The organism is Streptomyces sp. M92, assembly GCF_028473745.1.
Lineage (GTDB): Bacteria > Actinomycetota > Actinomycetes > Streptomycetales > Streptomycetaceae > Streptomyces.
Genome location: NZ_CP101137.1, coordinates 2,668,812 through 2,782,286, shown reverse-complemented (window position 1 = coordinate 2,782,286; position 113,475 = coordinate 2,668,812). Strand labels below are relative to the sequence as shown.

106 protein-coding genes, 1 pseudogene and 1 riboswitch (2 of these 108 running past the window's edge) are annotated in these 113,475 nt (G+C 72.5%); of the genes and pseudogenes, 41 read left to right on the top strand and 66 right to left on the bottom strand.

All coding sequences use genetic code 11. The features are described from left to right. Positions 1–405: the 5' end (the start) of an adenosine deaminase gene (locus tag M6G08_RS12780; protein ID WP_272587272.1), read on the bottom strand. It extends 765 nt beyond the left edge of the window; only the first 405 of its 1,170 coding nucleotides appear in the window; its start codon is at positions 403–405; its stop codon lies beyond the left edge, outside the window. Positions 406–567: 162 nt separating this feature from the next. Here M6G08_RS12780 and M6G08_RS12775 point away from each other — a divergent pair, with 162 nt between their 5' ends. Continuing rightward, positions 568–1,329: an alpha/beta hydrolase gene (locus tag M6G08_RS12775; protein ID WP_272587271.1), complete on the top strand. Its 762-nt coding sequence runs from the start codon at positions 568–570 to the stop codon at positions 1,327–1,329. A 179-nt stretch (positions 1,330–1,508) separates the two neighbouring features. Here the strand turns inward: M6G08_RS12775 and M6G08_RS12770 are convergent, their stop codons facing one another. Continuing rightward, positions 1,509–2,462, bottom strand: a complete 954-nt coding sequence (locus M6G08_RS12770; RefSeq protein WP_272587270.1) for a LysR family transcriptional regulator — start codon at positions 2,460–2,462, stop codon at positions 1,509–1,511. 63 nt (positions 2,463–2,525) lie between these two features. Here M6G08_RS12770 and M6G08_RS12765 point away from each other — a divergent pair, with 63 nt between their 5' ends. After that, on the top strand, positions 2,526–3,827 hold the full coding sequence (locus tag M6G08_RS12765; protein ID WP_272587269.1) for an MFS transporter: 1,302 nt from the start codon (positions 2,526–2,528) through the stop codon (positions 3,825–3,827). Between the two features lie 143 nt (positions 3,828–3,970). Next, complete coding sequence (locus M6G08_RS12760; protein ID WP_272587268.1) at positions 3,971–4,975, top strand: sigma-70 family RNA polymerase sigma factor; 1,005 nt, start codon at positions 3,971–3,973, stop codon at positions 4,973–4,975. On the opposite strand, the gene M6G08_RS12755 is transcribed toward M6G08_RS12760, so the two are convergent. Next, on the bottom strand, positions 4,868–5,254 hold the full coding sequence (locus M6G08_RS12755) for an STAS domain-containing protein (RefSeq protein ID WP_272587267.1): 387 nt from the start codon (positions 5,252–5,254) through the stop codon (positions 4,868–4,870). The two genes, M6G08_RS12760 and M6G08_RS12755, sit on opposite strands and share 108 nt — an antisense overlap. Positions 5,255–5,380: 126 nt before the next feature. Here M6G08_RS12755 and M6G08_RS12750 point away from each other — a divergent pair, with 126 nt between their 5' ends. Next, complete coding sequence (locus M6G08_RS12750) at positions 5,381–6,301, top strand: AEC family transporter (protein ID WP_272587266.1); 921 nt, start codon at positions 5,381–5,383, stop codon at positions 6,299–6,301. A 1-nt stretch (position 6,302) separates the two neighbouring features. Here M6G08_RS12750 and M6G08_RS12745 read toward each other — a convergent pair whose 3' ends face one another. From M6G08_RS12745 to M6G08_RS12680, 14 genes are all read right to left on the bottom strand, one after another. Then, positions 6,303–6,887, bottom strand: a complete 585-nt coding sequence (locus M6G08_RS12745; protein WP_272587265.1) for a Uma2 family endonuclease — start codon at positions 6,885–6,887, stop codon at positions 6,303–6,305. Between the two features lie 96 nt (positions 6,888–6,983). After that, complete coding sequence (locus M6G08_RS12740) at positions 6,984–8,261, bottom strand: thymidine phosphorylase (protein WP_272591327.1); 1,278 nt, start codon at positions 8,259–8,261, stop codon at positions 6,984–6,986. 20 nt (positions 8,262–8,281) lie between these two features. Further along, entirely contained in the window at positions 8,282–8,674 is a 393-nt protein-coding gene (locus M6G08_RS12735; RefSeq protein ID WP_272587264.1) for a cytidine deaminase, read from the bottom strand. Further along, complete coding sequence (locus tag M6G08_RS12730) at positions 8,671–9,936, bottom strand: ABC transporter permease (protein WP_272587263.1); 1,266 nt, start codon at positions 9,934–9,936, stop codon at positions 8,671–8,673. Before M6G08_RS12730 ends, M6G08_RS12735 begins: the two co-directional genes overlap by 4 nt. Beyond that, complete coding sequence (locus M6G08_RS12725) at positions 9,933–11,057, bottom strand: ABC transporter permease (RefSeq protein ID WP_272587262.1); 1,125 nt, start codon at positions 11,055–11,057, stop codon at positions 9,933–9,935. The genes M6G08_RS12730 and M6G08_RS12725 overlap by 4 nt, the downstream gene beginning before the upstream one ends. Next, on the bottom strand, positions 11,057–12,616 hold the full coding sequence (locus M6G08_RS12720) for an ABC transporter ATP-binding protein (RefSeq protein WP_272587261.1): 1,560 nt from the start codon (positions 12,614–12,616) through the stop codon (positions 11,057–11,059). Before M6G08_RS12720 ends, M6G08_RS12725 begins: the two co-directional genes overlap by 1 nt. A gap of 226 nt (positions 12,617–12,842) precedes the next feature. After that, positions 12,843–13,892: a BMP family lipoprotein gene (locus M6G08_RS12715; RefSeq protein ID WP_272587260.1), complete on the bottom strand. Its 1,050-nt coding sequence runs from the start codon at positions 13,890–13,892 to the stop codon at positions 12,843–12,845. A 291-nt stretch (positions 13,893–14,183) separates the two neighbouring features. Then, positions 14,184–15,236, bottom strand: coding sequence for a BMP family lipoprotein (locus M6G08_RS12710; RefSeq protein WP_272587259.1), 1,053 nt, complete (start codon positions 15,234–15,236; stop codon positions 14,184–14,186). A 238-nt stretch (positions 15,237–15,474) separates the two neighbouring features. After that, positions 15,475–16,719, bottom strand: coding sequence for a M20 family metallopeptidase (locus M6G08_RS12705; RefSeq protein ID WP_272591326.1), 1,245 nt, complete (start codon positions 16,717–16,719; stop codon positions 15,475–15,477). A gap of 223 nt (positions 16,720–16,942) precedes the next feature. After that, positions 16,943–17,284, bottom strand: a complete 342-nt coding sequence (locus M6G08_RS12700) for a hypothetical protein (protein WP_272587258.1) — start codon at positions 17,282–17,284, stop codon at positions 16,943–16,945. A 179-nt stretch (positions 17,285–17,463) separates the two neighbouring features. After that, positions 17,464–18,531 (bottom strand): hypothetical protein, encoded by a 1,068-nt coding sequence (locus M6G08_RS12695; protein WP_272587257.1) that lies wholly within the window; start codon positions 18,529–18,531, stop codon positions 17,464–17,466. Positions 18,532–18,574: 43 nt separating this feature from the next. Continuing rightward, on the bottom strand, positions 18,575–19,513 hold the full coding sequence (locus M6G08_RS12690; protein ID WP_272587256.1) for an N-acetylneuraminate synthase family protein: 939 nt from the start codon (positions 19,511–19,513) through the stop codon (positions 18,575–18,577). A gap of 13 nt (positions 19,514–19,526) precedes the next feature. Beyond that, a complete protein-coding gene (locus M6G08_RS12685; protein ID WP_272587255.1) occupies positions 19,527–20,837 on the bottom strand; it encodes an N-acylneuraminate cytidylyltransferase in 1,311 nt (436 codons plus the stop codon). Between the two features lie 32 nt (positions 20,838–20,869). Beyond that, positions 20,870–22,210, bottom strand: a complete 1,341-nt coding sequence (locus M6G08_RS12680) for a DUF6716 putative glycosyltransferase (RefSeq protein ID WP_272587254.1) — start codon at positions 22,208–22,210, stop codon at positions 20,870–20,872. A 200-nt stretch (positions 22,211–22,410) separates the two neighbouring features. Between M6G08_RS12680 and M6G08_RS12675 the strand changes: the two genes are divergently transcribed. From M6G08_RS12675 to M6G08_RS12650, 6 genes are all read left to right on the top strand, one after another. Continuing rightward, positions 22,411–23,388 (top strand): glycosyltransferase family 2 protein, encoded by a 978-nt coding sequence (locus M6G08_RS12675; protein ID WP_272587253.1) that lies wholly within the window; start codon positions 22,411–22,413, stop codon positions 23,386–23,388. Beyond that, the gene (locus M6G08_RS12670) at positions 23,385–24,791 is read left to right on the top strand and encodes a polysialyltransferase family glycosyltransferase (RefSeq protein WP_272587252.1); all 1,407 of its coding nucleotides are present in this window, start codon (positions 23,385–23,387) and stop codon (positions 24,789–24,791) included. Before M6G08_RS12675 ends, M6G08_RS12670 begins: the two co-directional genes overlap by 4 nt. A 148-nt stretch (positions 24,792–24,939) precedes the next feature. After that, a complete protein-coding gene (locus M6G08_RS12665; protein WP_443048787.1) occupies positions 24,940–26,100 on the top strand; it encodes an acyltransferase family protein in 1,161 nt (386 codons plus the stop codon). Positions 26,101–26,194: 94 nt separating this feature from the next. After that, positions 26,195–27,169: a class I SAM-dependent methyltransferase gene (locus M6G08_RS12660; protein WP_336298989.1), complete on the top strand. Its 975-nt coding sequence runs from the start codon at positions 26,195–26,197 to the stop codon at positions 27,167–27,169. 155 nt (positions 27,170–27,324) lie between these two features. Continuing rightward, positions 27,325–27,666, top strand: coding sequence for a peptidase inhibitor family I36 protein (locus M6G08_RS12655; RefSeq protein ID WP_272587250.1), 342 nt, complete (start codon positions 27,325–27,327; stop codon positions 27,664–27,666). Positions 27,667–27,825: 159 nt separating this feature from the next. Beyond that, on the top strand, positions 27,826–28,836 hold the full coding sequence (locus tag M6G08_RS12650; protein WP_272587249.1) for a class I SAM-dependent methyltransferase: 1,011 nt from the start codon (positions 27,826–27,828) through the stop codon (positions 28,834–28,836). Here the strand turns inward: M6G08_RS12650 and M6G08_RS12645 are convergent. Next, positions 28,821–29,471: a TetR/AcrR family transcriptional regulator gene (locus tag M6G08_RS12645; RefSeq protein WP_272587248.1), complete on the bottom strand. Its 651-nt coding sequence runs from the start codon at positions 29,469–29,471 to the stop codon at positions 28,821–28,823. The two genes, M6G08_RS12650 and M6G08_RS12645, sit on opposite strands and share 16 nt — an antisense overlap. A gap of 71 nt (positions 29,472–29,542) precedes the next feature. Between M6G08_RS12645 and M6G08_RS12640 the strand changes: the two genes are divergently transcribed. Next, positions 29,543–30,964, top strand: a complete 1,422-nt coding sequence (locus M6G08_RS12640) for an FAD-dependent oxidoreductase (protein ID WP_272587247.1) — start codon at positions 29,543–29,545, stop codon at positions 30,962–30,964. A gap of 24 nt (positions 30,965–30,988) precedes the next feature. On the opposite strand, the gene M6G08_RS12635 is transcribed toward M6G08_RS12640, so the two are convergent. Then, the gene (locus tag M6G08_RS12635) at positions 30,989–31,561 is read right to left on the bottom strand and encodes a Uma2 family endonuclease (protein WP_336299031.1); all 573 of its coding nucleotides are present in this window, start codon (positions 31,559–31,561) and stop codon (positions 30,989–30,991) included. A 109-nt stretch (positions 31,562–31,670) separates the two neighbouring features. After that, entirely contained in the window at positions 31,671–33,251 is a 1,581-nt protein-coding gene (locus M6G08_RS12630; protein ID WP_272587245.1) for an acyl-CoA mutase large subunit family protein, read from the bottom strand. A 243-nt stretch (positions 33,252–33,494) separates the two neighbouring features. Here M6G08_RS12630 and M6G08_RS12625 point away from each other — a divergent pair, with 243 nt between their 5' ends. Beyond that, positions 33,495–34,403 carry a L,D-transpeptidase family protein gene (locus M6G08_RS12625; protein WP_272587244.1) on the top strand — a complete coding sequence of 303 codons (909 nt, stop codon included), beginning with the start codon at positions 33,495–33,497 and terminating at the stop codon, positions 34,401–34,403. Between the two features lie 185 nt (positions 34,404–34,588). Here M6G08_RS12625 and M6G08_RS12620 read toward each other — a convergent pair whose 3' ends face one another. The 8 genes from M6G08_RS12620 to M6G08_RS12585 form a co-directional block, all read right to left on the bottom strand. Then, on the bottom strand, positions 34,589–35,809 hold the full coding sequence (locus M6G08_RS12620) for a hypothetical protein (RefSeq protein WP_272587243.1): 1,221 nt from the start codon (positions 35,807–35,809) through the stop codon (positions 34,589–34,591). After that, a complete protein-coding gene (locus M6G08_RS12615) occupies positions 35,809–36,471 on the bottom strand; it encodes an RNA polymerase sigma factor (RefSeq protein ID WP_272587242.1) in 663 nt (220 codons plus the stop codon). The genes M6G08_RS12620 and M6G08_RS12615 overlap by 1 nt, the downstream gene beginning before the upstream one ends. Positions 36,472–36,799: 328 nt before the next feature. Beyond that, on the bottom strand, positions 36,800–37,747 hold the full coding sequence (locus M6G08_RS12610; RefSeq protein ID WP_272587241.1) for a hypothetical protein: 948 nt from the start codon (positions 37,745–37,747) through the stop codon (positions 36,800–36,802). After that, a complete protein-coding gene (locus M6G08_RS12605) occupies positions 37,744–38,361 on the bottom strand; it encodes an RNA polymerase sigma factor (protein WP_272587240.1) in 618 nt (205 codons plus the stop codon). Before M6G08_RS12605 ends, M6G08_RS12610 begins: the two co-directional genes overlap by 4 nt. A 97-nt stretch (positions 38,362–38,458) precedes the next feature. Next, positions 38,459–38,857 carry a hypothetical protein gene (locus M6G08_RS12600; RefSeq protein ID WP_272587239.1) on the bottom strand — a complete coding sequence of 133 codons (399 nt, stop codon included), beginning with the start codon at positions 38,855–38,857 and terminating at the stop codon, positions 38,459–38,461. 371 nt (positions 38,858–39,228) lie between these two features. Then, positions 39,229–39,792, bottom strand: a complete 564-nt coding sequence (locus M6G08_RS12595; RefSeq protein WP_272587238.1) for a hypothetical protein — start codon at positions 39,790–39,792, stop codon at positions 39,229–39,231. An 87-nt stretch (positions 39,793–39,879) separates the two neighbouring features. Then, positions 39,880–40,428 carry a hypothetical protein gene (locus M6G08_RS12590; protein WP_272587237.1) on the bottom strand — a complete coding sequence of 183 codons (549 nt, stop codon included), beginning with the start codon at positions 40,426–40,428 and terminating at the stop codon, positions 39,880–39,882. A gap of 135 nt (positions 40,429–40,563) precedes the next feature. Beyond that, positions 40,564–42,174, bottom strand: coding sequence for a beta-N-acetylhexosaminidase (locus tag M6G08_RS12585; protein WP_443048786.1), 1,611 nt, complete (start codon positions 42,172–42,174; stop codon positions 40,564–40,566). A 296-nt stretch (positions 42,175–42,470) separates the two neighbouring features. Here M6G08_RS12585 and M6G08_RS12580 point away from each other — a divergent pair, with 296 nt between their 5' ends. The 5 genes from M6G08_RS12580 (at position 42,471) to M6G08_RS12560 (ending at position 46,559) form a co-directional block, all read left to right on the top strand. Next, entirely contained in the window at positions 42,471–42,956 is a 486-nt protein-coding gene (locus M6G08_RS12580; protein ID WP_336298988.1) for a 2-oxo-4-hydroxy-4-carboxy-5-ureidoimidazoline decarboxylase, read from the top strand. A 181-nt stretch (positions 42,957–43,137) separates the two neighbouring features. Next, the gene (sdhC, locus tag M6G08_RS12575) at positions 43,138–43,518 is read left to right on the top strand and encodes a succinate dehydrogenase, cytochrome b556 subunit (RefSeq protein WP_073724827.1); all 381 of its coding nucleotides are present in this window, start codon (positions 43,138–43,140) and stop codon (positions 43,516–43,518) included. A gap of 5 nt (positions 43,519–43,523) precedes the next feature. Further along, on the top strand, positions 43,524–44,012 hold the full coding sequence (locus tag M6G08_RS12570) for a succinate dehydrogenase hydrophobic membrane anchor subunit (RefSeq protein ID WP_073724829.1): 489 nt from the start codon (positions 43,524–43,526) through the stop codon (positions 44,010–44,012). Positions 44,013–44,031: 19 nt separating this feature from the next. Then, positions 44,032–45,786 carry a succinate dehydrogenase flavoprotein subunit gene (gene sdhA / locus M6G08_RS12565; RefSeq protein ID WP_272587236.1) on the top strand — a complete coding sequence of 585 codons (1,755 nt, stop codon included), beginning with the start codon at positions 44,032–44,034 and terminating at the stop codon, positions 45,784–45,786. Beyond that, a complete protein-coding gene (locus tag M6G08_RS12560; protein ID WP_272587234.1) occupies positions 45,786–46,559 on the top strand; it encodes a succinate dehydrogenase iron-sulfur subunit in 774 nt (257 codons plus the stop codon). The genes sdhA and M6G08_RS12560 overlap by 1 nt, the downstream gene beginning before the upstream one ends. 83 nt (positions 46,560–46,642) lie before the next feature. Here M6G08_RS12560 and M6G08_RS12555 read toward each other — a convergent pair whose 3' ends face one another. The 3 genes from M6G08_RS12555 to M6G08_RS12545 all read right to left on the bottom strand — a co-directional run bounded on the left by M6G08_RS12555 (position 46,643) and on the right by M6G08_RS12545 (position 47,989). Beyond that, positions 46,643–46,909 (bottom strand): TM2 domain-containing protein, encoded by a 267-nt coding sequence (locus M6G08_RS12555; RefSeq protein WP_031018284.1) that lies wholly within the window; start codon positions 46,907–46,909, stop codon positions 46,643–46,645. Between the two features lie 224 nt (positions 46,910–47,133). Next, positions 47,134–47,553: a DUF2752 domain-containing protein gene (locus M6G08_RS12550; RefSeq protein WP_272587232.1), complete on the bottom strand. Its 420-nt coding sequence runs from the start codon at positions 47,551–47,553 to the stop codon at positions 47,134–47,136. Beyond that, complete coding sequence (locus M6G08_RS12545) at positions 47,546–47,989, bottom strand: TM2 domain-containing protein (protein WP_272587231.1); 444 nt, start codon at positions 47,987–47,989, stop codon at positions 47,546–47,548. The genes M6G08_RS12550 and M6G08_RS12545 overlap by 8 nt, the downstream gene beginning before the upstream one ends. A 167-nt stretch (positions 47,990–48,156) precedes the next feature. Here M6G08_RS12545 and M6G08_RS12540 point away from each other — a divergent pair, with 167 nt between their 5' ends. The 4 genes from M6G08_RS12540 to M6G08_RS12525 all read left to right on the top strand — a co-directional run bounded on the left by M6G08_RS12540 (position 48,157) and on the right by M6G08_RS12525 (position 50,324). Then, the gene (locus tag M6G08_RS12540; RefSeq protein ID WP_272587229.1) at positions 48,157–48,567 is read left to right on the top strand and encodes a VOC family protein; all 411 of its coding nucleotides are present in this window, start codon (positions 48,157–48,159) and stop codon (positions 48,565–48,567) included. Positions 48,568–48,661: 94 nt separating this feature from the next. Further along, on the top strand, positions 48,662–49,069 hold the full coding sequence (locus M6G08_RS12535; RefSeq protein WP_272587228.1) for a hypothetical protein: 408 nt from the start codon (positions 48,662–48,664) through the stop codon (positions 49,067–49,069). Between the two features lie 4 nt (positions 49,070–49,073). Beyond that, on the top strand, positions 49,074–49,559 hold the full coding sequence (locus tag M6G08_RS12530) for a thiol-disulfide oxidoreductase DCC family protein (protein ID WP_272587227.1): 486 nt from the start codon (positions 49,074–49,076) through the stop codon (positions 49,557–49,559). Between the two features lie 9 nt (positions 49,560–49,568). Continuing rightward, positions 49,569–50,324, top strand: coding sequence for a TetR/AcrR family transcriptional regulator (locus M6G08_RS12525; protein WP_272587226.1), 756 nt, complete (start codon positions 49,569–49,571; stop codon positions 50,322–50,324). Here the strand turns inward: M6G08_RS12525 and M6G08_RS12520 are convergent. Beyond that, complete coding sequence (locus M6G08_RS12520; protein ID WP_272587225.1) at positions 50,315–51,664, bottom strand: metallophosphoesterase; 1,350 nt, start codon at positions 51,662–51,664, stop codon at positions 50,315–50,317. The two genes, M6G08_RS12525 and M6G08_RS12520, sit on opposite strands and share 10 nt — an antisense overlap. A gap of 36 nt (positions 51,665–51,700) precedes the next feature. Then, positions 51,701–51,940 carry an SCO4848 family membrane protein gene (locus M6G08_RS12515; protein WP_272587223.1) on the bottom strand — a complete coding sequence of 80 codons (240 nt, stop codon included), beginning with the start codon at positions 51,938–51,940 and terminating at the stop codon, positions 51,701–51,703. Positions 51,941–52,031: 91 nt separating this feature from the next. On the opposite strand from M6G08_RS12515, the gene M6G08_RS12510 reads away from it, so the two are divergent. Further along, positions 52,032–53,321, top strand: a complete 1,290-nt coding sequence (locus M6G08_RS12510; protein WP_272587222.1) for a D-alanyl-D-alanine carboxypeptidase family protein — start codon at positions 52,032–52,034, stop codon at positions 53,319–53,321. On the opposite strand, the gene M6G08_RS12505 is transcribed toward M6G08_RS12510, so the two are convergent. Genes M6G08_RS12505 through M6G08_RS12490 form a run of 4 tightly spaced genes read right to left on the bottom strand, consistent with a single transcriptional unit; the run spans position 53,269 to position 56,124 of the window. After that, complete coding sequence (locus M6G08_RS12505) at positions 53,269–54,204, bottom strand: YihY/virulence factor BrkB family protein (protein ID WP_272587221.1); 936 nt, start codon at positions 54,202–54,204, stop codon at positions 53,269–53,271. The genes M6G08_RS12510 and M6G08_RS12505 overlap by 53 nt on opposite strands. Continuing rightward, positions 54,192–54,680, bottom strand: a complete 489-nt coding sequence (locus M6G08_RS12500; protein ID WP_272587220.1) for a GtrA family protein — start codon at positions 54,678–54,680, stop codon at positions 54,192–54,194. The genes M6G08_RS12505 and M6G08_RS12500 overlap by 13 nt, the downstream gene beginning before the upstream one ends. Then, positions 54,674–55,624 carry a decaprenyl-phosphate phosphoribosyltransferase gene (locus M6G08_RS12495; protein WP_272587219.1) on the bottom strand — a complete coding sequence of 317 codons (951 nt, stop codon included), beginning with the start codon at positions 55,622–55,624 and terminating at the stop codon, positions 54,674–54,676. The genes M6G08_RS12500 and M6G08_RS12495 overlap by 7 nt, the downstream gene beginning before the upstream one ends. After that, positions 55,621–56,124: a phosphatase PAP2 family protein gene (locus tag M6G08_RS12490; protein ID WP_272587218.1), complete on the bottom strand. Its 504-nt coding sequence runs from the start codon at positions 56,122–56,124 to the stop codon at positions 55,621–55,623. The genes M6G08_RS12495 and M6G08_RS12490 overlap by 4 nt, the downstream gene beginning before the upstream one ends. 133 nt (positions 56,125–56,257) lie before the next feature. Between M6G08_RS12490 and dprE1 the strand changes: the two genes are divergently transcribed. Together dprE1 and dprE2 are read left to right on the top strand one after the other, a co-directional pair. After that, entirely contained in the window at positions 56,258–57,649 is a 1,392-nt protein-coding gene (dprE1, locus tag M6G08_RS12485; RefSeq protein ID WP_272587216.1) for a decaprenylphosphoryl-beta-D-ribose oxidase, read from the top strand. A gap of 14 nt (positions 57,650–57,663) precedes the next feature. Then, positions 57,664–58,419: a decaprenylphospho-beta-D-erythro-pentofuranosid-2-ulose 2-reductase gene (dprE2, locus tag M6G08_RS12480; RefSeq protein WP_272587215.1), complete on the top strand. Its 756-nt coding sequence runs from the start codon at positions 57,664–57,666 to the stop codon at positions 58,417–58,419. 6 nt (positions 58,420–58,425) lie between these two features. Here dprE2 and M6G08_RS12475 read toward each other — a convergent pair whose 3' ends face one another. The 6 genes from M6G08_RS12475 to pdxR all read right to left on the bottom strand — a co-directional run bounded on the left by M6G08_RS12475 (position 58,426) and on the right by pdxR (position 64,943). After that, complete coding sequence (locus tag M6G08_RS12475; protein ID WP_272587213.1) at positions 58,426–59,004, bottom strand: 2'-5' RNA ligase family protein; 579 nt, start codon at positions 59,002–59,004, stop codon at positions 58,426–58,428. A 186-nt stretch (positions 59,005–59,190) separates the two neighbouring features. Next, complete coding sequence (trpS, locus tag M6G08_RS12470) at positions 59,191–60,204, bottom strand: tryptophan--tRNA ligase (RefSeq protein WP_272587212.1); 1,014 nt, start codon at positions 60,202–60,204, stop codon at positions 59,191–59,193. 52 nt (positions 60,205–60,256) lie between these two features. Then, a complete protein-coding gene (locus M6G08_RS12465) occupies positions 60,257–61,702 on the bottom strand; it encodes a glycine hydroxymethyltransferase (RefSeq protein WP_272587210.1) in 1,446 nt (481 codons plus the stop codon). A 29-nt stretch (positions 61,703–61,731) separates the two neighbouring features. Further along, a riboswitch (ZMP/ZTP riboswitch) is annotated at positions 61,732–61,818 on the bottom strand. A gap of 65 nt (positions 61,819–61,883) precedes the next feature. Beyond that, entirely contained in the window at positions 61,884–63,068 is a 1,185-nt protein-coding gene (locus M6G08_RS12460) for a glutathionylspermidine synthase family protein (protein ID WP_272587208.1), read from the bottom strand. A gap of 9 nt (positions 63,069–63,077) precedes the next feature. Then, a complete protein-coding gene (locus M6G08_RS12455; protein WP_272587206.1) occupies positions 63,078–63,437 on the bottom strand; it encodes a hypothetical protein in 360 nt (119 codons plus the stop codon). Between the two features lie 75 nt (positions 63,438–63,512). Then, on the bottom strand, positions 63,513–64,943 hold the full coding sequence (gene pdxR / locus M6G08_RS12450) for a MocR-like pyridoxine biosynthesis transcription factor PdxR (RefSeq protein WP_272587205.1): 1,431 nt from the start codon (positions 64,941–64,943) through the stop codon (positions 63,513–63,515). Positions 64,944–64,990: 47 nt separating this feature from the next. Between pdxR and M6G08_RS12445 the strand changes: the two genes are divergently transcribed. After that, entirely contained in the window at positions 64,991–65,500 is a 510-nt protein-coding gene (locus M6G08_RS12445; RefSeq protein WP_272587202.1) for a carboxymuconolactone decarboxylase family protein, read from the top strand. A gap of 23 nt (positions 65,501–65,523) precedes the next feature. Continuing rightward, positions 65,524–66,252 carry an isocitrate lyase/PEP mutase family protein gene (locus tag M6G08_RS12440; RefSeq protein ID WP_272591322.1) on the top strand — a complete coding sequence of 243 codons (729 nt, stop codon included), beginning with the start codon at positions 65,524–65,526 and terminating at the stop codon, positions 66,250–66,252. Between the two features lie 3 nt (positions 66,253–66,255). Here the strand turns inward: M6G08_RS12440 and M6G08_RS12435 are convergent, their stop codons facing one another. From M6G08_RS12435 to M6G08_RS12380, 12 genes are all read right to left on the bottom strand, one after another. Continuing rightward, positions 66,256–67,218: an ABC transporter substrate-binding protein gene (locus M6G08_RS12435; RefSeq protein ID WP_272587201.1), complete on the bottom strand. Its 963-nt coding sequence runs from the start codon at positions 67,216–67,218 to the stop codon at positions 66,256–66,258. A 1-nt stretch (position 67,219) separates the two neighbouring features. Next, complete coding sequence (locus M6G08_RS12430; protein ID WP_272587200.1) at positions 67,220–69,166, bottom strand: ABC transporter permease; 1,947 nt, start codon at positions 69,164–69,166, stop codon at positions 67,220–67,222. Continuing rightward, positions 69,166–70,314 carry a quaternary amine ABC transporter ATP-binding protein gene (locus M6G08_RS12425; protein WP_272587199.1) on the bottom strand — a complete coding sequence of 383 codons (1,149 nt, stop codon included), beginning with the start codon at positions 70,312–70,314 and terminating at the stop codon, positions 69,166–69,168. The genes M6G08_RS12430 and M6G08_RS12425 overlap by 1 nt, the downstream gene beginning before the upstream one ends. After that, on the bottom strand, positions 70,311–71,843 hold the full coding sequence (locus tag M6G08_RS12420) for a GMC family oxidoreductase (protein ID WP_272587198.1): 1,533 nt from the start codon (positions 71,841–71,843) through the stop codon (positions 70,311–70,313). The genes M6G08_RS12425 and M6G08_RS12420 overlap by 4 nt, the downstream gene beginning before the upstream one ends. Before the next feature lie 55 nt (positions 71,844–71,898). Further along, complete coding sequence (locus tag M6G08_RS12415) at positions 71,899–73,419, bottom strand: aldehyde dehydrogenase family protein (protein WP_272587197.1); 1,521 nt, start codon at positions 73,417–73,419, stop codon at positions 71,899–71,901. A 177-nt stretch (positions 73,420–73,596) separates the two neighbouring features. After that, positions 73,597–74,670, bottom strand: a complete 1,074-nt coding sequence (locus tag M6G08_RS12410) for a serine/threonine kinase C-terminal domain-containing protein (RefSeq protein ID WP_272587196.1) — start codon at positions 74,668–74,670, stop codon at positions 73,597–73,599. 4 nt (positions 74,671–74,674) lie between these two features. Beyond that, positions 74,675–75,028 carry a hypothetical protein gene (locus M6G08_RS12405; protein ID WP_272587195.1) on the bottom strand — a complete coding sequence of 118 codons (354 nt, stop codon included), beginning with the start codon at positions 75,026–75,028 and terminating at the stop codon, positions 74,675–74,677. Next, complete coding sequence (locus M6G08_RS12400) at positions 75,015–76,775, bottom strand: AbeC-like domain-containing protein (RefSeq protein WP_272587194.1); 1,761 nt, start codon at positions 76,773–76,775, stop codon at positions 75,015–75,017. The genes M6G08_RS12405 and M6G08_RS12400 overlap by 14 nt, the downstream gene beginning before the upstream one ends. Before the next feature lie 174 nt (positions 76,776–76,949). Beyond that, positions 76,950–77,939, bottom strand: a complete 990-nt coding sequence (locus M6G08_RS12395; RefSeq protein ID WP_219182775.1) for a malate dehydrogenase — start codon at positions 77,937–77,939, stop codon at positions 76,950–76,952. Positions 77,940–78,337: 398 nt separating this feature from the next. Further along, a complete protein-coding gene (locus M6G08_RS12390; RefSeq protein WP_272587193.1) occupies positions 78,338–79,627 on the bottom strand; it encodes an XRE family transcriptional regulator in 1,290 nt (429 codons plus the stop codon). A 626-nt stretch (positions 79,628–80,253) separates the two neighbouring features. Further along, entirely contained in the window at positions 80,254–80,691 is a 438-nt protein-coding gene (locus M6G08_RS12385; RefSeq protein ID WP_272591321.1) for a DUF3017 domain-containing protein, read from the bottom strand. 109 nt (positions 80,692–80,800) lie between these two features. After that, positions 80,801–81,655 (bottom strand): bifunctional methylenetetrahydrofolate dehydrogenase/methenyltetrahydrofolate cyclohydrolase, encoded by an 855-nt coding sequence (locus tag M6G08_RS12380; RefSeq protein WP_073724890.1) that lies wholly within the window; start codon positions 81,653–81,655, stop codon positions 80,801–80,803. Between the two features lie 285 nt (positions 81,656–81,940). On the opposite strand from M6G08_RS12380, the gene M6G08_RS12375 reads away from it, so the two are divergent. From M6G08_RS12375 to M6G08_RS12340, 8 genes are all read left to right on the top strand, one after another. After that, positions 81,941–82,531, top strand: a complete 591-nt coding sequence (locus M6G08_RS12375) for a hypothetical protein (RefSeq protein WP_272587192.1) — start codon at positions 81,941–81,943, stop codon at positions 82,529–82,531. A gap of 132 nt (positions 82,532–82,663) precedes the next feature. Beyond that, complete coding sequence (locus M6G08_RS12370) at positions 82,664–83,431, top strand: FHA domain-containing protein (RefSeq protein ID WP_272587191.1); 768 nt, start codon at positions 82,664–82,666, stop codon at positions 83,429–83,431. After that, entirely contained in the window at positions 83,428–85,008 is a 1,581-nt protein-coding gene (locus M6G08_RS12365) for a protein kinase domain-containing protein (RefSeq protein ID WP_272587190.1), read from the top strand. Before M6G08_RS12370 ends, M6G08_RS12365 begins: the two co-directional genes overlap by 4 nt. A gap of 100 nt (positions 85,009–85,108) precedes the next feature. After that, entirely contained in the window at positions 85,109–85,588 is a 480-nt protein-coding gene (locus tag M6G08_RS12360; RefSeq protein WP_272587189.1) for a hypothetical protein, read from the top strand. A 199-nt stretch (positions 85,589–85,787) separates the two neighbouring features. After that, positions 85,788–86,528: an FHA domain-containing protein gene (locus tag M6G08_RS12355; protein WP_272587188.1), complete on the top strand. Its 741-nt coding sequence runs from the start codon at positions 85,788–85,790 to the stop codon at positions 86,526–86,528. Further along, positions 86,525–87,892, top strand: a complete 1,368-nt coding sequence (locus M6G08_RS12350; RefSeq protein WP_272587187.1) for a protein kinase domain-containing protein — start codon at positions 86,525–86,527, stop codon at positions 87,890–87,892. The genes M6G08_RS12355 and M6G08_RS12350 overlap by 4 nt, the downstream gene beginning before the upstream one ends. A 246-nt stretch (positions 87,893–88,138) precedes the next feature. Further along, complete coding sequence (locus M6G08_RS12345) at positions 88,139–88,720, top strand: peptidoglycan-binding domain-containing protein (protein ID WP_272587186.1); 582 nt, start codon at positions 88,139–88,141, stop codon at positions 88,718–88,720. Positions 88,721–88,740: 20 nt separating this feature from the next. Further along, the gene (locus M6G08_RS12340; RefSeq protein ID WP_272587185.1) at positions 88,741–89,256 is read left to right on the top strand and encodes a hypothetical protein; all 516 of its coding nucleotides are present in this window, start codon (positions 88,741–88,743) and stop codon (positions 89,254–89,256) included. Between the two features lie 72 nt (positions 89,257–89,328). Here M6G08_RS12340 and purH read toward each other — a convergent pair whose 3' ends face one another. Next, a complete protein-coding gene (purH, locus tag M6G08_RS12335) occupies positions 89,329–90,906 on the bottom strand; it encodes a bifunctional phosphoribosylaminoimidazolecarboxamide formyltransferase/IMP cyclohydrolase (RefSeq protein WP_272587184.1) in 1,578 nt (525 codons plus the stop codon). After that, positions 90,903–91,541 carry a phosphoribosylglycinamide formyltransferase gene (gene purN, locus M6G08_RS12330; RefSeq protein WP_272587183.1) on the bottom strand — a complete coding sequence of 213 codons (639 nt, stop codon included), beginning with the start codon at positions 91,539–91,541 and terminating at the stop codon, positions 90,903–90,905. The genes purH and purN overlap by 4 nt, the downstream gene beginning before the upstream one ends. Positions 91,542–91,841: 300 nt before the next feature. Between purN and M6G08_RS12325 the strand changes: the two genes are divergently transcribed. Continuing rightward, positions 91,842–92,633: a hypothetical protein gene (locus tag M6G08_RS12325; RefSeq protein WP_272587182.1), complete on the top strand. Its 792-nt coding sequence runs from the start codon at positions 91,842–91,844 to the stop codon at positions 92,631–92,633. A gap of 200 nt (positions 92,634–92,833) precedes the next feature. Here the strand turns inward: M6G08_RS12325 and M6G08_RS12320 are convergent, their stop codons facing one another. Then, a complete protein-coding gene (locus tag M6G08_RS12320; protein ID WP_272587181.1) occupies positions 92,834–94,474 on the bottom strand; it encodes a cell division protein PerM in 1,641 nt (546 codons plus the stop codon). A gap of 96 nt (positions 94,475–94,570) precedes the next feature. Here M6G08_RS12320 and M6G08_RS12315 point away from each other — a divergent pair, with 96 nt between their 5' ends. Continuing rightward, entirely contained in the window at positions 94,571–95,911 is a 1,341-nt protein-coding gene (locus tag M6G08_RS12315; RefSeq protein ID WP_272587180.1) for a helix-turn-helix domain-containing protein, read from the top strand. A gap of 124 nt (positions 95,912–96,035) precedes the next feature. Here M6G08_RS12315 and sucD read toward each other — a convergent pair whose 3' ends face one another. The 3 genes from sucD to M6G08_RS12300 form a co-directional block, all read right to left on the bottom strand. Beyond that, entirely contained in the window at positions 96,036–96,920 is an 885-nt protein-coding gene (gene sucD / locus M6G08_RS12310) for a succinate--CoA ligase subunit alpha (RefSeq protein ID WP_073724911.1), read from the bottom strand. A 28-nt stretch (positions 96,921–96,948) separates the two neighbouring features. Further along, positions 96,949–98,130 (bottom strand): ADP-forming succinate--CoA ligase subunit beta, encoded by a 1,182-nt coding sequence (sucC, locus tag M6G08_RS12305; protein WP_217245397.1) that lies wholly within the window; start codon positions 98,128–98,130, stop codon positions 96,949–96,951. 575 nt (positions 98,131–98,705) lie between these two features. Beyond that, entirely contained in the window at positions 98,706–99,467 is a 762-nt protein-coding gene (locus tag M6G08_RS12300; protein ID WP_272587179.1) for a hypothetical protein, read from the bottom strand. Positions 99,468–99,472: 5 nt separating this feature from the next. Here M6G08_RS12300 and M6G08_RS12295 point away from each other — a divergent pair, with 5 nt between their 5' ends. Next, positions 99,473–99,805 carry a hypothetical protein gene (locus tag M6G08_RS12295; RefSeq protein ID WP_272587178.1) on the top strand — a complete coding sequence of 111 codons (333 nt, stop codon included), beginning with the start codon at positions 99,473–99,475 and terminating at the stop codon, positions 99,803–99,805. Between the two features lie 204 nt (positions 99,806–100,009). Here the strand turns inward: M6G08_RS12295 and M6G08_RS12290 are convergent, their stop codons facing one another. The 4 genes and pseudogenes from M6G08_RS12290 to M6G08_RS12275 form a co-directional block, all read right to left on the bottom strand. Continuing rightward, positions 100,010–101,044: a hypothetical protein gene (locus M6G08_RS12290; protein WP_272587177.1), complete on the bottom strand. Its 1,035-nt coding sequence runs from the start codon at positions 101,042–101,044 to the stop codon at positions 100,010–100,012. 175 nt (positions 101,045–101,219) lie between these two features. Further along, a complete protein-coding gene (locus M6G08_RS12285; protein ID WP_272587176.1) occupies positions 101,220–102,389 on the bottom strand; it encodes a VWA domain-containing protein in 1,170 nt (389 codons plus the stop codon). A 320-nt stretch (positions 102,390–102,709) separates the two neighbouring features. Beyond that, positions 102,710–105,109: pseudogene (locus M6G08_RS12280) on the bottom strand (DUF5682 family protein); the annotation flags it as partial. A 102-nt stretch (positions 105,110–105,211) separates the two neighbouring features. Continuing rightward, a complete protein-coding gene (locus tag M6G08_RS12275) occupies positions 105,212–106,366 on the bottom strand; it encodes an ATP-binding protein (protein ID WP_272587175.1) in 1,155 nt (384 codons plus the stop codon). Positions 106,367–106,497: 131 nt separating this feature from the next. Here M6G08_RS12275 and M6G08_RS12270 point away from each other — a divergent pair, with 131 nt between their 5' ends. Then, positions 106,498–107,856 carry an SWIM zinc finger family protein gene (locus M6G08_RS12270; RefSeq protein WP_272587174.1) on the top strand — a complete coding sequence of 453 codons (1,359 nt, stop codon included), beginning with the start codon at positions 106,498–106,500 and terminating at the stop codon, positions 107,854–107,856. Positions 107,857–107,974: 118 nt separating this feature from the next. Further along, the gene (locus M6G08_RS12265) at positions 107,975–109,609 is read left to right on the top strand and encodes a DUF5691 domain-containing protein (RefSeq protein WP_272591319.1); all 1,635 of its coding nucleotides are present in this window, start codon (positions 107,975–107,977) and stop codon (positions 109,607–109,609) included. Between the two features lie 289 nt (positions 109,610–109,898). Here the strand turns inward: M6G08_RS12265 and icmB are convergent, their stop codons facing one another. After that, a complete protein-coding gene (gene icmB, locus M6G08_RS12260; RefSeq protein WP_191884683.1) occupies positions 109,899–110,315 on the bottom strand; it encodes a coenzyme B12-dependent isobutyryl CoA mutase small subunit in 417 nt (138 codons plus the stop codon). Between the two features lie 432 nt (positions 110,316–110,747). Here icmB and M6G08_RS12255 point away from each other — a divergent pair, with 432 nt between their 5' ends. Continuing rightward, complete coding sequence (locus M6G08_RS12255) at positions 110,748–111,704, top strand: esterase/lipase family protein (RefSeq protein WP_272587173.1); 957 nt, start codon at positions 110,748–110,750, stop codon at positions 111,702–111,704. Between the two features lie 230 nt (positions 111,705–111,934). Next, positions 111,935–113,475, top strand: partial view of a M23 family metallopeptidase gene (locus tag M6G08_RS12250; protein ID WP_272587172.1) — the 5' portion only. The gene runs 85 nt beyond the window's last position; the window shows 1,541 of its 1,626 coding nt (coding positions 1–1,541); it begins with the start codon at positions 111,935–111,937; its stop codon lies beyond the right edge, outside the window.

The window sequence follows — 113,475 nt, the reverse complement described above, 5'->3', positions numbered from 1 at the left end:
GACGGCCTCGACGACCTCTTCGAGGCTGAGTCCGCCCTCCAGGTGCTGTTCGGGGGCGTAGCGCACCTCGGCGTAGACGACGCCGTCCTCGGCGAGGTCCTCGGCGCACTCGGCGGCGACCCGGACCAGGGCCTCGCGGGTCTGCATGACGCCCACGGTGTGGGAGAAGGTCTCCAGGTAACGCTCCAGCGAACCGGAGTCGGCGGCCTGGCGGAACCAGGTGCCGAGCCGGTCGGCGTCGGTCTCCGGGAGGTTGGAGTAGCCCGTGGCGCGGGCGAGTTCGACGACCGTGCCGGGGCGCAGCCCGCCGTCGAGGTGATCGTGCAGCAGAACCTTCGGCGCCCGGCGGATGCGGTCCGGCGTCGGCGTCCTCGCGCTGGTCTTCGCGGTGCTCTGGCTCGTCATTTCCGCACTGTAGCCCCTACGCGCGTAGAGCACCGGGTGAACGCCCGGACACGGTCGAACGCGGCGGCGGGAGCGGGCTTCCCGGCTTTACGAACCGGCCGATATGTAACGGTGACTGCGAAGACGGGTGGCGTACACCCGGTCTTCTGAGAATGTTCTGCCATGGCACAGCAAGCGACGCCGGTCCGTCGGGCCCGGCTGGGGCGAACGCTCGGTCCGGAGGGGACGGCGGTGAGCGGGGTGGTGCTGCTGCTCCCCGCCGGGGACGAGGTGTCCAGCCGCAGACCGTCTCCGCTGCTGGCCGCGGCCTCCGTGCGCGCGCTCGGGCGCCGGCTCGCGCGCGCGGGGCGGGACGAGGGCCTGGCCACGCATGTCGTGCACTACCGCTACCGCGGCTGGAACGGTGCGGAGGCGCACCTCGCCCGTGACGCCGACTGGGCCGCCGACGAGGCCGTACGGCGCTACGGCGACGTGCCCGTCTGCCTCGTCGGCCTCGGCATGGGCGGGCGGGCCGCGCTGCGGGCGGCCGGGCACGAGGCCGTCAGTTCCGTGCTGGCGATCGCTCCTTGGCTGCCCGACGAGGACGTGGCCGCGTCGCCGGAACCGGTGAAGCAGCTCGCCGGGCGGCAGGTGCTGATCGTGCACGGCACCAACGACGAACGCAGCGACCCCGAGCTGTCGTTCCGGCTGGCCTCCCGGGCGAAGAAGGCCAACCGGGCCGTGTGCCGGTTCGAAGTCCACTCCGACGGCCACGGCTTGCGCCACTACCGGGAGGAAGTGGTGGCGCTGGCGGAGGACTTCGTGATGGGCGCGCTCTTCGGGCAGTCCTTCTCCCGCCCGGTGGAGGACGCGCTGGCCGCTCCCCCGCCGCTGGGGCTGCGGATGCCGTTGGCGGTGGGGTTCGGGAAGTCGCTGCGGCGGTAGAGGCCTTGGCCGGTCGCGGTGGTGGGGCTGTGAACCGCCGGGGCGGCAGGGTCTGTGGTCCGCCAGGATGGCCGACCCTGCGACCCGCCGGCATCGTGGGGCTGTGAACGCCTCGGCGGCAGGACCTGCGAACAGCCTGAGGGCCGGGGGCGCAGTCCGCCGGAGGGCCGAGGCCGCGGTCAGTCCGGCAGGAGGTGGCCCCTCCGCGACAGCAGGAACTTCTTGAACGCCGCCACCGGCGGCGTGTCCGTGCGCCCCGCCAGCCAGGCAACGCCGATCTCCCGGGCCGCGCGCGGCGCCGTGACCGCCAGTTCCACCACGCCGGGGCGGGGCACGGCGGGCGGCGGCAGGAGCGCGACGCCGAGACCGGCGGCGACCAGGCCCCGCAGGGTCTCCGCCTCCTCCCCCTCGAAGGCCACCCGGGGCCGGAAACCCGCCTCCTTGCACAGGGCGTCGGTGATGCGGCGCAGCCCGTAGCCGGGCTCCAGGGTCACGAAGTTCTCGTCGGCGGCCTCGGCGAGACGGATGCGCCGCCGGCCGGCCAGCGGGTGGTCGGCGGGGACGACCAGGCGCAGCTTCTGCTCGTCCAGGCGTCGGGCGACCAGGTCGGGTGCGTCCGGGACCGGGGAGGTCAGGCACAGGTCGAGTTCGCCGGCGCGCAGGCGTTCCAGCATCGCCTCCCCGTAGTTCTGGACGAGGCTGAAGCGCACCCGGGGGTGGTCGGCGCGGAAGGCGTGCAGCAGGCCGGGGACGGTCTCGGCGCCCATGGTGTGCAGGAAGCCGAAGGCGACCTTGCCGGTGGCCGGGTCGGCGTCCGCGCGGACCTCCTCGGCGGCCCGCTCGACCTCGGCGAGGGCGCGCTCGACCGAGCCGAGGAAGGTGCGCCCGGCGACGGTCAGCGCGAGGGTGCGGCCGCGGCGGACGAACAGGTCGACGCCCAGGTCGGCTTCGAGGCGGACGAGGGCGCGGGAGAGCGTCGACTGGGGGACGTTCATCTCCTGCGCGGCCCGGGTGACGTGCTCGGTACGGGCCACGCCGGCGAAGTGCGCGAGGCGGGGCGCGAGCAGCGCGACGATGTCTTCTGTGTCACCGGATGGTGACAGGCGTGCCTGTGAGCTTTGCTGATGCACCATGGGAACGATTATGGCCATTCCATGCATTGGACGGATGAGTCGCGGTCTCCGTACGGTCCCGGTATGACTCCCGCCGATACCGGGGCGTCCACCACCGTGGGCGCCGCCGCTTCCGTCTCCGCTCCCGACGTCCCCGGCACACCCGACGTCCACACACCGCGCATGGCCCCCGGCGGCCCCGGCTACCGCCGGATGAGTCTCGCCCTCTTCCTCGCGGGCGTCGCCACCTTCGCGCTGCTCTACTCCACCCAGGCGCTGCTGCCCCTGATCTCCGGCGACATGGGCGTCACGGCGGGCGACGCGAGCTGGACGGTGGCCGCGGCGACCGGTGGCCTCGCGGTGTTCGTCCTGCCGATGAGCGCGCTCTCGGAGCGGTTCGGACGGCGTACGGTCATGACGGCGTCCCTGGCGGTCGCGGTGACCGTCGGGCTGCTGGTCCCGTTCGCCCCGTCGCTGCCGGCGCTGGTCGCGCTGCGCGCGGTGCAGGGCGCGGCGCTGGCGGGGCTGCCCGCCTCGGCGACCGCCTACCTGGCGGAGGAGGTCGCCCCGCGGGCGCTGGTCACCGCGATCGGCCTGTTCGTCGCGGGCAACAGCGTCGGCGGGATGAGCGGCCGGGTCATCACCGGCTGGGTCGCCCAGGAGTGGGGCTGGCGGGTCGCCGTCGGCGTGATCGGCGTGGTGGCGGTGGCGTGCGCGGTGGCCTTCCGGATGCTGCTGCCGGCGCCGAAGCACTTCACCCCGGGCTCGCTGCGACCGGGGGTGCTGGCCCGCACGGTCCGCGACCACCTCGCCAACCCGCTGCTGCGCCGGCTGTACGCGATCGGCGCGCTGTTCATGACGGTGTTCGGCGGCGTCTACACGGTGATCGGCTACCGCCTGGCGGAAGCCCCGTTCTCGCTCCCGCAGGGCGTCATCGGCTCGATCTTCCTCGTGTACCTGGTGGGCACCGTCTCGGCGTCCACGGCGGGTCGCCTGGTGGGCCGCCTCGGCCGCCGCGGGGCACTGTACCTGGGCGGTAGCACCACGGCGGCCGGCCTGCTGCTCTCCCTCGCCCCCTCCCTCCCGCTGGTCCTGCTGGGCCTGGTGCTGATCACGGCGGGCTTCTTCGCCGGGCACGCGGTGGCCTCCTCGGCGGTGAGCCGGACGGCCGCGCACGGCCGCGCGCAGGCCTCGGCGCTGTACCAGTCCGCCTACTACATCGGCTCCAGCGCGGGCAGCACGGTCGGCGCGGTGGCCTTCCACTCCGGCGGCTGGGCCGGGACGGTCGGCGTCGGACTGCTGGCGGTGTCCGGCGTCTTGGCGATCACGGTGACCGGTTCGCTGGCGGCCCGGCGCACGGGCCGGGGCGTGCCGGCGCGGGCCTGAAAGCGCCGGAGGTGCCGTCGGGCACACCTCTGTGACCTGCACGTTCTCCGACTCCGCAGGCCATTGTCAGTCCCCTGCGGTAGCTTCCGAAGTGCGAGGCGCGAAGACGCGCACGACGGGAACGCCACAGGGGTGGGTGGACGATGACCAACGGCACCGTGACGACGGAGCTGGATGCCGCGCTGGAGAAGCACCGGGTCGAACTGACGGGGTACTGCTACCGGATGCTCGGCTCCTCCTTCGAGGCCGAGGACGCGGTCCAGGACACCCTGGTCCGCGCCTGGCGGAGCTACGACAAGTTCGAGGGCCGCTCCAGCCTCCGCTCCTGGCTCTACCGCATCGCGACCAACGTCTGCCTGGACATGCTGACCGCGGGCAACAAGCGGGCCCGCCCGATGGACCTGACCGACTCCACCCCCCTGGCGCAGGCGGCCCTCTCCCCGCGCCCGGACAACACCTGGCTGGAGCCGATGCCGGACGCCCGGGTACTGCCCACGACCGCCGACCCGGCCGAGGCCGCGGTCGCCAAGGAGTCGGTGCGGCTCGCCTTCATGGCGGCGCTCCAGCAGCTGCCGCCCAAGCAGCGGGCGGTGCTGATCCTGCGCGAGGTGCTGGCGTGGCGGGCGAGCGAGGTCGCCGAGCTGCTCGGCACGTCGGTCGCCTCCGTCAACAGCGCCCTCCAGCGCGCCCGCGCGACCCTCGCCGAGCGGGCGGAGCACGGCGAGGGCGCGGCGGTCTCGGACCCGCTGGACGAGGAGCAGCAGAAGCTCCTGGAGCGCTATGTCGCGGCCTTCGAGGGCTACGACATGACGGCCCTGACGGCGCTGCTGCACGAGGACGCCATCATGACGATGCCGCCGTTCGACCTGTGGCTGTCCGGCTCGGCCGACATCACGGGCTTCATGACGACCCTCGGCGCCGCGTGCGCGAACTCGCGGCTGCTGCCGGTCAACGCCAACGGGCTGCCCGCGTTCGCACACTACAAGCCGGACCCGGAGGCGGGCGGCTACGCGCCGTGGGCGGTGCAGGTGCTGGAGATCTCAGACGGCCGCATCACCGGGTTCCACTGCTTCCTCGACACCAAGCGGTGGTTCCCGCTGTTCGACCTGCCGCTCCGTCTCGAAGCGGAGGCCGACGAGGTCCAGTAGGGCGTGCAGCGCGGGGTCGGGGTCGCGCAGCCTGATCCGGCCCCCGGCCCGCCGGGCGGTGAGCTCCAGGCGGGCCAGCAGATCGACGACGGCGAGCCCCGGCGGTCCCAGCCCGCCGACGTCGCAGACGACCACCCCGGCCCGGGTGCTTTCCATCAGCGCGCGCACCTCGTCGCAGAGCCGGGGTGTCTCCCCTCGGGAGACGGGCCCCGGCAGCACGAGTACGGCGGGTGTCACGGCGTCCACGTGCGGTAGACCCGGGGCGGGCCGGGAATTCATCGGTGTCCGCCGGCCGAGATCGCATTGACGTGCGCGCACCCTGGCCCGGAGGGTTTGTTGCATGCCCCACGTACCCCCTCCGCGCGCCATGCCGTCCCGGGTCCGTCCGCTCAGCGATGAGGTGCCGTGCAGGGAGTCCTGACCGGCTTCGCGGTCATCGCGGTCGTCATCGCCGTCGGCTATGTGCTCGGCCTGCGAGGCCACCTCGGCCCCCAGGGACGCGAGGTCCTGACCAGGCTCGCCTTCCACGTGGCCTCCCCCGCCCTGCTGTTCACGACCCTCGCGACGGCCGACCTGTCGGTGGTCTTCTCCAGCCGGCTGCTGGTCACGGCGCTGTCCACGGTCGCGGTGGCCGGGTTCTTCGTCGCGGTGGGCGTCGTACGGCGCTGGGGCGTGGGCCGCACGACGGTCGGCGCGCTCTGCTCCGGCTACGTCAACTCCGGCAACCTCGGCATCCCGATCGCCGTGTACGTCCTGGGCGACGCCTCGCTGGTGGCGCCGGTGCTGCTGTTCCAGCTGGTGCTGGTGACGCCGATCGCGGTGACCGTCCTCGACCTGTCGACAGGCGGCGGGAAGGGCCCGCTGTGGCGGGTGCTGCTGACGCCGCTGCGCAATCCGATAGCGCTGGGCTCGCTGGCCGGGGTCGCGGTCGCCGCGAGTGGGCTGCGGGTGCCGGACGCGGTGATGGACCCGGTGACCCTGATCGGCAACATGTCGGTCCCGGCGGTCCTGCTGGCCTTCGGCATCGGCCTGTGCGGCTCCACCATGCCGCTGCGGGGCGTGGAACGGCGGCCCGTGCTGCTGGCGGTGGCGCTGAAGACGGTGGGGCAGCCGGCGGTTGCCTGGGCGCTGGCGTCCGGGGTGTTCGGACTGCGGGGTGCCCAACTCCTCGACGTGGTGGTGACGTCGGCGCTGCCGGCGGCACAGAACCTGTACACGTACGCGTCGACGTACGGGGTGGGCGAGCGGCTGGCGCGGGACGCGATCCTCGTCTCGACGGTGGTTTCGGTGCCGGTGCTGGTGGGGGTGGCGGCGGTGTTGGGGTGAGTCAGGTCTCCGGGAACTCGCTGGTGTCGATCGTGAGGTCGAAGGGGGCGGGCAGCCTGAGGGGGTCGCCGAACTTGGCGGCGCTCAGCACCCGGTAGACGTCGCCCTTCGGTTCGCCGTAGAGCGTGGCGGTGGGTCCACCAGGGGCCCAGCGGTCCACGAGAAGGTAGAGCGGGATGCCGGCGGTGGCGTAGGCGGCGGGCTTGCTGATGCGGTCGTGCCGGGCGTTGGACTTGGAGGTGACCTCGACCACGAGTTCGGCGAGGGCGGCGGGGATGTGGGTGTCGGACTCGGTGTGGTCGGGCAACTGTGCCACCACAATGTCCGGGATCAACATCCCCAGGCGGGACGGCACCGCGAGCGCAAGCGTCTGATAGATCCCCCATTCACCAGGAATCACCGAATACAAGCGGCGCTGAATTCGTTCGGCGATGGCGTTGTGAGGCAGTCCGGGAGCAGGTGACACGGTGATGATCCCTTCGATGATCTCCACCTTGCTGCCCTCGGGCCATTCCATCTCCTCCCAGAACCGGACGAGGTCGTCCCAGTTCTGGTCGGGCTCCTGGCTCACGGTGAGTGCGCTCATGGCGGTTCTCCCATCGGTGCGTCACCGATCCCAGCATGCCGAACGGGACCGGCACAGGTCCACCGGTCCCGTTCACCCGATCGAGGAACCCCCTGATCAGGCGATACGTTCCAGCACCACCGGCGTCGCCGTGAAGTCCGTGCCCGCCGGGGCCACGTCGTAGGAACCCTCCACCGCCGCGAGGGCGTACTCGAAGCGGTCCGGGGTGTCGGTGTGGAGGGTGAGGAGGGGCTGGCCCTCGGTGACCGTGTCGCCGGGCTTGGCGTGGAGTTCGACGCCCGCGGCGGCCTGCACCGGGTCCTCCTTGCGGGCGCGGCCCGCGCCCAGGCGCCAGGCGGCGACGCCGATGTCGTAGGCGTCGAGGCGGGTCAGGACGCCGGAGGCGCCCGCCTTCACCACGTGCTGTTCCCTGGACGTGGGCAGGGCCGCGTCCGGGTCGCCGCCCTGGGCCGCGATCATGCGGCGCCAGACGTCCATCGCGGAGCCGTCGGCGAGGGCCTTCGCCGGGTCGGCGTCGGGCAGGCCCGCCGCGTCCAGCATCTCGCGGGCCAGGGCCAGGGTCAGTTCGACCACGTCCGCCGGGCCGCCGCCCGCCAGGACCTCGACCGACTCGCGGACCTCCAGGGCGTTGCCCGCGGTGAGACCGAGGGGGGTCGCCATGTCCGTGAGGAGGGCGACGGTCTTCACGCCGTGGTCGGTGCCGAGGCCGACCATCGTCGACGCCAGCTCCCGGGCGTCCTCGATGGTCTTCATGAAGGCGCCGCTGCCCACCTTCACGTCCAGGACCAGGGAGCCGGTGCCCTCGGCGATCTTCTTGGACATGATGGAGGACGCGATGAGAGGGATCGCCTCGACCGTGCCGGTGACGTCCCGGAGGGCGTAGAGCTTCTTGTCGGCGGGGGCGAGGCCGTCGCCGGCCGCGCAGATCACCGCGCCCACCCCGCCGAGGACGTCCATCATCTCCTCGTTGGAGAGCAGGGCGCGCCAGCCGGGGATGGACTCCAGCTTGTCCAGGGTGCCGCCGGTGTGGCCGAGGCCCCGGCCGGAGAGCTGCGGGACGGCCGCGCCGCAGGCCGCGACCAGCGGCGCGAGCGGCAGGGTGATCTTGTCGCCGACGCCCCCCGTGGAATGCTTGTCGGCGGTCGGGCGGGACAGGGAAGAGAAGTCCATGCGCTCGCCGGAGGCGATCATCGCGGCCGTCCAGCGGGCGATCTCGCCCCGGTTCATGCCGTTGAGCAGGATCGCCATCGCGAGCGAGGACATCTGCTCGTCGGCCACCTCGCCGCGCGTGTAGGCGTCGATGACCCAGTCGATCTGCTCGTCGCTGAGTTCGCCGCGGTCCCGCTTGGTGCGGATGACGGAGATGACGTCCATGGCCATGGAGGCTCGCTTCCTTACTTGGTGAGGTGGTCGGGGCCGAAGGCCTGCGGGAGCATCCGGGACAGGGGAAGGATGCCCTCCGGCGTCTCCAGCAGCAGCTCCGGGCCGCCGAACTCGTACAGCAGCTGCCGGCAGCGGCCGCACGGGACGAGGATCTCGCCGTGGCCGTCGACGCAGGCGAAGTGCGTCAGCCGGCCGCCGCCGGTGAGCTGGAGCTGGGAGACGAGCCCGCACTCGGCGCACAGGCCGATGCCGTAGCTGGCGTTCTCGACGTTGCAGCCGGTGACGGTGCGGCCGTCGTCGACCAGGGCGGCGGCGCCGACGGCGTACCCGGAGTACGGGGCGTAGGCGCGGCCCATCGCCTCGCGGGCCGCCGTGCGCAGCGCGCCCCAGTCGACGTCGGTCATTTGCCCTGTCCCTTCCGGTACTGCATGCCGTTCGCCTTCGGCATCCGCAGCCGCTGCGCGGACAGGGCGAGGACGACGAGGGTGACGACGTACGGCGTGGCGGCGACGACCTGGTTGGGGACGTCGTCGGTGGTGGCGTACCAGGCGAAGACCAGGGCGCCGATGACCACGGTGATCGCGGCCTGGACGTACTTCTTGCGGATCACGAGCCAGATGGCGCCGGCGAGCAGCAGCAGCGCGCCGAGCAGCAGCAGGGCGTGGACGTTGGCGGAGCCGCCGCGCAGGTTGAGGCTGTCGGTGTAGCCGAAGAGACCGGCGCCGATGGCGAGGCCGCCCGGCATCCAGTTGCCGAAGATCATCGCCGCGAGGCCGATGTAGCCGCGGCCGCTGGTCTGGCCCTCCAGGTAGAAGGGGTTGGCGACGATGGAGAGGAAGACGCCGCCGAGGCCGGCCAGGCCGCCGGAGATGATCACGGCGAGGTACTTGTACTTGTAGACGTTGACGCCGAGGGACTCGGCGGCGACCGGGTTCTCGCCGCAGGAGCGCAGGCGGAGGCCGAACGGGGTGCGCCACAGGACGTACCAGCTGCCGGGGATGAGCGCGACGGCGATCAGGGTGAGCCAGGAGACGTCGGTGACCAGGCCGCCGAGCAGGCCGGCGATGTCCGAGACGAAGAACCAGTGCTGGTCGTTGAGGCTCTCCAGGGCGCTGGAGAGGCCCGGCACCGAGAAGTGGCCGAGGTCGTCGACGGGCGGGGACTGCTTGGCGGAGCCGCCCTGGTGGCCTTCGAAGGCGAGGGGGGCCAGGTAGCGGGTGGCGCCGAGGGCGAGGATGTTGATGGCCACACCGGAGACGATGTGGTTGACGTTGAAGGTGATCGTCACGATGGCGTGCAGCAGGCCGCCGAGCGCGCCGCCGACGATGCCCATCAGGACGCCGGTCCACGGGCCCCACTGGAAGCCGGCCCAGGCACCGAACCAGGTGCCGAGGATCAGCATGCCCTCGAGGCCGATGTTGATGACGCCCGCGCGTTCGGCCCACAGGCCGCCGAGACCGGCGAGGCCGATCGGCACGGCGAGCTGGAGCGCGGTGGACATCTGGCTGACGTTGGTGATGCCGTTGGCGCCGGTGATCAGGCGGACGATGGAGGTCAGTGCCAGGGCACCGGCGATGATCAGCAGCAGGACGGGCAGCGAGATCCGGCGGCCGGCCGGGGCCCCGTGCTCCAGCGTGGGCTGGTTGAGGTCGGTTGCGGTGGTCATCGGCCAGCCACCTCCTTCTTGGTGTTGTCGGTGGCGCCGAGGACGTGACCGGCGGCCAGCTCCGCGCCCACGCGGCGCTGCTGGCGGCGCAGGCCCCACTCGCGGACGGCCTCGTAGGAGACGACGACCGAGAGCACGATCAGGCCCTGCATGATGACCGCGATCTCCTTGTCGTAGCCGTGGAAGTCCAGCTCGGGGCTGGCCTTGTCGAGCCAGGCCCACAGCAGGGCGGCGAAGGCGATGCCGACGGGACTGTTGCGGCCGAGCAGGGCGATGCCGATGCCGAGGAAGCCGATGCCGGTGGGGAAGTTGAGGCTGTAGGTGTGGGTGTCGCCGAGGAGGATCGGCAGGCCCGCGAGGCCGGCGAGGCCGCCGGAGAGCAGCATCGCGGTGAGCACCATGCGCTTCGGGTTGACGCCGCTGGCCGCGGCGGCGGACTCGGAGGCGCCGGAGGCGCGCAGGTCGAAGCCGAAGCGGGTGCGGTTGAGGACGACCCAGTAGCCGATGCCGAGGAGGACGGCGAGGATCACCAGGCCGTAGATCTCGCCGGCGGCGCCCATGTCGATGCCGGGGATCCAGCCGGACTCGTGCATCTCGCCGGTGGTGTGGTTGTTGCCGATCTTGACGCCGAAGACGTCGGGCAGCCACAGGTAGCCGATGACGGAGGTGGCGATGGCGTTCAGCATGATCGTCGCGACGACCTCGCTGACGCCCCGGGTCACCTTGAGGACGCCGGCGATGCCGGACCAGAAGGCGCCGGTGAGGACGGCGGTCAGCAGGAGGAGCGGGATCTGGAGGAAGGCGGGGAGGTTCGCGTGGGCGCCGACGATCGCGGCCATCATGGCGGCGAGCTGGTACTGGCCGTCGACGCCGATGTTGAACAGGTTCATCCGGAAGCCGATGGCCACCGCCAGGGCCGCGATGTAGTACATCGACGCCTGGTTGATGATCAGGACCTGGATGTCGGAGAACCCGGCCTGCTCGAACATCAGGGCGAACGGTTCGACCGGGTTCTTGCCCGAGGCGATCAGGACGATCGCGCTGAGCACGAAGGCCACGGCGAGCGCGATGACCGGACCGGCCACCGCGAGGAGCACGCGCTCCTTGTCGAACTTCTTCATCAGCGGGCCTCGTCTTCCGCGCCCGGGCCGCCGTCGGCCGGGGTCTCTTCGTGTTCGAGGTGTCCGGAGGCGGCACCGGTCATGGCCGAGCCCAGCTCCTCGGGGGTGATGGTGGCCGGGTCGGCGTCGGCGACCAGCTTGCCGTCGTAGATCACCCTCAGGGTGTCGGACAGGCCGATCAGCTCGTCCAGGTCGGCGGAGATCAGCAGGACCGCCAGGCCCTCGCGGCGGGCCTCGCGGATGTGGTCCCAGATGGCGGCCTGCGCGCCGACGTCCACACCGCGGGTGGGGTGGGCGGCGATGAGGAAGCGCGGCTTGTGGCTCATCTCGCGGCCGACGATCAGCTTCTGCTGGTTGCCGCCGGACAGGGAGGCGGCGGTGACGTCGATGCCGGGGGTGCGGACGTCGTACGTCTCGACGATGCGGCGGGTGTCGTCCTGGGCGCCCTTGAGGTCGAGCCAGACGCCCTTGCTGTTGGGCTTCTCGGTGACGTGGCCGAGGATGCGGTTCTCCCAGAGAGGGGCCTCCAGGAGCAGCCCGTGGCGGTGGCGGTCCTCGGGGATGTAGCCGACGCCCTGCTCGCGGCGCCCCCGGGTGGGCAGCGCCGTGATGTCCTCGTCGAGGAAGCGGATGGTGCCGGAGTCGGCGTGGCGCAGGCCGATGAGGGCGTCGACCAGTTCGGTCTGGCCGTTGCCCTCCACGCCGGCGATGCCCAGCACCTCACCGGCGTGGATGGTGAAGGAGATGTCGTCGAGGAGGGCCTTGCCGCCGGGGGCCGCCAGGCGCAGCGTGTCGACGGCGAGGACCTCGCGGTCGGTGACCGTGGACTCGGCGGTCTCGGGGGTGGGCAGTTCGCTGCCGACCATCAGTTCGGCGAGCTGGCGCGGGGTGGTCTCGGACGGGACGGCGGTGCCGACCGTCGTGCCGCGCCGGATGACGGTGATGTCGTCGGCGACGGACAGCACCTCGCCCAGCTTGTGGGAGATGAAGATGACGGACAGGCCCTCGGCCTTCAGCTCGCGCAGGTTGTCGAAGAGCGCGTCGACCTCCTGGGGCACGAGGACGGCGGTGGGCTCGTCGAGGATCAGCGTGCGGGCGCCGCGGTAGAGGACCTTGAGGATCTCCACGCGCTGGCGGGCGGCGACGCCGAGGTCCTCGACCAGGCGGTCGGGCTCCACGCCGAGGCCGTAGCGCTCGGAGATCTCCTTGATCCGGCGGCGGGCCTTGGCGCCGATGCCGTAGGGCTTCTCGCTGCCGAGGACCACGTTCTCGAGGACCGTGAGGTTGTCGGCGAGCATGAAGTGCTGGTGGACCATGCCGATGCCGCGGACGATGGCGTCGGCGGGCGAGGAGAAGCTCACCTTCTCGCCGTCGACCGTGATGGTGCCCTCGTCCGGCTTCTGCATGCCGTAGAGGATCTTCATCAGGGTGGACTTGCCGGCGCCGTTCTCGCCGACGAGGGCGTGGACGGTGCCCTTGCGGACGGTGAGGTGGATGTCGTGGTTGGCCACGACGCCGGGGAACCGCTTGGTGATCCCGGCGAGCTCGACGGCGGTCACCGATTCGTTGACCGCCGCTTTGGCCGGAGGGCTGCTGGACGCGTTGATGGCGCACTCTCCTGGGGACGGGGGCCGTCTACGCGCGTAGCGCCCCTACGGCATCTAAAAGCGGCGGCGGCACATCGACACGACGGGGTACGGGGAGGGACCCGGGGGGCGCCCTCCCCGTACCCCGTCGAGCGGTGCGACCACCGCGGTTACACGCTGTTCGAGGTACTGCTGGTGATCAGCTGCTCTTGACCTTGATCTCGCCGCTGACGATCTTCTCCTTGGCCGTCTTGATGGCTTCCTGGAGTTCGGCGTTGTCCGCGAACTTCGGGTTGGAGTTCGAGAGGCCGACCTCGCCGGACTTCAGATCGCCCCGAACGATACCGGTCTCGGGCTTGCCGTCCTCGACCGACTTCGCGAGGTTGTAGACCGCCTTGGCGACGTCCTTGGTGGCCGAAGTCAGGATCCACTCCTTGTACTCCGCGAGGGCGTCCTGCTTGTACTGGTCGGAGTCGACACCGATCGCCCACACCTTGTTGGCGGCGGCGGCCTCGATCACGCCCTGGCCGGAGAGACCGGCCGCCGCGAACACGACGTCGGCCTTCTTCTCGATCTGGCCCTCGGCGGCGGTCTCGCCCTTGTCGGGGCTGGAGAAGCCGCCCTCCTCCGCGGTCTGCGTCAGGTACTGCGAGATGACCTTGACCTTGGGGTCGGTGTCCTTGACGCCCTGCTCGTAGCCGGCCTGGAACTTGTGGATCAGCGGGATGTCCACACCGCCCACGAAGCCGACCGTGTTGGTCTTGGTGGTCTTGGCGGCGGCGACACCGGCGAGGTAGGAGGCCTGCTCCTCGTTGAAGACCAGGTCGGCCACGTTGTCGGCCTCGATCGTGGCGTCGTCCACGATGCCGAAGGTGGTGTCCGGGTACTTCTCGGCGGTGCTCTTCAGCGCGGCGGCGTACGCGTAGCCGACGCCGATGACGGGGTTGTAGCCCTGCTTGGCCAGCGAGGAGAGCCGCTGCTCCTTGTCGGCGTTGGTCTCGCCGTCGTTGGGCTCGATGGCGGCGGTCTTGTAGCCGAACTCCTTCTCCGCCTTCATGAGGCCCGCGTGGGCGGCGTCGTTGAAGGACTGGTCGCCCTCGCCGCCGACGTCGTAGGCGATGGCGAGACCCTTGTCGCCCTTGGACTCCGACGACCCGGAGGAGGTCGAGGTGCCACCGCAGGCGGTCAGGGCGAGGGCCAGGGAGGCGGTCGCTGCGCCTGCGACCGTGATCCGGGAAATCCGGCGCATGTCTGGTGCTCCTGTCGTACAAGCGCCGGGGACGGTTCGGGTACGGCGCTGGCTTCGCCGCAGATTAACGCGCGTAGACCTGCCTGAAAACCCCTTCTGTCCTTCTTGTTATCCGCCCGTGAGCAAGGGGGCCCGGGCGGGCCCGCGGGGCTTGCCGGACGCAAACGGGGGACGGCGGAGAGTGACGCCGGGGCGGCCCGGACGGCCGGTCGCCGCACGCCGAAGCGGGCGGGCACCGGGGGTGCCCGCCCGCTTCGGCGTGCCGCTGTGCGCTGCCGCGCGGGACAGCCCCTACTCCGTCTTCACCTCGATGGAGCCGGAGATGATGCCTTCCTTGGCCTTCGCCACGGCCTCCGTCAGGCCCGGCACCTCGGCGTACTTCGGGTTGGCGTCGGACAGGCCCACACCGTTCGACTTCAGGTCGAAGGCCTGGACGCCGGTCAGCGGCTTGCCGTCCTCGACCGACTTCGCCAGCGCGTACACCGCGCCGTCGATGTCCTTGAGCGCGGAGGTCAGGATGAAGTCCTTGTACGCCGCGAGGGGGTCCTGCTTGTACTGGTCGGAGTCGACGCCGATCGCCCAGACCTTCGCCTTCGCCGCGGCCTCGATCACGCCCTGGCCGGAGAGGCCGGCGGCCTGGTAGACGACGTCGGCCTTCTTCTCGATCTGGCCCTCGGCGGCGGCGCGGCCCTTGTCGGGACTGGAGAAGCCGCCCTCCTCCGCGGTCTGCGTCAGGTACTGCGAGACGACCTTGACCTTGGGGTCGGTGTCCTTGACGCCCTGCTCGTAGCCGGCCTCGAACTTGTGGATCAGCGGGACGTCGACACCGCCCACGAATCCGACGACGTTGGTCTTGGTGGCCTTGGCCGCGGCGACGCCGGCGAGGTAGGAGGCCTCGTTCTCGGCGAAGACGAGGGAGGCGACGTTCTTGCCCTCGACCACGGAGTCCACGATGCCGAAGCTGGTGTCCGGGTACTTCTCGGCGACCGTCTTCATCGCCGGCGCGTAGGCGAAGCCGACGCCGATGACGGGGTTGTAGCCCTGCTTGGCCAGCGAGGAGAGCCGCTGCTCCTTGTCGGCGTTGGTCTCGCCGTCGTTGGGCTCGATGGCGGCGGTCTTGTAGCCGAACTCCTTCTCCGCCCTCTGCAGGCCCGCGTGGGCGGCGTCGTTGAAGGACTGGTCGCCCTCGCCGCCGATGTCGTACGCGATGGCGAGGCCCTTGTCGTCCTTGCCGCCCTCGTCACCGCTGTTGCTTTCGCTGCTGGTGCCGCCGCAGGCCGTGGCGGCGAGTGCGAGCGACGCGACCCCCACCGCGGCGCGGGTCAGTCTCGATATCCGACGCATCTGAAGTTCCCCATTCTCCAAAGCCCCGCAGCGGGTGCTCGGTTCGGCGCAGATTAACGCGCGTAGAAACTCCTGGGAACGGGGTTCCGCGGTGCCGTTATCCATTCGTGCCGCGGAGTGCCAGGGGCGTGCTTAGCGCGTTCCAGGTGCGTGCGGTGCGGCCCCGTGCGCTTGTGCATCAGGCTGCCCCCGGCCCGCCGGGGCCGCAACCCCGGCGGACGGGTTCGACGCTACGAGGTCACTGCACGGCGTCGATCAGCGCCGCCGCGGTGAACATCTCCACGCCGACGGTGATGGCCGCCTCGTCCACGTCGAAGTCGCCCTGGTGGAGGTCGCGGATCACGCGCTCGCCGGGCGGGCGGACGCCGAGGCGGGCCATGGCGCCGGGCACGTGCTCCAGGTACCAGGAGAAGTCCTCGCCGCCGAGGCTCTGCTCGGTGGGCTCGACGGAGTCCGTGCCGCGCCGGGCGACCATGGCGGCCTGGAGCAGTTCGGTGCTGGTGACCTCGTTGACGACCGGGGGCACACCGCGGACGTAGGTGATCTCGGACTTGGCGCGGTAGAGGTTGGCGATCTCGTCGATGGCGCCGACCACCAGGTCGGGGGCCTGCCGCCAGGCGTCGAGGTCGAGGCAGCGCACGGTGCCGGCGAGTTCGGCGTGCTGCGGGATGACGTTCGGCGCGTGCCCGGACTCGATCCGCCCCCAGGTCAGGGCGAGGCCGCTGCGGCTGTCCACGCGCCGGGCGACGAGCGGCGGCACGTCGGTGACGACGCGGGCGGCCGCGGTGACCAGGTCGGTGGTGAGGTGCGGGCGGGCGGTGTGTCCGCCGGGACCGTCGAGGGAGATCTCCAGCCGGTCGCAGGCGGAGGTGATGGGGCCGACCCGGAGGCCGATCCGCCCGGCGTCCACCCGGGGGTCGCAGTGCACGGCCAGGATGCGGCGCACCCCGTCGAGCGCGCCGCCCTCGATGGCGTCGGCGGCGCCGCCGGGCAGCACCTCCTCGGCCGGCTGGAAGACCAGCCGCACGGGCCGGGGCAGCAGGCCCTGCTCGTGCAGGGCGGCCAGGACGAGGCCGGTGCCGAGGACGACGGTGGTGTGCACGTCGTGTCCGCAGGCGTGGGCGCGGTCGGGGACGCGCGAGCGGTACTCGCACTCGCTCTTGGTGTCCGGGATGGGCAGCGCGTCGATGTCGGCCCGCAGGGCGAGCATGCGGGGGCCGCCGGCCCACTGTCCCGAGTCGGTGCTGGTGCCGATGTCGCAGACGAGCCCGGTCCCGACGGGGAGTACCCGCGGCTTGAGGCCGGCCCGCTCCAGCCGTTCCTTGATCGCGGCGGTGGTGCGGAACTCCTGGTTGCCCAGCTCGGGGTGCATGTGCAGGTCGCGGCGGAAGGCGACGAGCTCCGCGCGGAGCGCCTCCGGCAGGGTGCCGGGAAGCACCGCTTCGCCGGACGGGTCGGCCTCGGTCTCTCGGGACAGGGACATCAGTTGCTTCACCCTCTGAAGGGTAGGACGCCGGGGCGGTCAACTGTCCCGCGATCAACAAAAGTTCAGCCCCTTAGGGGAAGAGAAGTTGGCCGCACGGCGCATGGGTGTCGCCGGAGGTGGGTAAAATCGTCGCCTTTTCTCGCGCCGCGACGATGTCCGTTCTCCGCCTTTCCTTGCTGTCTTCACGCATACCACGCCACGTGCGCCCCACGCCCGGCGGTCACCGGCCGGAGGCGGAACCGGCCCGCCTCCACCGGTGCACGGTCCCGCGGACCGCCTCCGCGCCGGCGAGCACGAGGAGCGTCAGTCCCGCGAGGACCACCGGATTCGCCCAGTCCGGAACGACCTCGGTGCCCCTACCGTCCTCCGTGACGCACCGCACGCTGACCGTGAGCGTCAGCCGGGTCACGATGTACTCGCCCTGGACGCCGTACGAGGCGCACAGCTGGTCGGGGTCCAGGATGTAGGGGTCCCGGCCCGCTCCGTACCCGTACGCGCCGAGTGCGGCTGCGCCCCGAGGAACGCCAGCTGGGCGCACGTCGTCCCGCTCGGACGGTGCCATCCCACGCGCCGCGGCCCGGCCCCGGGCCGCCGGGCGAGCAGCACGACGGCGCCCAGGACGGCGAACGGCGCCACCGGCGGCGCGAGGACGAGGACGGGCGGCAGGAGCGCGGAATCCGCCATACCCGCCACGGACAGCGCGCGGCCGGTCCCGGTTCCATGGCCCGCCCCGCCGAACGGCTACCCGGCGCCCGCCACCGCCGACAACCGGTATGCGCCCCGGGCCGAGCCGGTCACGCCGTTCAGGAACCCCCGGGCCCGGGGAGACGCGTGCTGGGTGAGCCAGGCGGGGTCGATGTCGCAGACGGCGACGCGGACCTCGGTGCCGGCCAGGGCGAGGGGCAGAGTGTGGACGACCGTGGAGGGGAAGCTGAGGATGGTGCGGCCGATCGGGCCGCGGCGGGCGATCAGCTCCAGGGGCAGGTCGGGGCGGACGATCTCCAGGCCGGTCTCCACGGCCAGCCGGTGGAGCTTGTCCGTGCTCTCGCGGCGGTGGGCGAAGTAGCGGGCCGCGCCGTGGGTCCGTGCCAGACCGCGTACGGCGTCCAGGTAGCGGTCGGCGTCCACGACACCGGTCTCCACCAGCGACGTGCCGACCATGTCGGCGCCCTTGGTGACGCTGGGCGGGCCGAAGCGGGCGCGGGTCCAGGCGAAGTCGTTGGCGGTGACGGTCACGCCGTCGGGGATGTCCTCGATCGGCATGGAGGAGAAGACGGTGACCTGGTGGTCGGGGGCCGGGGTCAGGCGGTGGCGGGCGGAGCGGGAGACGGGGGCGAAGAGGAGGTCGCGGGGGCCGGGGCGGCTGCCCTTGCGGTGCCAGCGGACCAGGCGCTCGCCCTGCGCCAGCTGGGTGACGAACTCCATCGTGGCCGTGCCGTCGTCGACGACGACGAGGTCGTGGGCGCGGGTGATGGTCAGGAGCAGTTGTACGTAACGGGAGAACGGGTCGCCCATGACGATCCGTTCGGCCCGGCGCAGCGCGCCGGCCAGGCCGCCCACCGTGCGGAAGGGGGCCGTGGCGCCGCCGCGGGCCTCCTCCCAGCGGATCTCGTGCCCTTCCTGCCGGGCCAGTTCCGCCATGCGGCGCAGCTGGCCCCGGGTCATCGGGTCGACCGGGGACAGGACCACGAGGGTGAGCTCCGCGCCGGGTGCGCGGGTGTGCGCCCACTCCAGCACGTTCAGCAGTTGTACCGGGCTCTCGACGAAGGCGAGAGTGCGGGGGCCGGCGTTCCCGGCGCGGGGGCTCATCGGTGTGGGACCGTCCCGTGGTGGGTGACTCGGTGGGCGGTGGTCAGACGGTGACGGGCTCGCCCGCGGCGTCGGCGATCTCCGCCTCGGCGACGACGCCGGGGACGCGGCGCAGCTTCTTCATCGGGCCCAGCTCGGAGTCGTAGACCTTCTTGACGCCGTCGCCGAGGGAGGCCTCGATGGTGCGGATGTCGCGCACCAGGCGGGTCAGGCCCTGCGGCTCGACCGAGGCGGCCTGGTCGGAGCCCCACATGGCGCGGTCGAGGGTGATGTGGCGCTCGACGAAGACGGCGCCGAGGGCGACGGCGGCGAGGGTGGTCTGCAGGCCGGTCTCGTGGCCGGAGTAGCCGATCGGCACGTTCGGGTACTCCTGCTGGAGGGTGTTGATGACGCGGAGGTTCAGCTCCTCGGCCTGCGCCGGGTAGGTCGACGTGGCGTGGCACATGAGGATGTTGTCGGAGCCGAGGACCTCGACCGCGTGGCGGATCTGCTTCGGGGTGGACATGCCGGTCGAGAGGATGACCGTGCGGCCGGTGGCGCGCAGGGCGCGCAGCAGCTCGTCGTCGGTGAGCGAGGCGGAGGCGACCTTGTGGGCGGGGACGTCGAACTTCTCCAGGAAGGCGACGGCCTCGGTGTCCCACGGGGAGGCGAACCAGTCGATGTTCTTGGTCTTGCAGTATTCGTCGATCTGCCGGTACTCGTCCTCGCCGAACTCCACGCGGTGGCGGTAGTCGATGTACGTCATACGGCCCCACGGGGTGTCGCGCTCGATGTCCCACTGGTCGCGCGGGGTGCAGATCTCCGGGGTGCGCTTCTGGAACTTGACGGCGTCGCAGCCGGCCTCGGCGGCGGCGTCGATCAGCTTGAACGCGTTCTCCAGCTCACCGTTGTGGTTGATGCCGATCTCGCCGGTGACGTAGACGGGGCGGCCGGGACCGGCCTCGCGGGTGCCGAAGGTGCGGATGCGGGAGTTGGTGCTCATGGCGGGGATTTCCTTACCTGGGCTGGGTGATCGTGGGGGATTCGAGGGAGTCGGGTACGTCGGGGAAGTCGGGTACGTCGAGTGCGGGGCCGAGGATCCAGGTCGCGATCTCCCGGATGGCGCCGTCACCGCCGGGGAGGGTGGTGACCGCGCGGGCCGCGCCGCGTACGGCGTCGTGGGCGCTCGCGACCGCCACGGGCCAGCCGACGAGGGCGAAGCACGGGAGGTCGTTGACGTCGTTGCCGACGTAGAGCACGCGTTCGGGCGCGATGCCCTGCTCCTCGCACCACTGTTTGAGGGCGAGGTCCTTGCGGTCGATGCCGTGCAGCACGGGCAGCTTGAGCTTGCGTGCGCGGGCGGCGACGACCGGGTTCTGTTCCGTGGACAGGACGAGCATCGTCAGGCCGCTGCGGCGCAGGGCGGCGATGCCGAGTCCGTCGCCGCGGTGCACGGAGACGAACTCCCGTCCGTCGGAGTCGATCAGCACCCGGTCGTCGGTCTGGGTGCCGTCGAAGTCGAGGACCACCGCGTCGATGTCTTCGGCTGCGGGGAGGTGGGTGGGAGGCTCCACAGCGAGGGCGCCGGGCCGGGCGGCGTCGAAGAGGGGCGCGAGCGCGCGGGCGCGGGCCAGGTCGTGCGGGTCGTCGATCTCCAGGACGCGGGCCGGGTCGGTGCGGACCAGTTCGGTGCGGCCGAAGAAGCGGTGCCGGTGCTCGCGGAAGCCGTCGGCGGCCATGGCGTAGGCGGCGCCGGTCTCCAGCAGGTCCTGGGGGCGGTCCTGGCGGCGGGGGCGGTGGGACTTGTCGTGGTTGACGCCGTGGCCGCCCTCCGCCGGGCGCTCCTCGTCGTCGCCGTCGCGCCAGACGAAGCCGTGGAACGGGACGACGGTCACCGCGGTGTCCGCGCCGTTCTCGGCGACCGCGCCGGCCACCCCGTCGATGTCCTCGCGGACGATGAAGGGGCTGGTGCACTGCACGAGCAGCACCACGTCGACGGCGGCGCCGTGCAGGGCCTCGTGGGCGTCCATGGCGTGCAGGACGGCGGCCTCGGAGGTGGCGGTGTCCCCGGCGATGGCGGCGGGCCGCAGCACGACCTCGGCACCGGCCTCGCGGGCCGCGGCGGCGATGGACCGGTCGTCGGTGGAGACCACGACGTCCGTCACGAGACGGGCGGCCCGGCACTCGCGCACCGCGCGGGCCACCAGGGGCACGCCGCCGACGGGGGCGAGGTTCTTCGCGGGCACGCCCTTGGAGCCGCCGCGCGCGGGGATCACCGCGAGCACACGGCGCACCTCGGCGCCCCGGCCCGCTTCCGGTTGGGACATGGACGGTACTCCTTGGAGACGGTTCGGGGCGTTCACAGCTCCCCCATCCGCCGGATCACCGGGGCCACGCGCTGGACGCCGTGGCGGTAGGCCCCGCGGGCGGCCCGGCGGACGACCTGGCGCACCGGGCCGGGTGCCTTGTCGGCGGCGGGGGCGCCCGGCAGCGGGGTGCCGTCGGGGGCGAGGTGGTGGCGGGCGAGGATGCCGGGGAGGTATCCGGGGGCGGTGACGGTCGTGTAGTACGGGGCGAGCGGGGGCAGGCCGCCGGGTCGGGCGCGCAGGGCGGCGATGCGCTCCCTGGCCCGGTCGAAGGCCCTCTCGTAGGCGCCGCCGTCGGCCGCCACACCCTGCCGGGCGACCCACTCGGCGTCGGGCACCGGGCGGTGCCCCTCGTCGAGCTGGTCCCAGGAGGCGAGGCACCCGGAGCCGACGAAGTGGTGGTTGCCGAGTGCCTCGCGCACCCCGAGGTCGGTCAGTACGGCCGTGGGGATGCGGCGGTGCAGGGACTCCAGGGCCGCCGTGGAGCTGACGGTGACGAGGAGGTCGGTGCGGTCGAGGACCTCGCCCATGTGGCCGTACATCAGGCGGAAGTTGGGCGGGGGGTCGGCCCGCTGCACCAGCTTCTGGTACGGCAGCTCCTCGATGTGGGTGGTGTGCTCGCCGGGCTTGGAGCGCAGCTTGAGCACGACTTCCCGCTCGGGGTGGCGGCGGGCGTGCCGGATCAGCCGGTCGAGGAGGTACGTACGGTCCTTGCGGTTGTCCGGCACGGAGGGCTGGGCGGCGAAGACGACCGTGCAGGGACGTTCGCCGGCCCCCGGCTCCCCGGCGTAGGCGGCTCCGCCCAGGAAGGGCAGGGCGACCTCGGTCACCGCGGAGGCGTCGGCGCCGACCCCCTCGTACACGGCACGGAAACGGTCGGCGTCCTGGCGGGAGTTGGCGAGGACGACGTCGGCTCCGTGGCGCAGCAGCAGGCCGTCGGCGAGCTTCTCGTAGACGACGCCGACGTAGCCGGTGACGACCACGGGCCGCTCGGCGCGGTCCTGCCAGACCCGTCCCAGGCCGTGCAGCATCGCCTGGACGCCGCCGCCGACCAGGGCGAGGACGAGGACGTCGTAGGTGTCCTCGCCGGTCGCGTCGCCCATGGCGCGCAGGAACTCGACGGCGGTCACCTCGCGGAGCGTGTCCGCGGTGACGCCGACTTCCCTCAGCTGGCGGGGGGTGGGGGTGGCTCGGCCCCGCAGCAGGTAGCCGTCGAGGCTGATCTCCGTGTCGTCCGGTGTCATTCGGTTCGCGGTGAGCGCGCCCCATTTCCACCGAGTGTCGGAGTCCGCCAGGACGGCTACTCGCAGGGTCTTCGTTGCACTTGCTGGCACGTCGTAGACGCTAGGAATCCATTTCTAGGAACCGGCCAACCGGATTCCAACGGACGGTTAACAGCACAACACCGAACGGGGTCCCAGCCCTCAGAAGCCACCTGGAGAGAATGCGGTTAACGGCTTCGTAATGCTTCATTCATGCGGTGTCCAGACCTCAGTAACGACGCCGCCCGGAGTCGCCGTCTACAGTCCGGTCCGTGGTCAAGCTCTCCGTAATCGTGCCGTTTTTCAACGTACGGCAATACGCTCCAGACGCCCTGAGATCGCTGCGCGCGAACGTCCGCGACGACGTCGAGTTCGTCCTGGTCGACGACTGCTCGACGGACGGCACCGGAGACCTGCTCGACCGGGCCGAGCGCGAGCTGCCCGGCGCCGTCCTGGTCCGGCGTACCGAGAACGGCGTGTCCGCCGCCCGCAACACCGGGATCGACGCGGCGCGGGGTGAGTACCTGACCTTCATGGACGGGGACGACTTCGCGGCACCCGGCTACTTCGGCCTGCTGCTCGATGCCGTCGAATCCCTGGGCTGCGACTTCGTCCGTACCGACCACGTACGGTTCACCGGCAGCCGGCGGACGGTGCACCGGGTGCCGTTCGGCCCGCGCGACACCGTCGTGTCACCCCGCGACGTGATCCTGCCGGCGGATCGTTCCACCCCGGTCGACTACCCGTACTCCTGGGCCGGCGCATATCGTCGCAGGCTGGTCGACGAAGGTCTGCTGCACTTCCCGGAGGACCTGCGAACCGCCGAGGACCGGCCGTGGATCTGGCGACTGCACCGGAAGGCCGAGTCGTTCGCGGTCCCCGACCTCTGCGGCATCTTCTACCGCAGGGGCGTCACCTCCTCGCTCACCCAGATCGGTGACACCCGGCAGCTGGACTTCATCCCCTCGTTCGACCGGGTGCTCGCGGAGACCGCCGAGGACCCCGACGCCGGCATCTTCCTGCCCAAGGCAGTGCGCACGTACTGCGCGATCATCTCCCACCACCTGGTGACCATCGACAAGTTCGAGCCGCAGGTCGCCCGCAGGCTCCGCTCCCTGAGCGCCGCAGCCCTGCGGCGGATGCCACAGGACCTGCTCAACGACACGCTGGATTCCATGGACCTGGCCCGCGCCACCCAGCTGCGCCGACTGCGGCGCAGGCCCTCGCCCTCTGGGGAGACCGCCGCATGAGCGTCCCGTACACACCCTTCCCGGACGCGCCGGCGCCTGCCGACGCCGCCGCCCGCCGCCGCACCACGCAGATCTTCTGCGCCTCGACGCTGTACGGCGCCGCGACCCTGGCGGCCGCGATCGACGCGGAGTGCTTCGGACCGGCCGACCGGCGGATCCTGCTGGTCACCAACAACGGTGCCACTCCGGAACTGAGTCCGGCCTTCGACTCCTCCCCGGCCTTCGCGCACCTGCGGGACCGCTTCGACACCGTGCTGTCCTGGAACGAGGTCATCGCTCCCTTCCATCCGGGCGGCTGGTCGCCGCGTGCCGACGACCAGCCGCTGTGGGAACGCCATCTGCGGCTGCTGTGGGGGCTGGGCGAGGACCGGATCGAGCTTGCCGTCGAGTCCATACAGGTCGACCCGGCGCTCGCCATCTGCCAGATCTTCGGCGGTACGCCCGTGGACGTGTACGCGGACGGCCTGATGAGCTACGGCCCGACCCGATTCAGGATCGACCCGCTGGTCGGCACCAGGGTTCGGCGTCTGCTCCACCTCGACCTGGTGCCGGGTCTGAAGCCGCTGCTGCTGACCGAGTTCGGTGTCGAGCCGGAGCTCGTGCCCACGGACGCCTTCCTGAAGGTCCTGGACGAGCTCGGTGGCACCGCTGGGGCCGCCGCCGCGACGCCCGGCACCGAGGGAGCCGCGCTGCTGCTGGGCCAGTACCTGTCCGCCCTCGGCATCCTCACTGCCGAGGAGGAGGAAGACCTCCACCTGCAGATGCTGCGGGGTGTGGTGCGTTTGGGCCACCGACGCGTGGTGTTCAAACCCCATCCGTCCGCACCGGTGCTCTGGTCCCAGGCCCTGGAGCGGGAGGCGCGGCACCTGGGCGCCGAGCTGACGGTGCTCGACACCCCCGTGCTCGCCGAGGTCCTCTACCGTCGGATGAGTCCCGAGCTGGTCGTCGGTTGCTTCTCCACCGCGCTCCTCACCGCGTCCGCGCTGTACGGACTGCCGGTCGCGCGTACCGGCACCGGCACCCTGCTGGAGCGCCTGGCCCCGTACGAGAACAGCAACCGGGTGCCCGTGACGATCGTCGACGCGCTGCTGCCCGACCTGGCGGACGGCCCAGCGGTCGCCCAGCGGCGCCGGGGCATGGACGTCGCAGAGCTGACCGATCTCGTGCGGACGGTCGGCTACGCCATGCAGGCGAAGCTGTATCCGGGCCTGCGCCCCACCGCGGAGAAGTTCCTGTCGACCCGCCTCGACTCGCATACCTGGCGCTATTTCAAACGGCGGCGCATCGCCTCACTCGCGCTCCCTGGGGTCGTGCCGAGCCAGTTGGCGTTCATCCCGCGCAACGCGACGGTGCGCCGGGTGGCGCGCCGGGCCCGTCACTTCAAGCGGGTTGTAGGCCGTTGACCGGATTCTTCACGGACAAGTACGGCACGGAAAGCGAACACTCGATGAATTCCCGTCCTGGTCCGTCAAATCCAGACCGCTTCGGTCAGCGGGGAATCTCCTTGGGACTAATGTGCGGGAATCCTGATCGTTCCCGTGAGGGGAAGCCTTGATAGACACCCCCAATGCCGCGCCGGGGAAGCCCGCGGGCACGGCGATACGCACCGTCCTGCCGGACACCGACGCACCTCGCCGGGGCGGGCCCGGCGCGCCCCGCCAGACCCGGCTGCGCGCGCTGGACGGGCTCCGGCTGCTGGCCGCGCTGATGGTGGCGGCGTACCACTACGGCGGGCGCGGGGGCGACGTCACCACGGCCTGGGGGACGTCGCCCGAGTTCCAGTTCCCCACGCTCCACTCCCTGTTCGCCTACGGCTGCCTGGGCGTTCAGGTGTTCTTCGTCATCAGCGGCTTCGTCATCTGCATGAGCGGATGGGGACGGTCGCTGCGGTCGTTCTTCGCCTCACGTGCCTCCCGGCTGCTGCCCGCCTACTGGGTCGCGGTCGTTGTGGTGACCGCCGTGTTCGCCCTGCCGGCCGTGTCCTACGAAGCGGTGTCACCGAGCGACGGCCTGCTGAACCTGACGCTGCTGCAGGAACCGCTCGGCGCCGACCGGGTCCTCGGCGTGGACTGGACGCTGTGGGTGGAGATCCGCTTCTACGCCCTGTTCGCCCTCTGCGTGGTCCTGCCGGGCGCCAACCGGCGGCGGATCGTCCTTTTCTGCGCCTGCTGGACGCTGGCGGCGGCGCTCGGGCAGGCAGCGGACGAGCCACTGCTCGACCTGGTCCTGATGCCTCAGTACGCCCCGTTCTTCATCGGCGGGATCGGCCTGTACCTGGTGCACCGGGACCGGCGGGACGTGTACGCGTGGGGCATCGTCGCCGTGAGCTGGCTGATCGGCCAGCACGCCGCCGTGCAGGACCTGTGGCGGCCCCCCACCCCGGACGCCTTCGCCAACCGGTCGTCGTTCGGCATCATCCTGATCGTCACCGCCGGTTTCGCCCTGGTGGCCGCCATCGCCCTCGGCTGGCTACGCCGGGCCGACTGGCGCTGGCTCACGGTCGCGGGCGCGCTGACCTACCCGTTCTACCTCGTACACGAGCACCTGGGCTGGGTCGTCATCGAAACACTCCACCAGGACCTGGGCGTCCCGTCGTACGCCACCTTCCTGACGACCGTCGCGGCGATGCTCGTACTGGCCTGGCTGCTGAACCGGTACGTGGAGAACACGCTGACTCCGAGACTGCGCACCGCGCTGTCCAAGCCCCGCTGACCCCGCGGCGAGCACGGACCGTTCAACCGCCCGGCCCCGCCCCGCGGCGCACCACACCACGTTCGACTCCACAACGGATCGAGGTCCCTGGACAATGAACAGCCGTGCACTACTGAGAAGTTCGGCTTCCCGGCGCTTGCTGCGCCCGGTGGCCGACCTGATCGACCAGCGCATCGAGCGTCAGGTCCGCTCAGCGATCCGGCGCGCGGCCAGCACCGCGGCGGGCGGAGCGGACACCGAGCGCCTGGTGCGTGAAGTCGACCTGCTGAGGCGCCGCCAGCTCACCTTCGACCTGCTCCTCGGCCCGCACGGGCGCCGCAACTCCCGTGTACTGGCCGAGGCTCCGCTGGAGCGGCTCTACGGCGAGGTCGCCGCCCTCGCTGGTGACCGCGACGCCGCGGAGCGCAACGTGGCCGCCGCCTACCGGCTGCTGGTCGCACTGGAGTCGCTGGGGGTCGGCCGGATCGCGGGCGGCACCATGAACATCTGCGGCAAGCTCGGCACCATCCCGCTACTCGACCCGCCGAACGACGAGATCCTTGAGATCGGCACGCTGTACGGCATGTTCTCCGCCGGACTGCTGCGGATGATGGAGCGCGACGGTCGCAGCCCGAGCCTGACCATCGTCGATCCCTTCGCCGGCCTCCAGCTCCAGCCCGGCACCAGCCAACCCCCGGACCCCACCGGGGCCCCGGTCGACGAGAAGGCCGTACGCACCAACCTCTCCCTGGCCGGCCCGGCGGGTGCTGCGGCACGGATCCGGCAGGGGTACTCCGAGAACCCCGACACCCGGGCGGCCGTGTCGGACCGCGCCTACGGCGTGATCATCGTCGACGGTGACCACTCGGCCGAGGGTGTGGCCCAGGACCTCCAGTGGGCCGAGACGATCGCCGCTCCCGGCGCGGTCGTCGTCCTGGACGACTACGGCGACTCGCAGTGGCCGGGTGTCAAGGAAGCCTTGGACGACCGCCTGAAGGGCGAGACGCGTTTCACCTTCCTGGGCAAAGCGGCACATTCGGCGTATCTGCGTGCGTCTTCGGAATCCCTCATTCCACAGACGGGGAAATGAACAGGAAACGAAACAACGGTTTTGGGATATGCAACGCGGGCGAGCCCGTGGCTCCATATTGAGCGGACCGCACAGGACCGCACACCCCTCTGGAGAAACTGGAGTCACGCATGCGCGTACGACGGGCATTTTCGGCCGCCGCGCTTTCCGCCGTCATGACCGCCACCTTCCTGGCCGTCTCCGGCGGAACCGCGTCCGCCGCGGCATCGGACTGCAAGAGGGGGTGGGTGTGCCTCTGGGAGTACCCCGGCTACGAGGGTGCGGCGTGGTCCGCGGCGAGCGGGTCTGGGTATTACACGGTGGGCTCGAAGGTGCGGAACAAGGTATCCAGCATCTGGAACAACACCGATCACTACGTCGTTCTGTACTCGGAGTGCGAGGAATACGCCGTCCTCGGCCCGGACGCCTACGTGTACGACTTCTCCACGTGGCGCTGCGGCGGGACCACCTACAACACCTGGAACAACAAGATCGACGCCCTCAACATCGAACCCTGACGTCGGGACCGGGGCAGCGGCGCCGACGATGCCCGGGGGCACGCGGCGCCGCACTCGGAAGGTGTGCCTCCGGACACGTTGGGTCATTTGTGTGATGTTCTTTCGATGAGATCGCGCGTGCCGCTTACGCGGTGAGCGCCGAGGAGGCATCCTCGGGCCATGGCCACTGCGCAAGAGACGCACAAGTACCCCGGCGACCTGAACGACGTACCCGGCTGGTTCTGGCCGCTCGACCAGGTTCTGTTCTCCTGGTTCCTGGAGCGTCAGAAGCGGCAGGGCACCGAGGGCGACCTGCTCGAACTGGGCGCCTACATGGGCAAGAGCGCGATCCTGCTCGGGCACCACCTGCGGGAGGGCGAGACGCTCACGGTCTGCGACCTGTTCGGGACCGAGCCGCCGGACGCGGCCAACCGGGCGGAGGCGGCGCAGTCGTACTCCACGCTCACCCGGCAGGCCTTCGAGCGGAACTACCTCTCCTTCCACGACTCCCTGCCCGCGATCGTCCAGGACGTCAGCTCCACGATCACCGACGAGGTCGCGCCCGGCACCTGCCGCTTCGCCCACATCGACGCCTCGCACCTGTACGAGCACGTGCACGGGGACATCGGCGCGGCCCGGGACCTGCTGCTGCCCGACGGCATCGTCGTCCTCGACGACTTCCGCAGCGAGCACACCCCGGGCGTCGCCGTCGCCGCCTGGGAGGCGGTGCTCAACCGTGGACTGCGGCCCGTCTGCCTGAGCAGCCAGAAGCTGTACGGCACCTGGGGCGATCCGGAGCCGCTCCAGGAGGAGTTGATGGCCGCCCTGCGCGACCGCGACGACGTCGCCGTGACCGTGGAGCAGGCCGCAGGGCACCGGCTGGTCCGGGCCCGCGCCAAGGGGAAGCGGATGCAGCCGCCGTCGCTGCCGGCCTCGCGGCACCCGGCACCCGCGCCCACACCGGCGCCGGCGGCCCCGGCGCCGACGGCCCCGACGCCACGAGCGCAGACCCTGCCCGCGCAGACCCGTCCGCCCCGGCCGCGGACCCCGCGCGACCGCGCCCGCCGGCTCGCCCTGGACGTGCTGCCGCCGGTCGTCACCCGTGCGGTGCGCCGGTACCGGGCGGCGCAGCGGGCGAAGGCCGGCGCCACTGCCCGGAACACGGGCGGTACGGGTCAGTCGAGGCCGTAGGACGCCCCGATCCCCGCGATCACCAGGGCCAGCCCTTCCTCGAAGTGCCGGTCGTAGTCGGTGAAGATCTCCGCGCCCGCCTGAGCCGTCAAGGGATGATCGGCCATCAGGCGGGCGCGTTCGTCCAGGTCGTAGCCCTCCCGGCGTTCGCCGGGCAGGGGATGCACGCCCTGTTCCTCGGTGACGAAGCCGAGGGTGAACAGGTACGCCGTCGTGGTCGCCCGCACCGCCTGGGGGAGGGTGAGGCCGGCGGCGGTGAACAGGCGCAGGTCGTCCTCCATCCGCTCGGCGTGCACCGCGCCGGTGAAGCGTGAGCCGCTGAACACCTTGGCACCGTCGCGGTAGCCGAGCAGCGCGGCGCGCAGGCCCCGGTTGGCCTTGAGCAGCCGCTCCCGCCAGCTGTCGGCCGGGTCGAGCGCGGTGCCGGCGACCATCCGCCGGAACATCTCGGTGGCCATCTCGTCGAGCAGGGCCTGCTTGTCCTCGAAGTGCCAGTACAGGGCGGGTGCCTTGACATCCAGCTCCCTGGCGATGGCGCGCAGGGTCAGGCCGTCCAGGCCGACCTCGTTCAGCAGTTTCAACGCCGTGTCCGCGACCCGTCGGCGGTCGAGGGGGGCGCGTCGTTCCGTAGCCACGCTTGACAGCTTAACGACGTTAAGTCCATTCTCGGAACCAAGTAGCACTTAACGTCGTTAAGGAGGGTGCCATGGACACGGTGACGGACACGGACGTCCTGGTCGTCGGCGCGGGCCCCACCGGTCTCGCCCTCGGCGTCGACCTGGCCCGGCGCGGGGTGGACGCGCTGGTCGTGGAGCGCGGGGCGGGGCTGTTCCCCGGCTCGCGCGGCAAGGGCATGCAGCCCCGCACGATGGAGGTCTTCGACGACCTCGGCGTCCTGGACGCCGTCCACTCGGCGGGCGGGACCTATCCGGTCGGCATGATCTGGCGGGACGGGCAGCGGGTCGGCGAGCACCAGATGTTCGACCCGGCCGGGGCGAGCGAGGACTCCCCGTACGACGAGCCGTGGATGGTGCCGCAGTGGCGCACGCAGGAGATACTGCGGGACCGGCTGGAGGAGCTGGGCGGCGCGGTCGCCTTCGGCCGTGAGGTCACCGGCGTCGAGCAGGACACGGCCGGCGTCACCGCGCACCTCGCCTCCGGCACCGCGGTCCGCGCCCGCTACCTGGTCGCCGCCGACGGCGGCCGGTCGGCGGTGCGCCGGGCCCTGGACATCGGCATGACCGGCGAGACCGTGGACCCGAGCCCGATGCTGGTGGCCGACGTCCGGATCAGCGGGCTGGACCGCGACCACTGGCACGTCTTCCCGCCAGCCGACGGCGGCCCGCACTTCCTCGCCGTCTGCCCGCTGGCCGGCACCGAGGACTTCCAGGTGGTCGCGCGGTTCGCCGAGGGCGCGGCGGTGGACCTCGGCGCGGACGGCATCCGGAAGGTGATCGCGGAGCGCTCGCACCTCGCCCCCGAGGACGTGACCGAGGTGCGCTGGGCCTCCGACTTCCGGCCGCGCGCCGCCCTCGCCGACCGTTTCCGGGCGGGCCGGGTCTTCCTCGCCGGGGACGCCGCGCACGTGCACTCACCGGCGGGCGGACAGGGCCTGAACACCAGCGTCCAGGACGCCTACAACCTGGGCTGGAAGCTGGGCGCGGTACTGACGGGCGGGGCTCGGGCCGGGCTCCTGGACAGCTACGAGGAGGAACGGCACCCGGTCGCGGCGCAGATGCTCGACCTGTCGACCGGCGTCCACCGCGGCGAGGTGCGGCGCGGTGGGGCGACGCGGCAGCTGGGGCTGGGGTACCGGGAATCGTCCCTCACGGTGGAGACCCGGGCGGCGGTCGCGGAGGGCGCGGTGCGGGCCGGGGACCGGGCACCGGACGGCACGGTGGACGGCGTGCGGCTCTTCGACGCCTTCCGGGGGCCGCACTGGACGCTGCTGGCACTGGGCGCGGACGCCCCGGACGTTCCCGAGCGGGTGCGGGTGGTGCGTGGGGCCGCGCACGGGGCGTACGGGGCGGGGGTGTTCCTGGTGCGGCCGGACGGGTATGTGGGGTGGGCCGGGGACTCGCCGGACGGTCTCGACGGCTACCTCGGCCGGTTCGGGCTCGGCGACTGAGGCCCGAACCGGATCCCGCCCGGCTCAGTCGTCGCCGTCGAGGAGGGTGTCGACGGAGAGGGTGAGGGTGACGCCTACGGATTCGGGGATGGGGATGTCCTGACCTCGCTTGAAGCGCTGGGGGTCGGGATATTTGCCGTCGGCCGGGTCGGTGTAGAGGAGGACCTCGTCGTGATGGCGGTCGGCAATTACGTAGACGGGAATGCCCGCCCTGGCATACGTCCCGACTTTGATGGCCGTGTCGTTGGACCAATTGGTAGAGGTCACCTCGAGGACCAATCGGAAGACGTCCGGCGCGTAGCAGTTCTTCTCCACAACCGCGTCCCTGTAGACGTCGTCGACCACGGAGAAGTCGGGCACCGCGTAGTCGTCGGGCCCTGTCGGCAGCCACAACCCGATGCCACCGAGGTATCTGAGCCCCGCCTGCCTGGCGCCGACTCGTGCGAACTCCTCGACGAGCCACGTCAGCGACTCCTGGTGTGGACCATCCGGCGGCGGTGTCACAACGATGCTCCCGTTGAGGATCTCTACCCGGTGGCCGGGCAGCTCCTCCCAGAGGTGGTCAGCAGCATCGGCAAGCGACGACTCGTGCATCATGACAGCCACGGCACCCTCCTTACGGGAACACCCTCCACGAGCCTAACCAGGAAGGTACGCTTTTCGCCCCCGATCACCCATTCGAGGTGACAACCCAGCTCAGCCGCCGTTAGAAGGCATCCGAAGGCACGTACGTCCCCCAGACCTCCCGCAACGCGTTGCACACCTCGCCCACCGTCGCCCGGGCCCGCAGCGCGTCCTTCATCGGGTAGAGGACGTTGTCCTCGCCCTCGGCCGCCTTCTTCAGGGCCGCCAGTGCCGTGTCCACCGTCTGCTGGTCGCGCTCCGCGCGGAGCTTGGCCAGGCGTTCGGCCTGCTGGGCCTCGATGGCCGGGTCGACGCGCAGGGGCTCGTACGGCTCCTCCTCGTCGAGCTGGAAGCGGTTGACGCCGACCACGACGCGCTCGCCGGAGTCGGTCTCCTGTGCGATGCGGTAGGCGGAGCGCTCGATCTCGTTCTTCTGGAAGCCGTGCTCGATGGCGTTGACCGCGCCGCCCAGGTCCTCGACCTTGCCCATCAGCTCCAGCGCCGCCGCCTCGACGTCGTCGGTCATCTTCTCGACGACGTAGGAACCGGCGAAGGGGTCGACGGTCGCCGTCACGTCCGTCTCGTAGGCGAGGACCTGCTGGGTGCGCAGGGCGAGCCGGGCCGACTTGTCGGTGGGCAGCGCGATGGCCTCGTCGAAGGAGTTGGTGTGCAGGGACTGGGTGCCGCCGAGGACCGCGCCGAGGCCCTGCACCGCGACGCGGACCAGGTTCACCTCGGGCTGCTGGGCGGTCAGCTGCACGCCCGCGGTCTGGGTGTGGAAGCGCAGCATCAGGGACTTCGGGTTCTTCGCGCCGAACTCCTCCTTCATCACGCGCGCCCAGATCCGGCGGGCCGCCCGGAACTTGGCGACCTCCTCCAGGATCGTCGTACGGGCCACGAAGAAGAAGGACAGGCGGGGCGCGAAGTCGTCCACGTCCATGCCGGCCGCGACCGCCGTGCGCACGTACTCGATGCCGTCCGCGAGTGTGAACGCGATCTCCTGCGCGGGAGAGGCACCCGCCTCGGCCATGTGGTAGCCGGAGATCGAGATGGTGTTCCACTTCGGGATCTCGGCCTTGCAGTACTTGAAGATGTCCGCGATCAGACGCAGCGACGGCTTGGGCGGGAAGATGTACGTGCCCCGCGCGATGTACTCCTTCAGCACGTCGTTCTGGATCGTGCCGGTGAGCTGGTCGGCGCTGACGCCCTGCTCCTCGGCGACGAGCTGGTAGAGGAGGAGCAGCAGGGCGGCCGGGGCGTTGATCGTCATCGACGTCGAGACCCTGTCCAGCGGGATCCCGCCGAACAGCACCCGCATGTCGTCGATGGAGTCGATCGCCACGCCGACCTTGCCGACCTCGCCGCTCGCGATGGGCGCGTCGGAGTCGTGGCCCATCTGGGTGGGCAGGTCGAAGGCGACCGAAAGACCCATCGTGCCGTTGGCGATCAGCTGCTTGTAGCGGGCGTTGGACTCCGTCGCGGTGCCGAAACCGGCGTACTGCCGCATCGTCCAGGGCCGGCCGGTGTACATCGACGGGTACACGCCCCGCGTGAACGGGTACTTCCCCGGCTCGCCCAGCTTCTCCGCCGCGTCCCAGCCCGAAAGGGCGTCGGGCCCGTAGACCGGTTCGATGGGCAGTCCGGACTCCGACTCGCGCGCCATGGTGTGTTGCCTCCCGCTGAGCACATGCTCGAACTGTTCGTCAGTTACCAGCCAGTACAGAACGACCCTGTCGACGGACTGTATCGGCGCACGCACCACGCGTGGAGGTGCGCGCGCTGGGACCTTGCTCACAACTTCGATGCGGTACCGGTCACAACGATGCCGCGCCGTTCGGGGCGCGTCATCCGCGGGGAACATCTCAGAGGACGTCCGTGCGGGGCGGTGAGACGGCGGGGGGTCGTGATGCGTATGGCGGGGACGGGGCGCGTGGGCGGTACCGGGAGGGCGTGCGCGGCCGCGCTGGGGGTCGTGCTGGCGGTCGGCGGCTGCACCGTGCAGGGCACGGGCCCGGACGGCAAGGGGCGCGCGCCGGTGCGCATAGACGTCACCAGCGCGCCGCCGGAGGGACCGGAGAGTCAGAGAACACCGCAGGGCGCGGACGGGGCGGACGGGGCGGACGGGCCGAAGCGCACACCGGCCGGTGACCGGCCGTCGAGCGCGCCGCCCGCCCGGACCGTGGCCCCGGTGCTGTGGCGGCCCGGCGACAGCGGCCGGGACGTGCGCGCGCTCCAGGCCCGGCTGCGCCAGGTCGAGTGGCTGGTCGACGGCCCGACCGGGACGTACGACGACCTGACCGAGCGGGCGGTGAGCGGCTTCCAGGGCAAGCGCGGGCTGCCGAGGACCGGCAGGACGGACACCGTCACCTGGCAGCGGCTGCTGGACATGACGCGCGAGCCGGGCAAGTGGGATCTGTATCTGATGGGCGGGCAGCCGGCCGATCCGCCCGACCCGCGCTGCCTGAGGGGCCGGGTGCTGTGTGTGAGCAAGACGAGCCGGACGCTGCGCTGGATGGTCGACGGGCGGACCGTGTCGACGATGCCGGTGCGGTTCGGCTCGCAGTACACGCCGACCCGCGAGGGCGTGTTCCACGTCTACTGGAAGTCGCGCCACCACGTCTCGACGCTCTACGACTCGCCCATGCCGTACGCGATGTTCTTCAGCGGCGGCCAGGCCGTGCACTACTCGTACGACTTCGCCGTCCGCGGCTACGCGGGCGCCTCGCACGGCTGCGTCAACGTGCGGGACGAGGCCGCCGTCGCGGAGCTGTACGCGCGGGTGCGCGACGGCGACAAGGTCGTCGTGTACCGGTGAGGCCCCTGGGAGCGGAATGGGCGCGGGCGGGACCGGGGGAACGTGTCCCGCCCGCGCCGAGGTGCACGAGCCGTAGGTACGGGGGGAACCCCGGCTCGGTGCGAAAGCCGATGACCAGTCGGCTCACTTGTTACTGCGCCGTGGCGCCCGAAAGTGTCACACCCTCGCTAGAAAAATCTGTCCGCCTAGGAAACTCGCAGGTCAGACAGGGTGTCGCGGAGGGTGGGCCAGTGGTGCGGCAGATACGTGGGGCCCTGCCGGGGGAGGCGCGGGAGGGCCGGGAGGGCCGGGAGGGCCTGCGGACGGTGGTGCCCGGCGGGCGGGGCTATGTGGCCGCCGTCGTCGTCATCGTCCTTGCCGCCCTTGTCGCCGCCGCCTTTTCCACCGCCCTTGCCGCCGTTGGCCCCCTGGCCGTTCCCGCCGCCGTCGCCTTCGTTGGCGCCCTTGCCTCCCTTGTCCCCCCGGCCCTCGTCGGCGCCCTTGCCTCCCTTGTCCCCCCGGCCTTCGCTGGCGCCCTTGCCGCCCGCGTCCTTGCGCGGCTCCCGGTCCCGCGCCGCCTCGCCGGCCTCGCCGTTGCCCCCGGCGTCCCGTCCGGTGTCGCGGTCCCGGGCGTCGGCGCCGGACCCGGAGAGGAGGCCCCGGCAGTACTTGCCGATCGCCGGGGAACCCCCGGCGGCCTCTTCCAGGGCGCGCCTGCGGGCGTCGTCGAGTTCCCGGCCGGCCTCCGCGTCGCGGCAGGCCGCGGCGAGATCCTGCCGTCCTCCCCCGAAGCCGCCGGCCCCCCGGACCCCGGAGTCGGTGTCGCGGTCCTCGTCCTCGCCGTCCGCCCGCTCGTCGCGGCCGGGTTCGCCGGTCGTGGGACCGCCCGGCACCGCACCGCCCCGTGCCCCGTCCGGGGCCGAGGGCGAGGCGAGGGGGTGGTCGGGGGACGCGGCTGCGGAGACGGTGGCGGCGGGGTCCGGTCCGGCGTCGCCGAACGGCTGCGGCAGGACTCCGGTTCCGGCCGCCACCGCGACCGAGCCGACCATGCCGGCGGTCAGTGCGGCGGCCAGCCCGAGGCGCAGCGGACGGAACCGCCCGGGGCGCCGGGCGCCCTCGCCGCGCGGGCCGATGCGGATCAGCCCGGCGTCGGCGGGCGGAGCCGAGGCGCCGCGTCCGAGCCCGGCCGACGCCTCGGCCGCCTCGTCGGCCCGCTCGGCGCGCACCTTGCGGAAGGCGGCCAGCGCGGCGGCCTCGCCGGGGAGTTCCTCGCTGGTCGGCACGGGTGGGACGGTGAGCGCGCCCAGGGCCTCGGCGAGCCGTTCGGCCCGGTCGCGGACCGCGGGGTCGACAGCCTCCAGTGACTCTCCGCGCAGCAAGATCTCCGCGGTTTCGCGGTCCAGCCACCTGTCCTGCTCGTCGGCCATCACATGTCCTTCTGCGTCCGCGCACGCGTATGCGTCACACTCGCGGACGTCACCGCACGACGGTGCGGTTCTCGCTGGGGCGGCAGTGCGTCGAGCCCGCCGCCCGATTCCGGATCGCCGCCGAGGAGTTCGGCCAGCCGCTTCAGGCCGCGGTGCGCCGCCGTACGGACGGCACCGGGCCGCTTGCCCAGCGTCTCGGCGGCGCTCTTCGCGTCGAGGCCCACCACCACGCGCAGGACCACCGCCTCGGCCTGGTCCTGGGGCAGCCGGGCGATGAGGGAGAGGGTGCTGTCGGTGGCCAGGGCTTCCAGGGCCTCGCCCGCGGTGTCGGACTCGGCGGGCTTGCCGGTCAGCTCGGTCTCGTCACCGCCGATCGCGGGCCGGCGACCGCGCATGCGGATGTGGTCCAGTGCCCGGTTGCGGGCGATACGGGCGGCCCAGCCCCGGAAGCGGTCGGCGTCGCCGTCGAACCGCTCCAGGTCACGGGCGATCTGCAGCCAGGCCTCGGACGCCACGTCCTCCGCGTCCGGATCGCCCACCAGCGTCCGCACGTATCCCAGCAGTCGCGGATGCACGGCGCGGTACACGGTCCGGAACGCGGTCTCGTCCCCGTCCTGCGCCGCCCGCACCGAGGCGGTCAGCTCCGCGTCGTCCCCCAGCACCGAGAAGGCCTTTCTGCGCCTGAGACGGCGCCGCTCTCGCGGACGTGGTCCTCGCCGTCGTGGTTTCTCAATGGATGATCGCGGTGGTCTCCCGCTGCATCGGCGCGAATGGCACGTTACGTCTTGAAACCACCGCTCGTCCATGTCCCCATCGCATTGCCGTACAAGATGCAACTAAGCCGTGACGCGGTGGGGTGTGACAGAAAACGCAGTCGCGGCGCTGTAGGGAGTACGGGCCGCCGCGCGGCCCGTGCCGCGCGACGGCCGGGGCCTCTCCTGTGGGGGGTGGCGGCCCCGGTCGTCCCCGGCGCCCCCACCCGGACGAGGGCTATCCCTCCGTCCCTGGAGCCCGATCGGCCCGCCCCGCGGCTGAGCCGCCCGCCGTGCCGTCGCCCGCTTCCCGGCCGTTCCCGCCGCCCTGGTCGTTCCCGCCGCCGCCCTGGTCGTTCCCGCCGCCGCCCTGGCCGTTCCCGTCGGTCTGGCCGTTCCCGCGGGCCGCGCCCGATCCGTCGGCAGGTCCCCTCGACGGTTCCGGGGGGACGGTGACGGTCGGAGGGACACGCCCGTCGGTGGCATCCTTCCGGGCCTGAGCGGCACGCACCTCGGCACAGTGGCCGGCGACCTTCTCCTCGCCGCCCGCCGCCGCGACGAGCCTTTCCCAGACCGCCGCGTCCAGCGCCTTGCCGCGGCCGTCCAGCCGCTGGAAGGCACGGCAGGCCGCCTCGCTCCCCCGGGCGGAAGCCGGACGGCCGGACGGGACGGAGGCGTCCGGGGCGGTGCTCGCGGGCCGCGGGGTGGGGACCGGCCGGACCTCGGTGCCGTTCCCACCGCCCGCACCCTCGCCGCCGCCCCCGGTCTCGGTGGTGGCGGACGGACGCGGGCCGTGCGGCCGGGCGCCGTCGGCGGCGGAGCCGCCCGCACCGATCGCCGCGTAGGCCACGCCGCCCAGGGTGAGGCTCGCCAGCAGCACCGACAGGGCGGTCTTCAGCGGGCGTCCGGCCCGCCGCCGCTCACGCGGCCGCCAGTCGTCCCGCCGGCGGGTGCGGGCCACCCGGCCCGGTTCCGTTTCGCGGGCGGTGCGGAACGCGGCCACGGCCCGCCGTTCGCCCTCGTCGTCGGCGTGGTCCCGTCGCAGGGCGGCCGCGAGCAGGGCCTCCGTCTGCGGAGTGCCGTGATGGCCGGGGCGGTGGCCGGTACCGCCGTCGCCGTGCTGCGCGCCCATGTCCGCCTCCGTTCCCGCTCGGTCCGCCGGGGCGGCGCCGCCCGTGCCCGTCATGTCGACTCCCCCAGCGTCGTGGGCGCGTCATCCGTCACACCGTCGGCGCCCAGCTGCCGTGCCAGCCGCTTCAGGCCCCGGTACGTCGCCGTGCGCACCGCGCCCGGCCGCTTGCCGAGGACACGCGCGGCGGCGGGACCGTCGAGGCCGACGACGACCCGCAGCAGCACGGCCTCGGCCTGGTCGCGGGGCAGCCCGGAGATCAGGGCCAGGGCGGCCTCCGTGGACAACCTCTCCAGCGCCTGGTCGTGCGTCGAATGCGGGCCGGGCAGATCCAGGACGTCCTGTTCCAGCGCGGCCGGCCGGGGCCGTACCTTCTGGCGGCGCAGGTGGTCCAGTGCCCGGTGCCGGGCGATCGTCGCCGTCCAGCCCCGGAAACCGGCCCCGTCGCCCCGGAAACGGCGCAGGTCGCGGGCTATCTCCAGCCACGCGTCCGACGCGACGTCCTCGGCGTCGTCCCCGACCAGCCCGCGCAGGTAGCCCAGCAGGCCCGGCTGCACCAGCCGGTAGGCGACCCCGAAGGCCGCCTCGTCACCGTCCTGGGCCCGCGCGACGGCCGCGCCCAGTTCCCCGTCGTACGTCTGTACGCGCCGGGGTTCCCCTCGCTGGCCCAAGAACCGTCCTAGTCCGTACCGAGTCCTCGCGTGCTCGGCTGAGCCCGCCCCCACGGTCATCAGCGTCGGAGCGCACGGAAGTGTCACAGGCGGCGGCTCAGCCGTCCGCCGCCGCGTCCCGGCACAGCAGCCGCAGCGAACCGTCGCCGGCGAAGCAGCGGCGGGCCTCGTCGATCGGGTCCCACAGGCGGCCGTCGGGAGTACGGACCCAGTGGTCGCCGCCGGTCGCCCACCACTCGCCGCCCGCCTCGCGCACGATCACCTCACCGGCGTAGGCGCCGAGTCCGCGCAGCACGGGCTCCACGGCGGCGTACGGCGTTCCCTCGCGCCGGATGCCGTCGATGACGCGGTCGACGCGCCACAGGCTCTGCGCCGTGTGGTCCAGGCGCAGCCGGGCGCCCTCACGCAGGGCGGTCACCGCGTCGGCCGCCCACCGCACCGGCTTGGCGGCGGCCGGCGGCCGGGCCTGCCGCCGGGTCGTCGGTCCGCTGGTCACAGTCGTCTCACGGGCTGTCGTCACATGGGCTAGAGCGCCGCCGGCCGGTGATTCGTCACACGCGTACGCCGCCCGCCGCGCAACCGGCGCAGGACCACCCCACATCCCCCACGACCACCGCACCACCGTCGCGCGTCCCGCGCATGACGGTCACAGGCGAGCCCGCCCGCAGTACGCCGACCGCGCCGACCGCAGGACCTGCGGTCAGCCGCGCCCGCGAGCCCGGTCCGGAGACGACCGCCCGCAGTACCCGGCGGCCCTCCAGGGCACAACGCAACCGCACCAACCCGCCACCGCCCGTACACCCAGCCCGGAGAACCGACGGCGCAGCCCGGCCAAGCCGCCCGCAGGACGGTGGCGAGGCCCTCCGGTCAGGTGCGCCCGCGGGCCCGGCGGGAGACCACGGCCCGCAGTACCCGGCGGCCCTCCGTGGAGACCTCGAGGGCGCGGCGCAGTCCGGCCGGGCCGTGGCCGGAGAGCGCGTCCAGGACGGTGAGCTGGCGGCGCAGTTCGGCGGCGACGAGCGGGGACTGCGACTCCGCGCCGCCCGTGCCGCGGACGTCTTCCCCGAAGGCGGCGTCCGTCGCGGGGTCGAGGAGCCGGTGGACGCGGAGCGAGGCGACGGAACAGGCGTCGGCCCACGTCCGCAGCCCGGCCCCGGAGCACTCGGCGGGCGCCGCGTCCAGCATCCGGCGGGCCAGCAGCACGGACTCGTCCTCGCCGCTCGCGCCGGGCCCGGCGAGGGCGTCGCGCACCCGCTCCAGTTCCCGCGTCCAGGCGGCCCCGGCAGGGGCGTCGTCGGCGAGGGTGGCCCACAGGGGCCGCAGGACGTCGTCGCCGCCGTCCAGCAGCGGCAGGCAGCGATCCAAACAAGCCAGTCCACTCCCGGCGAGTCCGCGTGCGTCGGCCCGCGCGATCAGTTCCACCAGGCTCATCCGGTGCCTCCCTGTTTCTGCCGTTCCGCCCCGCTCACGACCACGGAGCCCGCACTTCCCCTTACTGCGTGCGACGGCCCGGGAGTGTCACAGCGGCACCACACCCAGCCGGTCGAGGAACCGGAAGAAGAGGTTTTCGGCCACCGGGTCACCGGCGGCGTCATCAGGGGCTCCGTCCTCGGGACCGGCGGTGCCCGGGTCGGCCGCCAGCACCTCCGTCAGCTCCCCGGCGCTCGCGGTGCGCCCGGCCTCGGCAGCCCAGGCGACGGCGCGCTCGGCGGCGTCGCGGGGCTCGAGGAAGTAGTCCTCCAGGGTGAGCCCCTCCTTCTCCGCGCCGAGGTACCCGGCCATCGCGGACCGCGCCAGGCAGGTCGTCCACGCCCCGCTCTCGGGCGCCGCCGCCTCCACGACCACGCAGTCGCTGTCCATGACGTACCCGAACAGCGCGGGCGCGCCGGTCTGCCCGGCCAGGTCGTTCATGTTCCCGACGTCGCCGTCGCCGCCCGGGAACTCCCACACCTGCCAGCCGTCCGGCGCGGACCGGCGCAGCGTCATGTCCGCGGCGCCCGACAGCGCCTCCAGCTCCGTGAGCGGCCGCTCGGCCCGGCCCACGACGAAATAGCCCCAGTAGCCCATGTCCCGGCTCCCCCCGCGTGTCCCTTCGGCTCGGCAAAAGACCACCACAGCCGTACGGAAGTTCGCAGCCGTATCCGACAATCTCGTGCCGGGCGGTCAGTCGAGCCGGTCAGTCGAGCCGGTCAGTCGAGCCGGTCAGTCGAGCCGGTTCGCCAGCGCCTTGAAGTCGGCCCAGGACAGCTCCGGCTTCCCCGGGTCCCACAGCTTCTGGACCGTCGCCGCCAACGGCAGCCGGATGCCCTCGGCGACCTGCGCCTGCGTCTGAGCGTCCGGGATGTCGCCCCAGACCGCGAAGCTGCCGCCGAGTATCTGGTCGTCGTACTCGGCGTCGACCGCCTCCGTGCCCCGGATCACGCGCGGGGTCCACTGCTCGTAGATGCGCTCGCCGGTCGGGTAGACGAAGGTCAGCGGCTCGCCGAGGACGTAGTAGAGGAACTCGTCGTTGTAGTTGATGACCTCCCGGCCCGCGCTCAGGTACTCGGCGGGCTGCCGGGCGCCGATCTCCTTGCCGGTCCAGTAGGCGACCTGGATCTCCTTCAGCGGCTCGACGGACGTGTCCTTGAAGAAGCCGTCGTTCCAGGCGCGCGGGGTGCGGTCGTGGGCCATGACCGTCTTGGCGCGGGCGTTGAGCCAGCCGGTGGTGAGGTCGGCGACGGTGCCGCCGGGGCCGTACGCCTCGCGGGCGGCGGCGGCCAGGTCCGGGTAGGACGCCTCGGGGTCGGGCACGACGAGCGCCTGGTACTCGTCGGCGCCCAGATGCCACTGCGAGCCGGGGAAGAGGTCGGCGTACTCGTTCAGCAGGTCGTCGACGATCTCGCCGGCCTCCGGCTTCGAGATGTCGATGGCGCCGCGCGTGGGCGTGCCCCGCGCGTTGCGCAGCTGGAGGTCGGGGTGGGCGGCGATCACGGCGCCGAGGTGTCCGGGCGAGTCGATCTCGGGGACGACGGTGATGTGCCGGGAGGCGGCGAGGTCGATGATCTCCTTGACCTCGGCCTTGGTCAGGTGGTCGTCGGAGACGATCTCGGGGTGCGAGTCGGACTCGATGCGGAAGGCCTGGTCGTCGGAGAAGTGCAGGCCCAGCTCGTTGAACTTCAGGTCACCGAGCTCGCGTATCCGGTCCTTGATCCAGTCGGCGTCGTAGTGCTTGCGGGCGATGTCGAGCATGAACCCGCGCCGCTCCTTGGCCGGCTCGTCCTTCACCTCGCCCTCCGGCGCGGTGCCGCCGCCGTCCACGGCCTGCTTCAGGGTCCGGGTGCCGTAGTAGACGCCCGCCTCGGCCGGCCCGGTGACGGTGACCCGGCCGTCGCGCACGGTCATGGTGTACGACTCGGGGTCGGCGCCCTTGTCGTGCTTGACGTCCAGCAGCAGGTCCCCGGCGCGTTCGTCGTCCTTCTCCCCCGCGTACGCCATGCCCAGCTCGCCGGCGATCAGCCGTCCCTCGTCGGCGAGGGAGGCGTCGGCGACGACCACGCGGTGGCCCTTCTCCGGCTGCCAGCCGGGGCCGCGGGCCGGGGTGTGCTCGCGCACCGCCGGTATCGTGCGCGGCTCCTCGGAGAGCGGGTACGAGCGGCTGGGGCTGGGGGCGGCGGCCTCCTCGGAGGTGCGGACGGCCGGCGCTCCCGGCCCGCCGTCCCCGTCGGTGGCCCACAGGCCGACTCCCAGACCGAGGGCGGCGACCACCGTGCCGGCGATCACGGCCCGCTGCCTCACCTTGTGCGCCGGTATCCGGCGTCCGTGCTGGCTCACGGCGCCAACCTAGGGCCGCGAACTCCACCATGCGTCCACCACATGTTCTGAAACTCTCCCGTTCAGGTGAAATTCGGGCATCGGTCGGACACGCCATGCCATCACTCGATAACGTGACGCCACTTCCTTCGCACAATCCCCTGCCGACACACACGTGACGCCCACGAGGACCCACGCTGCCTGCGCACCGTCTCCCAGACTTCCCCGGCCGAGTGGCCATACCGACACAAGCGCAAACCCGCGCCACACCGGTAGCACCCTCTTCGCTGGAGCGCTTCAACACGGCGCCCGCCGACGTGGCCGCCCGGACCCTCCTGACCTGCCTGAACAGCCGCCACTGGGCCCACCGCCTCGTCTCCCACCGCCCTTACCCCGACCTCCCGTCCCTCCTGGCGGCCGCGGACGAGGCGGCGTACGACCTCTTTCCGGACGACCTGACGGAGGCCCTGGCCGCGGAAACCCTCCCGCCCCTCCCGCAGGACACCTACGCGGCGGCCCACACGGCCCTGAACGCGGCGACCGCGGCCTACGAGAGTCGTTTCGGACACGCGTTCGTCATCTGCCTGGACGGCATGCCCGCGAACGAGGCCGTGGACCACGCCCTCGCCGGCATCCGGTCACGATTGGCGAACGATCCCGACGAGGAACGCCAGCTAGCGGCAGACGAACTCCGGCGACTGGCGAGAGGCAGATTGACCGACGTCCTACAGGGGCGCGGGGAACTGCGCGACCAGCCACGGACTACCCGCACCCGGCAAATCACCCAAACCCCCACCCCCTAGGCCGCCCCGCAGCCAACCCACTGCTCCTTTGAGTGCAACTTTGATCACACAAGCAGGCCCCCCGTAAGCGCCGCAGACAACCGTCGCTACGATGCTGGGGGCCGGTGGACCGTACCCGGCCGGGCCCGACCGACAAGGAAAGCCGGCGCGGCCCCAATCCCCGCTCCCGGAGGAAACTTCCGTGCCGGCTGGAACGCTGTACCGCGGCCGGGAAGGAATGTGGTCCTGGGTGGCTCACCGAGTCACCGGCGTCCTCATTTTCTTCTTCCTGTTCGTCCACGTGCTGGACACCGCTCTCGTCCGTGTGTCCCCCGAGGCCTACGACACCGTCGTGGCCACGTACAAGACGCCGATCGTCGCGCTTCTGGAGTACGGCCTGGTGGCCGCCATCCTGTTCCACGCGCTCAACGGCCTGCGTGTCATCGCCGTCGACTTCTGGGTCAAGGGCGCCCGCTACCAGAAGCAGATGCTCTGGACCGTCGTTGGTCTGTGGGTCGTGCTGATGCTCGGGGCGATCTACCCCGTCCTCGGCCACGCCGCTCGTGAACTGTTCGGGAGCTGACGCGCATGTCGACCACTGAAACCACCGCCTCCGGCATCGGCCCCGTCGAGGGCGCCGGCGCCTCCGTCTACGACGTGGACAATCCCGCGCCGCTGATCGAGCCGCCCCGCAAGCGGACCAAGAAGTCCCCGAAGTCCACGCGCGGCAACTTCGAGATGGCCGCCTGGCTCTTCATGCGCCTGTCCGGCGTCGTGCTGGTCGTCCTGGTCATCGGCCACCTGCTCATCCAGCTGGTGCTGGACGGCGGCGTCTCCAAGATCGGCTTCGCCTTCGTGGCCGGCCGCTGGGCCTCGCCGTTCTGGCAGGTCTGGGACCTGCTGATGCTGTGGCTGGCGATGCTGCACGGCGCGAACGGCCTGCGCACGGTCATCAACGACTACGCGGAGCGCCCGAACACCCGCCTGTGGCTCAAGGGCCTGCTCTACACCGCCACGGTGTTCACCATCCTGCTGGGCACGCTGGTGATCTTCACCTTCGACCCGAACATCCGCTAGGCACGGGGCTGCGAAAATCATGAAGGTACACAAGTACGACACCGTCATCGTCGGCGCCGGTGGCGCCGGCATGCGCGCGGCCATCGAGTCGACGAAGCGCAGCCGCACCGCCGTCCTGACGAAGCTCTACCCCACCCGCTCCCACACCGGCGCCGCGCAGGGCGGCATGGCCGCAGCGCTGGCCAACGTGGAGGAGGACAACTGGGAGTGGCACACCTTCGACACGGTCAAGGGCGGTGACTACCTGGTCGACCAGGACGCCGCCGAGATCCTGGCGAAGGAGGCCATCGACTCGGTCCTCGACCTGGAGAAGATGGGCCTGCCGTTCAACCGGACGCCGAACGGCACGATCGACCAGCGGCGCTTCGGCGGCCACTCCCGCAACCACGGTGAGGCGCCGGTCCGCCGGTCCTGCTACGCGGCCGACCGCACCGGTCACATGATCCTCCAGACGCTGTACCAGAACTGCGTCAAGGAGGGCGTGGAGTTCTTCAACGAGTTCTACGTCCTGGACCAGCTGATCACCGAGGTCGACGGCGTCAAGAAGTCCGCCGGCGTGGTGGCCTACGAGCTGGCGACCGGCGAGATCCACGTCTTCCAGGCGAAGTCCGTGATCTACGCCTCCGGCGGCACCGGCAAGTTCTTCAAGGTGACCTCCAACGCGCACACGCTGACCGGTGACGGCCAGGCCGCCGTGTACCGGCGCGGGCTGCCGCTGGAGGACATGGAGTTCTTCCAGTTCCACCCGACCGGCATCTGGCGCATGGGCATCCTGCTGACGGAGGGCGCCCGCGGTGAGGGCGGCATCCTGCGCAACAAGGACGGCGAGCGCTTCATGGAGAAGTACGCGCCGGTCATGAAGGACCTCGCCTCGCGTGACGTCGTCTCGCGCTCCATCTACACGGAGATCCGCGAGGGCCGCGGCTGCGGTCCCGAGGGCGACCACGTCTACCTGGACCTCACCCACCTCCCGCCGGAGCAGCTGGACGCCAAGCTGCCCGACATCACGGAGTTCGCGCGGACCTACCTCGGCATCGAGCCCTACACGGACCCGATCCCGATCCAGCCGACCGCGCACTACGCCATGGGCGGCATCCCGACCAACGTCGAGGGCGAGGTCCTGGCGGACAACACCACCGTCGTGCCGGGCCTGTACGCGGCCGGCGAGGTGGCCTGCGTGTCGGTGCACGGCGCCAACCGCCTGGGCACCAACTCGCTGCTGGACATCAACGTCTTCGGCAAGCGGGCCGGCATCGCGGCCGCGGAGTACGCGCAGAAGGCGGACTTCGTCGAGCTGCCGGAGAACCCGGAGTCCCTGGTCGTCGAGCAGATCGAGCGGCTGCGCTCCTCCACCGGCACCGAGCGGGTGGCGACCCTGCGCCGCGAGCTGCAGGAGACCATGGACGCCAACGTCATGGTGTTCCGCACCGAGCAGACGATCAAGACGGCCGTCGAGAAGATCGGCGAGCTGCGCGCCCGCTACCAGAACGTGGCGATCCAGGACAAGGGCCGGCGCTTCAACACCGACCTGCTGGAGGCCGTCGAGCTGGGCAACCTGCTCGACCTGGCCGAGGTCATGGCGGTGTCCGCGCTCGCCCGCAAGGAGTCGCGCGGCGGTCACTACCGCGAGGACTTCCCCAACCGCGACGACGTCAACTTCATGCGCCACACCATGGCGTACCGCGAGGTGGGCGACGACGGCGCCGAGTCCATCCGGCTCGACTACAAGCCGGTCGTCCAGACCCGCTACCAGCCGATGGAGCGTAAGTACTGATGGCTACCCCTGTCATGGAGAAGAGCGACAAGGCCCCCGAGCCCGGCTTCGCCGACTCCCCGTACATCACGGTCACCTTCCGCGTCCGCCGGTTCAACCCGGAGGTCTCGGCGGAGGCGGCCTGGGAAGACTTCCAGCTGGAGATCGACCCGAAGGAGCGTGTCCTCGACGCGCTGCACAAGATCAAGTGGGACCTGGACGGAAGCCTGACCTTCCGCCGTTCCTGCGCGCACGGCATCTGCGGGTCGGACGCCATGCGGATCAACGGCAAGAACCGCCTCGCCTGCAAGACGCTGATCAAGGACATCAGCCCCGAGAAGCCGATCACGGTCGAGCCCATCAAGGGCCTGACGGTCCTCAAGGACCTGGTCGTCGACATGGAGCCGTTCTTCCAGGCGTACCGGGACGTGATGCCCTTCCTGATCACGAAGGACACCAACGAGCCGACGCGCGAGCGCCTGCAGACCGCCGAGGACCGCGAGCGCTTCGACGACACGACCAAGTGCATCCTGTGCGCCGCCTGCACGTCCTCGTGCCCGGTGTTCTGGAACGACGGCCAGTACTTCGGCCCGGCCGCGATCGTCAACGCCCACCGCTTCATCTTCGACTCGCGTGACGAGGCCGGCGAGCAGCGGCTGGAGATCCTCAACGACCGCGACGGCGTCTGGCGCTGCCGCACGACCTTCAACTGCACGGACGCCTGCCCGCGCGGCATCGAGGTCACCAAGGCGATCGCGGAGGTGAAGCGGGCGCTCATCACGCGCCGCTTCTGACCCGCACGCGCCGAGCACACGGCCGAGGGCCCCGATCGTCACGATCGGGGCCCTCGGCCGTACCGCGGGGCGGTGAGGCGGCGTCAGCCGCGCAGCACGCGGCCCTCCTTGTCGGTGCGGTCCTTGCTGGTCAGGAAGAGGATGCCGTCGATCAGGGCCCAGAAGCCCAGGCCGCCGCAGGTGAGGAGCTGAGCCACGCCGACGCCGACGGAGCCCACGTAGAACCGGCCGATGCCCAGGCCACCCAGGAATATCTGGAGCAGACCGGCGACGATCTTCGACTTGTCGGAGTACGGGCGGCCCTGCGGGTCGAAGCCGTAGGGCGCGGCGGGGTTCGGGGGGACGGTCATGGTGGTGCTCCTGGGGAGAAGTGGGAACGGGCCGGGACGGACGGCCGCCCGGAGACTCAGGAAGGAACACCGCTGATCGCGCACGGAATTGCACGGCGGTCCACGTAGCGTCGTGGACGTCCCCCCTGTGCGAGGAGAGCTTAGAGAGACGGGTGGGGCAGGCGGGAGTGGAATCGACAGAACGTTCCCATTCCGTGATCACGCGGCGGTCGCCCGGCGCCGTCTCAGACGAGGTTGCGCGCCACCGTCCACGCCACCGCCGTCAGCAGGATCAGTGCCTGGGCCCACGGGGCGATCCGGGGCCGGTAGAAGCGCCCGCGCAGGCCCTCCACCGTCCAGCGGCCCCACAGCGCCAGCGCGAACGGCGCGGCGAGCAGCAGGGCGCGGTTGTCCAGCCAGGCCGCCGCGAAGTGTCCGTGCATCAGGTCGTAGGTCATACGGGTGCCGCCGCAGGCCGGGCAGAGCAGCCCGGTGACGTACCGGAACGGGCACTGGGGCAGCAGGTGGCCGGACTCGTGCGGGTCGGTGAACCACAGGTACCCGGCGCCCGCGGCGCCCGCGACGAGCACCGCGAGGGGCGCCGCCGCGGGATGCCAGGACGGGCGCCGCTCCTCGGACGGGGCGGAACGGGCCGCGTCAGCCACGCAGGATCCGCCCCTGGGCGTCCGTACGGTCGTTGCTGACGAGGTACATGATGCCGTCGATCAGCGCCCAGAAGCCGAGCCCGCCGCAGGTGAGGACCTGGGCTATGCCCATGCCGACGTTGCCGACGTAGAACCGGCCGATGCCGAAGCTGCCGAGGAAGAGCTGGAGCACGCCGGCGACGATCTTCGACTTGTCGGAGATCGGGCGCCCGTAGGGGTCGTAGCCGTAGGGCGCGTTGGGGTCCGCGGCGTAGTAGCCGGGCGCCTGCTGGTAGGGGGACTGGTAGCCGCCCGGGGGCTGCTGGTAGCCGCCGGAGGGCTGCTGTGGGCCACCCTGCGGGTAGCCGTAGGGACCGGCCTGGCCGGTCGGGCCGGAGGCCTGGTTGGGGTAGCCGTAACCGGGCGGCTGGTTCGGCTGCTGCGGCTGCTCGCTCACAGTGGTGTCACTCCTGGACGTTGCGGAAAACTGCCGGTCATATTGCAGGACTGTACGAACAAAGAGAAGTCGGGGCCCGGGAGCAGCGGTCCGCCCGACGAGTGACCCCGGCGTCGTCGCGTCACCGATTGCGCTCTCTTCACTCCGCGTACACCTAATGTGACGTCATGTCAGATCATGAGTCGTACGAACTGCTCGGGTTCGACAACGTGCTGCTGCCCGTCGGGGACCTCGGCGTGGCCGTCGACTTCTACGAGCGGGCCGGCTTCCCGGTCGCCTACCGGCTCGACGAGGCCGGCATCGCCCTGCTGAAGGTGGGCGTCGAGACGCCGGGCCTCCTGCTGCGCCACGAGGAGGAGTTCGGGCGCCAGCCGCCGATGTGGCCCTCCGCGCGGGTGTGGCTGGAGGTGACGGACGCCCGCAGGGCGGCCCGCGAACTGCGCGAGGCCGGGGTGCCGCCGCTCGACGAGCCGTTCCCCGTCGCCACCGGCTGGACCGTCGAGTTCGCCGACCCGTGGGGGAACGTCATCGGCCTCACGGACTACAGCAAGCGGCCGGAGCTGGGCCGGCGGCCGTGACGCGGGCCACTCCCCCACCGAGTTGAACGCGTTCAAAAGGAGGTCTACAGTCACTCCCGTCAGCGTTTTGAACGCGTTCAAGAAGGGGTGGGGCATGGACCGCACCGTCATCGCCTACGTCATCTACCTGGCCGTCAGCATCGGTCTGACCGTCTGGGTGGCCCGCACGCTCAGCCGCAACGGCCGGGTCTTCCTCGCCGACGTGCTGCACGGCAACGAGAAGCTCGCCGACGCCGTCAACCACCTCCTGGTGGTGGGCTTCTACCTGGTGAACCTCGGCTTCGTCGCCCTCTACCTGAGCGGCGACGACACCATCGCCGACACCCGCGGCATCTTCGAGGCCCTGTCGACCAAGCTGGGCGTCGTCCTGCTGGTGCTCGGCGTGATGCACCTGGGCAACGTCTGGGTGCTCAACAAGATCCGGCGGCGCGGGATGATGGAGCGGGAGCAGGTGCCGCCGGTCCCGCCGCAGGGCTGGGCCGCTCCGACGGCCGGGGCCTGAGCCGATGGCACACGCCCCCGGGACGGCCGGCGCCCCCGTGCGCCGGCTCACCGTCCTCTACGACGCCGAGTGCTCACTGTGCACCCACGTACGGGACTGGCTGCTGCGGCAGCCGCGGCTGGTACCGCTGGATCTGGTCCCGGCCGGGTCGGACGAGGCACGGCGGCGCTTCCCCGGCCTGGACCACGCGGCCACCTTCGACGAGGTCACCGCCGTCGGCGACGCCGGCCAGGTCTACCGGGGTGCCGCCGCCTGGGTCGTCGTCCTGTGGGCCCTGCGCGGCTACCGCAGGCTCGCCCACCGGCTCAGCACGCCCACCGGGGCGGTGCTGGCCCGGGGAGCCGTGCTCGCCGCCGCCAAGTGGCGGGGCGGACAGCAGCGGTGGGGAGGTGGCGGGTACCGGCGCGCCGACGGGTGGGTGTACGAGCCGCGGCTCGGCTGGACCTACGCCGGACGAGGCTGTGCCGACGGCGCCTGCGCCACTGACTAGGCTCTGGTCGTGCCCGCGAAGAACGACGGCCCCGACGACGGCGCCCACCTCAGCAAGTCCGAGCAGACCCGCGCGCTGATCCTGGAGACGGCCATGCGGCTGTTCCAGGAACGCGGCTACGACCGGACGACGATGCGGGCGATCGCCCAGGAGGCCGGGGTCTCCGTCGGCAACGCGTACTACTACTTCGCCGGCAAGGAACACCTGATCCAGGGCTTCTACGACCGGATCGCCGCCGAGCACCAGGCGGCGGTCCGGGAGGTGCTGGCCCGCGAGAGCGACCTGGAGGCGCGGCTGGCGGGTGTGCTGAAGGTCTGGCTGGACATCGCCACGCCATACCACGAGTTCGCGGTGCAGTTCTTCAAGAACGCCGCCGACCCGGACAGCCCGCTCAGCCCCTTCTCCCCGGAGTCGGAACACGCGCGCGCGGAGGCCATCAGCATCCACCGCGCGGTGCTCGCCGGGGCGAAGACCAAGGTGCCCGAGGAGCTGCGGGACATCCTGCCCGAGCTGATGTGGCTCTCGCAGATGGGCCTGGTCCTGTACTGGATCTTCGACCGCACGGAGGGGCGCGAGCGCAGCTACCGGCTCGCCGAGCGCGGCGCCCGGCTCACCGCGCGAGGCGTCGTGCTGGCCCGGTTCCGGGTGCTGCGCCCGCTGGTGCGCGAGGTGCACGAGCTGTTCACGGACTTCCTGCCGGGGATGACGAAGGCGCTGCCGGACCCCGCGAAGAAGCCGGCGCGGGGTTCCGCTCCTCAGGCCTGACGGGACGCCAGCTCGATCACCGTGACGTCCGACTCGGCCCCCACCCGCGTGGGCGGCCCCCAGGCACCCGCTCCCCGGCTGACGTACAGCTGGGTGTCGCCGTAGCGCTCCAGGCCCGCCAGGGTCGGGTTGGCGGCGCCCGCGATGAGGTTGCCGGGCCACAGCTGGCCGCCGTGGGTGTGGCCGGAGAGCTGGAGGTCCACGCCGTGGTCGACGGCGTCGTGGATCATCACCGGCTGGTGGGCGAGGAGCACGCAGGCGCGGGCCCGGTCCCGGTCGCCGAGGGCCTTGGCGTAGTCGGGGCCCTGGCCCTCGTCCTCGCCGGCCACGTCGTTGACGCCGGCCAGGTCGAAGTGGGGCAGCTCGGTGCGGGCGTTCTCCAGCGGGATCAGGCCCAGGCGGCGCACCTCGGCGACCCACTGCTCGGCGCCGGAGAAGTACTCGTGGTTGCCGGTGACGAAGTACGCGCCGTGCCGCGCCTTGAGCCGGGCCAGCGGGGCCGCGGCCGGGCCGAGGTCCTTCACGCTGCCGTCGACCAGGTCGCCGACGACGGCGATGAGGTCGGGCTGCGTGGAGTTGATGGTGTCGACGACCTTCTGCGCGAAGCCCCGGCCGAGCACCGGCCCGAGGTGGATGTCGCTGACCACGGCGATGCGGAAACCGTGCGCCGCGCGCGGGAGCTTGGCCAGCGGCACGGTGACCCGCTTCACGCTCGGGCCGTTCAGCACGCCGTACGTGCCGTAACCGACCGTCCCGACGGCCGCCGCGGCGGCGGCACCCGCGACGACGCGCGAGACGAAGAGGCGGCGGGAGGGGAGGGCGAGGGGGCTCTCGGGCGGGGTGGCCGGGGTGCCGGTGCCCGCGTCGGCGTCAGCAGCGCCGGGCGTACCGGTGCCGGTACCGGCGTCGGCTTCCGGGGCCCGGGTGGCCTTGGGCGGGGCGGTCCCGGCCGGTATGCGCTCGGTGTCCTCGGCCGGGGCCGTGCGCTGCTCCGGCTCCGCCTGCCGCCGCCCGGCCGCCCGCCGCTCCAGGACCCGCCGCAGCAGCGGCCGTACGATTTCGCCCGCCAGCACGGCGAGCAGCAGGTAGACCGACAGGGCCAGCCACAGGAAGCCCGGCCAGGCCAGGACGCGCTGGAGCCAGAAGGGTGCGCCCGCTCGCTCGGCGACCAGCGCGCCGACCGCCAGCACCCAGCCCCCGGCGATCACCGCCGCGCCGATGCGGCGCACGGGGCCGGGACGGCGGGTCGTGTCACGGAACAGGCGCCGCCACACGTACCAGTTGGCCGTCGCGATGACGCCCACCACGGCCAGCGCGACGAGCACGAAGACGACCACCATGCCGTCGATTCCCCTCAGTTGCGGCGTCCGCGACGCCTATGACGTTCGGCGCAGTGCGCGCACCCCGCGCAACCCGATGGCCCCCACGACCGTCCCCAATACGAAGGAGACGACCGCGAGCAGCAGGTGCACCCAGAAGTACGCCGTCGGGTCGCCGTCCTCGAACGCGAGCCCGCTGCTGTCCTTGATCAGATTTTTGACGAAAGTGATCCAGATGATCCAGCTCCACACCCCGAAAGCGAGCAGGAACCAGGAGACGGGGCGGCTGAGCTTCATGCCTTCAGTATCGCCGCCGCGTGTCCGGAACCGTGCGCGGGGTGGGGAGCGGGGTGGGAAGGCGTCACCCGCGGGCGGTACGTTCTCGCTCGTGCCCGCATCCACGAAGACCGTCAGGCGCTCCCTGACGGTCACCGCCGCCGCCCTGACCGCGCTCGGTCTCCTCTCCCCCGCCGCGCTCGCCGCCCCGAGCCCCTCGGCCAGCCCGTCGGCGAGCCCCTCCGCCACTCCGCCCGCGTCGATGTCGACCGTGGGCGGCGCGCGGCTGGGGAAGCCCGGGACGCAGGTCGACCTGGCGGGCGGGGCGCCCGTGCTGCCGAAGGACCTCACCGCCCGCTCGTGGATCGTGGCCGACGCCGAGTCCGGCGACGTGCTCGCCGCGCACAACGCGCACTGGCGACTGGCCCCGGCGAGCACGCTGAAGATGCTCTTCGCCGACACGCTGCTGCCGAAGTGGCCGAAGACCACCGAGCACAAGGTCGCCCCGTCCGACCTGTCGGGCATCGGTTCGGGCTCCAGCATGGTCGGCATCAAGGAGGACGAGACCTACACCGTCCACGACCTGTGGCTCGGGGTCTTCCTGCGCTCCGGCAACGACGCCGTGCACGTGCTGTCCGCGATGAACGGCGGCACCAAGAAGACCGTGACGGAGATGAACGAGCACGCCGAGGAGCTCCAGGCCCTCGACACGAACGTGGTCAGCCCGGACGGCTACGACGCGCCGGGTCAGGTCTCCTCCGCGTACGACCTGACGCTCTTCGCCCGCTCCGGGCTCCAGAAGAAGGACTTCCGCGAGTACGCCTCGACGGTCCGCTCGAAGTTCCCCGGCGAGACGAAGAAGGACAAGAAGGGCAAGACGTCCCGCGAGTCCTTCGAGATCCAGAACACCAACCGCCTGCTGGCCGGTGACTCCGACGTGGAGGTCTACCCGGGCATCGCGGGCGTGAAGAACGGCTACACCACCAACGCTGGCTACACCTTCACGGGCGTCGCCGAGCAGGGCGGCAAGGTGCTGCTCGTCACCGTGATGAACCCGCAGGAGGACGAGCACAACGAGGTCTACAAGGAGACCGCCCGCCTCTTCGACTGGGGCTTCAAGGCGGTCGGCAAGGTTCAGCCGGTGGGTGAGCTGGTCCCGCCGAAGAGCGCCGCGCAGGCGAGCCCGAGGCCGGACGCGTCGTCCTCCGGGCAGGCCGGTGGCGCCGGGAAGGGTGCGGCGGGCGCGCAGCCGGTGGCCGGGGCCCCGGCCGGGGAGGGTTCCGGCGTGGGGGTCGCGGCCGGCATCACCGCCGGGGTGCTCGTGCTGCTCGCGGGCGGGGCGTGGCTGATCAACCGGCGGTGGCCGCTGCCGGACCTGGTCCGTCGCCGGACGCGCCCCTGACGCCCGGACCGCCGCCGTCCTCGTCCCCGAGTTCCTGCTCCTTGCTGCCCGTCGCCGTCCAGGCGGCGCAGAACAGCACCAGTTTCGAGGTGAAGTTGATCCACAGCAGCAGGGCGACGGGGACGCCGAAGGCGCCGTACATGCTCTTCGCGGCGACGCCCTGCATGTAGCCGCTCAGCAGCAGCTTCAGCAGCTCGAAGCCGACCGCGCCGATCAGCGCGGCCACCACCAGCCGGCGGCGGGCGGGCTGTACGCCGGGGAGCAGGGTCAGGACGTACAGCAGCAGGAGGAAGTCGGCGAGTACGGCGACGGCGAACGCGGCGACGTAGAGCAGGACGCTGCCGAAGCCGCCGTCGAGGCCCAGCTGGCGGACGATCCAGCCGACCAGCGCCGAGGCCACGGTGGAGATGGCGACGGTGACCAGGAGGGCGCCGCCGAGACCGACGAGGACGCCGGCGTCCTTGGCCCGGTGCAGGACGGGGTTCTCCTCCTCGTCCGGCAGCTCCCAGACGGCGCGCAGGCAGCCCCGGGTGGCGTCGACCCAGCCGATGCCGGTGAACAGCAGCAGGGCGCCGGCGATGAGGCCGACGGTGCCGGCGTTGTCGATCAGCCCCTGGATGTTCAGCTGGTCGGAGATGCCGGGGACCTGCTCGGAGATCTTGTCCTGGAGCTTGTCCTGCTGCTCCTTGCTGAGCGTGGCGGCGGCGACGGCGGCGGCGAGGCTGAGCAGCGGGAAGAGGGCGACGAAGCTGGTGAAGGTCATGGCGGCGGCCAGCCGCGTCCACTTCACCCGGTCGAGTCGTTCGTAGGAGCGCCACGCGTGCGTGGTCATCAGCCGTGCCAGCCACGGCCCCGCCACGGGGAGCTTCTTCAGCCAGTCCATGATCCGACCCTGCCCCCGCTCGTCCCGGTCCATGATCCCGTCGTGCCACCGGTTCCGTCCCCGGTGCGGAAGACCAGTGTTCTTGTGCCCCAGAAACGCAGGATGGTGGCCAGCACCATGCCGATTCCGGCGCCGGAGACCGTGTCGGCGCGCTGGGAGGTGAGGCCGAGGCCGTAGTGGCTGACGGCCAGGCACAGCAGCTGCACGGCGGCTCCGGCGGCGTTCACCGCGAAGAAGACGGCGTACGGGCGCAGGCCCCGGGGGCGGGTGTGGCGGTAGGTGCCCAGCGCGTTGCCCGCGTAGGCGACGGAGCAGCCGGCGACGAAGGAGAGGGCCTTGGCGGTGAGCGGGTCGAGGCCCGCCGGTCCGCGCAGGAGCGTGAAGAGGGCGAGGTCGACGGCGTAGGCGAGGAGGCCGGCGGCGGCGAAGCCGGTCAGTTCGCGCCGCCGGGTTCCCTTGGTGGTGCCGTCTACCAATTGGCCACCGCCAGGGCGTACATCGCCACCCACACCACGCCGATCAGCGCGAGCGCCCGGTCGCGCAGGACGACGTCCTCGGGTTCGCCCGCGGTGCCGCGGTCGGCGAAGACGGCGTAGCGCAGGACTGCGAGGATGAAGGCGACCATGGACAGCTGGCGCCAGGGCAGCACGCTGGTGTGCGGGACGCCGCCCTCCTCCATGGCCCACAGGCAGTAGCCGAGGACGGCGGCACCGGCCGCGAGCTGCCAGACGAAGCGGAGGTAGCCGGTGGTGTACTCGGTGAGCAGGGCGCGGGTGGCGCCCGCCTTCCCGGCCATCTGGACGGCTTCGCTGTAGCGCTTGGCGGAGACCATGAACAGCGCGCCGAAGCCGGTCGTGATGAGGAACCAGCGCGACAGCGGGATGCCGAGCGCGAGTCCGCCGACCATCGCCCGCATCAGGAAGCCGGTGGTGACGACGGCGAGGTCGACGACCAGGACGTGCTTGAGGCTGATGCAGTACGCCAGTTGCATGGCGAGGTAGGCGGTGAGCAGGGCGGGGACGGCGGGCGGGCACAGCCAGGCGGCGGCGAGGGGCGCGAGGACGCCCAGGGTGCCTCCGACGGCGTAGGCGACGGGCACCGGGACCTGTCCGGCGGCCACGGGGCGGTGGCGCTTGACCGGGTGGGCGCGGTCGGCCTCGGCGTCGCGGGCGTCGTTGACGAGGTAGACGGCGGCGGCGCAGGCGGTGAACAGGACGAAGACCAGGGCGAGCCGGGTCAGGACGTTCGGGGCGAACAGCTCGCCGGCGGCGGCCGGGGCGGCGACGACCAGGACGTTCTTGACCCACTGGCGGGGACGAGCGGTCCTCAGCAGACCGGCCAGGAGCCCCTTGCGGCGGGGCGGCGCGGAGTCGGGCCGCTGCTCCGGTGCGCGTTGGCGCAGGACGGTCGTGTCGGTCACGGCCGGCCTCCGCGCATCCAGTCGGCGCCGAGCCGGGCCGTGAGCGCGCCCAGGGCCGCGCCCGCGGCGACGTCGGAGGGGTAGTGGACACCGACGACCAGCCGGGAGACGCACACCGCGGCGGCCAGCGGCCAGACCGGGTGCACGCCGAGCGCGCCGAAGGCGACGGCGGCCGCGGCGGCGGAGGTGGCGTGGGAGCTGGGGAAGGAGTGCCGGCCGGCGGTGCTCACCAGGGGCACGACGTGCGCGGGACGCGGACGGCGCACGACCCGCTTCACGCCCATGCTGACGACGTGTGCGCCCGCGGTGAGGGCGGTGCCGCGCAGCCAGGCCCGGCGCCGCGGGCCGTCCACGGCGGCTCCCGCGAGGCCCGCCGCCAGCCACAGCGCTCCGTGTTCCCCGGCCCAGGACAGGGCACGCGCGGCACCGGCCACGCGCGGGTCCGTGCCGCAGGCTCTGAGCGCCGTCACGATCCGGTGGTCCATGTCGAGGTCGTCCATGTGGACTCACTGTTCACGCCCCGCGGCGCGGAAGTCCGGCACGATCGGGCGACATACCATTAATCACCCGTTTCGGGGATGCGATGGATGTTTCTGGACCAATCGCATGTATAGGGGCGATACGGTCGCCGGCATGTCCGCCGACACCGTTCCCGCCGCCGAAGGAGACCCCGGTACGACCTGGGGGCCCGTCACCGGCTGGGGCCGCACCGCGCCCACCGCCGCCCGGCTGATCCGCCCCCGCACCTACCAGGAGGCCGCCGACGCCGTCCGGGAGTGCGGGGCCCGCGGCGGCATCGCGCGAGGGCTGGGGCGGGCGTACGGGGACGCGGCGCAGAACGCGGGCGGCGCGGTGCTCGACATGACGGGCCTGGACCGCGTCCACGCCATCGACGCCGACGGCGGCACGGTGCTCTGCGACGCGGGGGTCTCCCTGCACCGGCTGATGGAGGTGCTGCTGCCGCTCGGCTGGTTCGTTCCGGTGACGCCCGGCACCCGCTACGTGACGGTGGGCGGGGCGATCGGCGCCGACATCCACGGCAAGAACCACCACGTGTCGGGTTCGTTCTCCCGGCACGTGCTGTCGTTCGAGCTGCTCACCGCCGACGGGCGGGTCCGCACCGTGGACCGGGGCACGCCGCTGTTCGACGCGACCGCCGGGGGCATGGGCCTGACCGGTGTGATCCTCACCGCGACCGTGCGGCTCCAGCCGGTCGAGACGGCGCTGATGTCGGTCGACACCGAGCGCGCCACCGACCTCGACGACCTGATGGCCCGCCTGACGGCCACCGACCACCGCTACCGCTACTCGGTCGCCTGGATCGACCTGCTCGCGCGGGGCGCGCGGACCGGCCGGGCGGTCCTCACCCGCGGCGACCACGCCCCGCTGGACGCCCTCCCCGCCCGCTCGCGGGCCCGGCGCGACCCGCTGGCCTTCCGCACCTCCCGCCTCCCTGCCGCCCCCGACCTGGTCCCGGACGGCCTGCTGAGCCGGACGACGGTGGGCCTGTTCAACGAGGTCTGGTACCGCAAGGCGCCCCGCGCCAGCCGGGGACGGCTCCAGCGGATCTCCACCTTCTTCCACCCCCTGGACGGCGTCCCGCACTGGAACCGCGTCTACGGCCGCGGCGGCTTCGTGCAGTACCAGTTCGTCGTCGGCCACGACCGGGCGGACGACCTGCGCCGGATCGTGCGGCGCATCTCCGAGCACCGCTGCCCCTCCTTCCTGGCCGTCCTCAAACGCTTCGGGGAGGCCGACCCGGGCTGGCTGTCCTTCCCCGTGCCCGGCTGGACCCTAGCCCTGGACGTCCCGGCCGGCCTGCCGGGCCTCGGGGCCTTCCTCGACGGCCTCGACGAGGAGGTGGCGCGGGCGGGCGGCCGGGTCTACCTCGCCAAGGACTCCCGGCTGCGGCCCGAACTGCTCGACGCGATGTACCCGCGCCTTACCGACTTCCGCGCGCTGCGCGCGGAGCTGGACCCGCACGGGGTGTTCGTGTCCGACCTGGCCCGCCGCCTCGCCCTCTGACCCCTGGAGCTGTAGTGAAGGACGCCTTCGGCATCCCCCAGTCCCTCCTCGTCCTCGGCGGTACGTCCGAGATCGCGCTCGCCACCGCGCGCCGTCTCGTCGCCCGCCGTACCCGCACCGTCTGGCTGGCCGGCCGCCCCTCCTCCACCCTGGACCGGTCGGCGGAGCAGCTGCGCGACCTCGGCGCCGAGGTCCGCACCGTCGCCTTCGACGCGCTCGACCCCGAGTCCCACGAGGCGGCGCTCGGCAAGGTCTTCGCCGAGGGCGACATCGACATGGTGCTGCTCGCCTTCGGCGTCCTGGGCGACCAGGCGCACGACGAGCGGGAACCGCTGAACGCGGTGCGGGTGGCGCAGACCAACTACACCGGAGCGGTCTCGGCCTGCCTGATCAGCGCCCGCGCGCTCCAGGCCCAGGGCCACGGCTCTCTGGTGGTGCTCTCCTCCGTGGCCGGCGAGCGGGCCCGCCGCGCCAACTTCATCTACGGCTCCAGCAAGGCCGGTCTGGACGCCTTCGCGCAGGGCCTCGGGGACGCGCTGCACGGCACCGGCGTCCACGTCATGGTCGTGCGCCCCGGGTTCGTGCGGTCGCGGATGACCGAGGGGCTGGAGGAGGCGCCGCTCGCGACGACCCCGGAGGCGGTCGCCACGGCGATCGAGCTGGGGCTGCGGCGGCGCTCGGAGACGGTGTGGGTGCCGGGTGCGCTGCGCGTGGTGATGTCGGCGCTGCGGCACCTGCCGCGGGGAGTGTTCCGGCGACTGCCGGTGTGAGGGCCGCTAGCGGGTGGGCAGGGAGTCGCGTTCGACGCGGCCCGTCTGCGGGGGCACGGTGGCGCTGCCGAACGGGAACTCCCGCAGCTTGCGCCACACCCCGTCGGCGCCCTGCTCGTACAGCGCGAAGCCGGTGCAGGGCCACTGGGCCTCGTAGTCGGACAGCTCCTCGTAGGCGCGGTCCATGGCCGCCTCGTCGATGCCGTGCGCCACGGTGACGTGCGGGTGGTACGGGAACTGCAGTTCGCGGGGGACCGGGCCGGAGGCGTCACGGATCCGCTTCTGCAGCCAGGAGCAGGCGGCGCCGCCCTCGACCACCTGGACGTAGACCACGGGCGAGAGCGGGCGGAAGGTGCCGGTGCCGGACAGGCGCATCGGGAAGGGGCGGCCGCGCGCCGCCACCTCCGCCAGGTGCGCCTCGATCGCGGGCAGCGCGCCGCCGTCTACCTCGGTCGGCGGCAGCAGGGTGACGTGCGTGGGGATGCCGTGAGCGGCGGCGTCGCCGAAGCCCGCGCGCAGCTGCTGGAGCTTGCTGCCGTGTGGCTCCGGGACCGCGATCGACACGCCGATCGTTACGGTCCCCACGTCGTCTCCTGTCGTTACGTGTCACTCGGTGGGTGCCGCCGAGTCGGACACCCGGTTATCGACTGTACGGCCCAGGCCGTGCCCGGGGCAGGCGCAACCGGAGTGATGTGCAGCGCTACGGCGGCGTGCCGGGGCGCACGGGCGCGGCGGCGGGTGCCGTGAGCAGCACCGGGGGTGGTGCGGCGCTCAGTGCTTGGCGGGGAGGAAGCCCACCATGTCGTACGCCCGGGAGAGGGTCTCGGCGGCGACGGCACGGGCCTTCTCCGCGCCCTTGGCGAGGATCGCGTCCAGGGTCTCCGGGTCGTCCAGGTACTGCCGGGTGCGGTCCCGGAAGGGGGTCACGAACTCGACCATGACGTCGGCCACATCGGTCTTGAGGGCGCCGTAGCCCTTGCCCGCGTACTTCTCCTCCAGCTCGGTGACGTCGGCTCCGGTGAGCACCGAGTAGATGGAGAGGAGGTTGCTGACGCCCGGCTTGTTCTCCCGGTCGAAGCGGATCACGGTGTCGGTGTCGGTGACCGCGCTCTTGACCTTCTTGGCGGTGGCCTTGGGCTCGTCCAGGAGGTTGATGAGGCCCTTCGGCGTGGACGCCGACTTGCTCATCTTGACCGTCGGGTCCTGGAGGTCGTAGATCTTCGCCGTCTCCTTGAGGATGTAGGCGGAGGGGACGGTGAAGGTGTCGCCGAAGCGGCCGTTGAAGCGCTCGGCCAGGTCGCGGGTCAGCTCGATGTGCTGGCGCTGGTCCTCGCCCACGGGGACCTCGCCCGCCTGGTAGAGGAGGATGTCCGCGACCTGGAGGACCGGGTACGTGAACAGGCCGACGGAGGCGCGGTCGGCGCCCTGCTTGGCGGACTTGTCCTTGAACTGGGTCATGCGGGACGCCTCGCCGAAGCCGGTGAGGCAGTTCATGACCCAGGCGAGCTGCGCGTGCTCGGGGACGTGGCTCTGGACGAAGAGCGTGCAGCGGTCCGGCTCGAGACCGGCGGCCAGCAGCTGGGCGGCGGCCAGGCGGGTGTTGGCGCGCAGCTCCTTTGGGTCCTGCGGGACCGTGATCGCGTGCAGGTCCACGACCATGTAGAACGCGTCGTGGGTCTCCTGGAGCGCCACCCACTGGCGCACGGCGCCGAGGTAGTTGCCGAGGTGGAACGAGCCGGCGGTGGGCTGGATACCGGAGAGCACGCGGGGTCGGTCATTCGCCATGTCCGTCATTCTCTCAGGTCCCACCGGCGGCTCGTTCCCCGGTCGGCGGTCGTCAGCCGAGGTCGATCTCCGGGTACAGCGGGAAGCCCGCCACCAGGTCCGTCGCCCGGCGGGAGATCTCGTCGGCGGTCTTGGCGTCCAGGACGTGGGATGCCTTCGAGGGGGCGCCCGACTTCGTGGTGCCCGGCTCCGTGGCCGTCAGGACGCGGTCGATCAGGCCCGCCACCTCGTCCATCTCCGCCGTGCCCAGGCCGCGCGTGGTGAGCGCCGGGGTGCCGACGCGGATGCCGGAGGTGTACCAGGCGCCGTTCGGGTCGGCGGGGATGGCGTTGCGGTTGGTGACGATGCCGGAGTCGAGGAGGGCGGCCTCGGCCTGGCGGCCGGTGAGGCCGTAGGAGGACGCCACGTCGATCAGGTTCAGGTGGTTGTCCGTGCCGCCGGTGACCAGGGTGGCGCCGCGCTTCATCAGGCCCTCGGCCAGCGCGCGGGCGTTGTCGACGATGCGCTGTGCGTAGTCCTGGAAGGCGGGCTGCCGCGCCTCGGCGAGGGCGACGGCCTTGGCCGCCATGACGTGCGGGAGCGGGCCGCCGAGGACCATCGGGCAGCCGCGGTCGACCTGGTCCTTGAGGGAGTCGTCGCACAGCACCATGCCGCCGCGCGGGCCGCGCAGGGACTTGTGGGTGGTGGTCGTCACGATCTGGGCGTGCGGGACCGGGTCGAAGTCGCCGGTGAGGACCTTGCCCGCGACGAGGCCCGCGAAGTGCGCCATGTCGACCATGAGGGTCGCGCCGACCTCGTCGGCGATCTCCCGCATGATCCGGAAGTTCACCAGGCGCGGGTACGCGGAGTAGCCGGCGACGATGATCAGCGGCTTGAACTCGCGGGCCTGGGCGCGCAGGGCCTCGTAGTCGATGAGGCCGGTGGCGGGGTCGGTGCCGTAGGAGCGCTGGTCGAACATCTTGCCGGAGATGTTCGGGCGGAAGCCGTGGGTGAGGTGGCCGCCGGCGTCCAGGGACATGCCGAGCATCCGCTGGTTGCCGAAGGCCTGCCGCAGCTCGGCCCAGTCGGCCTCGGTCAGGTCGTTGATCTGGCGGACGCCGGTCTTCTGGAGGAAGGGCGCCTCGACGCGGTCGGCGAGCACGGCCCAGAAGGCGACCAGGTTGGCGTCGATGCCGGAGTGCGGCTGGACGTAGGCGTGGCGGGCGCCGAAGAGCTCGCGGGCGTGCTCGGCGGCCAGGGACTCGACGGTGTCGACGTTGCGGCAGCCGGCGTAGAAGCGGCGGCCGACGGTGCCCTCGGCGTACTTGTCGCTGAACCAGTTGCCCATGGTCAGCAGCGTGGCCGGGGAGGCGTAGTTCTCGGAGGCGATCAGCTTGAGCATCTCGCGCTGGTCGGCGACCTCCTGGCCGATCGCGTCGGCGACGCGGGGTTCGACGGAGCGGATGACGTCGAGCGCGGCGCGGTAGGCGGTGGACTCGGGGGTGAGCTCTGCGGGCATGAGGACCTCCGGACGGTGTGGTCGGCGTTCGGGTCGGCCCAGGCGCACGGCACTCGTCGTTCGAGCCGCTCCCCGATGGTCGGTCCCATCCCAGCGCGCCAGTCACGGCCCACGGGCAGCCTACCGGGCACCACGGAGGGCCGGGCCGTGGCGTCCACCATGCGGGCGAAGGCCCTCCCCCTCAGAGGATCACGTGGGGCAGGAAGCGGGCGTACTCGTCCGTCACCAGGCCCGACGACTCACGGATGCCGAGACCCGCCGACTCGTTCTCCACCACCCAGGCGCCGAGGACGACCCGGTTGCCGTCGAAGTCGGGCAGGGGGGCCAGCTCCTGGTAGCAGCAGGGCTCGGTGCGCCCGTGGGGCCCGGTGCCGGGGCGGTGGATCGTGACGCCGGCGCCCTCGCGGCCGAGGAGGGGCTTGGCGACGTAGCCGGTGGTGTCGGCGAGGTCGCGGGGGCCGTCGAGGTAGGCGGGGAGGAGGTTGGGGTGGTCCGGGTACAGCTCCCAGAGGATCGCGAGCAGTGCCTTGTTGCTCAGCAGCATCTTCCAGGCGGGCTCGATCCACAGGGTGGTGCCGGTGCCGCCGCCGTTGTCGAGGGTCTCCAGGACGTGGTCGGCGAAGCGGTCGGTGGTCAGCCACTCCCAGGGGTAGAGCTTGAAGACGCTGCGGACGAAGCGCAGCCGGGTGTCGACGAAGCGGCCGGAGAGGCGGTCCCAGCCGATCTCCTCCATGGAGATCCACTCGGTGGCCAGCCCGGCCTGCTCGGCGGTCTCCTTGAGGTAGGCGACCGTCATCAGGTCCTCGCCCAGCTCGTCGGCCTCGGAGTTGGCGAAGTACAGCGGGGTGCCGGGCGGGAGGAGGGCGGACTGTTTCTTCCAGGCGTCGACCAGGCGCTCGTGGAGGCTGTTCCACTGGTCGGCGCCGGGGAAGCGCTCCTCCATCCAGAACCACTGCGGGGAGGCCGCCTCCACCAGGGAGGTCGGGGTGTCCGCGTTGTACTCCAGGAGCTTGGCGGGCCCCGTGCCGTCGTAGCGCAGGTCGAAGCGGGCGTAGACGGAGGGGAGTTCGGCGCGGCGGTGCCAGGCCTCGGTGACCGCGCGGACCACGCGCGGGTCGGTGATGCCGAGGTCGGCGAAGCGGCCGGCGGTGACGATGTGCCCGGCCGCCGCCAGGCACATGCCGTGCAGTTCCTCGACGACCTCCTCCAGCGCCTCGACCTCCGGCAGGGAGAAGACGTAGTAGGCGCTCTCGTCCCAGTAGGGGCGCAGGGTGCCGTCGGGGTAGCGGGTCAGGGGGTAGACGCAGCCCTGTTCCTCGACGGTCCGCTGCCAGCCGGGGCGGGGCTCGGTGGTGCGGCGTTCCATGGGCCGGCCTCAGCCTCCGCCGCTGCCCGAGCCGGAGCAGCCGAAGCCGCCGCGGTCGACGGCCTCGTCGCGGCTGAAGGTGCCGTAGTCGGCCCAGCCGTTGCTGACGTCGGCGTCGTAGTACCAGTCGGCGTCGTCGACGCCCTTGGCGCCCTTCTTCTTGCCGCCCTTGCCGTACGAGCCGCCGGTGGAGCCGGACTTGCAGTTCTTGTCGGCCACGACCTTGTAGCCGTAGATGTAGTCGTAGCTGTCGCGGTCCACGCAGCGGCGGTCGGGGTCCGATCCGCACGCGCTCAGGGCCGCCGCGAGCACTCCCATGCCGCCGAGCACCACGGTGCTCGACCGCAGCCGTCGCCGGGTCTCCGCCATGTCCGTCTCTCCCCCGTTGTCCGCTTCCAGTACGACAGTTGGACCGATCGAGTGTACGGCCGTCGCCGGGGGACTCTACGGCAGCGCCCGGCACAGCGCGTCCAGGGCCCCTGCCCAGGCGTGGTCCGGCGGGGTGCCGTAGCCGACGACGAGGGCGTCGAGCGGGGCGACGTCCGCGTCGGGGTGGCGGAAGGCGGACAGGCCGTGGACGGCGAGTCCGTGCCAGGCGGCGGAGCGGACGGTCTGCTGCTCGGTGCCGGGCGGCAGCCGGAGCACGGCGTGCAGGCCGGCGGCGATACCGGTGACGCGGACGCCGGGGGCGCGTTCGGCCAGCGCGGCCACCAGGGCGTCGCGGCGGCGCCGGTAGCGCAGGCGGGCGGCGCGGACGTGGCGGTCGTAGTCGCCGGAGGCGAGGAACTCCGCGAGGGTCAGCTGGTCCAGGACGCCGGGGGTGCGGCCCGCCATGGCGTCCATGGCGTCCTCGACGAGCGCGGGCGGCAGCACCAGCCAGCCCAGGCGCAGGGCCGGGGCGAGGGACTTGCTGGCGGTGCCGAGGTAGACGACGCGGTCGGGGTCGAGGCCCTGGAGTGCGCCGACGGGCTGGCGATCGTAGCGGAACTCGCCGTCGTAGTCGTCCTCCAGGACCAGTCCGCCGGTGCGGCGGGCGCGGTCGATCAGGGCGGTGCGGCGTTCGGGGAGCAGGGGCAGGCCCATCGGGAACTGGTGGGAGGGGGTGAGGAGGACGGCCCCGGCGGCGTCCGTGCCCGCGTCCGGGGCGCCGTCCGGGTCCTCGTCGGGCGGGTCCTCGTCGGGCGGCCGGGTGCCGCGGTCGTCGAAGGGCAGCGGCGGTGTGGCGAGGCCCGCGCGGGTGAGCAGGCCGCGGTGGTGGGGCAGGCCGTAGGACTCGACCGACACGGAGCGGGTGCCCCGGTGGCGCAGCAGGTCGGCGAGGACGCCGAGGCCGCCGAGGAAACCGGCGACGACCACGATGCGGTCGGGGTCGGCGTGCACGCCGCGGGCGCGGGAGAGGTAGCCGGCGAGCGCGGTGCGCAGGACGGCGTGGCCGCGCGGGTCGCCGTAGCCGAGGGCGCGGTCGGGGGCGGCGGCCAGGGCGCGGCGGGCGGCGCGCAGCCACTGGGTGCGGGGGAACGAGGCGAGTTCGGGGGTGCCGGGGATCAGGTCGTAGGCGGGGCGGGCCGGTTCCCGGCGGTGGGGAGCGGGGTGGTGGTCGGGGGTGGCGGGAGTGCGGTCGGCGACGCGGGTGCCGGAGCCCTGGCGGGCGGCGAGCCAGCCCTCGGCGACGAGGTCGGCGTAGACCTCGGCGACGGTGTTGCGGGCCACGCCGAGGTCGGCGGCGAGGGAGCGGGAGGAGGGCAGCCGGGTGCCGGGGGCCAGCCGGCCGCCGCGGACCGCTTCGCGCAGTGCGTCGGTGAGGCCCCGGCGCAGTCCGGGACCGGACCGGTCGAGGTGCAGGTCCACGCCGAAAGTGGCCCATGGTTTCGCCATGGGAATGGACCATACCCGTGGGCTGCCTCGCCTCTAGTCTCGACGGCATGACGACGACGAACGAGAACACCGCCACCGATTCCTTCGCCCCCGAGGAGCCCGCCCGGCTGGAGTGGGCCAAGCACGCGCCCGAGGTCTGGAAGGCGATGCTGGGCCTGGAGAAGGCGGCGGGCCGGGGCCTGGACCCGAAGCTCAAGGAACTGGTGAAGATCCGCGCCTCCCAGCTCAACCACTGCGCCTTCTGCCTGGACATGCACACCAAGGACGCCCTCGCGGCCGGCGAGAGCGTGGAGCGGATCGTGCAGCTGGCCGCGTGGGAGGAGTCGCGGCACTTCTACACGGAGAAGGAGATCGCGGCGATCGAGCTGACCGAGGCGGTCACCGTGCTGACGGACGGCTTCGTCCCCGACGCCGTGTACGAGAGGGCCGCCAAGCTCTTCGACGAGAGCGAGCTGGCCCACCTGATCGCCGCGATCACGGTGATCAACGCCTGGAACCGCTTCGGTGTGACGTGCCGGCTGACGCCGGGCCACTACACGCCGGGGCAGCACGGATGACGGGCCCCGCGACGACGGACGCGATGAGCGGGGTGGACCGTTTCCGGGCCCTGCACCACGGCCGCGCGCCCGGTGACCCCCTCGTCCTGCCCGGCCCGTGGGACGCGGTGAGCGCCCGCGTCTTCGCGGACGCCGGGTTCCCGGCGCTCGCGACGCCCAGCGCGGGCGTGGCGGCGTCCCTCGGGTACGAGGACGGGGCGACCCCGGCCGACGAGATGTTCGCGGCGGTCGCGCGGATCGCGCGGTCCGTGGACGTGCCCGTGTCGGCGGACGTCGAGGACGGGTACGGGCTGGCGCCGAGGGAGCTGGTCGAGCGGCTGCTGGAGGCCGGCGCGGTGGGCTGCAACGTGGAGGACTCCACGGGCGGGGTGCTCAAGGACCCGCGGGAGCACGCCCAGTGGCTGGGCGAGGTGCGGGCGGCGGCCGGGGACCGGCTCTTCCTCAACGCCCGGATCGACACGTTCATCAGGGGCGTCGACGACCCGGACGCGGCGGTCGGACGGGCCGCGCTGTACGTCGCGGCGGGCGCCGACTGCGTGTATCCGATCGGCGCCCCCGACGGCGTACTGCCGCTGCTGCGGTCCGGCATCCAGGGGCCGGTGAACGTCGGCGGGCGGCCCGGGGCGGGCCCCGCGTCCGCCGAGCTGAGGAGGCTCGGCGAACTCGGGGCCACCCGGATCACGTTCGGGCCGGGCCTCCAGCGGCGCGCGGAGGGCGCGCTGCGGGAGATCGCGGCACAACTGGCGGGGTGAGGGTCAGGGCAGCCACTTCTTCCAGACGGACTCGTGGCTGTCCACCCACTTCTTCGCGGCCTCCTCGGGCCGCAGCTTCTGCTCGGCGATCATCAGGGAGACCTGGTTCTGGTCCTCGGTCGTCCACTTGAAGTTCTTCAGGAACTCCGCCGCGTCCCCGCCGTTCTCCGCGAAGTCCGCGTTGAGGTACTTCTGTAGCTCGGTGACCGGGTAGGCGCAGTCGACCTTCGCCGGGTCGGCGTCGCAGCCCTCCTCGTACGGCGGCAGCTCCACCTCCGTCATCGGGACCTTCTCGAACAGCCACTGGGGGGTGTACCAGTAGGTCAGGAAGGGCTTCTTCTCCTTGGCGAACTGCTGGATCTGGGTGATCTGGGCGGCCTCGGAGCCGGCGAAGACGACCTTGTAGTCCAGGTCCAGGTTCTTGACCAGGGCCTTGTCGTTGGTGACGTAGGACGGGGAGCCGTCCATCAACTGGCCCTTGTCGCCGCTCTCCGCGGTACGCATCTGCTCGGCGTACTTGTCGAGGTTCTTCCAGTCCGTGACGTCCGGGTGCTTCTTCGCGAAGTACGTCGGCACGAACCAGCCGATGTGGCCGGTGACGCCGAGGTCGCCGCCGGGGGCGATGGTCTTCTTGTCCTCGACGTAGCGCTGTTCCTGCTCGGGGTGGCCCCAGTCCTCCAGGATGGCGTCGACCCGGCCCTGGCTGAGCGCGTCCCACGCGGGGACCTCGTCGACCTGGACGGTGTCGACGCGGTAGTCGAGCTCGTGCTCCAGCAGGTACTGGGCGACGGCCACGTTGGCCTGGGCGCCGACCCAGGACTGCACGGACAGGGTGACGGTCCTGGCGCCCTGGGCGTTCGCGAACGGGGACGCCTGCTTGGTCATGTCGGCGGCGCCGCAGCCGGTGAGCAGCGTCAGCGCGGCCACTCCGGCGACGGCGGAGGTCGTACGTATACGCGGTCGCATGTCAGGCCCCCATCCTCGTCGTACGGCGTTCGGTGGGCTGGGTGACCCGGTCGAGCATCAGGCCGAGGCAGACGATCGCCGCGCCGGCCACCAGACCGGTCGCCAGGTCGCCCTGCGCGAGGCCGAAGACGACCTGGTAGCCGAGGGCGCCGCCGCCGACCAGGCCGCCGATGATGACGACGGCGAGGACCAGGATGACGCCCTGGTTGACGGCGAGCAGCAGGGCCGGGCGGGCCAGCGGGAGCTGGACCTGGCGGAGCTGCTGGCCGCTGGTGGCGCCGAGCGAGCGGGCCGACTCCATGGCGGCCGGGTCCACCTGGCGCAGGCCCTGGGCGGTGATGCGGACGACGGCCGGGAGGGCGTAGACGACCGCGGCGGCCACGGCGGGCGCCCGGCCGACCCCGAAGAGGGCGACGACCGGGATCAGGTACACGAACTGCGGCATCGTCTGGAAGACGTCCAGGACGGGCCGCAGCGCGCGCTCGACACGGTCGCTGCGGGCGGCGGCGACACCGGTCGCGAAGCCGATGACCAGGGTGACGGCGACGGCCGCGAGAACCTGCGAGAGCGTGTCCAGGGACGGGTTCCACACACCGAGCACGCCGATCGCCGCCATGGCGAGGACGGCGGTGAGCGCGGTGCGCCAGGTGCCGATCAGCCAGGCCAGTGCGGCGACGATCAGGAGCACGGACCACCAGGGCAGCCACTGGAGGCCGTCCCGCAGCGGATTGAGGACCCAGTTGGTGAAGTGCGCGGCCCAGTCGGCGGTGCCGCCGACGACGGGGACGCCGGAGTACAGGTGGGCGGTCATCCAGTCGACGGCCCGGTTGACGGGCTCGGCGATGTTCAGCTCCCAGCCGTCGGGCCACTCCAGGAACCCGGCGAGACGCCCGGCGACCGCGACGGCCGCCGCGGCGGCCAGGGCGTACAGCCCGGTCAGCGGGGACTTCCCGGCCTCCCCCAGCCGCTCCCCCGCCGCGCCGGTCACGCGGTCCAGGACGACGGCGAGCAGCACGATCGGGATGCCGGCCGCGAGGGCCGCGCCGACGTCGACCGAGGCGAGGGCCTGGTAGACGCGGTCGCCGAGGCCGCCGGCGCCGATGACGGAGGCGATGACGGCCATGGAGAGCGCCATCATGATCGTCTGGTTGACGCCGAGCAGGAGTTCCTTGCGGGCCAGCGGAATGCGGGCGGTCAGCAGGCGCTGGCGGCTCGTGGTGCCGAGGGACTCGACGGCTTCGAGGACCTCCTTGTCGGCGCCGCGCAGACCGAGGGCGGTGAGGCGGGCCATCGGCGGGGCGGCGTAGACGACGGTGGCCAGGACGGCGGCGGGGACGCCGATGCCGAAGACCAGGACGACGGGGAGGAGGTAGGCGAAGGCGGGGAGCACCTGCATGGTGTCGAGCACCGGGCGCAGGACCCGGTCCATGCGGTCGGAGAGGCCGGCGGCCAGGCCCAGCAGGGCGCCCACGGCGACCGACGCGAGGACGGCCACGACCATGAGCGCGAGGGTCTGCATGGTCGGCACCCACATGCCGAGCAGGCCGCAGGCCAGGAACGCGGCCGCGGTGCCGACGGCCAGCTTCACGCCGGCCACGCGCCATGCGACCAGGGCGCCGATCGCGGTGACCCCGGCCCAGCCGACGGCGAGGAGGGCGAGGTACACGGCGCGTACGGCGATGACGACGACGTTGCTGACGTGGCCGAAGAAGTAGAGGAACAGCGGGTGGCTGTCGCGGTTGTCGATGATCCAGTCGCTGGCCTTGCCGAGGGGTTCGGACACGTCGACGGTGAGGGCGCTCGGCCAGGTGGTGCCGCCCCACTGGATGACGGCGAGGGGGACGAGGACCGCGGCGGCGATCGCGAGGGTGAGGAGCTTGCGGGCGGCGGGGTGGGTGAGGATGCCCGGCGGGGCGGGCTTCCGGGCCGGGGCGGTGATCGTCGCCATCAGACCGCCTCCTTGGGCAGCTCCGCCTCCTCAGGGAGGACGGCCGCCTCCTCGGGGCGTTCCTCGGGTCCGGCCGTGCCGGCGACGACACCGAGCAGCGCGGTCGCGTCGACCACGCCCAGGCAGCGGCCGTCGTCCATGACGCGGGCGGGCGAACCGGCGCGGGCGACGGCCTCGATGGCCTCGGAGACGGTGGCCTCGGGCCGGATCGCCGGGCCCGTGCCCGCCTCGTCGGCTGAGGTCGCCGGACGCATCGCCGTACGGACCGTCAGCACCTGCTCGCGCGGCACGTCGCGGACGAACTCGCGGACGTAGTCGTCGGCGGGCGAGCCGACGATCTCCTCCGGCGTGCCGAGCTGCACCACGCGGCCGTCCCGCATCAGGGCGATGCGGTCGCCGAGCTTGAGGGCTTCCTGGAGGTCGTGGGTGATGAAGACCATCGTGCGGCCCTCCTCGCGGTGCAGCCGGACGACCTCCTCCTGCATGTCCCGCCGGATCAGCGGGTCGAGCGCGCTGAACGGCTCGTCGAAGAGCAGGACCTCGGGGTCGACGGCGAGGGCGCGGGCCAGACCGACGCGCTGGCGCTGGCCGCCGGAGAGCTGGCCGGGGCGGCGGTGCTCCAGGCCCTCCAGGCCGACCTTGGCGACGACGGCGGCGGCCCGTTCGCGGCGCTCGGCGCGGCCCATCCCCTGGACCTCCAGGCCGTAGGCGACGTTGTCGAGGACCGTGCGGTGCGGGAGCAGGCCGAAGTGCTGGAAGACCATCGCGGCGCGGTGGCGGCGCAGTTCGCGCAGCCGGGACTTGTCCATCGCGCGGACGTCCTCGCCGTCGATGGCGATGGTCCCGGCCGTCGGCTCGATGAGCCGGGTCAGGCAGCGTACGAGGGTGGACTTGCCGGAGCCGGACAGGCCCATGACGACGAAGACCTCGCCCTTGCGCACGTCGAAGGAGACGTCCGCGACGGCGGCGGTGCAGCCGGTGCGCGAGCGCAGCTCGGCCGGGCTCAGGGCGGTCAGTTCGGGGTCGGCGGGGATCTTGGCGGCCTTCGGGCCGAAGACCTTCCACAGGCCGTCCACGGAGAAGACCGGGGGACGCTCGGCCACGCCGGTGTCAGTGGGGGTGTCGGTGTCGTCGATGGTCTTGCTCATCGGGCGTCACCGCCGATCAGCTCGACGGCGCGCTCCCCGACCATGAGGACGCCGATCATCGGGTTCACGGCGGGCATCGTCGGGAAGACGGAGGCGTCGGCGATGCGGATGCCCTGAAGGCCGCGGATGCGCAGCTCGGGGTCGACGACGGCCCTCTCGTCGGTGGCGGCGCCCATCCTGCAGGTGCCCGCCGGGTGGTAGACGGTGTGGGCGACCTTGCGGGCGTACTCGCTCAGCTCCTCGTCGCCGGTGACGTCCGGGCCGGGGCAGACCTCGCGCTTGAGCCAGCCGGCCAGCGGCTCGGACTTGGCGATCTCCCGGGCGATCTTGATCCCGTCGACGAGGGTGCGGCCGTCGTAGTCGTCCTCGTCGGTGAAGTAGCGGAAGTCCAGGGCGGGCTTCACGGACGGGTCGGCGCTGGTGAGGTAGAGGCGGCCGCGGGACCTCGGCTTGGGGATGTTCGGGGTCATGGAGACGCCGAACTCGGGGCGCTCGTAGCCCAGTCGCTCCGGGTTGTCCGTGAACGGGATCTGGTAGAAGTGGAACATCAGGTCGGGGCCCGCGTGTTCGGGGTCGCGACGCACGAACAGACCGGCGTCGGAGTCCATCGCGGAGTTGTCCGGGATGGGGCCGTTGGTCTCCCACACGATCACCGACTCGGGGTGGTCGAGCAGGTTCTCGCCGACGCCGGGCAGGTCGAGCGCCACGGGTATGCCGAGGGCCTCCAGCTGGTCCTTGGGCCCGATGCCCGAGTGCATCAGCAGGCGCGGGGAGTCGACGGCGCCGGCGGACAGGACGACCTCGTTGCGTGCCTTGACGAGGATCTCCTCGCCGTCCTTGGTGCGGACGTGGACGCCCTCGGCGCGGGCGCCGTCGAGCTGGAGCTTGTACGCCCAGGTCTCCAGCATGAGCGTGAGGTTGGGGCGCTCGTCCATCACCGGGTGGAGGTACGCCACCGACGCCGACGAACGCTTGTTGTTCTCGGGGTGGTAGGCGAGGTCGAAGAAGCCGACGCCGTCGTTGAACGGCTTCTTGTTGAAGCCCTCGATCCGGGGGACCTGAAGCGTCTTCTGCGCGGAGTCGACGAAGTCGCGGGCGATGGCGTTCCGGTCCTTCTCGTCGACCGGGACGATGTTGTTCTTCAGCCGGGCGAAGTACGCCTCCATCTGGACCGCGCCCCAGCCCTTGGCGCCGGCGGCCTCCCACTCGTCCCAGTCGGACGGCAGCGGCTTGAAGGCGATGAGGGTGTTGTGCGAGGAGCAGCCGCCGAGGACGCGGGCGCGGCTGTGCCGGATGTGCGAGTTGCCGCGCGGCTGCTCGGTGGTGGGGTAGTCGTAGTCCAGCTCGCCGCCGAGCAGGCCCATCCAACGGCGCAGGGTCAGCACGTCGTCGCGGCCGACGTCACTGGGGCCGCCCTCGATGACGGCGACGGTGACGTCCGGGTTCTCGGTGAGGCGGGAGGCGATGACGGAGCCTGCCGTGCCGCCGCCGATGACGACGTAGTCGTATTCGTGTGTGGTCTCGGACATGGGGGTACTCCAGTGGGGCGAGCGGATGTTTCGGGGGCGTACGGAAACGGGAGTGTCAGCCGGTGAACCAGCGGACGGGCCGCGGTGCGAGGTTCTGGTAAACGTGCTTGCTCTCGCGGTACTCGGCAAGGCCCGCGGGGCCGAGTTCGCGGCCGACGCCGCTCTTGCCGAAGCCGCCCCACTCCGCCTGCGGCAGGTAGGGGTGGAAGTCGTTGATCCAGACGGTGCCGTGGCGCAGCCGGCCGGCGACCCGGCGGGCGCGGCCCGCGTCGGCGGTCCACACGGCGCCCGCGAGACCGTACTCGGTGTCGTTGGCGAGGGCGACGGCCTCGTCCTCGGTGCGGAAGGTCTCGACGGTGAGGACCGGCCCGAAGACCTCCTCCCGCACGACCCGCATCTCGCGGTGGCACTGGTCGAGGACGGTCGGCTCGTAGAAGTAGCCCGTCTCCGGCCGCTGGGGGGACGGCTCGGGACGCTTGCCGCCGCAGCGCAGCACCGCACCCTCGGCGAGCGCGGAGGCGACGTAGTCCTCGGTCTTGGCGCGCTGCTGCTCGGAGACGAGCGGGCCGCACTCGATGCCGTCCTCGGTGCCGCGGCCGAGGCGGATCCTGGCGGCGCGGCGGGCGAGTTCGGCGACGAAGCGCTCGCGGACCGACTCCTCGATGATCAGGCGCCCGCCGGCGGAGCAGACCTGGCCGCTGTGGATGAAGGCGGCGTTGAGGGCCTGGTCGACGGCGGTGTCGAAGCCCTCTTCGGTTTCGCAGGCGTCGGCGAAGACGACGTTGGGGTTCTTGCCGCCGAGTTCGAGTGCGACCTTCTTGACGGTGACGGCGGCGGCCTGGGCGACCTTGGTGCCGCTGACCAGGCCGCCGGTGAAGGAGACCAGGTCGACGTCGGGGTGCTCGGCGAGCCGGGCGCCGACGGTGTGGCCAGGGCCGGTGACGATGTTCGCGACGCCGGTGGGGAGGCCGGCCTCGGCCAGCAGGTCGATCAGGGCGATCGTGGTCATGGGCGTGATCTCGCTGGGCTTGATCACGAAGGTGTTGCCGGCGGCGAGGGCGGGGGCGATCTTCCAGCTGGCCTGGAGGAGGGGGTAGTTCCAGGGGGTGATCATCGCGCACACGCCGACCGGCTCGTGCACGACGACGCTGTGGATGTCGGGCGAGCCCGCGTCGACGACCCGGCCGGGCGCCTCACCGGCGACGAGGTCCGCGAAGTAGCGGAAGGCGTCGGCGACGCAGTCGATGTCGACCCGGCCCTCCTCGACGGTCTTGCCCGCGTCGCGGCTCTCCAGCAGGCCGAGCTTCTCGCGGTCGCGCACGAGGAGGTCGGCGACGCGGCGCAGCAGGGCGGCGCGTTCGGCGACCGGGGTGTGCGGCCACTCGCCCGCGTCGAAGGCGCGCCGGGCGGCGGCCACCGCGAGGTCGGTGTCCTTCTCGTCGCCCTCCGCGACCACGGCGAAGGGCCGGGCGTCCGCGGGGTCGAGGATCTCGCGCGTTCCCCCCGAGACGGCCGCCCGCCACTCGCCCCCGGCGTGGATGGTGCCACGCGCCCGCAGTTCCGTACTGTCCGCCATGATCGTCATTGCCTTTCGTTCCCTGTTCCGTGCCCGTGAGTCACGCAGGTGTCATCCACGGGACCGGGTGCTCATGCCCTTGGCGCCCGGATGCATGCGGTTCCGGGGACGGAAGTGCGACGAGTCACGGAACAAAGGGACGAAGGGGCGCGAATCACCCCCTGTGTGCGGGGGTGGTCACAGGGAGTCCGTGCCGGTGCCGCAGGCCGTGTGCGGCGGACAGAAGTGGCCGAGGGCCGTGCGCAGCAGCTCCCGCTCGTCCTCGCGGCCGTCCGCGTCGGCTCCGTAGGCGGCGATCGCGTACACCTCGCCGTCGGCGGCCACGAAGCGCTCGTCCACGACGTGCCAGGTGCCGACGTCGGGCTCGCCCCTGACGGAATCGACGAGGTACTCCAGCCGGGAGCCGGTGAAGTCGCCGTCGTCCAGGGTCTCCAGGGAGATCTTCCGGAAACCCTCGGCCTTGGGGGTGCCGTCGGAGAGGAACAGCTCGAACGACGCCTCTGGCGAGGCTTCCTCCACCTGGTACACCTGCAGCCGCCGCTCACCGTCCGAGCTGCGGTAGTTGACCACGTCGATGCCGTACTTCGAGGGCACCGTCTCGCGCACCCAGCCCACGGGCCGGGCGACGGTGAAGCCCTCCGGGTCGGCGTGCAGCTCGTAGTCGGCGGGCAGCCCGGGGGCCGTGGCGGACGGTGTCGCGGGCGCCTCGGCGGACGCCTCCGGCTCATCGGTCCGCAGCGCCGAGGGCTCGGGGGTCGAGTGGCCGGCGGAGGCTGACGTGCCCGCCGGGCCCGCCGCGTGGCCGCCGCGGTCGTCCGTGCCGTCGTCCCCCGGGACCACCAGCGTCAGCACGAGGGCCGCCACGGCACCGGCCGCGCCGGCCCCGCCCAGCACGGACCACACGAGCCGGCGGCTGGGCCTGCCGGTGCGGGCGGGAGGCGGCACCGGCGGGTGACCGGGCTGCGGCCAGGCGCCGGTGCGGGGCGGCTCGGACGCGGACCAGGCGCCGGTGCGGGGCGGCTCGGGCGCGGACCAGGCGCCGTGGGTGGGTGGCGGCACCGGCGCCGAGGCGCCGGCCGGGTGGCCGGCGTGCTCACCGGCCGGCGCCTCGGGAGCCGCCGCCGGCCGGGGCGGTGGCGGGGTCGCCGCCGGCCGGGGCGGTGGCGGCGGGGTGACCGGTGCGGTGCCGCCCGCCGTGTCCTCCCAGCGCTGGGTCGTCTCGTTCCAGTACCGCTGCTGTCCCCCGTTCATCGGTTCACATCCCCAGCAGCCCGGCCACCGTCCCGAAGGACGCGAACAGCGACAGGACGGTCTGCGAGTCCTCGAGGAGCGCCCGCAGGCGCGCAAGGCGTCCCTCGGGGACCGCGCCGGTACGGGTGATCTCCTCTTCGGTGTCCGCGAGGGCGGTGTCGACCTGGTCGGTCTGCTCGGTGCGCTGGATCCGCGCCAGGTCGGCGCGCAGCTCGCGCACGGCTCTCAGCAGTTCCTCGGCGGCCTGGTCGCGGGCGGCCGTGGCGCCGTAGTGACTGGTCACGTTCGCGTTGTCGCCCACGGCGAACGTGGCTCCCTGAGCGTTGCCGATGTGGACGTTCGGCTCATTTTGCGTCATTGCTGCCGGATCCCTTCTGCGGCGCGGGGCCGCCGGACTTGGACGAGACGTGGGACTTGTCGCCGACGGCGAAGGTCGCCCCTTCGGCGTTGCCGATGTAGGTGCTGCCGTTGCTGAGGTTCACGATCTTCTGCACGAACTCGCCGGTCTCGTAGCCGGCGTCGCCCAGGGCCAGCCGCACGCCGTGCCCCACCCGGTCCTGGATGCTCCTGAGGTAGCGGCTGACGTCCATCTCCTGGAAGGTGGACCCGGCGGGCTCCGCGGCCAGCTCCCGCACGGACACGGCGGGGCCCGCGGGCAGCGCACCCGTGTGCCCGCCGGTCAGCAGCCGCCACCCGTACACCAGGCCCCGGCCGAGCGTGACCAGGGAGCGGCCCACGGAGCCGGGCACCAGGACGGCCGCCCCGGCCGCCTTGCCCAGCACGTTGTTGTTGCGGAAGCGGTGGGAGGCCCGGTCGGCGTCCTTGAAGTCGCCGCGCACCGGGGTCAGCACGTGCGGCGCGATCTCCAGCATGAGCATGCGGCCCTGGGTGTGCAGGCGCACGAAGACGGTGACGACCAGCTCCTCCTCCCAGCCGCCGACCCGGATCCGCAGGAAGTGCCGCCGCTTCTCGGCGCCCTCCTCCACGGCACTCGCCCGGTGCTGCTCGAACATCTCCCAGCCGTACGGGGCGTGCTCGCGGTTCAGCAGTCCCTCCACCGGGAGGAACACGCACTCGTCGATCTCCAGCCGGCGCAGCCGGTCGCGTACTCCGGCGCCCGCGTACTCCGAGGGCAGGCGCAGCTGCTCGATCAGGGGCCGGACGCGGTCCAGGATCGCCCGGTTGCTGAGCGGCTGCTGCCGCTTCTCGTCGTCCGGCCTGAGTTCCACGGCCAGGACCCAGGTGTCGTACGCCGCTCCCGCTCCGCAGAACGGATGCCTCTCGTTGTACATGACCAGCGGCGCGTGCTGTTCCAGCCGGATGCGCCGCATCAGCCGCTGAAACCGTGCGCCTTCTGCCTTCTCCGCCGGGTCGCCGGCGGCGTCCGGGAAGCGTTCCGGGGAGAGTTCGGCGGCGAGCGCGCGGGCGAGCTGGCTGCGCTGCCCGGCCACACACATCCCGATGAGCACCAGGACGGCGATCCCGAACCAGGCCTGCCACACCTCGACCAGGCCGCCGCCCTGCCCCCCGGACGGGACCAGGTCGGTGACGTCCTGCCAGTCGAAGCTGTCGGAGCCGTAGTAGCCGTCCGGCGATCCGAACGAGGAGTCGTTGTCCGAGCCGCCACCGAACGCGAAGGCGACCAGGAAGAACAGGAAGAAGGCGAACTGCAGGCGCCCCCACCAGCGGGCCACGAAGGCCAGGAGCAGCCGGTACAGCGGCGGCCGTTCGGCGCGGCCCCTGATCCAGGGGGCCACGGCGAGCAGCACGCTGGGCCACAGGGCCACGGCGAGCAGCCAGCCGCTGAGCGGCAGCCCCACCACCCACAGCCCGACGACCGCCGCGGACCACAGCAGCTCCTGCCGTCGGGCGCGCAGGGCGTGCGCGAGGACCCGGGCCGCGTCGAAGCCGAGCGACGGCGCCACGATCCGCTGCTCGTCGAGGTACAGCTCGTCGATGACCCGGTCCCGGTAACCGGGGTCCAGGTAGGTGCCCGCGCACAGCAGCCGGGTGGCTTCGCTGGCGTACGGCGGGGCGGGCGGGGGCTCCGACGGAGTCCCCGGGTTGTTCTGCGGTGGTTGCTGCGGCACGTAGGCGGTGCTCACGCCGATCCCCCGATGCGCGTGAAGTCCGTCGGTGACGGATGACTTGACGGGGCATCAGCATAGGGGAGCGGTGGAGCCGGCGGGTCCGGAACGCCGACCGCGTGCTGGCCGAAACAGCCCGGTCCCCGGTTCCGCGAGGGCGGAGCCGGGGACCGGTGCTGTGCCGTGCGTGGCTCAGATGAGGCCGAGGGCGCGGACCGCCTCGCGCTCCTCCGACAGCTCCTTGACGGAGGCGTCGATGCGGGCGCGGGAGAAGTCGTTGATCTCCAGGCCCTGGACGATCTCGTACTTGCCGTCCTTGCAGGTGACCGGGAAGGAGGAGATCAGGCCCTCGGGGACGCCGTAGGAGCCGTCCGACGGGATGCCCATGGAGGCCCAGTCGCCGTCGGCGGTGCCGTTGACCCAGGTGTGGACGTGGTCGATGGCGGCGTTGGCGGCGGAGGCGGCCGACGAGGCGCCGCGGGCCTCGATGATGGCGGCGCCGCGCTTGGCGACGGTCGGGATGAAGTCGTCGGCCAGCCACTTCTCGTCGTTCACGGTCTCGGCGGCGTTCTTGCCGGCGATCGTGGCGTTGAAGATGTCCGGGTACTGGGTGGCGGAGTGGTTGCCCCAGATGGTCAGGCGCTTGATGTCGGTGACCGACGAGCCCGTCTTCTTCGCGAGCTGGGTCAGCGCGCGGTTGTGGTCCAGGCGGGTCATCGCGGTGAAGCGCTCGGCCGGTACGTCCGGGGCGGCGGCCTGGGCGATCAGGGCGTTGGTGTTGGCCGGGTTGCCGACGACGAGGACCTTGATGTCGTCCGCGGCGTGGTCGTTGATGGCCTTGCCCTGCGGCTTGAAGATGCCTCCGTTGGCCTCCAGGAGGTCACCGCGCTCCATGCCCTTGGTGCGGGGGCGGGCGCCGACGAGGAGGGCGACGTTGGCGCCGTCGAAGGCGACGTTCGGGTCGTCGGTGATCTCGATGCCCTGGAGCAGCGGGAACGCGCAGTCGTCCAGCTCCATCGCGGTGCCCGCGGCGGCGTTGAGCGCCGGGGTGATCTCCAGGAGGCGCAGCTTGACCGGCACGTCCGCGCCGAGCAGCTGGCCGGAGGCGATGCGGAAGAGCAGGGCGTAACCGATCTGGCCGGCCGCGCCGGTGACGGTGACGTTCACGGGAGTGCGAGTCATGGCGTTCTCCGTATGACAGCTGGCGGTGGGGCGTCCCGGCCCCGGGCGTTTGATCGATCTCTTGGCATCAAGAGATCCATCCAGCGGTCAGGCTATCGCGCCCGCGGTGCCCGGCACCTCCGGGTCGGTGTGGCCCGGCCCACAGGGCCACCGTCGGAGCACGTCACGCCCCTCGCGGAGGAACACGCGGGCATGAGGAGGCGGCCGCCTGTCCGGGAGAGGGGGGACTAAGGCGACCGCCGTTCGGGGATACCGTTGCCGGACTCCCGTGGGGGTACTTCTCGCCTGCCCGCCCCCGGGCGGGCCATGCCTGGCGCCGGGGGACTTTCTTCAGGACGGTCCGGTACGGGGCCGGCCCGGGGACGGCGCGCGGTGCGGCCCGTCCCCGGTCGCGCCGGTCACTCCGTGCAGCCCTTCTGGCCCCCGGCCAGCGTCACGCACGCCTTGGCGTCGGCCGCGGACTTCACGGCCACCATCGGGGTGTACGCGACGGTGTCGGTGGCCCCGGTGACCGCGCCCGTCTGGCGGTTCGCCCCGTCCGCGCTCACCTCGACCTCGGCGCCCTGCGTGGCCTGGGTGACACGGGCCCACGCGGCACCGCAGGTCTTGCTGTAACGGACCTCGACGGCGGCCGTGCCGACCGTGGCGGTCGCGGCGGTGGTCACCAGGTCGCCGCCGCAGCCCATGATCTCCGGGTCCTTGCCGGTGCAGGCGTCACCGCTGCACTTCACGCCCGGCGGCAGGGCGGCCTCGGTGGTCGCGGTGGGGGACGGGGAGGGCTTGGCACCCTCGTTCTCGCCCCCGTCCTCGTTCATGACGTAGAAGGCGCCCGCGATCACCACGAGCACGCCGACGACACCCGCGACGAACGAGGTCACCCGCTTGCCGCCGCCCCCGGAGGAGCCGCCCCGGGCCCGGGAGCCGCCGCGCGGAGGCCCGCCGCGCACGTCCGTGCGGCCGTGACCGCCCGGGGCGACGGACGCCTGTGCCGGTGGCGTCGCGGGGCCCGCGGCGTCCCCGCGGTCGGCCCGCGTACCGAGCCTCGCCGTACGGCCGCCGGCCGGTGCCGGACCCCGGTAACCGGCGAGGCCCCACGAATTGCCGTCGTCCGCGCCGCCGGAGGACGGGACGGAGGGCGCGCCCGGTGCGGCACCGCCCCGGGCCGTGCCGAGGGCCGAGTCGGCGCTGTCGGCGGCCGTCGGCTGCGCCGGGACCGACGGCGGCAGCGTGGGCGCCACGCCGGCCGGCCCGGCGACGCCGGGCGTGGCCGTCGCACCGCCGGCGTGGCGGCCGGCACGGCTCCCCCGGCCGCTCCGGCCGGCGCCGCCCGACTTGGCGGCGGGCGTGCCCAGCTCGCCGAGCGCGGCGCGCGCCTGGGAGATCCGGATGGCCTCCATGGTCATGTCGTGCCGCATCTCCGAGCGGCTCCAGGCGCGCTCGGCCAGCTCCCACATGGTGGTGAGGTGCATCGGGTTGGTACCGGTCACCTCGGCCAGGGCCACGATGGCGCCCTTCGGCGCCAGCAGCCGGCCGTTCAGATACCGCTCCCAGGACGTCTTGCTGTAGCCGGTGGCGTCTGCCACCGACGCGATACTCAGGTCGTGGCGGTCGACGAGCCGCCGCAGCTGGCTCGTGAACTCCTTGATCTGCGGATCGAGTTCCTCCGGCAAGGCCTTCCAACGAGGCATTGCTTCCCCCCTCTTACCCCCGGTGACGTGCTGTTCGTTCCCCCGCTTGGTCCTCTCGCGCGGCGTCCCGCGCGAAGTCCCCGTTCTGGCTACCCACAGGGATGCGCCCGGTCAGGATCTCAGTTCCCGGGGTGGGGGCGCACAGGAGCACAGAGGCCGCGAGCATGCACCGTCGCACGCCCAACGATTGGGGACCAGTGTCCCACCGGCTTAGCCGTGCCCGGAACCGAACCCCGTTTTTCCCGGCCCGTGCGGTGGGGCGCGTAGCGGAGTAGCGGAACGGTCACTTCCGTGCCACAGCGCCCTGACAGGCGTTGAACAGGGCCTTCGCCGTGCAGGAGGGTTGGTCCCGGCGGCGGCCCGTCCTCTCACGGGGGTGAGGACGGGCCGCCGTACCCGGCCACCGTAGGGCCTGTCCGGCGGATCAGGTCGCGGGAAAGATACTGCGCCTGATCAGTGCAGGTGAGCGGGGGCTGGTGCGTCCAGCTGCAAGGCGGAGGAGGGAGCCGACGCGACGGAGGTCCCTCCGCGCGAGCGCAGTCGAGCGTGGGGAGTCGGCGACCGGCGGCAACGCCGCAGATGGGCGTGCCAGCCCCCCGTCTGCGGCATGATCCGCCGGACAGGCCCTAGCTGACCGTGAAGTGCAGGATGTCCTGGAGGAACGGGAGCTTCAGCACCGGTTTCGGCTGGACCATCAGCGCCAGCAAGGCGATGGCGAGGCCCAGGACGCCGTAGGTGGCGACGTCCGTGAAGCGCGAGCGCACGGCGAGCATGCCGACGTCGGGCAGCGTCCAGCGGAGCGCGGCGCCGACCAGGAGCGCGGCGCCGACCAGGAACGTGCCCCAGCGGAACACGTCCAGCGCCGTCAGCAGCAGCCCCAGGCCCACCAGCAGCACCACGGTGAGCACCGGCCACTGCCGGGCGGGCGCCGGCGCGTCACCGGCCGCGGCCCGGCCGCCGCCCTCGGGGCGAGCGGTGTCGCGGGTGAAGAGCGGGAATCGCCGGGTCGTCCGGCGCGGCCTGCCCTCGGCGTCGGGCGCGCTGACGGGGTCGCGGACGGTGATGTCGTCCGAGCCGGAAGGGCCGTCGGTGTTCGGGGTCTCCCCGGGCTCGGGCTCGCTCTCCGCGCTCCCCCGGCGCTCCAGGCGTCCCGGGCGCCCCCCATGGGTGTCCTCAGCCGGCACTGCGCTCCGCCGCCTCCACCACGTTCACGAGCAGCTGGGCCCGGGTCATGGGGCCGACGCCGCCGGGGTTCGGGGAGATCCAGGCGGCGACCTCGGCCACGCCGGGGTGGACGTCGCCCACGATCTTGCCCTCGGCGTTGCGGGAGACGCCGACGTCGAGGACGGCGGCGCCCGGCTTGACGTCCTCGGGGCGGACCAGGTGCGGGGAGCCGGCGGCGGCGACGACGATGTCCGCGCGCTTGAGGTGGGCGGACAGGTCCCGGGTGCCGGTGTGGCACTGGGTCACGGTGGCGTTCTCGCTGCGCCGGGTCAGCAGCAGCGGCATCGGCCGGCCGATGGTGACGCCGCGGCCGACGACCACGACCTCGGCGCCCTTGATCTCCACGCCGTAGCGGCGGAGGAGGGTGAGGATGCCGTTGGGGGTGCAGGGCAGCGGGGCGGGCTCGTTCAGGACGAGACGGCCCAGGTTCATCGGGTGCAGGCCGTCCGCGTCCTTGTCCGGGTCCATCAGTTCCAGGATGCGGTTCTCGTCGATGCCCTTGGGCAGCGGCAGCTGGACGATGTAGCCGGTGCAGGCCGGGTCGTCGTTCAGCTCGCGGACGACCGCCTCGATCTCCTCCTGCGTCGCCGTGGCCGGCAGCTCGCGCTGGATGGACGCGATGCCCACCTGGGCGCAGTCGCGGTGCTTGCCGGCGACGTACTTCTGGCTGCCGGGGTCGTCGCCGACCAGGACGGTGCCGAGGCCGGGCGTGACGCCCCTCTCCTTCAGCGCCGCCACGCGGGCGGTCAGTTCGGACTTGATCGCGGCTGCGGTGGCCTTGCCATCGAGAATCTGGGCGGTCATGCCCCCATCCTCGCGGATGACCGGCCCCGGGTTCCAATCCGGTTCCCATCCGGCCGTCGTACGGACGCCGCGGGAGGCGTCCGCCCGCGGGCGGGCGTGCTCGGCGTTGTTGCACTTGCACAACACCTTGCGGCCGGACTGGACAAGTAAGAGATAGGTCAAGAACGATTGGGCAGTAGCACAGTGCCGCGGGGCCGTACCGGGGGGACGAACCGCACGAAGTACCTCCTCCGAGCCGAGCCGCGCGCCGTCCCCGCACGTGACAGCTACGGAGGAAGTCCCGCCATGAGTTTCGGCGACCCGAACAACCCCTACGGTCCGCCGCAGGGCCAGCAGCCGGGCTACGGCAGCCAGCAGCCGCCCCAGGGCCAGCCCGGCTACGGGTACCCCGCGGCCCCGCCGGTCCAGTCCTACGGCCACGCACCGGGCCCCGTGGTCATGCCCGGCACGGTGAAGGCCGCTCGCGTCATGCTGTTCGTGCTCGGCGCCTGCCAGGTCATCGGCGGTGTGCTGATGATCGCGGCCAGTTCCTGGTTCGCCGACTACATCGAGGACGAGGTCAACTCCGACCCCAACATCTCGGCGCAGGACGCGGAGGCCGTCACGAACATCGGCACGGGCCTCATGATCGGGCTCGGCGTGATCTTCCTGGCGTTCGCCTTCTGGGCGATATTCACAGGTGTCAAGTTCGCCACCGGCCGCGGCGGTGCACGCGTCTCGGCGATCGTCTACGGCTCGGTCGTGACACTGGCCAGCGTGATCAACCTGCTGGGCGCCAACGTCTTCGCCCTGATCAGCCTGATCCTCGGCATCCTGATCATCGTCTTCTGCGCGAACAAGAACGGCAGCCACTGGTTCAACCGGCCGCAGTACTGAACAGCGTCCGCCACGGCACACTTCGCGCCAATCACGCCACCGGGCCGTGTCTCACCCGTACGAGGGGAGGCACGGCCCCGGTGCGTCGCCATAGTCTGACGTGGGTAGCCGTCAGGCACGGGGAGACGCACCTTGTACAGCATCATCGTGGTACCTCCGCCGACCACGGAGGACGAACCCGCCCGCACCCAGTACCGGCTCGCACCCGGCGAACGGCTCGTCTTCGGGCGGTCCGTGCCCGAGGGCGGACTGCTGATCGGGCACGACGGAGTGTCCCGCAGAGCCGGTGAGATCACCGCCCACGGCACCTTCTGGACCCTGAGCAACCTCTCCGCCCACCAGACCTACGTGGTGGAGAACCCGGAGGGCGCCGGCGAGCACATCAAGGTCGCGCCGGGCCGGCTGGACGCGCCCGTGCCCTTCGAGTTCTCGCGGATCGTGCTGCCCGCGGCCGGCGACCTGCTGCCGCTGGAGGTCTGGGCGCCGCGCCACGACTACCTGCGCGCCGCGGAAGACACCGACGGCGAACCGGTCGGCACCGACGGCGAACCGACCGCCCCCGCCTTCTCCGTCGACCGCACCAAGCGCTACTTCGCGGTGCTGGCCGCCCTGTGCGAGCCGCGGCTGCGCGGGGCGCCGCACGCGCCGCTGCCGACCGTCGAGCAGGTCGTCGAGCGGCTGCGGCCGCTCTGGCCGGCCGCCTCGCGCACGTCCGTGCAGTGGAACATCGACTACCTGGCGGTGAAGCTGCGGCTGAAGCCGGGCCCGGAGGCGGCGGAGGCGGGCGCACGGCTCAACGGCAAGAAGGAGTCCCTGGTGGCCATGGCGCTCCGCTTCGACCTGGTCCGGGAGGACGACCTCGCCGTCCTGACCGCGCCCCCGCGCCGGGTGCCCCGGTGACCGAGGCGTACGCCGTCCCGGTGCCGAAGGGCTACCGGGTCGGCGACTGGGAGGTGCGGGCGCCGATCGCGACGGGCGCCTTCGGCAGCGTGTACGAGGCCCGCCGGGTCGGCGACGACCGGGCCGGCCTGCCGCGCACGGCCGCCCTGAAGTTCCTGCCCACCGGCACGGGCACGCCCCGCCAGCTGACCCACCTGCGGGAACTGGTGGAGCGGGAGGTCGAGTTGCACCGCAGGCTGCGGCGGCCCCGGCTGGTGCGGATGTACGAGACCCTCGTCGTCGACGACCCGGCCCGACCCGGGCTCGACGGCGCCACCGTCCTCGTACTGGAGAAGGCCGAGGGCTCCCTGTCCGCGCTGCTGTCCGCCGCGCCCCGCCCGGCCGGCGCGGCCGCGCTGGTCGCCGGGATCTGCGAGGGCCTGCACCAGCTGCACCGTGCCGGATGGGTGCACGGAGACCTGAAACCGGCCAACGTGCTGCTGATGAAGGACGGTTCGGTCCGCCTCGCCGACTTCAACATGGCCGCCGAACTGGAGGGCACCCACGCCTACACGCCCGCCTTCTCCACCCCGGACTACACCCCGCCGGAACTGCTCTGGTCGGAGATCGGCGAACGCGGCCGGCGCATCCGCCCCTCCGCCGACGTGTGGGCCTTCGGCGTCCTCGCCCACCTCGTGCTCACCGGCTCCTTCCCGCTGCCCGGCGGCACCCCGGCCGCCCGCCGGGACGCCGCGGCCGCGTACGCGCGCGGCACGGAGGAACTGCGCCTGTCGCCCGAGCTGCCCGAGGCGTGGCGGGAAGTCGTGCGCGCCTGCCTGACCCGGACGCACGCCGAACGCATCGGCACGGACGCCCTGGCACGGCGGGTGGCGGCGGCCGCCGGGACCGGCACCGTCACCGGCACCGTCCGGTCCTTCCTCCCGCGCCGGGCCCGCTCCCGGCGGGCGGTCCTCGCCGCGGCGGCCGCCACCGCGACCGTCGCCGCGCTGGGCTACGGCATCACCGTCCTCGTCGACGGCGACGACGGCGGCGGCCCCGGCCAGGGCGTCCCGGGCGCCGGCGGCAGCGCGACCAACGTCTCCGCCGCCTCCTACGGCGCCGGTGAGCTGCGCACCGACAAGGGCGTGCCGGCGGCCTACCGTCTGCTCATCGTCGAGACGGCCCACGACTGCGATCGCAAGGAGGTCAGTCCGCCCCTGATCGCCGCCATACTGAAGGTGGAGAGCGACTTCGACCCGGACCTCTCCGACCCCGCCAGGGACGAGTACGGCATCGCCCGCTGGACGCCGAAGGTACTGCGCTGGTGGATGAACGAGGACGGCACTCCCGGCGAGAGCGTCCCCGAACCCCCGTTCCCGCCCGCCGAGTCCATCCCGGCGATGGGCCGCTACCTGTGCTGGATCACCCCGCGTCTCGACGCCGGCCTGCCGGGCGACCGCCGGGTGCTGATCGCCGTGGCCTACCGGACGTCGTACGACAAGGTGAACGACGCGGCCGGGGTTCCCCCGAAGTACCGCGACTACGCCGACCGCGTCGCTCACCACCTCAAGGAGTACACCCCGCCGGGGAGGAAGTGACCCTGAGAGTTGTGAGGTACCGCCCGGCGCAGGCCGCGGGCACGGTGTGAGCACACCGCTTCGGCGGTACGACACCGACCGACGTTCATGGGGGACGAAAGTGAACATCTCCAAGCCCGCCGCGCTGCTCCTCGCGGCCTCGGCCCTGGTGGCCGGCTCGACGGTCACGGCCGCCGCCGGCGACGCCCCGGGCGGCACCCGGGTGACCGGCCTCCAGCAGAAGGCGGACCAGGTACTGGCCGACCGGCACAAGCCGCTGCGCGTGTCCGCGGACGCGGTCGAGTACGAGGGCCTCACCGTCACCGACGCGCCCCGGACCCTGGGAGCCCAGGACGCACAGGCCCTGGCCTGCGACTACGGCCACCTGTGCATGCTCGTCAACGGCACCAAGTTCGACTTCTACAAGTGCCAGACGTGGGAACTGTCCAACTGGACGGGCGACGGCCCGTTCACCAACAACCAGACACCGGGCACGGTCGCCAGGTTCTACAACCAGGACCGCAGCGTCCGCTGGACGTCCACGGCGTACGAGGCGGGCACCGCCACCTGGGACCCGATCTGGTACCTGCGCCCCTGCTGACCCGCCCCACCGGAGCCGGCAGGACGACGGCCCCCGGTCCCCTCCGCGGAGGGGACCGGGGGCCGCTTCCGCTCCGCGTTCCACCGACCCGCCGGGCCGTCCGAATGCTTGGGATGCCCTCACCCGCCTCCCCTACGCTGCCCCTTGTTGGACTGGGGAAGGTTGACCCCGAGGGGAATCGGGGGAGGGGGACGACTCCATGTACAGCGTCATCGTCGTGCCGCCGTCGTGCGGCAGTGTGACCGACCAGTTGAGGATCAGCGCGGGTGAGCGCGTCGAGTTCGGCAGGGCCGGATCCGGCGGCGGGCTCACCATCGCCCACGCGGGAGTGCCCCGGGTCGCCGGGGAGATCGCGGCGCACCGGACGTTCTGGCTGCTGAGCAATCTCAGCGAGGACCAGACCTACGTGGTGGAGAACCCGGAGGGCGCCGGCGAACACATCAAGGTCGCTCCGGGCCGCGTGGAGGCGCCCGTGCCGTTCGAACTGGCACGGGTGACCCTGCCCGCCGCGGGCGACCTGCTCACCTTCGACGTGTGGGCGCCGCGGCACGCCTTCCGCAGCGTCGAGCGCGGGGGTCTGGAGGGGACGGGGACCGTACCGGCGTTCGCGCTGGACCGCACCAAACGGTACTTCGCGGTGCTGGCCGCGCTGTGCGAGCGGCGCCTACGCGGTGAGCCCCGCGCCCCGCTGCCCGCCGTCGAGGAGATAGTGGAACGGCTGCGCCCGAGCTGGCCCAAGGTCAGCCGCTCCGCCGTCTACTGGAACATCGACTACCTCGCCGTCAAGCTGCGGCTGCGACCCGGCCCGGAGACGGCCGAGCCGGGCAGGCGCACCCACGGCAAGAAGGAGTCCCTGGCCTCCCTCGCGCTCCGCTTCGACCTGGTCCGCGAGGACGACCTCGTCGTACTCGCCCCGGCCCCGAGCGGAGCGGCACAGTGACCGGGCGGCCGTACGCCGTCCCGGTGCCGAGGGGATACCGGATCGGGCCGTGGGAGGTGCGCGAGCCGCTCGGGTCCGGAGCGTTCGCCACGGTCTACGACGCCACCCGCGACGCCGCCGGCGCGTCGGCCGGACGTACCTCGGACGGTGGCGAGCCGCCGTGCCGGGCGGCGCTGAAGTTCCTGGCCACCGGCACCCGCACCCCGCGCCAGCTGCACCACCTGCGCGACCTGACCGAACGGGAGGTCCAGTTGCTGCGGCGGCTGCGCTCGCCCCGGCTGATCCGCATGTACGACACACTGACGGTCGACGACCCGGACCATCCCGAGCTGGACGGGGCCACCGTCCTGGTGCTGGAGCGGGCCGAGGGCTCCCTGGACGCGGTACTGGCCCGGGACCCGACCCCGGACGCCGGACCGGCCCTGCTGGCCCAGATCTGCGAGGGCCTGCACCAGCTGCACCACGCCGGGTGGGTGCACGGGGACCTGAAACCGGCCAACGTGCTCCTGATGGCGGACGGTTCGGCCCGGCTCGCCGACTTCAACATGGCCGCCGAACTGGAAGGCACGCACGCCTACACCCCCGCCTTCGCCACCCCCGACTACACCCCGCCGGAACTCCTGTGGCCGGAGGTCGACGAGCGCGGGACGCGGATCCGCCCGTCGGCCGACGTCTGGGCCTTCGGTGTGCTCGCGCACGTGGTCCTGACCGGCGAGTTCCCGCTGCCGGGCGGCACCTCGGAGGCACGCTCCGACGCGGCGATGCGCTACGCGCGCGGCCGTGACGGACTGCGCCTGTCCCCCGGGCTCCCCGAGGTCTGGCGGGACATCCTGCGGGACTGTCTGGCCCCCACCCACACCGAACGCACCACCGCCACCGCCGCGCTGCTGCGCCGGGTGGAGGAGGCCGCGGGCACCTCCCGGTCGGCCCGGCTGCCGAGGCTGCGTCCCCGGCGGTGGCGGCGCCCGGCCCTGACGGCGGCACTGGCGGCGGCGACGATCGGCGCGGCGAGCCTCGCGTACACCACTCCGTGGGAATCGGCCCCGGCCGCCGCCGCGCCACCCACCTGCGAGAAGCCCGCGGTCTACGAGGACGCCACCCACGGCGGCGGCTACACGGCCGGCCACAGCGGCACCTGGGACTTCACCATCAAGCGGGGCGACGGAGGAAGTCAGGTGAGGGAGCTGCAGTGCCTGCTCAAGCACCTGCACGGCATCGAGGAGGTCGGCGCGGTGGACGGCGACTTCGGCCCGATGACCCACGGAGCGGTCGTCATCTTCCAGCAGCGGGCGGGCCTGGACGCGGACGGGACGGTCGGGCCGGCGACGTGGCGGGCGCTGCGCGAGAGCAGGACGGGGGACTGAGTGCTGGGGGGCAACTGTCGACCGGCCCAGAACGTCCTTCGACGGCTGGGCTCGCGCGGTCCCTCGCGCCCAGGCCCGGCTGGTCGTGTGCCGCTGGGCGGGTGAACGACGCGGCCCGGCAGAAGCGGCGTGGTGCGGGACGCGTCCGGCACCCTGGAACTTTGCAGGTACCCCCGACCGGGCAACCCGCCCAACATGGCGATGTCAGCACGCCAGGCATCACCGGACCAAGGGGGAAGGCCCACCATGCGTTTCCGCACTCCACGTATCCGTCTGTCACGCACCCGCGTCAGCGCCGCCGCAGTCGCCGCACTCGCCGCCGGCGCCATGGCGGTGAGCGCCTCGCCCGCTTCGGCCTCGGCCGGCTCCGGCTACGTCAACGGTGGCGGCACCTACACGGACGACTTCGGCGACGAGGGCGACCTGTCCAGCTCGTCGTACGCGAACTCGACCGCCACCTGCCTGTGGCAGCAGATCCTCTGGGCCGAGGGTGCCACCGAGTCGAACGGCAGCCGCTACGACCTCTCGGACATCGACGGCAGGTTCGGGCCCAACACGACGTACGCCACGAAGAAGCTCCAGTCACGCTGGGGGCTGACCGCCGACGGCTGGGTCGGCGGCAACACGTTCGGTCGAGCCGACGGCAAACTGCGGTATGTCTCGGGCAGCACAGCCTCGGGCGAGCACCTCCGGGTCAGGTACGACGGGGCGTACCACGACCTCGACTTCCTCCGCGCCACGAACGGCAGGTACATCATCTACACCGACGGCGACCGGGACAAGGGCGGCCCGGTGTACGCCTCGTACACCGCCAACTACTGCGACTGACGGACGGACGAAGGAGACCCATGACACGCAGAAGGCGGATCGCCGGGCTCCTCACCGGGGTGAGCCTGGCCACTGGTGCCATGCTCGCCACGGCGGCACCGGCCGAGGCGTACTCGCCCAACCCGCGCGTTCAGCCCATCCCCTACGACACGGACAGCTGTCCGTGCAGCCACCCGGACTCCTACGACGGCACGTACTTCAAGTACGACCCCGGTGGGGTGGCCATGAAGGTCCACCTCGACGTCAACAGGGGCACGTGGGTCGGCAAGATGGAGTTCCACCCGCACGACGAACAGGTCTGGGTCTACGACACCCGGGACGACGGAGACTCGTACTACGTGACCGTTTCCTACTACAACGAGGCCGGACGCAAGGTCCGGGTCGGCGGGGTCATGTCGGCGGGTACCTCGTCCGCCGCCGTGGACTACCGCATGTACGACCTGGACATCACCGACGGCAGGCGGCTCGTCATCGAGCTCTGGGACGACTCCGGACTCACGGACCAGATCGCCGTGGTCAACAACGCGGTGGCGTGAACCGGAACGCCCGCCCTGGCGCCGCGGTGTGCGGCGGCGGGGCGGGCGTCCGCGTCAGTGGAATCGGTGGAATCAGTGGAAGAAGTGCCGCGTCCCCGTGAAGTACATCGTCACGCCGGCCTTCTTCGCGGCCTCGACGACCAGTTCGTCACGGACCGAGCCGCCGGGCTGGACCACGGCCTTCACACCGGCCGCGGTGAGGATCTCGAGGCCGTCCGGGAAGGGGAAGAACGCGTCGGAGGCGGCGTACGCCCCCTGCGCGCGCTCGGCGCCGGCCCGCTCCACCGCGAGCTTCGCGGAGTCGACGCGGTTGACCTGGCCCATCCCGACGCCGACGGAGGCGCCGTCCTTGGCGAGGAGGATCGCGTTGGACTTGACGGCCCGGCACGCCTTCCAGGCGAAGGACAGCTCGGCCAGCTCCGCCTCGGACAGCGCCTCGCCGGTCGCGAGGGTCCAGGTGGCCGGGTCGTCGCCCTCGGCCTGGAGACGGTCGGTGACCTGGAGGAGGGCGCCGCCGTCGACGGGCTTGACCTCGACCGGGGCGGCGGGGGCCTCGGGGGCGCGCAGCACGCGGATGTTCTTCTTCTTGGTGAGGGCTTCGAGGGCGCCGTCCTCGTAGTCCGGCGCGACGATGACCTCGGTGAAGATCTCGGCGACCTGCTCGGCCATCTCCTTGGAGACCGGGCGGTTGACCGCGATCACGCCGCCGAACGCGGACAGCGGGTCGCAGGCGTGCGCCTTGCGGTGGGCCTCGGCGACGTCCGCGCCGACGGCGATGCCGCACGGGTTGGCGTGCTTGATGATCGCGACGCAGGGCTCGGCGTGGTCGTACGCGGCACGGCGGGCGGCGTCCGTGTCCGTGTAGTTGTTGTACGACATCTCCTTGCCGTGCAGCTGCTCGGCCTGCGCGAGGCCGCCGCCCCCGGGAGCGGTGTAGAGCGCGGCGGGCTGGTGCGGGTTCTCGCCGTAGCGCAGGGTGTGGGCGCGCTCGTAGGTGGCGCCGAGGAAGTCGGGGAAGCCGGACTCGTCGACGGGGGCGTACTCGGCGGCGAACCAGGAGGCGACGGCCACGTCGTACGCGGCGGTGTGCTGGAAGGCCTCGGCGGCCAGGCGCTTGCGCGCGGCCAGGTCGAAGCCGCCGTCCTTGACCGCCGAGAGCACGTCGGCGTACCGGGCGGGGCTGGTGACGATGGCGACCGACGGGTGGTTCTTGGCCGCGGCGCGCACCATCGAGGGGCCGCCGATGTCGATCTGCTCGACGCACTCGTCGGGGGTGGCGCCGGAGGCGACGGTCTCGCGGAACGGGTAGAGGTTGCTCACGACCAGGTCGAACGGCGCCACGCCCAGCTCGTCGAGCTGCTGCCGGTGGCTGTCCAGGCGCAGGTCGGCGAGGATGCCGGCGTGCACCTTGGGGTGCAGGGTCTTGACCCGGCCGTCCAGGCACTCGGGGAAGCCGGTCAGCTCCTCGACCTTGGTGACGGGCACGCCGGCCGCGGAGATCCGTCCGGCGGTGGAACCGGTGGAGACGAGCTCGACGCCGGCCTCGTGCAGCCCGCGCGCCAGCTCCTCCAGCCCGGTCTTGTCGTAGACGCTGACGAGCGCGCGACGGATGGCCCGCTTGTTGCTCCCGGCGGTGGCGGTGGCGGTCACTGGATAACTACCTTTCGTCCCTCAATGCGATAGCCGTTGCGGGCGAGCCGCCCCACGACATCGACGAGCAGCCTTCGCTCGACTTCCTTGATGCGCTCGTGCAGAGCGCTCTCGTCGTCCTCGTCCCGGACCGCCACCGCGCCCTGCGCGATGATCGGCCCGGTGTCGACGCCGTCGTCGACGAAGTGGACGGTGCAGCCGGTGACCCTGGCGCCGTACGCGAGCGCGTCCCGCACACCGTGGGCTCCCGGGAAACTGGGGAGGAGCGCGGGGTGGGTGTTGACGAACCGTCCGCCGAACCGCGCCAGGAACTCCTTCCCCACGATTTTCATGAACCCGGCCGAGACCACCAGGTCCGGCTCGTGGGCGGCGACGGCCTCGGCGAGCGCCGCGTCCCACGCGTCACGGGTCCCGTAGTCCCTGACCTTCGTCACGAAGGTCGGCAGGCCGGCGCGCTCGGCGCGCGCGAGCCCCTCGATGCCGTCACGGTCCGCGCCGACGGCGACGACCTCGGCGCCGTAGGCCTCGACGCCGGTGGCGGCGATCTCGTCGAGGAGCGCCTGCAGGTTGGTGCCGGATCCGGAGACCAGCACCACTAGGCGCTTGGCTCGCTGGGCCACGGGCTTGGCGGCCACGGTGGGGGCCTTTCTCGGGGGAGCGGGTCTTCACGGCCGTACGTTTTGTACGTTCATCCGTTTGTGCGGTCGTACGAATGCTTCGCGCCCCGGGATACGGGGAAGTCTACGAAGCGGTCGACCGTCAGCAACGATACCGGCACACCGGGCGGCCCCCTCGGGACGGGGGCGTGGCCGGGAGGTAGCGTCTGCGTGGAGCCGGACCGGGAACGCGGCCCGCGCGTCACGCGTTCACAGGTCGGGCCGACCAGTTCGCCCGTGCCTCACCGTCAAGATCGCCAAGGGGAAGACGCTCACTTGATGCCGGACCGCAGCCTGCGACTGCTCACGCTCCCCCAGCAGTCGGCACAGCCAGGGGAGCGCAGCACCGTGTTGCTGCGGGAGCGCCCCTCCTCACCGCCCGACACCCCCTCGGACGGCGCCGCCGACAAGGACACCGACAGGGACACCGACAGGGACAATCCGTTCGCAGCGCCCCCGGAGGGCACGCCGGACCGCCCCTGGCAGCCGCGGCACCCGTCGGGCGACGGCGACTCCCAGGGCGGCGGCGGACGTTCTCCGTGGGGTGGCCGGTGGAGCGACCGACAGCCCGGCCGGTCCTCCGGCGGCTTCGGCGAGCGTCCCGGCGGTTCCGGTTCCGGGTCCGGCCCAGAGGGCCCGGGCGGCGGTTCCGGTCCGCGCTGGGACCCGACGGACCCGGTCCAGCGGCGTGCCCGCTACGCGCTGCTGAGCGGCATGTGGGCCCTGTTCTTCGCCCTGTTCACCTGGCCGTACGTGGCCCTGCTGCTCGGCGCGCTCGCCCTGTACTGGGGCATCAGCTCCCTGCGCGCCAAGCCCCGCGCCGCCTCCGACCCGGACACCCCGGCCCGGCCCGCCGACCAGACCGCCGGCCGACCGCAGCGCACCGCGGCGATCAGCGGCCTGGTCACGTCCTCCCTGGCCGTCCTCCTGGTCGCCGCCTCCTTCGGGGCCCAGCTGGTCTACAACGACTACTACACCTGCCGCAACGACGCCCTCACCAACGAGTCGAAACAGGCCTGCGACCGGCATCTGCCGGAACAGCTGCGGGACCTGCTGGGCACGGAGGACTGAGACCGCGGGGGTGGCCACCCGCGGCCGTCTCAGCCCGTCCGGCGTCTGAGGACGAGGCCGTTCAGGCAGGAAGCGGGGGTCTGGGGGCGGCAGCCCCCAGGGACGGGACGGGACGGGACGGGAAGAGAAGGGAAGGCAAGGGAAGGGGCGGCGGGGGCGACCAAACCTCCCGGGCTCCAACCGAGCCCGCCTCCCACCACTCACGGCGTCCGAGGCGGCTGCCCAGGAGCGTCGACCGGCAGAAGGTCGTACGGTACCGCGTCCTCGTCAGCCGGCTCCTCCCCCACATCCCCGCCCTCCTCACGCCGCCCCCCAAACGGCAACCGCACCCACCCCCACCGACGCCCGCCGACATCCGCTCCCACCCTCGGCGTCTCCGCCCCCGCCCTCGACGCCTTCACCGCAGCCTCCGCCACGGCTCCCGCCGCGGCTCCGCGCCCCCGCCGTCGCCACACCCGCGCCCCCCGCGCCACCACCGCCACCGGTACCGCCACCACCGCGATCCACCCCAGCGTCGCGCCCCCGACCTGCCACCACACCGGCCCGAACCGGGCAAGCGCGGCACTGCCGAGCGGACCGCCCGCCAACGCGGCCAGCAGGGCGACGAGCACGGCACACAGCACGGCGGCCAGGACGGCGGCGCCGACGGTTCGCCGCCACGACCACCCCGCGGCGGCCGCGTCGCCCCCCGGCACCGCCTGCTCCCGGCCCGCATCCGCCGTGGCCGCCCGCGCCGTGAACCACCCCACCGCCACCCCCGCCGCCAACGGCACCGCCCCGGCCGCCCAGTGCAGCGGCGTGCCCGGCCCGGCGTCCGGCACCGCCGCCAGCAGCGGGAACGGTGGCAGCAGCGGTGCCGGCGCGGAGGAGAGCGGGCCCACCACATGACCGGTGCCGAGCGCGAAGCCCGGGCCGAGGGCGTAGGCCGCCGCCCACACCGCCGCGTTCGGCACCAGGGTCAGACAGAGCAGCAGTACGGCGAACCGCCCCGACCACCCCCCGGTCAGCCGCAGGAACGACTCCTGCGCGGCGCCCCCGTGCCACACCAGCGACACGGCGAGCAGCAGCGCCCCACCTCCGACGAGCACCGCCGCACCGGCGCCCGCGGCGCGCGTGGCGGCGCCCAGGCGCGCGTCCGGCTCCACGATCAGCTCCCGCAGGTTCCGGGGCAGCACCCGCAGCGCCCGGCCCACCGGGCCGCCCGGACGGCCGAACGCCGTCCACACTCCCGCGCCCGCCGCGCCCGCGGTGACCAGCGGCAGGCAGATCGCCGCCCACCACAAGGACGGCCGCAGCGCGCCGTCGACCGAGTACAGCACGACGGGCGCGGCGACGGCGAGGTAGCCGAGCACGACCCCCGCCCAGGCGTTGCGCGCGGAGACGGGCGGCGGCCCGGCGTCCCGCGGGCGCCCGCCCGCGCCCAGGCGTCCGGCCCCCGCCTTCGCGCCGCCGCCCACGGCCACCCCCACCCCCTCCCCGGGGTCGGTGGCGTCCCGGGCCGCGCGATGCAGCAGCCACACCGGCAGCAGGAGCAACAGCAACGGGGTGACACCCACGGGCGCGGGAGTTCCCGAGAGCGTGTCGGCGCGGACCAGCTCGGCCCCGTGCGCGAGCACCCACAGCGCCGCGGCGACGTGCAGAGTGCCGCCGGGCCCGCTGTCGGGGTAGGGCGAGCTGATCCAAAGCACCGTCACGAGCACGGCGCACGACGCGAGTCCCAGCCCGGCCGCGACCGCGCCGCCGAGGAGGCCGTCGGAGAGACCGGGCGACCGGTCGCGCCACCGGGTGCGCAGCAGGGACAGCGGGGCTGGGCGAGCGGTCGTCTGCATCACGCCCGCCATGCTCCCAACGACACGCGCTTTCCCGGCGTAACAGGCGAAGCCCCGCTGTGTCGCCCAATATATGTTTATGTACTTTTTCGTACGAAGGGGCGCCCTGTGACCCGGAGCCCCGCGACCCCGCTCCCTCCCCCCAAGGCACGCCGACGCCTGCGCGAGTCCGCCGCGCTGACGCAGGCTCAGCTCGCGGCGCGGGTGGGGGTCGCCCGCGAGACGGTCCGTGCGTGGGAGTCCGGCCGCACCACTCCGCGCGGCCGCAAACGGGAGGTGTACGCCCAGCTGCTGAGCACCCTGGCCGAGGAGGCGGCGGCCCGGCGGGCGAAGCCGACGCTCACGCCGGAGCCGGAGCCGAGGCCGGAGCCGGAGCCGAGGGCGGAGCCGAAACCGGAGCCCGAAGCGGAACGGTCACCGGTGCCCGTCGTCGTGGCCGTGGGAGCCGGGGCGCAGAGTCCGGCCCAGGAGGTCACCCAGGAGCCCGCTCGGGAGGGCACCCGGAGCAAGCCCGCCCAGGGGGCCGTCGACAGCCTCGTACTCCCCGCGAAGCCGCTGGAAGAGCAAGGTCAGCAGGAACAGCCGGACCGCGGCCCGGAAACGGAACCCCACTCGGAGCCGATGCCCGGGGCGGCACGCCCCGGCCCGGACGAGCTGACCCCCGCTCAGGCCTTCGACACCCTGTACCAGTTCAGCGCCCCGTCCCTGGTGCGACAGACCTACCTGCTGACCGGCCGGCGCGAACTGGCGCGCGAGTCGGTGGAGCGGGCCTTCCAGGTCGCCTGGGAGCACTGGCCCGAGGTGGCCCGCGACCGCGACCCGGTGGGCTGGGTGCGGGCGTCGGCGTACGAGTACGCGCTCTCGCCCTGGCAGCGGTTCCGGCTGCGCCACCGGCACCCGGAACCGCCCCCCGCCGACCCCGGCGACCGCACTCTGCTGAACACCCTGCTCAGGCTCCCACCGCCGCACCGCCGCACGCTCCTGCTCTACGACGGCGTGGGTCTGGGCCTGCCCGAGACCGCGGCGGAGACGGAGGCGAGCACCCCGGCGGCGGCCAACCGGCTGATGCGGGCCCGCGAGACCCTCGCCGGCCGGCTGCCCGAGCTGGCCGACCCGCAGGTGCTGCACCGGCGACTGGCCGAGCTGGCGTCGGCCGAACGGCTGCGGGCGGCCGAACCGACGGCGGTGCGCACGGGCAGCGAACGCCGGGCACGTTTCCTGACCCGGGCCGCGATCGCCTTCACGGTCGCCCTCATCGGGACCACGGCCCTGACCCTGCGTACCGCGCCCACGCATTACGAACCGCCCGTGTCCCCCGGGGAGACGGTGCGCGGGGTGCCGCCCAGGGTCGCGCCGGGATCGCTGTCGGACGAGCAGCTGGAGCTGCGGCAGAAGCTGCGGGACCAGTTGCAGGACGGCCCGGAACGGCTGACGCCCCGGATCGAATGACAATCCGGTCGAATGACGGATCGGATGACGGGTCGGATGACTTGCGCCGAGTGGGCCCGCCCTCTGACGAGGGCGGGCCCACTCGGTGTGGTGCGTGCGCCGTGCGCCGCGGCGTGGAAGGCGCTCAGCCGGCCAGGATCTCCCGGGCGAGCTTCGCCGTCTCGGTCGGCGTCTTGCCGACCTTGACGCCGGCGGCCTCGAGGGCCTCCTTCTTCGCCTGGGCGGTGCCGGACGAACCGGAGACGATGGCGCCGGCGTGACCCATGGTCTTGCCCTCGGGCGCGGTGAAGCCGGCGACGTAGCCGACGACCGGCTTGGTCACGTTGGCCTTGATGAAGTCGGCCGCGCGCTCCTCGGCGTCGCCGCCGATCTCGCCGATCATGACGATCAGGTCGGTCTCGGGGTCGGCCTCGAACGCGGCGAGCGCGTCGATGTGCGTGGTGCCGATGATCGGGTCGCCACCGATGCCGACGGCGGTCGAGAAGCCGATGTCACGCAGCTCGTACATCATCTGGTACGTCAGCGTGCCGGACTTCGAGACCAGGCCGATGCGGCCCGGCTTGGTGATGTCGCCCGGGATGATGCCGACGTTGGACTGGCCCGGGGTGATGATGCCGGGGCAGTTCGGGCCGATGATGCGGGTCTTGTTGCCCTTCTTGCCCGCGTACGCCCAGAAGGCGGCCGAGTCGTGCACGGCGATGCCCTCGGTGATCACGACGGCCAGCGGGATCTCGGCGTCGATGGCCTCGACGACGGCGTCCTTGGTGAACTTCTCCGGCACGAAGATGACGGAGACGTTGGCGCCGGTCTTCTCGATGGCCTCCTTGACGGTGCCGAAGACCGGTACCTCGTTGCCGTCGAAGTCCACGGACTGACCCGCCTTGCGCGGGTTCACGCCGCCCACGACGTTGGTGCCGTCGCCGAGCATGAGCTTGGTGTGCTTCATGCCGGTGGCGCCGGTCATGCCCTGGACGATGACCTTGCTGTCCTTGTTGAGCCAGATAGCCATGGTGTGTTGGTGTCCTCGTCCTGAGTGCTTACTTGGCGGCGTGGGCCAGCTCGGCGGCCTTGTCGGCCGCGCCGTCCATGGTGTCGACGCGCTGGACCAGCGGGTGGTTGGCGTCGGTGAGGATCTTGCGGCCCAGCTCGGCGTTGTTGCCGTCGAGGCGGACGACGAGCGGCTTCTCGACCTTCTCGCCGCGGTCCTCGAGGAGCTTCAGCGCCTGGACGATGCCGTTGGCGACCTCGTCGCAGGCGGTGATGCCGCCGAAGACGTTGACGAACACGGAGCGGACGTCCGGGTCACCGAGGATGATCTCCAGGCCGTTCGCCATGACCTGGGCGGAGGCGCCGCCACCGATGTCCAGGAAGTTGGCGGGCTTGACGTTGCCGTGCTTCTCACCGGCGTACGCGACGACGTCCAGGGTGCTCATGACGAGACCCGCGCCGTTGCCGATGATGCCGACCTCGCCGTCGAGCTTGACGTAGTTGAGGTTCTTCTCCTTGGCAGCCGCCTCGAGCGGGTTGGCGGCGGCCTTGTCGTGGAGCTCCTCGAAGTCCGGGTGGCGGAACTCGGCGTTGTCGTCGAGCGACACCTTGCCGTCGAGGGCGATGACGTCGCCGGAGACGACCTTGGCCAGCGGGTTGACCTCGACCAGGAGGGCGTCCTCCTTGATGAAGGTGTCCCACAGCTTGACCAGGATGTCGGCGACCTTGTCGGCGACCTCGGCCGGGAACTTCGCGGCCTCGACGATCTCGCGCGCCTTCTCGGGCGTCACGCCGTCGATCGCGTCGATCGGCGTCTTGGCGACGGCCTCCGGACGGGTGGCCGCCACCTCCTCGATCTCCACGCCGCCCTCGACGGAGGCGATGGAGAGGAAGGTGCGGTTGGCACGGTCGAGGAGGAAGGAGACGTAGTACTCCTCGACGATCTCGGGGGCGGTCTCGGCGATCATCACCTTGTGGACCGTGTGGCCCTTGATGTCCATGCCGAGGATGTCCGTCGCGCGGGCGACGGCCTCGTCCGCGGAGGCGGCGAGCTTCACGCCGCCGGCCTTGCCGCGGCCACCGACCTTCACCTGAGCCTTGACGACGGACTTGCCGCCCAGACCCTCGGTGATCGCGCGCGCCGCCTCAGGCGTGTCGATGACTTCACCGGCCAGCACCGGTACATCGTGCTTGGCGAAGAGGTCCCTCGCCTGGTACTCGAACAGGTCCACGCGCTTCCGTCCCTATCAGTGATCTCGCGGTTCGTTGGATGCGTGGGCGTGCCGCGAAGGGCAACGTGACGTCCGCTGTGAGTCACAAGGGAGGCGCACACGGTGTCCGAGCGCGCGGCATGTCCGTCTCGCAGGTTATCGCCGCTTGCGGGGGGTCTCTAAATCGTGGGTCACACCTGAGCGGTGATGCCTGTCACATGATGCCGCGCTCACTGGCACGGGGTGCCTGGTGTGAGGGGCCAAAGACGCAGGGGCGGGAAACGCAGGGATGGGAAACGCAGGGCCGGAAACGCAGGGAAGGGCCTCACCGGGCTGGGGTTGACCCGGTGAGGCCCGTGGAACGCCCCGGAGGGCCGCGGGGTGCGACCGTCCGGGGTGCGGGCGGCCGATCCCCACCCCAATGGGGACCGCCGGCCCGGTCCGCGGAGCTACGGCCGGACGGGGGCCGACGGCTTTCGGCCGGACCGTCCGGGCCGCGCGCTCCGCGAAGCCCGTTGGTCACCTGACGTCCGTCCGACCCGTCCGATGTCCCGGTGGACGGATTTCAGGCCTGTTCCTGGGGCGGCGGGCGACCGTCAGACCCCGTAGGGGTTGCCGAGCGCGCCGTAGGCGCCGCCCCGGAGGTCCTGGGCGTAGTCCGGGGTGACCGACTCGGCGACGTTCTGCGCGCCGGTGACGGCGTTGCCCGCCAACGGGGTGCCCTGGACGGTGCTGGTCAGGTCCTGCGTGAAGGGGGCGACCTGTCCCGTGACGTCGTGCGCGAAGGGGACCGCCTCGCCGGCGACGCCGTACGCCAGCGTCGCGGCGCTCTCGCCGACGCCCCCGGCGACCGGACGCACGGTTTCGGCCACGGCGTCCGACACCGTGGCCGCGACGGTGTGGACGACCGGGCGCACGGCGCCCTCGACGCCGCCGGCGAATGACTCCGCGTGCCCGGTCACGCCCTGGGCCAGGGGCGGCACGGTCCCGGCGACACCGTCCGCGAACGGGCGTATGTCGCCCACGACGCCGTCGGTCAGCCCACCGGCGTCCCGGACGGTCTGCCCGGCGACGGGCACGGCACCGTCCACGACGGTGTTCGCGACCGGCGGCAGGACGGCGTCCCTGGTGTCGCCGGTGGCCTCACCGGCCAGCCCGGTGAGGTATGGCCGCACGTCGCCGACGATCCCCTCGGCGACCGGCACGGCACCGCTCACCGCCTGCTCGGCGACCGGCGGGGTGACCGTGCCGGCCGTCTCCCGGGCGGCGGCCGGTGCCTGCTCGAGTTCCGGGGCGAAGGCAGAGAGGGGGCCGAAGAGGTAGTCGACGTCGGCGGTCGCCTCGTCCGCGTCCGGCACGGGGCGTGACGTGGGTCGCGACAGAGGGCGTCACGGCGGCGGGGGCCGGGACGGTGTCCGACGCGGACGTGACGGTGTCCGACGCGGACGTGACGGCGTCCGACGCGGACGTGACGGCGTCCGACGTGGAGGGGGCGTCGGTGACGGTGCCGGTCGCCGGGCCGGCCTCGGTCGCCGTGTCCGTCACGGCGTCGGGGACGGACACGGAGGCGGCGGGCAGTTCGCCGGCACTGGCGACGGCGGAGCCGAGGGCCCAGGCGCCGGTGACGCCTGCGGTGATGACGATGGAGCGGCGGATGTTCATGTTCATGGGTGTGTCAGGTCCTTCGAAAAGCTGAGCTTGGGACATTTCCGGATGCCGGATGACTGATGCCGGATGACTGATGCCGGATGGCTGATGTCTGGCCGGTGTCGCGCCGCTGCGGTCGGCCACTGAGGGCGGACCAGGGCGAGCGGCTCGGGGCAGCGGCCGACGGCGTCCGGGCGGCGGGCAGACCTCTCCGCCCCGCGCGGCGGGTCTGCGGCGAGGGAAGGTTCCGCCGCTAGGCGGGAGAGACCGGAATGTCCCGGTGCCGGTCCCATGTCCCGGCAGCGTCGGCGCTCGCGAGGGCGCCAGGCAGGAGCCGGATCGGGACCCGGTGATGCGGAGTGACCGCGTGCGCGTCACCGTGGCGGGGCGTGCCGTGGTCGGCACCGGCCCCGGCGCCCAGCGTGCCGTCCGGATCACCGGTGGGCGACTGGCGGGCGGGGGCGGGGGCGGGGGCGGGGCTCTGAGTGGTCGCGGGGGACGCCGCCACCGTGCGGTCGGTGGCGGCGTGCGCCGCGGACGGGGCGGCGGACGTGCCGGGCCGCGGTCCGGAGGCGGCGGCCGACGGGCCCGCGGTTCCTTCGGTGGACCGGGGGTCCGAGGCGGCTGCCGCCTGGTCCGCGGCGTCCTCCTCGGCTCCGACCGTGTGGGAGGCGGCCGGTTGCGTGATCGACGGCAGGGGCCGCGGGAGCGGGTCGGCGGGCACCACCCGACCGGGCAGGTCGGTCAGACCGGGCGGGATGGTCAGGTCGGTCAGACCGGGCGGAGCGGTCAGACCGGGTGCGGCGGTCAGACCGGACGCGGCGGTCAGACCGGGCGCGGCGGTCAGGCTCTCCAACGGAGGAGCCTCCGCCTGCGCGGCCGCTCCGATCCCGTCCGCCACCGTCTGCACCACGTCGACGACCGGCCGCACGACCCGGTCCTCCACGGGCCGGACGACATCCTCGGTCACGTGACGAAGACCGAGGCCGGGTACGGCCACCTCGTGCGCCCGGCCGGTCGGAGAGTCCTGGCTGCTCCGGAGGCCCTCCGGGACGACTGGTTCCCGTGCGGCCGGTTCCTCACTCGGGCGCTGCTGGGACACGTCGACAACCTGACCGGTGACGCCCCTCGGCGACGGAACGCCCTCGGCGGCCTCAGCCCGCTCCCCGCAGAGCACCCCCAGCACGAACAACCCGCCCACCAGCAGCGCCACGTGCAGCGCACGCCGCCCGGCCGCCGTGCGCATCATGCGCCAAGCGACCTCGGGCAGAACTGCTGACCAGATCAAGAGGGGGAGATTCCTCCCGTGCGGCGGAACGGTTCACGTGTCGTATTCACACGAACTGTCGATACGACGCGCGATCCTCGCACGTGACTCCGTAGGTCACGCAAGCCTGGCCCCGCCGATGGCCAGTCATGTCCGCTTTGACGGAAGGAATCGGGCCACCCGGGTCGACAAATCGTCACCCGGTATCCGGTATCGGCAACGCCCGCTTCTCGATGGCCGCGGCCATCACCTCCGGGAAGAGATCGGGTGTGCAGGCGAAGGCCGGTGCGCCCAGCTCGGCGAGTGCCGCCGCGTGCTCCCGGTCGTACGCGGGTGCCCCCTCGTCCGACAGCGCCAGCAGCGTCACGAACTGCACGCCGGCCGCCTTCATCGCCGCGACCCGCTTGAGCATCTCGTGCCGTATGCCTCCCTCGTAGAGGTCGCTGATCAGCACGACCACCGTCTCCGCGGGCCGGGTGATGTGCGACTGGCAGTAGGCCAGCGCACGGTTGATGTCCGTGCCGCCGCCGAGCCGGGTGCCGAACAGCACGTCGACCGGGTCGTCGAGCTGTTCGGTGAGGTCGGCCACGGCCGTGTCGAAGACCACGAGCCTCGTGCCGATCGACCGCATGGACGCGAGCACCGCCCCGAACACGGAGGCGTAGACGACGGACGCCGCCATCGACCCCGACTGGTCGACGCAGAGGATGACCTCCTTCTTCACTGAGCGGGACGCGCGACCGTAGCCGACGAGCCGCTCCGGCACGACCGTCCGGTACTCGGGGAGGTAGTGCTTGAGGTTGGCCGCGATCGTGCGGTTCCAGTCGACGTCGTGGTGGCGGGGCCGGCTGACGCGCGCACTGCGGTCGAGGGCTCCGGTGAGGGCGGTCCGGGTCCGGCCGGCGAGCCGCTTCTCCAAGTCCTCGACGACCTTGCGGACGACGGCACGCGCCGTCTCCTTAGTCGTCTCCGGCATCGCCTGGTTGAGGGACAGCAGGGTGCCGACGAGGTGCACGTCGGCCTGCACGGCCTCGAGCATCTCCGGCTCCAGCAGGAGTGTGGCGAGGCCTAGCCGGTCGACGGCGTCCCGCTGCATGACCTGGACGACGGAGGAAGGGAAGTAGGTCCGTATGTCCCCGAGCCAGCGTGCCACGGCCGGCGCGGAGGATCCCAGTCCCCCGGAACGGTCGCGCCCCGTACGTGGTTGCGCCCCCTTCCCGTAGAGCGCGGTGAGTGCCCCGTCCATCGCGGCGTCCGGCCCGGAGAGCGGGTGGCCGGTGCCGTCGGCGTGGTCACCGCCGAGCACGAGCCGCCACCGCCGCAGCCGCTCCTGTACCGCCTCGGCATCCACCGGCTCGGTCGTCATGCGTCCACCTCCACCGACTCCTTGACGGCGCAGCCCACGGGAACGGCACTCGTGCCCACCCGATCAGCTGAGTCCGCCGGCCCCGCTGAGTCCGCCGGCCCCGCTGAGTCCGCCGGGCCTGCTGAGTCCGCCCGATCCGCTGCGCTCACCGGGCTGGACGGATCCACTCGATCCGCTGGTTCCGTCCGGGCCGTCCGGTCCACCGCGCCCCGCAGGCCTGCGCTCTCCGCCAGGTCTGCCGGGCGCGCCGGGTCCGTCGGGACGGCTCGATCCACCGGGCCCGTCGGACGGGCATCGCCCTCCGGGTCCGCCTCCCCCACCGCCTCCCCCTCCCCCTCGATGCCGAGCAGCAGCCTGACCACCGGCAGCACGGCGTCGGCCCGCCCGGTGTCGAGACCGGTGGCGAAACCTGGTGCGCCGCCATCAGCCGCCGTCACCCCCACTCGAACTTCCGGGCCGCGTCGGACCAGCTCGCCGATGCCGCGGCGGACTCCCGGCTCGTACGCCGAGAAGGTGCGCCGCAACAGCGGCAGTACGTCCGTGAACGCCTCCGCCGGTACCCCGGTCAGCCACCCGTCGACCAGTGCGAGCAACCGTTCGTCGTGGAGGAGCAGCATGCCGCCGCCCGAGCCGCCGCCGAAGAAGCCCTCGATCCACGCCGCGGCGTCCGCCGGCCGGGTCCCCGGGGACAGCACCAGGCCCATGAGCCGCGCCGCTTCGACCGGCGCGAGACCGCCGCCGTCCAGCAGGAGTCGAACGGCCCGTCCTCGGACGACACCGGGCACGGTGTCCCGGCCGGACAGGGCGTACAGCACGGCCCGCCAGCGGACTCTCAGGTCGCCGTCGCCGGGCGCCGCGGCGTCGCCGAGCAGCTCCACCGCGCCGTGCACGGCGTCCACGTGACGGCACATCTCCTGCGCCGCGTCGGCGTCCAGCCCGGCGCAGGCCGGTGGCAAGCCCACGAAGATCCGCTCCGCCAGGCCCGCGGCGACCTCGGCCAACGCGCCGGTGCCGGTGCCGCGCACATCGCCGTAGCGCAGTGAACGGACGAGGGCCGGCAGGGCCTGGGCGAGGTGATCGACGTCCGTGTCGAGCGCCGCGCGGTCGGCGAGTATCCGCATCACCGGTCCCAGCGCGTCCGGTAGTTCGGCGAGCAGACAGTGTTCGGCGAGCGTGGTGACCTCGGCGAGGGTCTGCGCGGTGACGGCGTCCGCCTCCGCCTTGGCGGTCGCGGCGGCCGGCACGGTGGTGCCCCACACGCCGGCCTCGGCGACCCGCACCGACAACTCCGGCTCCCACCGCAGCCGCCACGTCTCCCGGAACGTGCCCGTGCTGCCCCGCGAGGAGGCCGGCTCCCCCCAGCCGATGCCGAGCAGCCGCAGCCGGTGCAGCAGTCTGCTGCGCCCCGCGTCGGTCTCCTTGCGCAGGTCGAGCTCCAGCTCCCGCTCCGGGGCCTCCGGCTTCAGCCGCAGCCGTCGCTGCAGCCGGGCCAGGTCACGTTGCAGCGGCACCGCGGGCGCCGCCTCGGGCACCTCGCCCAGCACGTCACCGACGACAAGCCGGTCGTGGACCAGCGTCAGGGGCACGTCCGAGCCCTCGCACATCACCGCCCGTACGGCCTCCGTCGTCTCGCTCAGCCCGGGCAGCGGGCGGCCACGCAGCACGGCGAGGGTCTCGGCCAGCCGCACCGCCTCGATGACGTGCGCCGAGGACACGAGCCGGTCCTCCGCCCGCAGCAGCCCGGCCACCTTGGTCAGCCACCGCTCCACGGGCCGGTCCGGCGCGTCGAACAAGTGCCCGTACCAGCCCGGCGACTCGACACCGGCCCCGTACCCACTGGCCCGGGACAGCCTGCGGTGGGTCCAGGGCACCCAGGTCATGTCCACCTTGGTCCTGGGCAGCCCCTTCAGCAGTGCCCGGTCGGCGCCGACGGCGACCTTGCGCCGGAGCGCGGGCACGTGCCAGGCACCGCACACCACGGCGACGCCCCGGCCGAACTCTCGCTGCGCCGCCCGTACCTGGAGCCGCATGTACGCCTCCCGCACCGGCTCTCGGCCGTGCCCTTCGCCCTCCTCGGTCTCCCGCAGCGCCGTCATGGCCTCCTCCAGCGCCGTGAACGGGGCGAGCACGCCCCCTTCGCCCGCGTAACGGTGCTCGACGGCGTCCTCCCACCAGAGCTCGGGATCGTCGTAGCCCGCGGCCTCGGCCAGCACGGCGAGCGGATCGCCCCGGAGCCCCGGGTGGGCAGCTCCCGACTCGTCCCCCTCGGGCCCTGGGGACCCGTCCTCCCCGTCCTCGGACGCCCGCCACGCCAGCGTGTGCGTTGCCGGAAGGTCGATGAATCGGGCCGGTACGGCGTGCTCCAGGGCCCAGCGGACGGCCACCCACTCGGGGGAGAACCCGGCCAGCGGCCAGAACGCCGAGCGCCCCGGTTCGTCCACGGCGTGGGCGAGGAGCGCGACCGGGGGTCGCATGTCCTCGTCCGCGGCCAGCGGGATCAGGGCGTCGGCCTCGGGCGGCCCTTCGATCAGCACGATCCCCGGCCGGGCCGCCTCCAACGCCGCCCGGACCGCCCGCGCCGACCCCGGCCCGTGATGGCGTACGCCCAGCAGCAGCGGCCCGCTGCCCGTCCCCGCGCTCCCGTCGTCCCCGCCGCTCCCGGCGCTGCCGCGCCCGTTCCCACCTGGCCGGCCGCCCCTGGTGCTCTCAGCTCCCTCCACACCGTCCCCCTCGCCTACGGGACCAGGACGAGTCCTTGTCGTCCGCCGCGGCGCCGGGCGCCGGAGTGCCCGTCCGCGGTGGCGCCCACGTCCGCGTGCCGCTCACGCGCTCACCTCCCGGCACGCCCGGTAGAAGTCCTTCCACCCGTCTCGCTCCCGGACGACCGTCTCCAGATACTCCTGCCAGACGACACGGTCGGCGGCGGGGTCACGGACGACGGCGCCCAGGATGCCCGCGGCGACGTCACCGGGCCGGAGCACCCCGTCGCCGAAGTGGGCCGCCAGTGCCAGACCGTTGGTGACGACGGAGATGGCCTCGGCCGTGGACAACGTGCCGCTGGGCGACTTCACCTTCGTGCGCCCGTCGCCCGTCAGACCGTCGCGCAGCTCACGGAAGACGGTGACGACACGACGGATCTCGTCGACGCCGTCCGGCGCCGTCGGCAGGTCGAGCGAGCGGCCGATCTGGTCGACGCGGCGCGAGACGATCTGGACCTCGGCCTCGGCGGTCCCGGGCAGCGGCAGCACCACGGTGTTGAAACGCCGGCGCAGGGCGCTGGACAGGTCGTTGACCCCGCGGTCCCGGTCGTTGGCGGTGGCGATCAGGTTGAATCCGCGGACCGCTTGGACCTCCTGACCCAGCTCCGGTATCGGCAGGTTCTTCTCCGACAGGATGGTGATGAGGGTGTCCTGCACATCGGCCGGAATGCGGGTCAGTTCCTCCACCCGGGCGGTCATGCCGTCCGCCATGGCACGCATGACGGGACTGGGCACGAGGGCGTCGCGGCTGGGGCCGTGGGCGAGGAGCCGCGCGTAGTTCCAGCCGTAGCGGATGGCCTCCTCGGGAGTGCCGGCCGTGCCCTGCACCAGCAGGGTCGAGTCGCCGCTGACGGCCGCGGCGAGATGCTCGGACAGCCAGGTCTTCGCCGTGCCGGGCACGCCGAGCAGGAGCAGGGCGCGGTCGGTGGCGAGCGTGCTGACGGCCACCTCGACGATGCGGCGCGGGCCTACATACTTCGGCGAGATCTCCGTGCCGTCGGGCAGGGTGCCGCCGAGCAGGTAGGTGGCGACCGCCCACGGCGACAGCTTCCATCGGGGCGGGCGCGGGCGGTCGTCCTGCGCCGCCAGCGCGTCGAGTTCGGCCGCGAACTCGTTCTCGGCGTGCGGCCGCAAGGCCTCCGCGCCCGGTGCGGCGCCGTCCCGGCTCGGGTCGACGGACGTCGGTGCCTCGGATGTCGGTGCTACGGACACAGGCATGGCTGTTTCCCCCTCCAGCTCGGCCGGTTCGATCTGTCATCCACGGTGCACCACGCCACTGACAATCGCTCTGACCTGCGGAAATGCACGCTCGGAGCCGATTGTCAGTGGTGGGATCTACCTTCGATGGCATGACTCAGCAGGGGGTGCGCTGGACCGCGGACCAGGTGCTGGCACTGGCACCTGACGCGGCGTCACGCAGAGCAGGCGGCCGACTCGCCACAGTCGGCCCGTGGTCGGAGACGGGGAGCTCCGGGGAAGGGGTGGTGTGGGGGCTGTGCCAGGGCAGCGGCGGCCGGCCGTATCGGACGGTCGTCGACATCGCGGACGTGTCCGGGCCCGCGTACACGTGCGGTTGCCCGAGCAACAAGGTCCCGTGCAAGCACGCGCTCGGGCTGTTGCTGCTCTGGGCGGGCGGAGAGGACGCGGTCCCGGCGGGCGAGCCGCCGGGCTGGGCGGAGCAGTGGGTGTCCGGGCGACGCACGCGCGCGGCGCAGAGGACGGCCTCGGGACCGCCCGGGTCCGCCACTGGGCCCGGTGATCCGACGGCCGCGCGGCGCCGCGTCGCACAGCGGGCCGAGCGGGTCACCGCGGGCGCGACGGAATTGGAGCAACGCCTGGCGGACGTGCTGCGCGGTGGCCTGGCCGAAGCGGAACGGGCGGGGTACGGGCTGTGGGAGGAGACGGCGGCCCGCATGGTCGACGCCCAGGCGCCCGGCCTCGCCTCGCGCGTGCGTGAGCTGGGGTCGATACCGTCGTCCGGCGGCCCCGGCTGGCCGGTCCGGCTGCTGGAGGAGTGCGCCCTGCTCCACCTCCTCGGCCAGGGCTGGCTGCGGCGCGACCGGCTGCCGGAGGATCTCGCGGCGACGGTCCGCACCCGCGTCGGTCTGCCGTCGGCCGCGGACGGACCTCCGGTGCGGGACCACTGGCTGGTCCTCGCCCAGTACGACACCGCCGATGCCCGGCTGACGACCCGTCGCGTCTGGCTCTACGGCACGCGGACGGACCGCGTCGCCCTGCTCCTCTCCTACGGCGCCGCGGGCCGGGCCCCGGAGCTGACGCTGCCCGTGGGGCTGAGCCTGGACGCGGAGTTGTCCGCGTATCCGGGCGCCGTCCGGCAGCGGGCCGCCCTGGGCGAACAGTTCGCGCCGCCCGCACCCTGCGAGACACGTCCGAGAGGCGTCACGGCATCCCAGGCGGTGGCCCATTACGGCAGGGCCCTCCGTGACGATCCGTGGCTGGAGTCGGTACCGGTGACGCTGGAGCGTGTCGTTCCGGTGCCGGACGGCGACTCCTGGCAACTGGCGGACGCCGCCGAGGACACGGCGCTGCCACTCACTCCGGCCGTCGGCAGCCGCACGGGGTTGTGGCGCCTCGTCGCCCTGGCCGGCGGCGCGCCCGTGACGGTGTTCGGCGAGTGCGGTCACCGGGGTTTCACTCCGCTGACCGCCTGGCCGGACGGGCCGGGCAGTGCGGTGCCGCTGTACTGACCCACCCCCGCTGTCCCGACTCACCACGGAACCGGAAGGGAACCGCATGAACAGGACGCCCGCGAGCGCGGACGCGGACACGCCCGTGCAAGCACCCGCCTCCGCGCCCACAACCGCCATGAGCCCCGCCCAAGCACCAGCACCAGCACCAGCACCAGCACCAGCACCCAGCCTCTGGGAGGACCTGGTCACCGCGGCGCTGCTCGGTACGAACCGGCGTACCCCCCGCGGCTGCGCGTCCGGGGTGCGTGCGCCGGCGGAGCTGCTGGACGCGGCCGCCGCCGAAACCGTCCGAAGGCGTGCCGGACTGTGCCCGGTCCCCGCGGCCGGGCGGCCGGAACCGGCTCCGCAGGACCCTCGCCCGCCCCTGCCGGCCGCCGCGGCCCAGCGGCTCACGATGCTGCTCACCGACCGGCCGGGCACGGCGGGCGGCGGCCGTCGAGGCACCGCGCCCGACCTGATGGAGCTGCTCCCCCAGTGGCTGGCGGCGGCGAACGCCCGGGGTTTCGCTGCACCGCCCCAGTCGGTCCCGGCGCTGCTGGACGCGGCACGGGGACGCACGGATCTGCGTCCGGCGGCACTGGCGTTCGCGGGGTCCCGCGCCCTGTGGCTGGCCCGGCTGAATCCGGACTGGCGGTTCGCGCTGCGGGCGACGCCGGGGGGCGGCACCGCGCTGCCCGGCCCGGAGTCCATGGAGCGGACCCGGCGGCTGTGGGAGGAGGGTCTTTTCGCCGAGCGGGTGACCCTGCTGGCGTCCCTGCGCGCCCGCGATCCCGTGGCGGCCCGAGCGCTGCTGGCCTCGACGTGGACGACGGAGCGGGCCGAGGACCGGCTGATGTTCCTCGACTCGCTGCGGACGGGGCTGGAGGCAGCGGACGAGCCGTTCCTCGAGCAGGCGCTGGCCGACCGCAGCCGCAATGTGCGGGCGACTGCGGCGGAGCTGCTGTCGGCGCTGCCCGAGTCGGCGCTCGCCGCGCGCATGGCGGCGCGCGCGGCGACGTGCGTGTCCCTCGACCGTTCCCTGGACCCACCGGCGATCGCCGTCGAGGCTCCGTACGAGTGCGACGCGGCCATGGAACGGGACGGCGTCATTCCCAAGCCGCCTTCGGGACGGGGGGAACGGTCCTGGTGGTTCGGTCAGTTGGTGGAAGCGGCGCCGCTCGGGACATGGCCGGCCCGGCTCGGCGGACGTACCCCCGAGGAGATCGTCGCCCTGCCGGTGGCGGACGACTGGCAGGGTGATCTGCAGGCGGCGTGGTGCCGGGCCGCGGTACGGCAGCGGAACGGGGCGTGGGCGAGGGCGTTGCTGGGCGCGCCCACGGCGCCCGAGGCCGGGGGTCCGGGTGCGGTGTCACTGGCCGAGCGGGCCAAACTCCTCGGCACGCTGCAGGCCGGCGAACGAGCCGAGTGGGTCGCCGGGTTCATCGCGACACACGGCCTGTCGGAGGCCTTCCAGCTGCTCGGGATGTGCGCGGTGCCGTGGTCCCCGCCGCTCGGACGTGCGGTGGTCGACGCGCTCAACATCGCCCGGGACGCGGGCAGCTACCCCTGGAGCTTCAGCGGTGTCATGGGTCTGGCCGAACGCTGCCTCGACCCCGCGGAGGCGGGCCGCCTCGACGGCCTGCTGGCGATACCCGACGAACCGGAGGACGCGTCGCCGGGAGCCGGCGGGTACTGGGCGGAGGCGTTCCAACGACTCGTGACGACACTGCGGTTTCGTGCGGCGATGACCGAGGAGCTGGAAGGGGAGTAGCGGCGGAGTAGCGGCGGTGCGGGTGGTGAAAACGTGCGACGCCGAAAGCCGATCGGGCCACCGCGCGCCCCGTCGACCAGGCGATCACACGGCCCTGGCACCCGGCGACCGAACCGGGCGCGCTCCAGCGGACGGCATCGGCACCATTGCGCGACCCGCACCACGCGGACCGCACCACGCGGACCGCACCACGCGGACCGCACCACGCACCACCACACCACGCGGACCGCACCACACGATCGGGCCACACGGTCGGGCCACCCGTCGGCCGCACCGCCGGACCGCCCGGTTACGCCCCAGCCGGCTCCCGCACGTTCGTCCGCACCCAGTCCACGATCGACGCCGTCGTCGCGCCGGGGGTGAAGATCTCCGCGACACCCTTCTCCTTCAGCGGGGCGATGTCCGCCTCCGGGATGATCCCGCCGCCGAAGACCAGGATGTCCGCCGCGTCCCGCTCCTTGAGCAGCTCGATCACGGCGGCGAAGAGCGTGTTGTGGGCGCCGGAGAGGATGGACAGCCCGATGGCGTCGGCGTCCTCCTGGATCGCGGTGTCCACGATCTGTTCGGGTGTCTGGTGGAGCCCGGTGTAGATGACCTCCATACCGGCGTCGCGCAGTGCCCGCGCGATCACCTTCGCCCCACGATCGTGGCCGTCGAGCCCCGGCTTGGCCACCACCACGCGGATCGGACCGGCTGCCACACCCATCACTGCCTCCATGAAGCGACTACATCCATCCGTACCGACAAGTACCGCACATCTCGTCGGCGCGGACACCCCGCACCACGTCGTCCGGGGAAGTGAACGAACGTTATCGCCAGCATCCCGCAACCGGCAGTTTCGCGGTGGATACAGAGGGGGAAATCACACGGTGGGACATGTTCGCCGCGCACCGTTCACAGGGCGCGGCGGCATCACGCGTACGGAGAGCCGCAGCGAGGGCAGGACCGGGCAGCAGCCGGCCTCGTCGCCGTATCACCGACACCACAGGGCTCACAGAGCATCCGAGCACCGGGTGTCACTTCGACACACCCATTCAGGCATACCTCGCAAACATCACCGATCACTGGTGTCACGACTCTCCACGAGGGCACACGGGGGACAGAGGCGTCCCTGCGCGTGCCGACAGGAGGTCGGCCCATGAAGGTCACCACGGCAGCACTGCCCCTTCTCCCGCTCTGCCAGCGTCTCCTGCCCGGCCTGCCGGGGCTCTCCGGCCTGCCGAGACTGCCAGGGCTGACGAGTCTCACGGGTCTCCCGGGTCGGCTGACCGGGCTCTCCATGACCCTCCTGAAGGCCAGCGCCCTGGAAGTCGCGATCCTCGCCGGGCATCTTCTGCTCTACCCCTCGGGGATCGTCCAGGAGCGCCGCTCGGCCTGCGCCCTCCCGCCGACGGACTCCCACGACCCCGAAACCTCACCCCCCGCCCCTCGGCTCCCCGCCCCCACCAGCCCCCCGGTCGTCCTCCTGCACGGTTTCATCGACAACCGGTCGGTTTTCCTCCTGCTGCGCCGCAGCCTGGCCCAGCACGGCAGGCATCAGATCGAATCGCTCAATTACTCACCCCTGACCTGCGACATCCGCACCGCGGCCGAATTGCTCGGACGGCACATCGACGAGATCTGCGAGCGGTCGGGCAGCGAGCGGGTCGACGTCGTCGGGCACAGCCTCGGCGGGCTGATCGCGCGGTACTACGTGCAGCGCCTCGGTGGAGACCTCCGCGTCAGGACGCTCGTCACGCTCGGCACCCCGCACGCCGGCACCCGGGTGGTTCCCCTGGCGAACGCGCACCCGATCGTGCGCCAGATGCGCCCTGGTTCCGCGGTGATCGAGGAGCTGACCCGGCCGTCGCCCGGTTGCCGTACGCGGTTCGTGAGCTTCTGGAGCGATCTGGACCGCGTGATGGACCCGCTCGAGACGGCCTGCCTGGACCACCCCGATCTTTCCGTGCAGAACGTACGGGTGAGCGGCATCGGACACCTGGCCCTGCCTGTGCACCCCGCCGTGGCCACCGGCATCCGTGAGGCGCTCGACACCGCCGCACCCCAGGCGGGCACGGGTAAGGGCAAGAGCACCGGCGGCCTGACGGTCGCCTGAAAGCCGCCTCAGCCGGCAGAGGACCCCGAAACCGCGCGTCCACCACCCGATCGGATCCGAACAAGACTCGAACACAAAGCCAAGCTCGCGCCCGCCGTCCCCCAAAACACGGCCGATTGCCCGTTTCCTGCGCGCGCGAAACCTGACGAAGATTGTCGTGCCCGTATACCGCCGGGTACAGTCGCCGCACTGCTCTGGCAGCCCCTGTTGTCGAGGCGAAAGAGAAGTTGGTGAACGACCGTCACCCGTCGGGGACCATGACCACCCCGGCCTCGGCTTCCGACGCCGATCCGGCGCAGTACGCGTCGTACGGCACAGGGGAGGCCCAGTACGGCGACCTCACCACGTACGGCGGCTACGGCACCACCGGTTTTTCCACCGGCGCGACCACCACGGCGGCCTTCGACGCGGATCCCCTCTTCGGCAGCCTCCCCGACCAGGGCACCGGCACCGGCACCGGCACCGGCACCGGCACCGGCACCTACGACACCACCGGTTCGTACGACGCCACCCAGTGGTCCACCGGCAGCGGGCAGACGCCCGGCTACGACGCCTACACGGACCAGCGCCACGCCGCCTACGACACCGGCGCCTACGACACGACCGCCTGGGCGGCCGAGTACCAGCAGCCCGCTCCCGTACAGCCGCAGGCTGCGGGCGCCGAGGCCACCGGACAGTGGGACACGGGCGGTTGGGACCAGCCGGACCAGACCGGCAACCCCGCCGACCGGACCCAGCAGTGGGACTGGGGCACACAGACCTTCGAGACCGGCTCGTTCACAACCGGCAACTTCAACGCCGGCACCTTCAACGCCGACACGTTCGACACCGGCGCCTACGACGCCACGCAGTGGAACCCGGCCGGCACCGCCCCGGAAACGCCCGAGGCACCGGAGAACGCCACTCCCGCCGCCGCACCGGTCTCCCAGGAATCCGGCTCAACCGGCACGCCCGGCTCGGACCCCGGCGCACGCGACGACGAGTTGGCCGCCACCGGCGAACTCCCCACCGTGACCGCCCTCCTGGAGGAGCAGGAGGAGGTCGTGGCCCCGGCCGCCCACATCCCGGCGCCACGCGCCGGCTCCCGCAGCGGCGCCCGTTCCCGCCGCCGCCAGCCCGCCAAGCGCTCGGCGCTGATGACCATCGCCGTACCGTCGGCCTGCGTGGTGAGCGTCGCGGGCATCGCGGCAGCCTCCGTCGGCGGTCTGAGCGGCGACGACGGCACGGAGGCCGCGGCGTCCGCGGCGGACTCGGACGCGGGTGAGGACAAGGCGGCCCCGGTCAAGCCGTCGGCCGCCAACAACAAACTGGACACCCAGCTCACCAGTCTCGCCGCCGGAGCCGACGACTTCGCCGACCGGGCCAGCCGTACCCAGGAACGCATCGACCTCAAGGCCCAGCAGGCCGCCGAGAAGAGGCGGGCGGCGGAGGAGGCGGCCCGCAAGGAGCGGCTGCGCCCGAAGTTCGCACTCCCCGTCGCACAACACGGTCTCAGCGCGTACTACGGCCAGGCCGGCATCAACTGGATGTCCGTGCACAGCGGCATCGACTTCCCCGTGGCGTACGGCACGACGGTGATGGCCGCGACCGACGGCACCGTCCGCACGCAGTACAACTCCGCGTACGGCAACATGATGATCGTGACCGCGAAGGACGGCACGGAGACCTGGTACTGCCACCTCTCCAGCTACCAGGTGCCCTCCGGTACGACGGTGAAGGCCGGCGACGCCATCGCGTTCTCCGGAAACTCGGGCAACTCGACCGGCCCGCA

Coding starts and splice junctions, on each gene's coding strand:
- M6G08_RS12710 (WP_272587259.1), bottom strand. CDS start 15,236: ATGCGTCGGATATCGAGACTGACCCGCGCCGCGGTGGGGGTCGCGTCG.
- M6G08_RS12640 (WP_272587247.1), top strand. CDS start 29,543: ATGGACACGGTGACGGACACGGACGTCCTGGTCGTCGGCGCGGGCCCC.
- M6G08_RS12445 (WP_272587202.1), top strand. CDS start 64,991: ATGACGACGACGAACGAGAACACCGCCACCGATTCCTTCGCCCCCGAG.
- M6G08_RS12560 (WP_272587234.1), top strand. CDS start 45,786: ATGGCTACCCCTGTCATGGAGAAGAGCGACAAGGCCCCCGAGCCCGGC.
- M6G08_RS12670 (WP_272587252.1), top strand. CDS start 23,385: ATGAGCGTCCCGTACACACCCTTCCCGGACGCGCCGGCGCCTGCCGAC.
- M6G08_RS12635 (WP_336299031.1), bottom strand. CDS start 31,561: ATGATGCACGAGTCGTCGCTTGCCGATGCTGCTGACCACCTCTGGGAG.
- M6G08_RS12460 (WP_272587208.1), bottom strand. CDS start 63,068: ATGGAACGCCGCACCACCGAGCCCCGCCCCGGCTGGCAGCGGACCGTC.
- M6G08_RS12505 (WP_272587221.1), bottom strand. CDS start 54,204: ATGGACTGGCTGAAGAAGCTCCCCGTGGCGGGGCCGTGGCTGGCACGG.
- pdxR (WP_272587205.1), bottom strand. CDS start 64,943: ATGGCGAAACCATGGGCCACTTTCGGCGTGGACCTGCACCTCGACCGG.
- M6G08_RS12395 (WP_219182775.1), bottom strand. CDS start 77,939: ATGACTCGCACTCCCGTGAACGTCACCGTCACCGGCGCGGCCGGCCAG.
- M6G08_RS12465 (WP_272587210.1), bottom strand. CDS start 61,702: ATGCCCGCAGAGCTCACCCCCGAGTCCACCGCCTACCGCGCCGCGCTC.
- M6G08_RS12690 (WP_272587256.1), bottom strand. CDS start 19,513: ATGAGCACCAACTCCCGCATCCGCACCTTCGGCACCCGCGAGGCCGGT.
- M6G08_RS12725 (WP_272587262.1), bottom strand. CDS start 11,057: ATGAAGAAGTTCGACAAGGAGCGCGTGCTCCTCGCGGTGGCCGGTCCG.
- M6G08_RS12590 (WP_272587237.1), bottom strand. CDS start 40,428: ATGGGCTACTGGGGCTATTTCGTCGTGGGCCGGGCCGAGCGGCCGCTC.
- M6G08_RS12420 (WP_272587198.1), bottom strand. CDS start 71,843: ATGTCCGAGACCACACACGAATACGACTACGTCGTCATCGGCGGCGGC.
- M6G08_RS12355 (WP_272587188.1), top strand. CDS start 85,788: ATGTACAGCGTCATCGTCGTGCCGCCGTCGTGCGGCAGTGTGACCGAC.
- M6G08_RS12530 (WP_272587227.1), top strand. CDS start 49,074: ATGGCACACGCCCCCGGGACGGCCGGCGCCCCCGTGCGCCGGCTCACC.
- M6G08_RS12700 (WP_272587258.1), bottom strand. CDS start 17,284: ATGGCACCGTCCGAGCGGGACGACGTGCGCCCAGCTGGCGTTCCTCGG.
- M6G08_RS12410 (WP_272587196.1), bottom strand. CDS start 74,670: ATGAACGGGGGACAGCAGCGGTACTGGAACGAGACGACCCAGCGCTGG.
- M6G08_RS12625 (WP_272587244.1), top strand. CDS start 33,495: ATGCGTATGGCGGGGACGGGGCGCGTGGGCGGTACCGGGAGGGCGTGC.
- M6G08_RS12705 (WP_272591326.1), bottom strand. CDS start 16,719: ATGTCCCTGTCCCGAGAGACCGAGGCCGACCCGTCCGGCGAAGCGGTG.
- M6G08_RS12455 (WP_272587206.1), bottom strand. CDS start 63,437: ATGGCGGAGACCCGGCGACGGCTGCGGTCGAGCACCGTGGTGCTCGGC.
- M6G08_RS12425 (WP_272587199.1), bottom strand. CDS start 70,314: ATGAGCAAGACCATCGACGACACCGACACCCCCACTGACACCGGCGTG.
- M6G08_RS12650 (WP_272587249.1), top strand. CDS start 27,826: ATGGCCACTGCGCAAGAGACGCACAAGTACCCCGGCGACCTGAACGAC.
- M6G08_RS12770 (WP_272587270.1), bottom strand. CDS start 2,462: ATGGTGCATCAGCAAAGCTCACAGGCACGCCTGTCACCATCCGGTGAC.
- M6G08_RS12745 (WP_272587265.1), bottom strand. CDS start 6,887: ATGAGCGCACTCACCGTGAGCCAGGAGCCCGACCAGAACTGGGACGAC.
- icmB (WP_191884683.1), bottom strand. CDS start 110,315: ATGGGTGTGGCAGCCGGTCCGATCCGCGTGGTGGTGGCCAAGCCGGGG.
- M6G08_RS12695 (WP_272587257.1), bottom strand. CDS start 18,531: ATGAGCCCCCGCGCCGGGAACGCCGGCCCCCGCACTCTCGCCTTCGTC.
- M6G08_RS12390 (WP_272587193.1), bottom strand. CDS start 79,627: ATGCCTCGTTGGAAGGCCTTGCCGGAGGAACTCGATCCGCAGATCAAG.
- M6G08_RS12765 (WP_272587269.1), top strand. CDS start 2,526: ATGACTCCCGCCGATACCGGGGCGTCCACCACCGTGGGCGCCGCCGCT.
- M6G08_RS12520 (WP_272587225.1), bottom strand. CDS start 51,664: ATGGTGGTCGTCTTCGTGCTCGTCGCGCTGGCCGTGGTGGGCGTCATC.
- M6G08_RS12735 (WP_272587264.1), bottom strand. CDS start 8,674: ATGACCGACGTCGACTGGGGCGCGCTGCGCACGGCGGCCCGCGAGGCG.
- M6G08_RS12515 (WP_272587223.1), bottom strand. CDS start 51,940: ATGAAGCTCAGCCGCCCCGTCTCCTGGTTCCTGCTCGCTTTCGGGGTG.
- M6G08_RS12345 (WP_272587186.1), top strand. CDS start 88,139: ATGCGTTTCCGCACTCCACGTATCCGTCTGTCACGCACCCGCGTCAGC.
- M6G08_RS12685 (WP_272587255.1), bottom strand. CDS start 20,837: ATGTCCCAACCGGAAGCGGGCCGGGGCGCCGAGGTGCGCCGTGTGCTC.
- M6G08_RS12595 (WP_272587238.1), bottom strand. CDS start 39,792: ATGAGCCTGGTGGAACTGATCGCGCGGGCCGACGCACGCGGACTCGCC.
- M6G08_RS12555 (WP_031018284.1), bottom strand. CDS start 46,909: ATGACCGTCCCCCCGAACCCCGCCGCGCCCTACGGCTTCGACCCGCAG.
- M6G08_RS12620 (WP_272587243.1), bottom strand. CDS start 35,809: ATGGCCGACGAGCAGGACAGGTGGCTGGACCGCGAAACCGCGGAGATC.
- M6G08_RS12755 (WP_272587267.1), bottom strand. CDS start 5,254: ATGAATTCCCGGCCCGCCCCGGGTCTACCGCACGTGGACGCCGTGACA.
- M6G08_RS12325 (WP_272587182.1), top strand. CDS start 91,842: ATGCCGGACCGCAGCCTGCGACTGCTCACGCTCCCCCAGCAGTCGGCA.
- M6G08_RS12320 (WP_272587181.1), bottom strand. CDS start 94,474: ATGGCGGGCGTGATGCAGACGACCGCTCGCCCAGCCCCGCTGTCCCTG.
- M6G08_RS12435 (WP_272587201.1), bottom strand. CDS start 67,218: ATGCGACCGCGTATACGTACGACCTCCGCCGTCGCCGGAGTGGCCGCG.
- M6G08_RS12740 (WP_272591327.1), bottom strand. CDS start 8,261: ATGGACGTCATCTCCGTCATCCGCACCAAGCGGGACCGCGGCGAACTC.
- M6G08_RS12415 (WP_272587197.1), bottom strand. CDS start 73,419: ATGGCGGACAGTACGGAACTGCGGGCGCGTGGCACCATCCACGCCGGG.
- M6G08_RS12405 (WP_272587195.1), bottom strand. CDS start 75,028: ATGACGCAAAATGAGCCGAACGTCCACATCGGCAACGCTCAGGGAGCC.
- sucD (WP_073724911.1), bottom strand. CDS start 96,920: ATGGCTATCTGGCTCAACAAGGACAGCAAGGTCATCGTCCAGGGCATG.
- dprE1 (WP_272587216.1), top strand. CDS start 56,258: ATGTCCGCCGACACCGTTCCCGCCGCCGAAGGAGACCCCGGTACGACC.
- M6G08_RS12540 (WP_272587229.1), top strand. CDS start 48,157: ATGTCAGATCATGAGTCGTACGAACTGCTCGGGTTCGACAACGTGCTG.
- M6G08_RS12490 (WP_272587218.1), bottom strand. CDS start 56,124: ATGGACGACCTCGACATGGACCACCGGATCGTGACGGCGCTCAGAGCC.
- M6G08_RS12655 (WP_272587250.1), top strand. CDS start 27,325: ATGACCGCCACCTTCCTGGCCGTCTCCGGCGGAACCGCGTCCGCCGCG.
- M6G08_RS12340 (WP_272587185.1), top strand. CDS start 88,741: ATGACACGCAGAAGGCGGATCGCCGGGCTCCTCACCGGGGTGAGCCTG.
- sdhA (WP_272587236.1), top strand. CDS start 44,032: ATGAAGGTACACAAGTACGACACCGTCATCGTCGGCGCCGGTGGCGCC.
- M6G08_RS12610 (WP_272587241.1), bottom strand. CDS start 37,747: ATGACGGGCACGGGCGGCGCCGCCCCGGCGGACCGAGCGGGAACGGAG.
- M6G08_RS12535 (WP_272587228.1), top strand. CDS start 48,662: ATGGACCGCACCGTCATCGCCTACGTCATCTACCTGGCCGTCAGCATC.
- M6G08_RS12760 (WP_272587268.1), top strand. CDS start 3,971: ATGACCAACGGCACCGTGACGACGGAGCTGGATGCCGCGCTGGAGAAG.
- M6G08_RS12270 (WP_272587174.1), top strand. CDS start 106,498: ATGACTCAGCAGGGGGTGCGCTGGACCGCGGACCAGGTGCTGGCACTG.
- M6G08_RS12380 (WP_073724890.1), bottom strand. CDS start 81,655: ATGACCGCCCAGATTCTCGATGGCAAGGCCACCGCAGCCGCGATCAAG.
- M6G08_RS12275 (WP_272587175.1), bottom strand. CDS start 106,366: ATGCCTGTGTCCGTAGCACCGACATCCGAGGCACCGACGTCCGTCGAC.
- M6G08_RS12255 (WP_272587173.1), top strand. CDS start 110,748: ATGAAGGTCACCACGGCAGCACTGCCCCTTCTCCCGCTCTGCCAGCGT.
- M6G08_RS12430 (WP_272587200.1), bottom strand. CDS start 69,166: ATGGCGACGATCACCGCCCCGGCCCGGAAGCCCGCCCCGCCGGGCATC.
- M6G08_RS12715 (WP_272587260.1), bottom strand. CDS start 13,892: ATGCGCCGGATTTCCCGGATCACGGTCGCAGGCGCAGCGACCGCCTCC.
- M6G08_RS12440 (WP_272591322.1), top strand. CDS start 65,524: ATGAGCGGGGTGGACCGTTTCCGGGCCCTGCACCACGGCCGCGCGCCC.
- M6G08_RS12570 (WP_073724829.1), top strand. CDS start 43,524: ATGTCGACCACTGAAACCACCGCCTCCGGCATCGGCCCCGTCGAGGGC.
- M6G08_RS12265 (WP_272591319.1), top strand. CDS start 107,975: ATGAGCCCCGCCCAAGCACCAGCACCAGCACCAGCACCAGCACCAGCA.
- M6G08_RS12660 (WP_336298989.1), top strand. CDS start 26,195: ATGAACAGCCGTGCACTACTGAGAAGTTCGGCTTCCCGGCGCTTGCTG.
- M6G08_RS12630 (WP_272587245.1), bottom strand. CDS start 33,251: ATGGCGCGCGAGTCGGAGTCCGGACTGCCCATCGAACCGGTCTACGGG.
- M6G08_RS12375 (WP_272587192.1), top strand. CDS start 81,941: ATGAGTTTCGGCGACCCGAACAACCCCTACGGTCCGCCGCAGGGCCAG.
- M6G08_RS12775 (WP_272587271.1), top strand. CDS start 568: ATGGCACAGCAAGCGACGCCGGTCCGTCGGGCCCGGCTGGGGCGAACG.
- trpS (WP_272587212.1), bottom strand. CDS start 60,204: ATGGCGAATGACCGACCCCGCGTGCTCTCCGGTATCCAGCCCACCGCC.
- M6G08_RS12285 (WP_272587176.1), bottom strand. CDS start 102,389: ATGACGACCGAGCCGGTGGATGCCGAGGCGGTACAGGAGCGGCTGCGG.
- M6G08_RS12730 (WP_272587263.1), bottom strand. CDS start 9,936: ATGACCACCGCAACCGACCTCAACCAGCCCACGCTGGAGCACGGGGCC.